106 protein-coding genes and 4 tRNA genes (1 of these 110 cut by a window edge) are annotated in these 109,654 nt (G+C 67.9%); 49 read left to right on the top strand and 61 right to left on the bottom strand.

The window, feature by feature from the left end:
- Together hisF and LC039_RS12200 are read right to left on the bottom strand one after the other, a co-directional pair.
- A protein-coding gene (gene hisF, locus LC039_RS12205) for an imidazole glycerol phosphate synthase subunit HisF (protein WP_092423828.1) crosses the window boundary here: on the bottom strand, positions 1 to 300 show its 5' end (the start). Its footprint begins 459 nt before the window's first position; 300 of the gene's 759 nt are visible here — the first part of the coding sequence; the start codon lies at positions 298 to 300; its stop codon lies beyond the left edge, outside the window.
- Between the two features lie 131 nt (positions 301 to 431).
- Entirely contained in the window at positions 432 to 1,991 is a 1,560-nt protein-coding gene (locus LC039_RS12200; RefSeq protein ID WP_226624551.1) for a bifunctional metallophosphatase/5'-nucleotidase, read from the bottom strand.
- Between the two features lie 268 nt (positions 1,992 to 2,259).
- Between LC039_RS12200 and LC039_RS12195 the strand changes: the two genes are divergently transcribed.
- Genes LC039_RS12195 through LC039_RS12180 form a run of 4 tightly spaced genes read left to right on the top strand, consistent with a single transcriptional unit; the run spans position 2,260 to position 5,109 of the window.
- On the top strand, positions 2,260 to 2,601 hold the full coding sequence (locus LC039_RS12195; RefSeq protein ID WP_226624549.1) for a DUF952 domain-containing protein: 342 nt from the start codon (positions 2,260 to 2,262) through the stop codon (positions 2,599 to 2,601).
- Positions 2,601 to 3,659 (top strand): quinone-dependent dihydroorotate dehydrogenase, encoded by a 1,059-nt coding sequence (locus LC039_RS12190; RefSeq protein ID WP_226624914.1) that lies wholly within the window; start codon positions 2,601 to 2,603, stop codon positions 3,657 to 3,659. Before LC039_RS12195 ends, LC039_RS12190 begins: the two co-directional genes overlap by 1 nt.
- Entirely contained in the window at positions 3,656 to 3,994 is a 339-nt protein-coding gene (gene arsC, locus LC039_RS12185) for an arsenate reductase (glutaredoxin) (RefSeq protein WP_226624548.1), read from the top strand. Before LC039_RS12190 ends, arsC begins: the two co-directional genes overlap by 4 nt.
- A gap of 11 nt (positions 3,995 to 4,005) precedes the next feature.
- A complete protein-coding gene (locus LC039_RS12180) occupies positions 4,006 to 5,109 on the top strand; it encodes a THUMP domain-containing class I SAM-dependent RNA methyltransferase (RefSeq protein ID WP_226624546.1) in 1,104 nt (367 codons plus the stop codon).
- 63 nt (positions 5,110 to 5,172) lie between these two features.
- Here the strand turns inward: LC039_RS12180 and hisA are convergent, their stop codons facing one another.
- From hisA to hisB, 3 genes are all read right to left on the bottom strand, one after another.
- The gene (hisA, locus tag LC039_RS12175; RefSeq protein ID WP_226624545.1) at positions 5,173 to 5,895 is read right to left on the bottom strand and encodes a 1-(5-phosphoribosyl)-5-[(5-phosphoribosylamino)methylideneamino]imidazole-4-carboxamide isomerase; all 723 of its coding nucleotides are present in this window, start codon (positions 5,893 to 5,895) and stop codon (positions 5,173 to 5,175) included.
- Between the two features lie 87 nt (positions 5,896 to 5,982).
- On the bottom strand, positions 5,983 to 6,618 hold the full coding sequence (hisH, locus tag LC039_RS12170) for an imidazole glycerol phosphate synthase subunit HisH (RefSeq protein WP_226624541.1): 636 nt from the start codon (positions 6,616 to 6,618) through the stop codon (positions 5,983 to 5,985).
- Between the two features lie 96 nt (positions 6,619 to 6,714).
- Complete coding sequence (gene hisB, locus LC039_RS12165; protein WP_226624539.1) at positions 6,715 to 7,302, bottom strand: imidazoleglycerol-phosphate dehydratase HisB; 588 nt, start codon at positions 7,300 to 7,302, stop codon at positions 6,715 to 6,717.
- A gap of 145 nt (positions 7,303 to 7,447) precedes the next feature.
- On the opposite strand from hisB, the gene LC039_RS12160 reads away from it, so the two are divergent.
- Positions 7,448 to 7,687, top strand: a complete 240-nt coding sequence (locus tag LC039_RS12160; RefSeq protein WP_226624533.1) for an Lrp/AsnC ligand binding domain-containing protein — start codon at positions 7,448 to 7,450, stop codon at positions 7,685 to 7,687.
- 186 nt (positions 7,688 to 7,873) lie between these two features.
- On the opposite strand, the gene LC039_RS12155 is transcribed toward LC039_RS12160, so the two are convergent.
- Positions 7,874 to 7,948, bottom strand: a tRNA-Gly gene (locus LC039_RS12155).
- An 86-nt stretch (positions 7,949 to 8,034) separates the two neighbouring features.
- Positions 8,035 to 8,109: transfer RNA gene (locus LC039_RS12150), tRNA-Gly, on the bottom strand.
- Between the two features lie 195 nt (positions 8,110 to 8,304).
- On the opposite strand from LC039_RS12150, the gene LC039_RS12145 reads away from it, so the two are divergent.
- A complete protein-coding gene (locus LC039_RS12145) occupies positions 8,305 to 8,817 on the top strand; it encodes a DUF4405 domain-containing protein (RefSeq protein ID WP_226624532.1) in 513 nt (170 codons plus the stop codon).
- 137 nt (positions 8,818 to 8,954) lie between these two features.
- Here the strand turns inward: LC039_RS12145 and LC039_RS12140 are convergent, their stop codons facing one another.
- Positions 8,955 to 11,414: an ATP-dependent helicase gene (locus LC039_RS12140; RefSeq protein ID WP_226624531.1), complete on the bottom strand. Its 2,460-nt coding sequence runs from the start codon at positions 11,412 to 11,414 to the stop codon at positions 8,955 to 8,957.
- A 222-nt stretch (positions 11,415 to 11,636) separates the two neighbouring features.
- Between LC039_RS12140 and LC039_RS12135 the strand changes: the two genes are divergently transcribed.
- The 4 genes from LC039_RS12135 to LC039_RS12120 all read left to right on the top strand — a co-directional run bounded on the left by LC039_RS12135 (position 11,637) and on the right by LC039_RS12120 (position 18,088).
- On the top strand, positions 11,637 to 15,080 hold the full coding sequence (locus LC039_RS12135) for a pyruvate carboxylase (protein WP_226624525.1): 3,444 nt from the start codon (positions 11,637 to 11,639) through the stop codon (positions 15,078 to 15,080).
- Positions 15,081 to 15,459: 379 nt separating this feature from the next.
- Positions 15,460 to 16,998, top strand: a complete 1,539-nt coding sequence (locus LC039_RS12130; RefSeq protein WP_226624523.1) for an ATP-dependent DNA helicase — start codon at positions 15,460 to 15,462, stop codon at positions 16,996 to 16,998.
- A 133-nt stretch (positions 16,999 to 17,131) separates the two neighbouring features.
- On the top strand, positions 17,132 to 17,578 hold the full coding sequence (locus LC039_RS12125; protein WP_226624521.1) for a MaoC/PaaZ C-terminal domain-containing protein: 447 nt from the start codon (positions 17,132 to 17,134) through the stop codon (positions 17,576 to 17,578).
- A gap of 93 nt (positions 17,579 to 17,671) precedes the next feature.
- Positions 17,672 to 18,088 (top strand): PaaI family thioesterase, encoded by a 417-nt coding sequence (locus tag LC039_RS12120; RefSeq protein ID WP_226624519.1) that lies wholly within the window; start codon positions 17,672 to 17,674, stop codon positions 18,086 to 18,088.
- A gap of 100 nt (positions 18,089 to 18,188) precedes the next feature.
- Here LC039_RS12120 and LC039_RS12115 read toward each other — a convergent pair whose 3' ends face one another.
- Positions 18,189 to 18,791 (bottom strand): flavin reductase family protein, encoded by a 603-nt coding sequence (locus LC039_RS12115; RefSeq protein WP_226624517.1) that lies wholly within the window; start codon positions 18,789 to 18,791, stop codon positions 18,189 to 18,191.
- 91 nt (positions 18,792 to 18,882) lie between these two features.
- On the opposite strand from LC039_RS12115, the gene LC039_RS12110 reads away from it, so the two are divergent.
- Both LC039_RS12110 and LC039_RS12105 read left to right on the top strand, forming a co-directional pair.
- Positions 18,883 to 19,359, top strand: a complete 477-nt coding sequence (locus LC039_RS12110; RefSeq protein WP_413463837.1) for a GNAT family N-acetyltransferase — start codon at positions 18,883 to 18,885, stop codon at positions 19,357 to 19,359.
- 50 nt (positions 19,360 to 19,409) lie between these two features.
- Positions 19,410 to 20,174, top strand: coding sequence for an EcsC family protein (locus LC039_RS12105; protein ID WP_226624515.1), 765 nt, complete (start codon positions 19,410 to 19,412; stop codon positions 20,172 to 20,174).
- Between the two features lie 317 nt (positions 20,175 to 20,491).
- On the opposite strand, the gene ptsP is transcribed toward LC039_RS12105, so the two are convergent.
- The 8 genes from ptsP to LC039_RS12065 form a co-directional block, all read right to left on the bottom strand.
- Positions 20,492 to 22,741 (bottom strand): phosphoenolpyruvate--protein phosphotransferase, encoded by a 2,250-nt coding sequence (gene ptsP / locus LC039_RS12100; RefSeq protein WP_226624513.1) that lies wholly within the window; start codon positions 22,739 to 22,741, stop codon positions 20,492 to 20,494.
- Positions 22,742 to 23,043: 302 nt separating this feature from the next.
- The gene (locus LC039_RS12095) at positions 23,044 to 24,303 is read right to left on the bottom strand and encodes an aspartate kinase (protein WP_226624511.1); all 1,260 of its coding nucleotides are present in this window, start codon (positions 24,301 to 24,303) and stop codon (positions 23,044 to 23,046) included.
- A gap of 186 nt (positions 24,304 to 24,489) precedes the next feature.
- On the bottom strand, positions 24,490 to 24,960 hold the full coding sequence (locus LC039_RS12090; RefSeq protein WP_226624509.1) for an SgcJ/EcaC family oxidoreductase: 471 nt from the start codon (positions 24,958 to 24,960) through the stop codon (positions 24,490 to 24,492).
- Positions 24,938 to 25,582 carry an SDR family oxidoreductase gene (locus LC039_RS12085; RefSeq protein WP_226624501.1) on the bottom strand — a complete coding sequence of 215 codons (645 nt, stop codon included), beginning with the start codon at positions 25,580 to 25,582 and terminating at the stop codon, positions 24,938 to 24,940. Before LC039_RS12085 ends, LC039_RS12090 begins: the two co-directional genes overlap by 23 nt.
- A gap of 10 nt (positions 25,583 to 25,592) precedes the next feature.
- The gene (locus LC039_RS12080) at positions 25,593 to 26,036 is read right to left on the bottom strand and encodes a DUF1178 family protein (protein WP_226624497.1); all 444 of its coding nucleotides are present in this window, start codon (positions 26,034 to 26,036) and stop codon (positions 25,593 to 25,595) included.
- A gap of 60 nt (positions 26,037 to 26,096) precedes the next feature.
- Positions 26,097 to 26,564: an NUDIX hydrolase gene (locus LC039_RS12075; protein WP_226624496.1), complete on the bottom strand. Its 468-nt coding sequence runs from the start codon at positions 26,562 to 26,564 to the stop codon at positions 26,097 to 26,099.
- A 35-nt stretch (positions 26,565 to 26,599) separates the two neighbouring features.
- Positions 26,600 to 27,814, bottom strand: coding sequence for a 3-deoxy-D-manno-octulosonic acid transferase (locus tag LC039_RS12070; RefSeq protein ID WP_226624495.1), 1,215 nt, complete (start codon positions 27,812 to 27,814; stop codon positions 26,600 to 26,602).
- A gap of 146 nt (positions 27,815 to 27,960) precedes the next feature.
- Positions 27,961 to 28,044: transfer RNA gene (locus LC039_RS12065), tRNA-Tyr, on the bottom strand.
- A gap of 152 nt (positions 28,045 to 28,196) precedes the next feature.
- On the opposite strand from LC039_RS12065, the gene rlmB reads away from it, so the two are divergent.
- The 6 genes from rlmB to LC039_RS12035 all read left to right on the top strand — a co-directional run bounded on the left by rlmB (position 28,197) and on the right by LC039_RS12035 (position 32,238).
- Positions 28,197 to 28,976 (top strand): 23S rRNA (guanosine(2251)-2'-O)-methyltransferase RlmB, encoded by a 780-nt coding sequence (gene rlmB, locus LC039_RS12060; RefSeq protein ID WP_226624494.1) that lies wholly within the window; start codon positions 28,197 to 28,199, stop codon positions 28,974 to 28,976.
- Between the two features lie 58 nt (positions 28,977 to 29,034).
- The gene (locus LC039_RS12055; protein ID WP_226624493.1) at positions 29,035 to 29,385 is read left to right on the top strand and encodes a hypothetical protein; all 351 of its coding nucleotides are present in this window, start codon (positions 29,035 to 29,037) and stop codon (positions 29,383 to 29,385) included.
- 107 nt (positions 29,386 to 29,492) lie between these two features.
- Positions 29,493 to 30,614, top strand: a complete 1,122-nt coding sequence (gene ribB / locus LC039_RS12050) for a 3,4-dihydroxy-2-butanone-4-phosphate synthase (RefSeq protein ID WP_226624492.1) — start codon at positions 29,493 to 29,495, stop codon at positions 30,612 to 30,614.
- A gap of 2 nt (positions 30,615 to 30,616) precedes the next feature.
- Complete coding sequence (locus LC039_RS12045) at positions 30,617 to 31,168, top strand: 6,7-dimethyl-8-ribityllumazine synthase (protein ID WP_226624491.1); 552 nt, start codon at positions 30,617 to 30,619, stop codon at positions 31,166 to 31,168.
- Entirely contained in the window at positions 31,165 to 31,647 is a 483-nt protein-coding gene (gene nusB / locus LC039_RS12040; RefSeq protein WP_226624490.1) for a transcription antitermination factor NusB, read from the top strand. The genes LC039_RS12045 and nusB overlap by 4 nt, the downstream gene beginning before the upstream one ends.
- Before the next feature lie 279 nt (positions 31,648 to 31,926).
- On the top strand, positions 31,927 to 32,238 hold the full coding sequence (locus LC039_RS12035; RefSeq protein WP_226624488.1) for a hypothetical protein: 312 nt from the start codon (positions 31,927 to 31,929) through the stop codon (positions 32,236 to 32,238).
- A gap of 356 nt (positions 32,239 to 32,594) precedes the next feature.
- Here the strand turns inward: LC039_RS12035 and LC039_RS12030 are convergent, their stop codons facing one another.
- Together LC039_RS12030 and LC039_RS12025 are read right to left on the bottom strand one after the other, a co-directional pair.
- Positions 32,595 to 33,335 (bottom strand): hypothetical protein, encoded by a 741-nt coding sequence (locus LC039_RS12030; RefSeq protein WP_226624486.1) that lies wholly within the window; start codon positions 33,333 to 33,335, stop codon positions 32,595 to 32,597.
- Positions 33,332 to 34,675 carry a hypothetical protein gene (locus LC039_RS12025; protein ID WP_226624484.1) on the bottom strand — a complete coding sequence of 448 codons (1,344 nt, stop codon included), beginning with the start codon at positions 34,673 to 34,675 and terminating at the stop codon, positions 33,332 to 33,334. Before LC039_RS12025 ends, LC039_RS12030 begins: the two co-directional genes overlap by 4 nt.
- A 115-nt stretch (positions 34,676 to 34,790) precedes the next feature.
- On the opposite strand from LC039_RS12025, the gene LC039_RS12020 reads away from it, so the two are divergent.
- Positions 34,791 to 35,246, top strand: coding sequence for an MmcB family DNA repair protein (locus LC039_RS12020; RefSeq protein WP_413463836.1), 456 nt, complete (start codon positions 34,791 to 34,793; stop codon positions 35,244 to 35,246).
- A 29-nt stretch (positions 35,247 to 35,275) separates the two neighbouring features.
- Here the strand turns inward: LC039_RS12020 and LC039_RS12015 are convergent, their stop codons facing one another.
- Complete coding sequence (locus tag LC039_RS12015) at positions 35,276 to 35,464, bottom strand: DUF6324 family protein (protein ID WP_092424081.1); 189 nt, start codon at positions 35,462 to 35,464, stop codon at positions 35,276 to 35,278.
- A 72-nt stretch (positions 35,465 to 35,536) separates the two neighbouring features.
- On the opposite strand from LC039_RS12015, the gene LC039_RS12010 reads away from it, so the two are divergent.
- Both LC039_RS12010 and LC039_RS12005 read left to right on the top strand, forming a co-directional pair.
- Positions 35,537 to 36,052, top strand: a complete 516-nt coding sequence (locus LC039_RS12010; RefSeq protein ID WP_226624480.1) for a GNAT family N-acetyltransferase — start codon at positions 35,537 to 35,539, stop codon at positions 36,050 to 36,052.
- A gap of 53 nt (positions 36,053 to 36,105) precedes the next feature.
- Positions 36,106 to 36,182 (top strand) — tRNA-His (locus LC039_RS12005).
- Between the two features lie 185 nt (positions 36,183 to 36,367).
- On the opposite strand, the gene LC039_RS12000 is transcribed toward LC039_RS12005, so the two are convergent.
- Positions 36,368 to 36,691, bottom strand: coding sequence for a DUF6476 family protein (locus LC039_RS12000; RefSeq protein ID WP_226624478.1), 324 nt, complete (start codon positions 36,689 to 36,691; stop codon positions 36,368 to 36,370).
- Between LC039_RS12000 and LC039_RS11995 the strand changes: the two genes are divergently transcribed.
- The 5 genes from LC039_RS11995 to LC039_RS11975 all read left to right on the top strand — a co-directional run bounded on the left by LC039_RS11995 (position 36,690) and on the right by LC039_RS11975 (position 41,667).
- Positions 36,690 to 37,718, top strand: coding sequence for an RluA family pseudouridine synthase (locus LC039_RS11995; protein WP_226624476.1), 1,029 nt, complete (start codon positions 36,690 to 36,692; stop codon positions 37,716 to 37,718). The two genes, LC039_RS12000 and LC039_RS11995, sit on opposite strands and share 2 nt — an antisense overlap.
- Before the next feature lie 181 nt (positions 37,719 to 37,899).
- Entirely contained in the window at positions 37,900 to 38,796 is an 897-nt protein-coding gene (gene rpoH / locus LC039_RS11990; protein WP_226624474.1) for an RNA polymerase sigma factor RpoH, read from the top strand.
- A gap of 107 nt (positions 38,797 to 38,903) precedes the next feature.
- Positions 38,904 to 39,878 (top strand): Gfo/Idh/MocA family protein, encoded by a 975-nt coding sequence (locus LC039_RS11985; RefSeq protein WP_226624472.1) that lies wholly within the window; start codon positions 38,904 to 38,906, stop codon positions 39,876 to 39,878.
- 148 nt (positions 39,879 to 40,026) lie between these two features.
- The gene (gene phaR / locus LC039_RS11980; RefSeq protein ID WP_226624471.1) at positions 40,027 to 40,584 is read left to right on the top strand and encodes a polyhydroxyalkanoate synthesis repressor PhaR; all 558 of its coding nucleotides are present in this window, start codon (positions 40,027 to 40,029) and stop codon (positions 40,582 to 40,584) included.
- Positions 40,585 to 40,716: 132 nt separating this feature from the next.
- Positions 40,717 to 41,667, top strand: a complete 951-nt coding sequence (locus LC039_RS11975) for a DMT family transporter (protein ID WP_226624470.1) — start codon at positions 40,717 to 40,719, stop codon at positions 41,665 to 41,667.
- Here LC039_RS11975 and LC039_RS11970 read toward each other — a convergent pair.
- The 12 genes from LC039_RS11970 to LC039_RS11915 all read right to left on the bottom strand — a co-directional run bounded on the left by LC039_RS11970 (position 41,655) and on the right by LC039_RS11915 (position 53,402).
- Positions 41,655 to 42,866 carry a DegT/DnrJ/EryC1/StrS family aminotransferase gene (locus LC039_RS11970; protein ID WP_226624469.1) on the bottom strand — a complete coding sequence of 404 codons (1,212 nt, stop codon included), beginning with the start codon at positions 42,864 to 42,866 and terminating at the stop codon, positions 41,655 to 41,657. The two genes, LC039_RS11975 and LC039_RS11970, sit on opposite strands and share 13 nt — an antisense overlap.
- 112 nt (positions 42,867 to 42,978) lie before the next feature.
- A complete protein-coding gene (locus LC039_RS11965; protein WP_226624465.1) occupies positions 42,979 to 44,280 on the bottom strand; it encodes an NAD(P)/FAD-dependent oxidoreductase in 1,302 nt (433 codons plus the stop codon).
- Between the two features lie 88 nt (positions 44,281 to 44,368).
- A complete protein-coding gene (locus tag LC039_RS11960) occupies positions 44,369 to 45,733 on the bottom strand; it encodes a glutamine synthetase family protein (protein WP_226624463.1) in 1,365 nt (454 codons plus the stop codon).
- Positions 45,730 to 46,416: a type 1 glutamine amidotransferase gene (locus tag LC039_RS11955; RefSeq protein ID WP_226624462.1), complete on the bottom strand. Its 687-nt coding sequence runs from the start codon at positions 46,414 to 46,416 to the stop codon at positions 45,730 to 45,732. The genes LC039_RS11960 and LC039_RS11955 overlap by 4 nt, the downstream gene beginning before the upstream one ends.
- A gap of 64 nt (positions 46,417 to 46,480) precedes the next feature.
- A complete protein-coding gene (locus tag LC039_RS11950) occupies positions 46,481 to 47,824 on the bottom strand; it encodes a glutamine synthetase family protein (protein ID WP_226624461.1) in 1,344 nt (447 codons plus the stop codon).
- A gap of 210 nt (positions 47,825 to 48,034) precedes the next feature.
- Complete coding sequence (locus LC039_RS11945; RefSeq protein ID WP_226624460.1) at positions 48,035 to 48,844, bottom strand: ABC transporter permease; 810 nt, start codon at positions 48,842 to 48,844, stop codon at positions 48,035 to 48,037.
- Complete coding sequence (locus tag LC039_RS11940; RefSeq protein ID WP_226624459.1) at positions 48,841 to 49,722, bottom strand: ABC transporter permease; 882 nt, start codon at positions 49,720 to 49,722, stop codon at positions 48,841 to 48,843. Before LC039_RS11940 ends, LC039_RS11945 begins: the two co-directional genes overlap by 4 nt.
- A 53-nt stretch (positions 49,723 to 49,775) precedes the next feature.
- Positions 49,776 to 50,498 carry a transporter substrate-binding domain-containing protein gene (locus LC039_RS11935; RefSeq protein WP_226624458.1) on the bottom strand — a complete coding sequence of 241 codons (723 nt, stop codon included), beginning with the start codon at positions 50,496 to 50,498 and terminating at the stop codon, positions 49,776 to 49,778.
- Between the two features lie 50 nt (positions 50,499 to 50,548).
- Entirely contained in the window at positions 50,549 to 51,331 is a 783-nt protein-coding gene (locus LC039_RS11930) for an ABC transporter ATP-binding protein (RefSeq protein ID WP_226624456.1), read from the bottom strand.
- 146 nt (positions 51,332 to 51,477) lie between these two features.
- On the bottom strand, positions 51,478 to 51,918 hold the full coding sequence (locus LC039_RS11925) for a TerB family tellurite resistance protein (RefSeq protein WP_226624455.1): 441 nt from the start codon (positions 51,916 to 51,918) through the stop codon (positions 51,478 to 51,480).
- Between the two features lie 120 nt (positions 51,919 to 52,038).
- Positions 52,039 to 52,470 (bottom strand): hypothetical protein, encoded by a 432-nt coding sequence (locus tag LC039_RS11920; RefSeq protein ID WP_226624454.1) that lies wholly within the window; start codon positions 52,468 to 52,470, stop codon positions 52,039 to 52,041.
- Positions 52,471 to 52,613: 143 nt separating this feature from the next.
- Positions 52,614 to 53,402 carry a 23S rRNA (adenine(2030)-N(6))-methyltransferase RlmJ gene (locus LC039_RS11915; RefSeq protein ID WP_226624452.1) on the bottom strand — a complete coding sequence of 263 codons (789 nt, stop codon included), beginning with the start codon at positions 53,400 to 53,402 and terminating at the stop codon, positions 52,614 to 52,616.
- A gap of 341 nt (positions 53,403 to 53,743) precedes the next feature.
- Here LC039_RS11915 and LC039_RS11910 point away from each other — a divergent pair, with 341 nt between their 5' ends.
- Positions 53,744 to 54,877, top strand: coding sequence for an acyltransferase family protein (locus LC039_RS11910; RefSeq protein WP_226624450.1), 1,134 nt, complete (start codon positions 53,744 to 53,746; stop codon positions 54,875 to 54,877).
- Between the two features lie 72 nt (positions 54,878 to 54,949).
- Here LC039_RS11910 and LC039_RS11905 read toward each other — a convergent pair whose 3' ends face one another.
- A complete protein-coding gene (locus tag LC039_RS11905) occupies positions 54,950 to 56,593 on the bottom strand; it encodes a CTP synthase (protein WP_226624448.1) in 1,644 nt (547 codons plus the stop codon).
- A gap of 170 nt (positions 56,594 to 56,763) precedes the next feature.
- A complete protein-coding gene (gene secG / locus LC039_RS11900; RefSeq protein WP_226624446.1) occupies positions 56,764 to 57,144 on the bottom strand; it encodes a preprotein translocase subunit SecG in 381 nt (126 codons plus the stop codon).
- Between the two features lie 280 nt (positions 57,145 to 57,424).
- Here secG and LC039_RS11895 point away from each other — a divergent pair, with 280 nt between their 5' ends.
- On the top strand, positions 57,425 to 58,366 hold the full coding sequence (locus LC039_RS11895) for a DMT family transporter (protein ID WP_226624444.1): 942 nt from the start codon (positions 57,425 to 57,427) through the stop codon (positions 58,364 to 58,366).
- Here the strand turns inward: LC039_RS11895 and LC039_RS11890 are convergent.
- Positions 58,287 to 58,976: a thiamine diphosphokinase gene (locus LC039_RS11890; protein WP_226624435.1), complete on the bottom strand. Its 690-nt coding sequence runs from the start codon at positions 58,974 to 58,976 to the stop codon at positions 58,287 to 58,289. The genes LC039_RS11895 and LC039_RS11890 overlap by 80 nt on opposite strands.
- Positions 58,977 to 59,115: 139 nt before the next feature.
- Between LC039_RS11890 and LC039_RS11885 the strand changes: the two genes are divergently transcribed.
- From LC039_RS11885 to argC, 7 genes are all read left to right on the top strand, one after another.
- Complete coding sequence (locus LC039_RS11885; RefSeq protein ID WP_226624433.1) at positions 59,116 to 61,503, top strand: hypothetical protein; 2,388 nt, start codon at positions 59,116 to 59,118, stop codon at positions 61,501 to 61,503.
- A 283-nt stretch (positions 61,504 to 61,786) separates the two neighbouring features.
- A complete protein-coding gene (locus LC039_RS11880) occupies positions 61,787 to 62,584 on the top strand; it encodes a S49 family peptidase (protein ID WP_226624431.1) in 798 nt (265 codons plus the stop codon).
- Position 62,585: 1 nt separating this feature from the next.
- Positions 62,586 to 62,765: a hypothetical protein gene (locus tag LC039_RS11875; RefSeq protein ID WP_226624429.1), complete on the top strand. Its 180-nt coding sequence runs from the start codon at positions 62,586 to 62,588 to the stop codon at positions 62,763 to 62,765.
- Between the two features lies 1 nt (position 62,766).
- Positions 62,767 to 63,723, top strand: coding sequence for a calcium/sodium antiporter (locus LC039_RS11870; RefSeq protein WP_226624427.1), 957 nt, complete (start codon positions 62,767 to 62,769; stop codon positions 63,721 to 63,723).
- A gap of 21 nt (positions 63,724 to 63,744) precedes the next feature.
- Positions 63,745 to 64,533 carry an SDR family oxidoreductase gene (locus tag LC039_RS11865; protein WP_226624425.1) on the top strand — a complete coding sequence of 263 codons (789 nt, stop codon included), beginning with the start codon at positions 63,745 to 63,747 and terminating at the stop codon, positions 64,531 to 64,533.
- Positions 64,534 to 64,888: 355 nt separating this feature from the next.
- Positions 64,889 to 66,769 (top strand): excinuclease ABC subunit UvrC, encoded by a 1,881-nt coding sequence (uvrC, locus tag LC039_RS11860; protein WP_226624423.1) that lies wholly within the window; start codon positions 64,889 to 64,891, stop codon positions 66,767 to 66,769.
- A 126-nt stretch (positions 66,770 to 66,895) separates the two neighbouring features.
- Complete coding sequence (gene argC, locus LC039_RS11855; protein ID WP_226624421.1) at positions 66,896 to 67,837, top strand: N-acetyl-gamma-glutamyl-phosphate reductase; 942 nt, start codon at positions 66,896 to 66,898, stop codon at positions 67,835 to 67,837.
- 155 nt (positions 67,838 to 67,992) lie between these two features.
- On the opposite strand, the gene LC039_RS11850 is transcribed toward argC, so the two are convergent.
- The 6 genes from LC039_RS11850 to LC039_RS11825 all read right to left on the bottom strand — a co-directional run bounded on the left by LC039_RS11850 (position 67,993) and on the right by LC039_RS11825 (position 74,551).
- Positions 67,993 to 68,622, bottom strand: a complete 630-nt coding sequence (locus tag LC039_RS11850) for a peptidoglycan-binding domain-containing protein (RefSeq protein ID WP_226624418.1) — start codon at positions 68,620 to 68,622, stop codon at positions 67,993 to 67,995.
- Between the two features lie 72 nt (positions 68,623 to 68,694).
- Positions 68,695 to 69,933, bottom strand: coding sequence for a choice-of-anchor L domain-containing protein (locus tag LC039_RS11845; protein ID WP_226624416.1), 1,239 nt, complete (start codon positions 69,931 to 69,933; stop codon positions 68,695 to 68,697).
- Positions 69,934 to 70,392: 459 nt separating this feature from the next.
- Positions 70,393 to 71,490, bottom strand: coding sequence for a redox-regulated ATPase YchF (gene ychF / locus LC039_RS11840; protein ID WP_226624415.1), 1,098 nt, complete (start codon positions 71,488 to 71,490; stop codon positions 70,393 to 70,395).
- 43 nt (positions 71,491 to 71,533) lie between these two features.
- Positions 71,534 to 72,919: an MATE family efflux transporter gene (locus tag LC039_RS11835; protein WP_226624413.1), complete on the bottom strand. Its 1,386-nt coding sequence runs from the start codon at positions 72,917 to 72,919 to the stop codon at positions 71,534 to 71,536.
- A 37-nt stretch (positions 72,920 to 72,956) separates the two neighbouring features.
- The gene (locus tag LC039_RS11830; protein ID WP_226624411.1) at positions 72,957 to 73,904 is read right to left on the bottom strand and encodes a nickel/cobalt transporter; all 948 of its coding nucleotides are present in this window, start codon (positions 73,902 to 73,904) and stop codon (positions 72,957 to 72,959) included.
- Complete coding sequence (locus LC039_RS11825; protein WP_226624409.1) at positions 73,889 to 74,551, bottom strand: DUF1007 family protein; 663 nt, start codon at positions 74,549 to 74,551, stop codon at positions 73,889 to 73,891. The genes LC039_RS11830 and LC039_RS11825 overlap by 16 nt, the downstream gene beginning before the upstream one ends.
- Positions 74,552 to 74,631: 80 nt before the next feature.
- On the opposite strand from LC039_RS11825, the gene LC039_RS11820 reads away from it, so the two are divergent.
- On the top strand, positions 74,632 to 75,264 hold the full coding sequence (locus LC039_RS11820; protein WP_226624407.1) for a DUF2461 family protein: 633 nt from the start codon (positions 74,632 to 74,634) through the stop codon (positions 75,262 to 75,264).
- A 9-nt stretch (positions 75,265 to 75,273) separates the two neighbouring features.
- Here the strand turns inward: LC039_RS11820 and ppk2 are convergent, their stop codons facing one another.
- Entirely contained in the window at positions 75,274 to 76,284 is a 1,011-nt protein-coding gene (ppk2, locus tag LC039_RS11815) for a polyphosphate kinase 2 (RefSeq protein WP_413463835.1), read from the bottom strand.
- Between the two features lie 68 nt (positions 76,285 to 76,352).
- Entirely contained in the window at positions 76,353 to 77,243 is an 891-nt protein-coding gene (locus LC039_RS11810) for an NAD-dependent epimerase/dehydratase family protein (RefSeq protein WP_226624405.1), read from the bottom strand.
- A gap of 185 nt (positions 77,244 to 77,428) precedes the next feature.
- Between LC039_RS11810 and trpA the strand changes: the two genes are divergently transcribed.
- From trpA to LC039_RS11780, 6 genes are all read left to right on the top strand, one after another.
- Positions 77,429 to 78,220 (top strand): tryptophan synthase subunit alpha, encoded by a 792-nt coding sequence (gene trpA, locus LC039_RS11805; protein ID WP_226624403.1) that lies wholly within the window; start codon positions 77,429 to 77,431, stop codon positions 78,218 to 78,220.
- A 325-nt stretch (positions 78,221 to 78,545) separates the two neighbouring features.
- On the top strand, positions 78,546 to 79,439 hold the full coding sequence (gene ltnD, locus LC039_RS11800) for an L-threonate dehydrogenase (protein WP_226624402.1): 894 nt from the start codon (positions 78,546 to 78,548) through the stop codon (positions 79,437 to 79,439).
- Positions 79,439 to 80,665, top strand: a complete 1,227-nt coding sequence (gene otnK / locus LC039_RS11795; protein ID WP_226624398.1) for a 3-oxo-tetronate kinase — start codon at positions 79,439 to 79,441, stop codon at positions 80,663 to 80,665. The genes ltnD and otnK overlap by 1 nt, the downstream gene beginning before the upstream one ends.
- Positions 80,662 to 81,306: a 3-oxo-tetronate 4-phosphate decarboxylase gene (gene otnC, locus LC039_RS11790; protein ID WP_226624396.1), complete on the top strand. Its 645-nt coding sequence runs from the start codon at positions 80,662 to 80,664 to the stop codon at positions 81,304 to 81,306. The genes otnK and otnC overlap by 4 nt, the downstream gene beginning before the upstream one ends.
- A gap of 3 nt (positions 81,307 to 81,309) precedes the next feature.
- Positions 81,310 to 82,089 (top strand): hydroxypyruvate isomerase family protein, encoded by a 780-nt coding sequence (locus tag LC039_RS11785; RefSeq protein WP_226624391.1) that lies wholly within the window; start codon positions 81,310 to 81,312, stop codon positions 82,087 to 82,089.
- A gap of 18 nt (positions 82,090 to 82,107) precedes the next feature.
- Positions 82,108 to 83,043, top strand: a complete 936-nt coding sequence (locus LC039_RS11780) for a 2-hydroxyacid dehydrogenase (RefSeq protein ID WP_226624390.1) — start codon at positions 82,108 to 82,110, stop codon at positions 83,041 to 83,043.
- A gap of 91 nt (positions 83,044 to 83,134) precedes the next feature.
- Here the strand turns inward: LC039_RS11780 and LC039_RS11775 are convergent, their stop codons facing one another.
- The 6 genes from LC039_RS11775 to LC039_RS11750 form a co-directional block, all read right to left on the bottom strand.
- Positions 83,135 to 84,418, bottom strand: a complete 1,284-nt coding sequence (locus LC039_RS11775) for an MFS transporter (protein ID WP_226624389.1) — start codon at positions 84,416 to 84,418, stop codon at positions 83,135 to 83,137.
- A 154-nt stretch (positions 84,419 to 84,572) separates the two neighbouring features.
- On the bottom strand, positions 84,573 to 85,478 hold the full coding sequence (locus tag LC039_RS11770; RefSeq protein ID WP_226624388.1) for a sugar kinase: 906 nt from the start codon (positions 85,476 to 85,478) through the stop codon (positions 84,573 to 84,575).
- Positions 85,475 to 86,626: a fumarylacetoacetate hydrolase family protein gene (locus LC039_RS11765; protein WP_226624386.1), complete on the bottom strand. Its 1,152-nt coding sequence runs from the start codon at positions 86,624 to 86,626 to the stop codon at positions 85,475 to 85,477. The genes LC039_RS11770 and LC039_RS11765 overlap by 4 nt, the downstream gene beginning before the upstream one ends.
- 50 nt (positions 86,627 to 86,676) lie before the next feature.
- A complete protein-coding gene (locus LC039_RS11760) occupies positions 86,677 to 88,050 on the bottom strand; it encodes an FAD-binding oxidoreductase (RefSeq protein ID WP_226624384.1) in 1,374 nt (457 codons plus the stop codon).
- Between the two features lie 280 nt (positions 88,051 to 88,330).
- Positions 88,331 to 89,242, bottom strand: coding sequence for a dihydrodipicolinate synthase family protein (locus LC039_RS11755; RefSeq protein ID WP_226624382.1), 912 nt, complete (start codon positions 89,240 to 89,242; stop codon positions 88,331 to 88,333).
- Positions 89,243 to 89,277: 35 nt separating this feature from the next.
- Complete coding sequence (locus LC039_RS11750; RefSeq protein WP_226624381.1) at positions 89,278 to 89,877, bottom strand: LysE family translocator; 600 nt, start codon at positions 89,875 to 89,877, stop codon at positions 89,278 to 89,280.
- Positions 89,878 to 90,081: 204 nt separating this feature from the next.
- Between LC039_RS11750 and LC039_RS11745 the strand changes: the two genes are divergently transcribed.
- Positions 90,082 to 90,843, top strand: coding sequence for an SDR family oxidoreductase (locus LC039_RS11745; protein ID WP_226624378.1), 762 nt, complete (start codon positions 90,082 to 90,084; stop codon positions 90,841 to 90,843).
- A 23-nt stretch (positions 90,844 to 90,866) separates the two neighbouring features.
- Positions 90,867 to 91,790, top strand: a complete 924-nt coding sequence (locus tag LC039_RS11740; RefSeq protein WP_226624376.1) for an NAD(P)-dependent oxidoreductase — start codon at positions 90,867 to 90,869, stop codon at positions 91,788 to 91,790.
- A 243-nt stretch (positions 91,791 to 92,033) separates the two neighbouring features.
- Here the strand turns inward: LC039_RS11740 and LC039_RS11735 are convergent, their stop codons facing one another.
- The 3 genes from LC039_RS11735 to LC039_RS11725 form a co-directional block, all read right to left on the bottom strand.
- Positions 92,034 to 93,038: a LacI family DNA-binding transcriptional regulator gene (locus tag LC039_RS11735; protein ID WP_226624374.1), complete on the bottom strand. Its 1,005-nt coding sequence runs from the start codon at positions 93,036 to 93,038 to the stop codon at positions 92,034 to 92,036.
- Between the two features lie 330 nt (positions 93,039 to 93,368).
- Positions 93,369 to 93,689, bottom strand: coding sequence for an AzlD domain-containing protein (locus tag LC039_RS11730; protein WP_226624373.1), 321 nt, complete (start codon positions 93,687 to 93,689; stop codon positions 93,369 to 93,371).
- Complete coding sequence (locus tag LC039_RS11725) at positions 93,686 to 94,408, bottom strand: AzlC family ABC transporter permease (RefSeq protein ID WP_226624911.1); 723 nt, start codon at positions 94,406 to 94,408, stop codon at positions 93,686 to 93,688. Before LC039_RS11725 ends, LC039_RS11730 begins: the two co-directional genes overlap by 4 nt.
- 222 nt (positions 94,409 to 94,630) lie before the next feature.
- Here LC039_RS11725 and LC039_RS11720 point away from each other — a divergent pair, with 222 nt between their 5' ends.
- The 3 genes from LC039_RS11720 (at position 94,631) to LC039_RS11710 (ending at position 98,322) form a co-directional block, all read left to right on the top strand.
- Positions 94,631 to 96,412 carry an IlvD/Edd family dehydratase gene (locus LC039_RS11720; RefSeq protein WP_226624371.1) on the top strand — a complete coding sequence of 594 codons (1,782 nt, stop codon included), beginning with the start codon at positions 94,631 to 94,633 and terminating at the stop codon, positions 96,410 to 96,412.
- A gap of 61 nt (positions 96,413 to 96,473) precedes the next feature.
- Positions 96,474 to 97,208, top strand: a complete 735-nt coding sequence (locus LC039_RS11715; protein ID WP_226624369.1) for an SDR family oxidoreductase — start codon at positions 96,474 to 96,476, stop codon at positions 97,206 to 97,208.
- Positions 97,209 to 97,320: 112 nt separating this feature from the next.
- Positions 97,321 to 98,322 carry an SDR family NAD(P)-dependent oxidoreductase gene (locus LC039_RS11710; RefSeq protein ID WP_226624367.1) on the top strand — a complete coding sequence of 334 codons (1,002 nt, stop codon included), beginning with the start codon at positions 97,321 to 97,323 and terminating at the stop codon, positions 98,320 to 98,322.
- Positions 98,323 to 98,415: 93 nt separating this feature from the next.
- On the opposite strand, the gene mmsB is transcribed toward LC039_RS11710, so the two are convergent.
- The 4 genes from mmsB to LC039_RS11690 form a co-directional block, all read right to left on the bottom strand.
- Positions 98,416 to 99,288, bottom strand: coding sequence for a 3-hydroxyisobutyrate dehydrogenase (gene mmsB / locus LC039_RS11705; protein ID WP_226624365.1), 873 nt, complete (start codon positions 99,286 to 99,288; stop codon positions 98,416 to 98,418).
- A 43-nt stretch (positions 99,289 to 99,331) separates the two neighbouring features.
- Entirely contained in the window at positions 99,332 to 100,363 is a 1,032-nt protein-coding gene (locus tag LC039_RS11700) for an enoyl-CoA hydratase/isomerase family protein (RefSeq protein ID WP_226624363.1), read from the bottom strand.
- Positions 100,360 to 101,502 (bottom strand): acyl-CoA dehydrogenase family protein, encoded by a 1,143-nt coding sequence (locus tag LC039_RS11695; protein WP_226624361.1) that lies wholly within the window; start codon positions 101,500 to 101,502, stop codon positions 100,360 to 100,362. The genes LC039_RS11700 and LC039_RS11695 overlap by 4 nt, the downstream gene beginning before the upstream one ends.
- Positions 101,503 to 101,717: 215 nt before the next feature.
- Positions 101,718 to 102,626 carry a DMT family transporter gene (locus LC039_RS11690; protein ID WP_226624359.1) on the bottom strand — a complete coding sequence of 303 codons (909 nt, stop codon included), beginning with the start codon at positions 102,624 to 102,626 and terminating at the stop codon, positions 101,718 to 101,720.
- Between LC039_RS11690 and LC039_RS11685 the strand changes: the two genes are divergently transcribed.
- Entirely contained in the window at positions 102,625 to 102,780 is a 156-nt protein-coding gene (locus LC039_RS11685) for a hypothetical protein (protein ID WP_226624358.1), read from the top strand. The genes LC039_RS11690 and LC039_RS11685 overlap by 2 nt on opposite strands.
- 108 nt (positions 102,781 to 102,888) lie before the next feature.
- On the opposite strand, the gene LC039_RS11680 is transcribed toward LC039_RS11685, so the two are convergent.
- From LC039_RS11680 to LC039_RS11665, 4 genes are all read right to left on the bottom strand, one after another.
- Complete coding sequence (locus tag LC039_RS11680; protein WP_226624357.1) at positions 102,889 to 104,379, bottom strand: UxaA family hydrolase; 1,491 nt, start codon at positions 104,377 to 104,379, stop codon at positions 102,889 to 102,891.
- Positions 104,380 to 104,538: 159 nt separating this feature from the next.
- Complete coding sequence (locus LC039_RS11675; RefSeq protein ID WP_226624356.1) at positions 104,539 to 106,134, bottom strand: TRAP transporter large permease; 1,596 nt, start codon at positions 106,132 to 106,134, stop codon at positions 104,539 to 104,541.
- 5 nt (positions 106,135 to 106,139) lie between these two features.
- The gene (locus LC039_RS11670; RefSeq protein ID WP_226624355.1) at positions 106,140 to 106,946 is read right to left on the bottom strand and encodes a TRAP transporter small permease subunit; all 807 of its coding nucleotides are present in this window, start codon (positions 106,944 to 106,946) and stop codon (positions 106,140 to 106,142) included.
- A gap of 100 nt (positions 106,947 to 107,046) precedes the next feature.
- Positions 107,047 to 108,066 (bottom strand): TRAP transporter substrate-binding protein, encoded by a 1,020-nt coding sequence (locus tag LC039_RS11665; protein WP_226624354.1) that lies wholly within the window; start codon positions 108,064 to 108,066, stop codon positions 107,047 to 107,049.
- Positions 108,067 to 108,327: 261 nt separating this feature from the next.
- On the opposite strand from LC039_RS11665, the gene LC039_RS11660 reads away from it, so the two are divergent.
- Positions 108,328 to 109,011 (top strand): GntR family transcriptional regulator, encoded by a 684-nt coding sequence (locus LC039_RS11660; protein WP_226624353.1) that lies wholly within the window; start codon positions 108,328 to 108,330, stop codon positions 109,009 to 109,011.
- The last annotated feature ends 643 nt before the right edge of the window (positions 109,012 to 109,654 follow it).

Below are 109,654 nucleotides of genomic sequence, written 5' to 3'. Positions count from 1 at the left end.
GACCTTGTCGGCCCCGGCGAGCAGCAGCGCCCGCACGTCGGCGACGGTGCGCACGCCCCCGCCGACGGTGAGCGGGATGAAGCATTGCTCGGCGGTGCGGGTCACCACGTCGAACATCGTGCCGCGGTTTTCATGCGTGGCGTGGATGTCGAGGAAACAGATCTCGTCGGCGCCGGCGGCGTCATAGGCTCGGGCAGCGTCCACCGGGTCGCCCGCATCGCGCAGGTCGACGAAGTTGACGCCCTTGACCACGCGGCCATCGGCCACGTCGAGGCAGGGGATGATGCGCGTCTTCAGCATGGGGCCCTGATAGTGCGGAATTTCCCCGGGGGGAAGAGGATGTTGCGGCGGGGTGCGTCGGTGGGGGGCGGGAATCGAAGGGGGCGCGCCGTTTCCGGCACGCCCCCGCGTTCTGTCGCCCTGCTGGCGGATCACTCGGCGATGGTGATCCGGCCGTCGGTGTAGGGCTCGTAGGGGGTCTTCGCGGCGATGAACTCGGCGGCGACATCGGCGAGGTCGGGGCCGAAGTCATAGGCGTTCTCGGCGGTGGTGAACATCGCGTAGCCGTCGCCGCCGTTGCGCACGAAGTTGTTCGACACCACGCCGTAGGTCGCACCCTCGTCCAGCGCGGCCTCGCCGACCATCACGTCGGAGATGCGGCTGCCGACCTCGGCCGAGGGGGTGACGGTGAAGCTCATCCCCGAGACCTGCGGGAAGCGGCCGCCGCCTTCCTCCATCTGGCTGACGCCGTTCTCCAGCGCCTCCTTGATCACCGCGCCGGTGACCTGGAAGGTCGAGAGCGTGTTCTGGAAGGGCAACACGGTCAGCACCTCGCCCATGGTCACGTCACCCGCGTCGATCGAGGCGCGCAGCCCGCCGCCGTTGGTGATCGCGATGTCGACACCCTGGTCCTTGACCCGGTCGAGCATGGCGTCGGCCACGAGGTTGCCCATCGGGCATTCCTCGGCGCGGCACATGTCGCGGCTGCCGACGATCTCGGCGGTGGACTCTCCGATCACCTTGTTGCGGATCTCGTCGAGCGGCTCGGCCGCCTCGGAGATGCGCTCCTTGGTGGCGGCATCCTCGGTCACGGCGGCATCCATGATCAGCGGCGCGCCGGAGGCCTCGGTGACGTTGCCGTCGTCGTCGAAGGTGACGTTCAGCTCGCCGAGGAACTTGCCGTAGGCATAGGCCGAGACGATGGCCGTGTCCTTGACCATGGTGGGGTAGGGGCCCTCGGCGCCGTCCATGTCCCCGAGCAGCGTGTTGGAGTGGCCGCCGACGATCACGTCGACACCGGTGGTTTCCTCGGCGACGCGCAGGTCGGTGTGGTAGCCCGAGTGCGACAGCACGACGATCTTGTTCACGCCCTCCTCGGTGAGCTTGTCGACCTCGGCCTGCACGGAATCGACCGGGTCGGTGAAGACCACGTTCTTGCCGGGGCTCGACAGCTCGTCGGTGTCGACGGGGGTGAGGCCGATGAGGCCGATCTTCTCGCCGTCCTTCTCGATGATGGTGGATTTCTGGATCTCGCCCTTCAGCAGCTCCTCGGCGGAGAGGTCGGCGTTGGACATCAGCACCGGGAAGTCGACCGAGTCGACGAAACCGCGCAGCACCTCGGGGCCGTCGTCGAATTCGTGGTTGCCCACGGTCATCGCGTCGTAGCCCATCTGGTTCATCATCTCGGCGGCGAGCTTGCCCTTGTAGTAGGTGTAGAACAGCGTGCCCTGGAACTGGTCGCCGCCGTCCACCAGCAGGTAGTTGCCGGCACGCTCTTTGGCCTCGGTGATCGCGGTCTGCAGGCGCGGCGAGCCGCCGAAGCATTCGCCCGCGGCATTGTCTTCCTCGCCGCAGGTGGAATCATACTTGCTGATCGGCTCGAAGCGCGAATGGAAGTCGTTGGTGTGCAGGATGGTGATCGCGTAATCCGCGCTGGCAGTGCCCGCGGTCAGGGCGAGCGCGGCGGCGCCGGTCAGTAGGCGAAGCGACATCGGGAATCCTCTCTGTCGGTTTGTTCTTATCCGTCGATCCTGCAACGGGTTTTGGGAGCTGTCAAAACACGTTGCGGGAAAATGGGGTGCCTGACCCCGCGTTGGCCCGGTACGCAGGCAGCGCGCCGCCGGGGCATCGGCAGAGGCGCGCGCGGGCGCCGTGGCGGGCGGTCGGATTTGCGCTCTTGCCGGGCCCGGGCGCGGTTTCTCGCGGGGCGCGCCGACGGCGGGGATTGACCGGAACAGGGTTCCACGGCATCAGCCCCTCATGCTGATCTACAAACTCCTCCGGGCCGACGAATGGGCGGCGCTGCAGGCGCAGGGCGAGACCGCCGGCGCGCCGATCGACGTGGCCGATGGCTACATCCATTTCTCCACCGCCAAGCAGGTGCGCGAGACGGCGGCGAAACATTTCGCCGGGGCCGAGGGTCTGCAGATCCTGTGCTACGAGTCCGAGGATTTCGGCGGCCAGCTCAAATGGGAGCCGTCGCGCGGTGGCGCGCTTTTCCCGCATCTCTATTCCGCGCTGCCGCTGGCCGGGCTACTATGGGCGCATCCGCTGCCGGTCGGCAGCGACGGGGTGCATGTGTTTCCGGACGATCTGGCATGATGAGATTCCTCGAGAAGGCGGGCCTGCCGCTGCTGCACAAGGTCGATCCCGAGCAGGCGCACGGGCTGGCGATCATGGCGCTGAAGATGGGGCTGGCCCCGGCGCCGGGGCTGATCACCTCGGACCGGCTGCGCTGCGATCTGGCCGGACTGGCGCTGCCCAACCCGATCGGGCTGGCGGCGGGCTTCGACAAGAACGCCTCGGCGCTGCAGGGGCTGTCGCGCGCGGGTTTCGGGTTCGTCGAGGTGGGGGCCGTCACGCCGCGCCCGCAGCCGGGCAACCCCAAGCCGCGGCTCTTCCGCCTGACCGAGGACCGCGCCGCGATCAACCGCTTCGGCTTCAACAACGAGGGCATGGAGGTGGTCGCGCAGCGGCTGGTCCAGCGCCCGGACGGCATGGTGCTGGGTCTCAACCTCGGCGCCAACAAGGACAGCGAAGACCGCGCGGCGGATTTCGCCAAGGTGCTGGCGCGCTGCGGCGAGCACCTCGATTTCGCCACCGTCAACGTCAGCTCGCCCAACACCGAGCGGCTGCGCGACCTGCAGGGCAAGGACGCGCTGGCGGCGCTGCTGGGCGGCGTCATGGACGCGCGGGCGCATCTCGACGACCGCATTCCGGTGTTCCTCAAGATCGCCCCCGATCTCGATGAGCAGGGTCTGAAGGACGTGGCCGAGGTTGCCCTGGCCAGCAAGGTCGACGCGGTGATCGCCACCAACACCACGCTCTCGCGCGAGGGGCTCTCTTCGCCCTTCTCGTCGGAGGCGGGCGGCATGTCGGGCCAGCCCCTGTTCGAGAAATCCACCCGCGTGCTGGCAAGGCTGTCGGAGTTGACGGGCGGCCAGATGCCGCTGGTCGGTGTCGGGGGCATCGGCTCGGCCGAGCAGGCCTACCAGAAGATCCGCGCCGGCGCCTCGGCGGTGCAGGTCTACACCGCGCTGGTCTTCGGCGGGCTGTCGCTGGTACAGGACATCGCCGAGGGGCTCGATGCGCTGCTGGCGCGGGACGGCTTCGCCTCGGTCGAGGAAGCCGTGGGCACCGGGCGGGGGGATTGGACATGATCCTCTGGCACAACCCGCGCTGCAGCAAGTCGCGCGAGGCGCTGGCGCTGCTGCAGGAAAAGGGCGTCGCGCCCGAAGTGCGCCGCTACCTCGAGGATGCGCCCACCTACGCCGAACTGAAGGCGGCGCAGGCCGCGCTTGGCGTGCCGGTGATCGAGATGGCCCGCACCAAGGAAGCCGAGTTCAAGGCGGCGGGGCTGAGCAAGGACAGCGACGACGAGACGCTGCTGCGCGCCATGGCAGAGACGCCGAAGCTGATCGAGCGTCCGGTTGCCTTTGCAGGCGCTCGCGCAGTGATCGGCCGCCCGCCCGAGCGCGTGCTCGAGCTGCTCTGACGGGACGTGTGATGGACAAGAGTTTCGAGATCTTCCTGGCCTGTGCGCCGGGGCTGGAGCCCGTTCTGGTGGCCGAGGCCAAGTCGCTGGGCTTCGGGCCGCTGAAGCCCGAGCAGGGCGGCGTGTCGTTCCAGGGCGGCTGGCCCGAGGTGGCGCGCGCCAACCTCGAGCTGCGCGGCGCGGCGCGGGTGCTGGCGCGCATCGGCGGCTTCCCGGCAGTGCACCTGGCGCAGCTCGACAAGCGGGCGCGCAAGTTCCCCTGGGGCGACATCCTGCGCGCCGATGTGCCGGTGAAGGTCGAGGCGCTCAGCCGCAAGTCGAAGATCTACCACGCGGGCGCCGCCAAGCAGCGCATCGAGCGGGCGATCACCGAGGAGCTGGGGGCGCCGCTGGCCGAGGACGGCGTGCGCATCCTTGCCCGGATCGAGGACAATATCGTGTCGTTCTCGGTCGACACCTCGGGGCAGCCGCTGCACCGGCGCGGGCTCAAGCAGGCGGTCAGCAAGGCGCCGATGCGCGAGACGTTGGCCTCGCTCTTCCTGCGCGCCTGCGGCTACGACGGCAGTGAGCCGGTGCTCGACCCCATGTGCGGCTCGGGCACCTTCCCGATCGAGGCCGCCGAGATCGCCGCCGGGCTGCTGCCCGGTCGGGCGCGGGCCTTCGACTTCGAGCGGCTGGCGGTCTTCGCGCCCGCCGACCTGACGGGCCTGAAACGGCAGAAGCCGCTGCGCGCGCCGACCTCGCTCTACTACGGCTCGGACCGCGATGCGGGGGCGATCCGCTTCGCCACCGAGAACGCCGCGCGGGCCGGCGTCACCGACTGGACCCGTTTCGACTGCCGCCCGGTGAGCGAGCTGGAGCGCCCCGACGGCCCGCCGGGCCTGGTCATGGTGAACCCGCCCTACGGCGCGCGGATCGGCGAGAAGGGCCCGCTGCACGCGCTGCATGCCTCGCTGGGGTCTGTGCTGAAGGAGAGGTTCGCCGGCTGGCGCGTGGGGATTATCACCACCGAGCCGGGGCTGGCCAAGGCCACGGGGTTGCGTTTCCTGCCGACCGGCGCGCCGGTGGCGCATGGCAGCCTGAAGGTGAAGCTCTACCGGACCGAGCCTCTCTGACCCGCCGGAATGCAAAAAGGGCCGCCCTCGGGGCGGCCCTTTTTCGTGTGGCGCTTCCGTCGCTCAGCCCTTGAGCGCCGTCAGCGCCTCTTTCAGGTCGATCGCCCCGTCATAGAGCGCCCGGCCCGAGATCGCGCCGTCGAGCTGCGCGCCGCAGTCGCGCAGGGCGACGAGATCCGCCAGCTTCGACACGCCGCCCGAGGCGATCACCGGAATCGACACGGCGCGCGCCATGGCGGCGGTATATTCGATGTTCGGCCCCTGCATGGCGCCGTCGCGGTTGATGTCGGTGTAGATGATCGCCGCCACGCCGTCGTCCTCGAAGCTGCGCGCCAGATCCACCGCGTCGACATCGGTGACCTCGGCCCAGCCCTTGGTCGCGACGCGACCGTCGCGGGCGTCGATGCCCACGGCGACCTTGCCGGGGAAGGCCTTCGCCGCCTCGCGCACCAGCGCCGGGTTCTCCACCGCTACGGTGCCGAGGATGACCCGCGCCAGCCCCTTGTCGAGCCAGCGCTCGATGGTCGCCATGTCGCGGATGCCGCCGCCGAGCTGGGCGGGGACCTTGGTGCGCGCGAGGATCGCCTCGACCGCGGCGGCGTTTACCGGCTCGCCGGCGAAGGCGCCGTTGAGGTCCACGAGGTGCAGCCAGTCGCAGCCCGCCTCGACGAATTCCATCGCCTGCGCGGCGGGATCGTCGTTGAAGACCGTGGCCTTCTCCATGTCGCCGCGCAGCAGGCGCACGGCCTTGCCGTCCTTGAGGTCGATGGCGGGGTAGAGGATCATGGCGCGGCTCCGCTTGGTCAGTGACGGCTTCCTATAGACGCGCGGGGGCGCGCTTTGCAATGCGCGCGCTGCCCCGGCGTGAAAGGGTCAGGGGGTCCAGGTGAGGAAGTTGCCGATCATCTTCAGCCCGGTGTCGGCGCTCTTCTCGGGGTGGAACTGGAACCCCAGCATATTGCCCTGGCCGACCACCGCGGTGACCGTGCCGCCGTAATCGACGTGGGCCAGCCGGTGCTCGGGGGTGAGCATGCGCATCTGGTAGGAGTGCACGAAATAGGCGTGATCGCCGCTCTTCACCCCGTCCAGAACCGGGTGCGCGTGGTCGATCTCCAGCTCGTTCCAGCCCATGTGCGGCACCTTCAGCGACGGATCCTCGGGCAGGATCTTCTCGACCTCGCCGTCGACCCAGCCGAGCCCCGGGGTCTCTTCGTATTCGTAGCCGACCCGGGCCATCAGCTGCATGCCGACGCAGATGCCGAGGAAGGGCCGGCCCTTCACCGTCACCGCCTCGACCATGGCGTCGAAACAGCCCGAGAGCCGCAGCGCCTTGGCGCAGGCGGGGAAGGCACCGTCGCCGGGCAGCACCAGCCGGTCGGCCCTGGCCACCACCTCGGGCGCGTCGGTCACCACGACCTCGCCGGCATCCAGTTCGCGCGCCATGCGCTGGAACGCCTTCTCGGCGGAATGCAGGTTGCCGCTCTCGTAGTCGATGATCGCCGTCAGCATCTCGCCTCCTGTCCGGGCGGTCCGCCCGCCTCTTCGTCTAGATCAAAATATCCCGGGGAGCACGAGGGGCAGCGCCCCTCGCGGTGTTCCGTCCCCTCAGAGCGCGCCCTTGGTCGAGGGAATCGCATCGCCCTTGCGCGGGTCCGGCTCCACCGCCTCGCGCAGGGCGCGGGCCACGGCCTTGAAGGCCGCCTCGACGATATGGTGCGAGTTCACCCCGTCGATCGCCTCGACGTGCAGGGTGATGCCGCCGTGGGTCGCCAGCGCCTGAAAGAACTCGCGCACCAGCTCGGTGTCGAACGTGCCGATCTTCTCGGTCGGCAGCGCCACCTTCCACACCAGGAAGGGTCGGGCCGAGAGGTCCAGCGCCGCGCGCACCAGCGCGTCGTCCATCGGCAGCAGGCACGAGCCGTAGCGGCGGATGCCGCGCTTGTCGCCGAGCGCCTTGGCCAGCGCCTGGCCGATGGCGATGCCGGTGTCCTCGACCGTGTGGTGATCGTCGATGTGCAGATCGCCCTCGGCGCGCACCACCATGTCGATCAGCGAATGGCGTGCCAGCTGGTCCAGCATGTGGTCGAAGAACCCCACGCCAGTCTTCATGTCGTAGCTGCCGGTGCCGTCGAGATCGAGGGCGACCTCGATCTTCGTCTCGGCGGTGCTGCGGCTCACTTCGGCCTTGCGCATGGTTCATACTCCTCGATGTCTCGCAGCGGCTTATAGGGCGGGGCAGGGCGCGCGCCAAGCCCCGCGCGTGCGCCGGGCGGCGGCCGCGCTTGCGGCGGCGGGGGCGGTGTGACAGCTTGCCCGCAGATCAATGAAAGGCCCCGCCATGACCACCTGCGTCTTCGTCCAGATTCGCTGCAAGCCCGGCACCACCTACCAGGTGGCCGACCAGATCGCGCTCAAGGAGATCCACTCCGAGCTCTACTCGACGTCCGGCGAATGGGACCTGCTGCTGAAGCTCTACATCCCCGAGGGCGCCGACGTGGGCCATTTCATCAACGAGAATCTGCTCGATGTTCCGGGGATCGAGCGCTCGCTGACCACGCTGACCTTCAAGGCATTCTGATCGGGGCGGCCGGGCGGCGTTGTGCTGTCGGGGCGGCTTCCGGGTCGCCCATCACGCCGCGATACGGCTGGTGTGCTGTGGTCCGATACACGGCGCAGACATGACAAAATCCGGCGCCGCAATGCTGCGTCCGGGTCTCGTCTCGATCTACTTTCGAAACTCGATCTGTCTTGGGAAAGTGGTGAATGGAGCGGGCGAGGCGATTCGAACGCCCGACCCTTACCTTGGCAAGGTAATGCTCTACCCCTGAGCTACGCCCGCAAACCATTCATCATGTTGGTCTTTCGACCAGGTGGCCTTTCGACCGTCCGGGCTTTCACCGGTCCGACTTGCGCCGGAGGTCCAACTGGAGCGGGCGAGGCGATTCGAACGCCCGACCCTTACCTTGGCAAGGTAATGCTCTACCCCTGAGCTACGCCCGCTTCCTTGTTGGTGTGGGCGATTTAGAGTTTCCCGCGGACCTCCGCAAGAGAAAAATCCACCTTTTTCCGGGAAATTTCTCGGACGGCGAAAAAACCCAATGAGACGCGACGGAAACTCCGCCGCCGCGCGTGGCATCCCCGGAGCCGCAGCGGAGGCGCGGCGCCCGACTCGTCACATGCGGAGCCAGCCACGCCATGAAATCTCTTCTGAATCGCTACGCCACGCCCTTCATCACCGGGCTTTTCCTCGTCTCTCTGATCTCGGGACTCGCGCTGTTCTTTCATTGGAACGCGGGATGGTTCCACGGCATGCACGAATGGTTGAGCCTGGTGCTGATCCTGCCCTTCGTCCTGCACCTGTGGAAGAACTGGCGCCCGATGAGCAGTTACATGCGCAAGCCGGCCTTCGCGCTGGCGATGGGGGCGTCGCTGGTCATGGCGGCGGCCTTCGTGGTGCCGAGCCTGAGCGCCGAGCCGGGCGCGCGCCGCGGCGGCCCGCCGCAGTTCGCCGCCGCGCAGTTGCTGCTCAAGGGCAGCGTTGCCGAGGTCGCGGCGCTGGTCGACCTGCCCGCAGACCGTATCGCCGACGGTCTGCTGCAGGCGGGCTTTACCATGGATGCCGAGGGTGAGAGCCTCTCGGCCATCGCGCAGGCGTCTGGCCGGGATGAGGCCGAGCTGCTCGCGGCGCTGGTCTCGGCGGCACGCTGAGGGTCGCCTCCGGCGGGCGTATTTGTCAAAGAGAAGAAGGGCAGGCGCGCTGCCCGCGGGCCTTCGTCTAGATGCAAATATCCCGGGGGAGGCGCGCGGAGCCCCCAACCCTTCTTCGGGGGGGGCTCCTCGGGGCCTCAGAAGGGCACGTCGCCCGCCGCGTCCGCCGCGGTGACGAATCGTGCCACCACTTTCTTCACCCCGGCCTTCTCGAAATTGATCTCGAGCTTGTCGCCCTCGAGTCCGATGATCTCGCCGTAGCCGAACTTCTGGTGGAAGACGCGCTCGCCCATGTCGAAGGCCGAGACCGCCTGCAGGTCGATCACCGTGTTGCGGCTCTCGCGCGGCTGGCTGACCGGGCGGCTGCCCGAGCGCTCCTGCAGCCGCTTCCAGCCGGGCGAGTTGTAGACATTGGCCTCGGCGGCGCGGGTTTCCAGCCCCGATCCGCCGCCGTAGCCCCCGCCGCCGAAGCCGCTGCTCATGCCCGCGGCCCCGTAGCCGCCGCCATAGAGGCCGGGCGGGGTGAGAATATCGACGTGCGCCTCGGGCAGCTCGTCGATGAAGCGCGAGGGCAGGGCCGACTGCCACTGGCCGAAGACGCGGCGGTTGGCGGCGAAGGAGATGGTGCAGAGCTCCTCGGCGCGGGTGATGCCGACATAGGCGAGGCGGCGCTCTTCCTCGAGCCCCTTGAGACCGCTTTCGTCCATCGAGCGCTGCGACGGGAAGAGCCCGTCCTCCCAGCCCGGCAGGAAGACCGCCGGGAACTCGAGGCCCTTGGCGGCGTGCAGCGTCATGATCGACACTTTCGCGCCGGTCTCCTCGGTCTCGTTGTCCATGATCAGCGCGACGTGCTCGAGGAAGCCCTGCAGGTTGTCGAAGCTCTCGAGCGCCTTCACCAGTTCCTTGAGGTTCTCGAGCCGCCCCGGCGAGTCGGGGTTCTTGTCGAGCTGCCACATCTCGGTATAGCCGCTCTCGTCGAGCATGGTCTCGGCCAGCTCCATGTGGCTGACCACCTTGCTCAGCGGCTTGTCCTCGTCGATCAGCACCAGGTCGTCGTCGTCCTGCTGCACCTCCGAGGGAAGGCCGAGCTGCTGGCGGGCGATCTCGTGCCAGCGTTCGATCTGCTCGACGAAGGTGGCGAGCTTGGCCGCGCCCTTGCCGGTGATCTCCTTGTCGCGCAGCAGCAGCCGCGCGCCGACCAGCAGCGGCACGCCATGTTCGCGCGCCTTGAGCTGGATCTTCTGCTGCGCCTTGTCGCCGAGGCCGCGCTTGGGGGTGTTGACGATGCGCTCGAAGGCCAGATCATCCTCGGGCGAGACCACCAGCCGGAAATAGGCCATGGCGTCGCGGATCTCGAGCCGCTCGTAGAAGCGCGGGCCGCCGATCACCCGGTAGGGCAGGCCGATGGTCAGGAAGCGGTCCTCGAAGGCGCGCATCTGGTGCGAGGCGCGCACGAGGATCGCCATGTCGTCGAGCGAGAAGGCGTGCATCCCGCGCGAGCCGCGCTGCGCCGCCTCGATCTCCTCGCCGATCCAGCGCGCCTCTTCCTCGCCGTCCCAATGACCGATCAGGCGGACCTTCTCGCCGCCCTGCGCCTCGGTCCAGAGCTCCTTGCCGAGCCGGTTCTCGTTGCCGCGGATCACCGAGGAGGCGGCGGCGAGGATATGCGCGGTCGAACGGTAGTTCTGCTCCAGCCGCACCACATGGGCGCCGGGGAAGTCCTTTTCGAAGCGCAGGATGTTGCCCACCTCGGCACCGCGCCAGCCGTAGATCGACTGGTCGTCGTCGCCGACGCAGCAGATGTTGGTGTGGCCCTGCGCCAGCAGCCGCAGCCAGAGGTACTGGGCGACGTTGGTGTCCTGGTACTCGTCCACCAGGATGAAGCGGAACCAGCGCTGGTACTGCTCGAGCACATCGGCGTGCTGCTGGAAGATCGTCACCACGTGCAGCAGCAGGTCGCCGAAGTCGCAGGCGTTCAGCTCGCGCAGCCGGGTCTGGTACTGGGCGTAGAGCTCGGTGCCGCGGTTGTTGAAGGCGCCGGCCTCCGACGCCGGCACCTTGTCGGGCGTCCAGGCGCGGTTCTTCCAGTTGTCGATCAGCGAGGAAAGCTGCCGGGCGGGCCAGCGCTTTTCATCTATGTTGTTGGCCGCGATCACCTGTTTCAGCAGGCGGATCTGGTCGTCCGTGTCGAGGATGGTGAAGTTCGACTTCAGCCCGACCAGCTCGGCATGGCGGCGCAGCAGCTTGACGCAGATCGAGTGGAAGGTGCCCATCCAGGGCATGCCCTCGACCGCGTGGCCAAGAAGGCGGCCGACCCGCTCCTTCATCTCGCGCGCGGCCTTGTTGGTGAAGGTCACCGAGAGAATCTCGTTCGGGCGCGCGCGGCCGGTGGTCAGCAGATGCGCGATGCGCGCCGTCAGCGCCTTGGTCTTGCCGGTGCCGGCGCCCGCGAGCATCAGCACCGGGCCGTCCAGCCGCTCCACCGCTTCGCGCTGCGCCGGGTTGAGATCGTCGAGGTAGGGCGTCGGGCGCGCGGCCATGGCCCGCGCCGACAGCGAGGCCCCCTCGAATGCATCCATGTCGTCAAAGCTGCTCATGCGGCGAACTTAGCGCGGTGCAGAGCCCGGCGAAAGGTGCGTTCTGTTTTTGTTCATCACTTTCCGCGGCGCCCGCCGTCCCGCTGGCGCCCCGCCTCCATCGCGAGATTTGCAAAGTTTCGCGCCCTTATTGCTAACTTTGCATAGATACCTTGCGCCGCAGCGCAGCATCGCGTTCACTCCACGTCACCCGGCCCGGCAGGCCAGTGACGGAGGAAAGAAATGCCAGAGTTCCAGAAGATCCTCATCGCCAACCGTGGCGAGATCGCGATCCGCATCATGCGGGCGGCGAACGAGATGGGAAAGAAGACGGTTGCCGTCTTTGCCGAAGAGGACAAGCTGGGGCTCCACCGCTTCAAGGCCGACGAAGCCTATCGCATCGGCGAGGGGCTGGGCCCCGTGGCGGCCTACCTGTCGATCCCCGAGATCATCCGCGTCGCCAAGGAGAGCGGCGCCGACGCGATCCACCCGGGCTACGGGCTGCTGTCGGAGAACCCCGAGTTCGTCGACGCCTGCGATGCCGCGGGGATCACCTTCATCGGTCCGAAGGCCGCGACCATGCGCGCGCTCGGCGACAAGGCCTCGGCGCGCAAGGTCGCCATCGAGGCGGGCGTGCCGGTCATCCCCGCCACCGAGGTGCTGGGCGACGATTTCGAGGCCATCGCCAAGGAAGCCGGGGACATCGGCTATCCGCTGATGCTGAAAGCGTCCTGGGGCGGCGGCGGCCGTGGCATGCGCCCGATCGAGGGCCCGAAGGAGCTGAAGGAAAAGGTGCTCGAGGGCCGGCGCGAGGCCGAGGCGGCCTTTGGCAACGGCGAGGGCTACCTGGAGAAGATGATCACCCGCGCCCGCCACGTCGAGGTGCAGATCCTCGGCGACAAGATGGGCAACATCTACCACCTCTACGAGCGCGACTGCTCGGTGCAGCGCCGCAACCAGAAGGTCGTCGAGCGCGCGCCCGCGCCGTACCTCAGCGAAGCGCAGCGCGAAGAGCTCTGCGAGCTGGGCCGCAAGATCTGCGCCCATGTGAACTACGAATGCGCCGGCACCGTCGAGTTCCTGATGGATATGGACAGCGGCAAGTTCTACTTCATCGAGGTCAACCCGCGGGTGCAGGTCGAGCACACCGTCACCGAGGAGGTGACCGGCATCGACATCGTGCAGGCGCAGATCATGATCGCCGAGGGCAAGAGCCTTGCCGAGGCCACCGGCAAGGCGTCGCAATACGACATCCGCCTCACCGGTCACGCGCTGCAGACCCGGATCACCACCGAGGATCCGACCAACAACTTCATCCCCGACTATGGCCGGATCACCGCCTACCGCTCGGCCACCGGCATGGGCATCCGCCTCGATGGCGGGACCGCGTATGCCGGCGGGGTGATCACCCGCTACTACGACTCGCTGCTGGTCAAGGTGACCGCCAAGGCGCCGACGCCGGAGAAGGCCATCGCCCGCATGGACCGCGCCCTGCGCGAGTTCCGCATCCGCGGCGTGAGCACGAACATCGACTTCGTGATCAACCTGCTCAAGCACCCGACCTTCCTGACCAACCAGTACACGACGAAGTTCATCGACACGACGCCCGAGCTCTTCGACTTCAAGAAGCGTCGGGACCGCGGCACCAAGGTGCTCACCTATATCGCCGACATCACCGTCAACGGGCATCCCGAGGTGCAGGGGCGCCAGAAGCCGCACGCCGAGCTGAAGCCCGCCCGTGCCCCCGAGCTGCGCGCCGAGACGCCGCCGCCGGGCACCCGCACGCTGCTCGAGGAGAAGGGCGCGCAGGCGGTGGCCGACTGGATGGCGGCGCAGACGCAGCTCTTAGTCACCGACACCACCATGCGCGACGGCCACCAGTCGCTGCTGGCAACGCGCATGCGCTCGCTCGACATGATCAAGGTGGCCCCGGCCTATGCGGCGAACCTGTCCGGGCTCTTCTCGGTGGAGTGCTGGGGCGGCGCGACCTTCGACGTGGCCTACCGCTTCTTGCAGGAATGCCCCTGGCAGCGGCTGCGCGACATCCGCGCGCGCATGCCCAACATCCTGACCCAGATGCTGCTGCGCGCCTCAAACGGCGTGGGCTACACCAACTACCCCGACAACGTGGTGCAGAGCTTCGTCGCCCAGGCCGCCGAGAGCGGTGTCGACGTGTTCCGCGTGTTCGACTCGCTGAACTGGGTCGAGAACATGCGCGTCGCCATGGATGCGGTGATCGAGAGCGGCAAGATCTGCGAGGGCACGGTCTGCTACACCGGCGACATCCTCGACCCGGCCCGCGCCAAGTACGACCTCAAGTACTACGTCGAGATGGGCAAGCAGCTCCGCGACGCCGGCGCACATGTGCTCGGCCTGAAGGACATGGCCGGCCTGCTGAAGCCCTCCGCCGCCGGGGCGCTGGTCAAGGCGCTGAAGGAGGAGGTCGGCCTGCCGATCCATTTCCACACCCATGACACCTCGGGCGCCGCCATCGCCACCATCATGGAAGCCTCGAAAGCGGGGGTCGACGCGGTGGATGCGGCGATGGACGCGCTTTCGGGCAACACCTCGCAGCCCACCCTCGGCTCGATCGTCGAGGCGCTGCGCCATACCGACCGCGACACCGGGCTGGATGTCGACGTGATCCGCGAGGTCTCGAACTACTGGGAGGCGGTGCGCGGCCAATACGCGGCGTTTGAATCGGGCATGCAGGCGCCCGCGTCGGAGGTCTACCTGCACGAGATGCCGGGCGGCCAGTTCACCAACCTCAAGGCGCAGGCGCGCTCGCTGGGTCTGGAAGAGCGCTGGCACGAGGTCGCCAAGACCTATGCCGACGTGAACATGATGTTCGGCGATATCGTGAAGGTGACACCCTCGTCGAAGGTGGTGGGCGACATGGCGCTGATGATGGTCAGCCAGGGGCTGACCCGTGCGCAGGTCGAGGACCCGAAAAGCGACGTCAGCTTCCCCGACTCGGTGATCGACATGATGCGCGGCAACCTCGGCCAGCCGCCGGGCGGCTTCCCGGAAGGCATCGTCAAGAAGGTGCTGAAGGGCGAGACACCCAACACCGAGCGCCCGGGCAAGCACCTGCCGCCCGCCGATTTCGCCAAGCTGCGCGCCGAGCTGGACGCGAAGTTCGAGGACGTCGAGTTCGACGACGAGGACTTCAACGGCTACCTCATGTATCCCAAGGTCTTCACCGACTACGTGGCGCGCCACGAGGACTACGGCCCCGTCCGGGTGCTGCCGACGCTGACCTACTTCTACGGCATGCAGCCGGGCGAGGAGATCACCGCCGAGATCGACCCCGGCAAGACGCTGGAGATCCGCCTCATCACCGTCGGCGACACGCAGGACGACGGCGAGGTGCGGGTGTTCTTCGAGCTCAACGGCCAGCCACGCGCGGTGCGCGTGCCCGACCGCAAGGCCAAGGCGGCGAGCGGCGCCAAGCCCAAGGCCGAGGCGGGCAACCCCAACCACATCGGCGCGCCGATGCCGGGCGTCGTCGCCACCATCGCGGTGCAGGCGGGGTCCAAGGTCAAGGAAGGCGACCTGCTGCTCACCATCGAGGCGATGAAGATGGAGACCGGCCTGCACGCCGAGCGCGACGCCACGGTCAAGGCCGTGCACGTGCTGCCGGGCGGGCAGATCGACGCCAAGGATCTGCTGATCGAGCTGGAGTGAGGGAAGGGCGCGCGGCCCCGCCGCGCAAAGCGCGGCTGAGCATGGACGAGGGGGCTCTGCCCCCGCCGCGAAAAGCGCGGCTGAGCATGGACGAGGGGGCTCTGCCCCCGCCGCGCAAAGCGCGGCAGAGCGTGGACGAGGGGGCTCTGCCCCCGCCGCGCTGCGCGCGCCTCCCCCGGGATATTTGGACCTAGAAGAATGGAGGGGAGGGCGTGTGCCGTCCCCTTCTTCTGTTTGACAAATACGCCCGCCGGAGGCGGACCGGCGCGGGTCACCGGCGCGGCCTGTCCGGGCAAGCCGCCGAGAAACAGCAGGGTGCCCGGGGGAATTGCAGGCGGGCGTCTGGTGCGCGCCCTGCGGCTCTTGTAGGGTCGCGGACATGACGGCGCCCGCGATCAGTTTTTCCGAGGATCAGGCCGAAGCCTGGGACCGCGTGGCCGAGATGCTGCGCGGCGCCGGCGTCGATCTGGATGAAGGCACCACCGAGCCCGCCCGCGAGGGGTTGTCGAAGGTCATGGCGCTGATGGGCAAGGCCGGGTCGGGCAAGACGCTGCTGCTGGCCGAGCTGAGCAAGGCGCTGCAGGAGGCGGGCTGCGAGGTCGTCTCGGGCGATTTCGAGAGCCGCCGGAAGCGTGAGAAGCGCACCTTGGCGATCCTTGCGCCGACCAACAAGGCGGCCTCGGTGCTGCGCATGCGCGGCGTGCCGGCGACCACCATTCACCGCATCCTCTACACGCCGGTCTATGACCCGGTCTACGAGCGCATCGCCGAATGGCTGATGGGCAACGAGGAGCGCCCGGAGATCGAGGCGCTGACCGACGAGGCGCTGGATCGTGCCTATGCCTCCTATCAGGGCCACAAGTCGGTGCCCGCGGCGCTGGCGGCGGCGGGGCTGCGCGGCAGCGATTTCATCACCGGATGGAAGCGCCGCGAGGAGCCGCTCGACATCGGCTTCGTCGACGAGGCCTCGATGCTCGACGACCGGCAGTTCGAGGATCTCAGGGAGATCTTCCCCAACCTGCTGCTCTTCGGCGACCCGGCGCAGCTGGCGCCGGTGAACCAGTCGGGCAAGATGGTCTTCGACGCGGTGCCCGAGGACCGCAAGATGGAGCTCTCGCGCATCCACCGGCAGGAGGCCTCGAGCCCGATCCTCGATCTGGCTCATGCGCTGGCCGACCCGGAGGTGGATTTCTACCGTTTCGAGCGGCTGGTCGAGGAGATGGCCGCCAAGGACGACCGCGTCGTCTGGGGCCAGCGGGTCGAGGTCGACCTGATGGCGCGCTCGCCGGTGCTGGTCTGGCGCAATGCCACGCGCATCCGTCTGATCAACGCCTTCCGCGCGGTGCATGGCGCGCCGGAGACCGAGCTGCTGCCCGGCGAGCCGCTGATCTGCGACGGCATCGAGCTGCCGCTCAAGCACCGCAAGAAGCGGCTCGATCTCGAGGCGCGCGGCCTGATCAAGGGCGCGCAGGTGGTCTACCTCGGGCCGGGCAAGAAGCCCGGTTTCTCGCGGCTGCACGTGATCGGCGCGCCGGACCCGCAGGTCTCGGCGGCCTCGATCGTGAAGATCGAGAAGCCCGACGAGGAAGAGCCCTTCATCCCCTTCGCCGCGCGCATGGGCGCGACCTTCCTGCATGGTGCCGCGGTGACCATCCACAAGGCGCAGGGCTCGCAATGGGAGAACGTGCAGGTCTTTGCCCCCGATCTCTACACCGCCGCGCGCATGGGCCGGGTCGAGGCCGGCCAGCCGCTGTGGAAGCGGCTCGCTTATGTCGCCATCACCCGCGCCTCGGACCGGCTGCACTGGGTGGTGCGCAACCGCCTGTCGCGCCCGGGCGGGCCGCTGCGGGTGGATGATCTCGGCGGTGCGCCGGCGCCGCTCGAGCTGGAAATGCAGGGCGAGGAGGCGGCGGGCTGAGCTGCGCCGCTCGGGGGCTTCGAGGGATTTGCCCTTGCCAGCGGCGGGGGCGATCCGTCACTCTGCCTCGGGATTTCGCATAGGTCTGGAGACGGGATGCAGCGCGAGCGAGCACTGAACGGGGCGGCACGCCATGGCGGCTGAGGCACTTCTGGAGATGGAGCCGAAGGTGTCGCGCTGGTTCACGCTCGACGCCGAAACCGTGGCACGCTTCGGCGCGGTGACCGGCGATTTGAAGTTCTTCCATTCCGATCCCGAGCGCTCCGCCGATTTCCTCTTCGGCGCGCCGGTTGCGCAGGGGTTCCTGACGCTCTCGCTGCTCTCTGCCATGTGCGCCGATGCGGTGCCGCCCTTTCACGGGCAGATCGCCAACGTCAACTACGGCTTCGACCGGGTGCGCTTCGTCACCCCGGTGCCGGTGGGCGCGCGGGTGCGCGGGCATTTCACCGTCGGCGGGGTCGAGGAGGGCGACGAGCGGCTGACCGTGCATTGGGACGTGGAGATCGAGATCGAGGGGCAGGGCCGGGAGCATCCTGCGCTGGTGGCGCAATGGGTGACCTTCCTCGAGCTGCGCGACTGACTTGATCTGCGCGGCGGACCATCCCGGGCGGCGCACGGCTTGACGCTGCGCCGCGCAGCGCCGAGAACGGGCCGGAAGCAGCAGGAGAGCCCGATGGACAAGCACAGCGCGGATATGCCGGTCACCGAGGCGCCTTCGGGCTACCTGTCGCATCTCGGCATGGAGATGACCGGCTGGCGGGCGGATTACGCGCGTTTCGAGATTGCCCTGGGGCCGGAACACCTCAACCGTCACGACAACCCGCACGGCGGCGTGCATGCCTCGATGCTCGACACGGCGATGGGATATGCCGGTTGCTGGACCGGCGATCCCGAGGACAAGCTCATGGCGCTGACGCTCTCGCTCAACGTCCAGTATCTGTCCCGGCCGAGGGGCAGCCGGCTGATCGCCGAGGGCGCGCGCACCGGCGGCGGCAAGAGCACCTTCTTCGCCGAGGCGACCATCACCGACGAGACCGGCGAGCTGATCGCCAAGGGCACCGGCGTCTTTCGTTACCGCCGACGGGGGTAACTCGCCGGGGGCGCTTGCCGGCCGGCCCGTCGGGTGCCGGGTGCCGCTCCGGTTCCGGAAGCGGCGGCTCGGGCACCAGCCACCGGGCGGCAAGGGCTGCTCACTCCCCCGGGCGTTTCAGCGAGAAGACCTCGCGGATCACCCCGTAGTCGCGGTAGCCGAGCCGGGTGAGCGGCTGGTAGGTCGTCACGTCGAAACGCCCGTCGACGAGGCAGTCGTCGCGCATGTGCACGCCGGTGACCTCGCCGAACACGGCGAAATTCGCCGCGCCCTCGAGTTTCACGATCTGCGTCACCTTGCATTCCAGCGAGGCGGGCGCCCCGGCGACACGCGGGCAGTCGATGGTCTCGCAGTCGGCCTTTTCGATCCCGGCGAGGGCGAACTCATCCTTGCCCGCCGGCCAGGGGCCGGAGCTGAGGTTCATCACGTCGCGCGCGGCATATTCCACGATGTTGACGCAGAAGACGCCGCTCTCTCGGATCTGCGCAACGCTGTCCTTGGTGCCGTCGCGGTCGTCCTTGCTGGAGGTCGAGGCGAACATCACCTGCGGCGGCACGTAGGCCACGGCGTTGAAGAAGGAATAGGGCGCGAGATTGTCGCCCATCGTGCCGCGGGTCGAGATCCAGCCGATCGGCCGCGGCGTGACGATGGCGTTGAACGGGTTGTGCGGCAGTCCGTGGCCGTCTTCGGGGCGATAGAACATGCCTGTCCTCTCAGATGTTTGCGCGATTGTCGGACCCGTGATAGGGCGGATTCGTCCGAAACGCTACGGGGAGAGCGGGCCTCTGTACAGCTTGCACCAGGAACGCCCGGATGATCGCTGGGAGGTCGAAGCCCTCTACGACCTGTGCTTCGCGCCGGGGCGGGAGCTGCTGTCGTCCTACCGCCTGCGCGACGGCGTGGCGCCGGTGTCCGAGCTCTGCCGGGTGGCCAAGGACGAAGGCGGGATCATCGGCGGCGCGATCCGCTACTGGCCGGTGCGCATCGGCGCGGCGCAGCTGCTGCTGCTCGGCCCGGTCGCGGTGCACCCCACGGCGCAGGGAGAGGGGCTGGGCGCGGCGCTGATCCGCGACACGCTGGAACGGGCCCGGGCGCTGGAATGGGGCCGGGTCTTGCTGGTCGGCGATGAGCCCTATTACCGCCGGTTCGGCTTTTCCAAGATCGCGGGGGTCGAGATGCCTCCGCCGACCAACCCCGAGCGGGTGCTGGCGCTGGAATTGCGCCCCGGCGCCTGGGACGGGGTGCAGGGTGTCGTCGAGCGCAAGGCTTGAAATCCCGCGGGGCGCGCCGATCTTCTAGGGAAGACCGAAGGAGGCCGCCCATGACCGCACCGATCCCCGGAACGCAGCTCGTTCCGCTCAGCATCGACGCCGAGATCGCCGAGCTGGCCCGCCGCCACCGCGCCGCGGGCGGGGTCGGCCTGCAGGTGCTCAACATCATCGGTGGCCAGGCCGAGAACCTGCTCGAACGCCTGCCCGACAAGGTGAAGGACCGGCTCGAGGGCAGCACGGCCAAGGCGCTGGAACTGGCGCTGAAGGCGGCCTCGGGATCGCGCCGCGCCGTGCCCGACCAGAAGGGCTGGCTGAACACCGCGCTTGCCACCGCCATGGGCGCGGCGGGCGGGGCCGGGGGGCTGCCGACGGCCATGGCCGAGCTGCCGGTCACCGTGACCGTGCTGCTGCGTGCCATTCAGGGGATCGCGGCGGAATACGGCTTCGACCCGGAGATGCCCGAGATCAAGCGCGAGTGCCTCGGCGTTTTTGCCTCGGCGGGACCGCTGGAGGCGGATGACGGGGCGGATCTGGGCTTCCTTGCGACCCGGGTCACGCTCACCGGGGCGACGGTGCACGGGCTGATCGGCAAGGTGGCGCCGCGGCTGGCCACCGCGCTGGGGCAGAAACTGGCGGCGCAGACCGTGCCGGTGCTGGGCGCGGCAGCTGGGGCGGCGACGAACTACGCCTACACGAGCTATTACCAGCAGATGGCGCATGTGCATTTCGGACTGCTGCGGCTGGAGCAGCAGAGCGGCAAACCGCGTGCTGAGTTGATTTCGGCGCTGCAGGCGAAGCTGGCGCTGCGCGGTTAACCGCTTCGCAAGGTTAATCGCTTATCAGGTGCGCGGGGCGGGGAGAAACCCGCGCCACAGCACCCGCGCAGAAGGCGCGGGTCGTGTCCCGCGCCAGAACGGCCGGAGATGCGCGCACGATACTATCGCCCGGGGTGCGGGGGACCGATGCGCCGGGCGAGCCTCAGAGGTGAGTTTGCGGCAAGCGAAGTGGCCCTGCCATGCGTCGCGCGTGCCTGCCTGATTTGTTCGGAACAGGGCACTGCTCAGCACTTGGGCAGCGCAAGCCCGGGTCTAGCCGCCTCCCTTGGCGGGAGTTGCAGAGCCCTTCGCCCGGCTCAGCCCTGCCAGCGCATGTATTCCATCACCGCACCGCGCACCGACTGCTCGCCGCGTTCTCGGGCGTCGCAGATTACGTCGTAGAGCGCGTCGAGATCCGTGCGCAGGATCAGGCTTTTCACCGGCCCGATCGAGGCCGGGCGCATCGACAGCCGGTGCAGCCCGATGGCGGCGAGGCAGACGGCCTCGATCGGCCGGCCGGCGTCCTCGCCGCAGAAGCTCAGCGGCGTGCCGGTGGCCGAGCAGCGCTGCACGATCTGTTCGAGGAAGCTCAGGAAGCTGACGTTGAGCGTGTCGTAGCGCCGCCGGACCCGCTCGTTCTCGCGGTCGGCAGCAAAGAAGAACTGCTTGAGATCGTTGCCGCCGATCGAGACAAACTCGACCTCCTCGAAGAACTTGTTGGAGGCATAGGCGAGGCTGGGGGTCTCGAGCATGGTGCCGACCGAGATCTTCTCGGGCACCACGTGGCCGAGCTTGCGCTCGATGGCCATGGCCTTGTCGACCTCGGCGCGGGCGGCGCGGAATTCTTCCCATTGCGCGACGAAGGGGAACATCAGCGTCAGCGGCCGCCCCTCGGAGGCGCGCAGCAGCGCCTGCAGCTGCATGCGCATGACGCCGGGCCGGTCGAGGCCGACACGGATCGCCCGCCAGCCGAGCGCCGGGTTGGGCTCGTCGGTGGGCTTCATGTAGGGCAGTACCTTGTCCGAGCCGATGTCGAGCGTGCGGAAGATCACCGGCTTGTCGCCTGCGGCCTCGGCGGCCTCGATCACCCGCTTGTAGACGGTGACGAGCTCGGTGCGCGAGGGCATCTTGTTGCGCACGAGGAACTGCAACTCGGTGCGGAAGAGGCCAACCCCCTCGGCGCCGGAGTTTTCCAGCGAGGGCAGGTCGGCCAGCAGGCCGGCGTTCATGTAGAGGCTGACCCGCTTGCCGCAGAGCGAGACGGCGGGTTTCTGGCGGATCGAGGCGTAGCGTTCCTGCGCCTCGGCCTGCATGGCGATCTTGTCGCGGAAGGCGGTGACCACGGTGTCGTCGGGGCGCAGGTGCACCACGCCCTGGTCGCCGTCGACCATGATGTGATCGCCGTTCAGCGCCTCGGTGGTGATGCGCGCGGCATTGATCACCAGCGGGATCGCCAGCGCGCGCGCGACCACGGCGGCATGGCTGCCGACCGAGCCCTCCTCGAGCACGATGCCGCGTAGCTGGCGGCCATACTCCAGCAGTTCGCCGGGGCCGATGTTGCGCGCCACGAGAATGGGATCGGCGGGCATCGAGGCGCCGGTGTCCTTGCCTTGCCCGGTGAGAATGCGCAGCAGCCGGTTCGACAGGTCGTCGAGATCGTGCAGCCGCTCGCGCAGGTAATTGTCGGCGACCTGGCTCATCCGGGCGCGGGCGGCGGATTGTTCCTTTTCCACCGCGGCCTCGGCGGAGAGTCCGCGCGAAATGTCTTCCTCCATGCGCCGCCGCCAGCCCTTGGAGTTGGCGAACATGCGATAGGCTTCGAGCACCTCGAGCTGCTCGGCATCCTCGACCGCGCCGGCAAGCATCTCGTCGACGCTGACACGCAGCCGCTCGATGGCGGCGTCGAGCCGTTCGTGCTCGCGCTCGGGGTCGTCGGCGACGAGGTTGGTGACCATCACCCGCGGCTCGTGCAGCCAGACGTGGCCCTCGGTGGTACCTTCCTGCCCGGTGCCGCCACGCAGCATGGTGGGCTGGGTGTGCCGGGCCGAGAGCGCCGCGGTATCGCCGACGAAGGCGCCGAGCTCGGTCATCTCGGCCAGCACCATGGCGACCACTTCCAGCGCATAGACCTCGTCTGAGGTGAACTCGCGCTTCTGCTTGGTCTGCACCACAAGCACGCCCAGCGTCTCGCCGAGGCGCTGAATCGGCACGCCGAGGAAGCTGGAGTAAATCTCTTCGCCGGTCTCGGGCATGTAGCGGAAGCCCTTGGCCGAAGGCGCGTCGGCGGTGTTCACCACCTTGCCGCTGCGCGCGACCCGGCCCACGAGGCCCTCGCCCATGCGCATGCGGGTCTGGTGCACGGCTTCCTTCTTGAGACCCTCGGTGGCGCAGAGCTCGAGCGTGTCCTCGTCGCGGAAGAGGTAGATCGAGCAGACCTCGGAGCCCATGGAGTCGGCGGTCAGATGCATGATCTTGTCGAGGCGCGCCTGCCCGGCGGCATCCTCGGCCATCGTGTCCCTCAGCCGCCCCAGGAGCTTGCGGCTCTCGCTTTCCGTGCCATCCGGCATTGTGTGCTCGACTTCATCCGTTCCGCTCTGCGATCAGCTATATGCGGTTTGCCCGGAGAAAGGAAACGGGATCAAATAGCTCGGCCGATTTCCCGCAGGGTGAGAGGACCTTTTGCCGCGCGTTTCCGCGGCTTTGAGAAGAGATTGCGGCGTCGCGGCGGGGTTCGCGGGAAGATTGTCGCGCATATGGGCGCGGAAAAGAATTGCCGGGTGCCAGAAATAAAACAAGCGGCGCCGGATAGGGCGCCGCTTGCGGAAACGTCTCACGGTTACGCGGGCGCGCCGCGCCCCGGCGCGATCCGTCAGTCGGCTTTCTCGAGCTCGAAGGCATCGTGCAGGGCCTGCACCGCAAGCTCCATGTACTTGCGCTCGATCAGCACGGAGATCTTGATCTCGGAGGTGGTGATGACCTGGATGTTGATGTTCTCGTCCGACAGGATCTTGAACATCTTGGCGGCGACGCCGGCGGCGGACCGCATGCCGATGCCGACCACCGAAACCTTGGCGACCTCGGTTTCCGATTCGAGCTTGTCGTAGGTCAGCGTGCCGGCGGCCTGTGCGTCGGCCAGCGCCTTCTCGGCGCGCTTCACCTGGTTGACCGGACAGGAGAAGGTCATGTCGGTGACACCGCCCTCGTGACCCTTGTAGTTGGTCTCGGAAACGTTCTGCACGATCATGTCGACGTTCACGCCGGCATCTGCCAGCGTGCCGAAGATCGACGCCGCGATGCCCGGACGGTCGGCAATGGTGACGAGGGTCATCTTGGCCTCGTCGCGCGAAAAGGCCACACCGGCCACAACTTTCGATTCCATGATATCCTCCTCGTCGCAAACGAGCGTCCCGGCATCGTCCGACTGTTCTTCGAAGCTGGAGAGGACCCGCAGCTTCACCTTGTAACGCATGGCAAGTTCGACCGAGCGGGTCTGCAGCACCTTGGCGCCCAGCGAGGCCAGTTCGAGCATCTCTTCGAAGGAGATGCGGTCGAGCTTGCGGGCCTTTTCGCAGACGCGCGGGTCGGTGGTGTAGACGCCGTCGACGTCGGTGTAGATGTCGCAGCGCTCGGCGCCGAAGGCGGCGGCGAAGGCGACGGCGGTGGTGTCCGAACCGCCACGGCCCAGCGTGGTGATGCGGCCCTCGGGGCTGATGCCCTGGAAGCCGGCGACCACGGCCACCTTCATGCCCTCGTCGAACTTGCGGGTGATGTTCTCGGTGGGGATGTCGAGGATCCGCGCGGCGCTGTGCGCCGAGGAGGTCTGCAGCGGCACCTGCCAGCCCTGCCAGCTGCGCGCGGGCACGTCCATTTCCTGCAGCGTCATCGCCATAAGACCGGCGGTCACGTTTTCGCCCGAGGAGACCACGGCGTCATATTCGCGCGCGTCGAACAGCGGCGAGGTTTCCTCGACATAGCCGACGAGCTTGTTGGTTTCGCCTGACATGGCCGAGACGATGACGATCACGTCGTAGCCCTTGGCCACTTCGACGCCGACACGTTTGGCGGCCCGGCGGATCCGGTCCAACGTGGCGACGGAGGTGCCGCCGAATTTCATCACGAGAACGGGCATGGCGCCTCCCCGGCATGGTCCTTTGAATCAGCGGTCCTTTACGCGGGGGGGCGGGTCTGCGCAAGGGGATTGCGCGCCCGCCGCGAGCGATCGCTGCGCGTGGCTGGGCGTTTCCGGTCTTTTCGCAAAGATCGACGCGCCGTGCCGCCAGCTTCTGCCCGCACGCTCCGTCCGAGCGGCCAGCGGTCAGCCTCGGCGGTAGTCGACCGCCCCAGTGCCGTCGCTTGCAAGGAAGGTTTCCTGACCGGGCAGCACCTCGGTGTTCTGCGCCGCCACCGCGCGCCAGCCTGCGGCCGTGCGCTCGAGCACGAAGAGCAGGATGGTCTGCCGCGGCCCGGCTTCGGAGCCGTCCGGGGCGCGCTGGCCGGACATGTGGAAGCGGCAGCGGACCACCGCCTGACCCGCGCCGAGCAGGCGGGTCGAGATACGGCCCGGGCGCAGGGTTGTGTCGGCGAAAAAGCTCTTCAGCGCGTAGTCATGCGGGCGGGCGATGGCCTCGCGCCCCGACCACCACAGGCCGGTCACGTTCACGAACTCGGCGTCTTCGGCAAAAAGCGCGGCGACGGCCGCGCCTTCGCGGGTGGCCCAGGCGCGGGCGAAGGCGGCGGGAAAGTCCTCAGGCCGCTGCGGCAGATCAGTACGGGTGGGGGCGGCCATCCCAGGTCTCGAAACAGCCGGTTGCGTCGAGGTTCAGTGCGTCGAAGCGCTCGGCGAGCCCCTCGGCGGATTGCTCCGGAGAGAGGTCCGCCCCGCTGCCACCCATGTCGGTGGTGACCCATCCGGGGTGATAGATGCCCACCGCGATGCCGCGCGGCTTCAGCGCGACGGCGAGGTTGCTGCCGAGGTTCAGTGCGGCCGCCTTCGAGGTGCGATAGATCAGCGCGTTGCCCTTGGCCAGCGCGTTGGCGCCCATCTGCGAGCTGATGATCATGATCTTCGGCGTCGTGGCGCGCTCGAGCAGCGGCAGCATGGCCTGCACCGTCAGGAAGACGCCGGTGACATTGACCGCGAACATCTCGGCCCACATCTCGGGCGGGTAGCCGGTGTCGAGCTGCTCGGGCCGGTCGAGGAAGATCCCGGCGTTGCAGATCAGACCGTCAAGCGCGGTGTCGCCGAGCTGCCCGGCCAGAGCTGCCGGCGAGGCCGGGTCGCGCACGTCGAGCGGCAGCAGGCCGGGGGTGTTCCGTGCCGTGCCAAGCACCTCGTGGCCGCGGGTCTTGAGTGTCTTGCAGAGCGCCGCGCCGATGCCGCGGTTTGCGCCGGTGATCAGCAGGGTCATGACAGGTCTTTCAGTTGGATTTTCGTGTCGGCATGAAGGGCAGGGGGGCGACGGGCACGCCCTCCTCGATCAGCGCCTTGGCCTCGTCACCGCGGGTCTCGCCCCAGATCGGGCGATGCGGGCTTTCGCCGCTGTGCATGGCGCGGGCCTCGCGCGCGAAGTCGCGGCCGACGTAGTCCGAAGTCTTCTCGACGTGGTCGCGCAGGGCGCGCAGCGCCTGCTCCGCCTCGGAGGCGGGCTTGGACAGGTCGGGCTTTTCCGGCTTGGGCGCGGGCTCCGTGCGCGATCCGCCGCTGTTGACGCGCGGCGCCATGAGCACCTTTTCGACCTTGGGCGAGCCGCAGACGGCGCAGGCCACCATGCCGGCGGCATGCAGCTTGTCGAAGGCGCTGGCGGATTGGAACCAGCTGTCGAAGCGGTGGTCTTCCGCGCATTTGAGAGAGTATTGGATCATGCGGCTGTTCCGAGATGATCCCTTTTACCTAGTCAAATTCCGCGCAGGTTCAAGCCGCTGTCAGTGCTTGCGGGAATAGGGGCGGAAGCCGCGCAACAGCCGGGCGAGCTCGGGGTGGTCGACGAGTTCGGCGGCGCGCTTGGGGCTGACCCAGCGCTGTTTGCGCTCGCCGCGCTCGGGGAATTTCTTGTCGCGCTCCATAACTTCGAGCGGGTAGACCAGCGCCACGTGCGGGCGGTCGGAGCTGCGCTTGCGATAGGTGTAGCCGCCGACGCAGAGCTCACCCACGAGCCCCTTCACCCCGGCCTCTTCCCAGGCTTCGCGCGCCGCCGCCTTCGCCGGGCTGCGCCCCTGCATCGGCCAGCCCTTCGGCAACGTCCAACGCTTGCGGCCGCGGCTGGTGATCAGCAGCACCTTCACCTTGCCGTCGCGCACGCGGTAGCACAGGGCCGCATATTGCACATGGGTGCGCTTGGGGAGGGTTCTGGTGCCCGGCGCGCGAGAGACGATATCCAGTGAAACGCCCATCCTGTTGTCCTGCTCGTTTTACGAAGAGGATGCGCTCATTTGGGGGATGCGTCCATATGTTGTGTCAGATCAGCGACAAGTTCTTCCGCGGATGCCTCCGGTTCGAGCAGCGCCCGCGCCGCGGCGCCGGCGCGCTGCTGGGCGGTTTCGTCCGAAAGCGCGAGCAGCGCGGTGGCAAGGCTCGTGGCATCCTCGATCTTCAGCGCCGCACCGGCCTCGTCGAGCAGGCGGAAGGGCACCCGGAAGTTGCGCACGTCGGGGCCGTGGATCAGCGCATCGCCGAAGGCCGCGGGTTCGTAGGGGGTGTGGCCGCCACGGTCGGTCAGCGTGCCGGCGATGAAGACCCGGCCCGCGAGGCGGTAGAACAGCGCCATCTCGCCCAGCGTGTCGGCGAGGTAGACATCGGCGCCGTGCGGCGTCTCGCCGAGGCTGCGGCGGGCGCAGCTCAGCCCCTGCGCGGCGGCGAGACGGGCGATCTGTTCGGCCCGGCGCGGGTGGCGGGGGGCGAGAATCAGCCGCAGGCCGGGCTCCTGCCTGCGCGCCTCGGCATGGGCGGCGAGCACGGTTTCGTCCTCGCCCTCGTGGGTGGAGGCGGCGAGCCAGGTGCTGGCGCGGGGAAACTCGGCCGCGAGCGCGGCGTCATGCTGTTCGGGCGGGGTGTAAAGCGCCTTGAGATCGACCACCGGCCCCTGCGCGCTCTTGGGCAGCCCGGCCTCGATGAAGCGGTCGCGCGAGTCGGGATCCTGTGCCGAGAGAAAGGCGACCCGGTGCAGTACCCGAGCCTGCAGCCCGCCGAACAGCCGCCAGCCCTTGGCGGTGCCTTCGGTCAGCCGTCCTCCGAGCACCAGAACCGGGCCGGGGCAGGTCAGCAGCCGGTTCGGCCAGATCTCGGATTCCATGGTGATGTGGCTGGTCACGTTCCAGCGTCGGTGTATGCGTTTCGAGGCCCGGGCCAGGTCGAGCGGCGCCAGTCGCGCGCAGAGTCCCCAGCTTTCCGCCAGCGCGACGCCCGACTCGGAGTTGCAGGTGACCAGCAGCTTCATCCCGGGCCGCGCCGCGCGCAGCGCCTCGATCACCGGCTTGGCCGAGGCCAGTTCGCCGTTCGAGGCGGCGTGCAGCCAGACATGCGCGCCGGGATTCGCCCGGCTCCGCCCGAGTCGTGCGCGCAGGGCGTCCCAGTCACGCCGGAGCGCGGCGCGGGCCAGCACAACGGCCGCGAAAAGGGACAGGAGCAAGCGGTAGCGCAGCATTGGCGGAGCGGTATCCTCAGGGCATGATCGTCATACGATAAAGGGCACTTAGGCCGAAGGGCCAAGCGCCGCAACACTCTGGACCGGTAATAGCACAATGCTGCCGGACCCTTGATATATAAGGAGGTATTTCCGAGGAGGGAAAGTGGTGGGCGACCCTGGAATCGAACCAGGCGTGCGTCTCCGCGAGGGAGTTACAGTCCCCTGCCACACCTTGCGGCCTGTCGCCCACTTTCCGCCAGTCTCTGGCGTCCTCCGCCGTATGACCGGCGTCGTGGGGCGCTGACTACAAGCACTCAAAAGGGTCGTCAACAGGAAAATATCTTGCAGCGCGTCACCGGGCGATGCAGAGACCGAAGCTCAGGAAAAAAGGACGCGTACCATGGTCAAGAAACCGAAATGGGTGGTCGAGAAGGAACAGGCGAAGAAGGCCAAGGCGGCCGAGACCGTCTGGCTGTTCGGCCTGCATGCGGTGCGCGATGCGCTGATGAACCCCAAGCGCGAGAAACTGCGCTTGATCCTGACTCTGAACGCGAAATCCAAGCTCGAGGATGCGCTGGAGGTCGGGGGAATCGAGCCCGAGATCCACGATCCGCGCAAGTTCGGCGCGCCGCTCGACCCGCAGTCCGTGCACCAGGGCGCGGCGCTGGAAGTGAAGCCGCTGAACTGGGGCCGACTCGAGGATGTGGCGCTTGGCGACGGGGAAACGCCGCCCCGTCTTGTGCTGCTCGACCGGGTCACCGATCCGCATAACGTCGGGGCAATCCTGCGCTCGGCCGAGGTTTTCGGTGCGCAGGCGGTGATCGGCACGCTGCACCACTCGGCGCCGGAGACCGGGGCGCTGGCGAAAACCGCCTCGGGGGCGCTCGAGCGCCAGCCCTACCTGCGCGAGCGCAACCTCGCCGACACGATCGTCGCGCTGCAGGGTATGGGCTATGTCGTCTTCGGTCTCGACGGCGAGGCCGAGGTCAGCATCGACGCGGCGATGGAGGGCAGGCGCGACCGCGCCGTGGCGCTTGTGCTGGGGGCCGAGGGGCCGGGGCTGCGTCAGCGCACCAAGGAAACCGTCGACCAGCTGGTGAAGATCGACTTCGCGCGCGGCTTCGGCTCGCTCAACGTGTCGAACGCGGCGGCCGTGGCGCTCTACGCAGCGCGCCCCTGAGGGTTGGCAGGCGCGGGCCGTGCTTGCAGCTCGGCGCCCGCGCGCCCATATCGGACGCATGGTCCAGACGATTGCCACCTGTTGCTACTGCGGAAGCCGCACCGCCCTTGCGCTCAATGGCACGCAGCGCCACGAGCTTGCCTGCGCCTCCTGCGGGGCGCCGCTGCGCCAGTTGAAGAACCTCAAGTCCGAGACCGGGCGCGGCGCGACCGGCCCCGCCCCGGCGCAGGGGCGCGCCCAGGGCGGGTCAAGGGGGATGCCGGGCGCCGCACCGTACCCCTCGAAACTGCATCGCAAGGCGGAGAAGGCGGCGCGCAAGGCGGCCAGGAAATCCTACAAGAAACGCAAGTCGCCCGCCCGCAAGGCGGCGAAGGGCCTTTTCGATCTGCTCGAGGACATCTTCGACTGACGGGAACTCCCTTGTCGCGCACAGGGTATCGCACCGCTCCGCACAAAACCGGCCTAGTCTTTCCGGCCCTCCTGCCGTATTTGGCGGGGGACGAAGTGCGAGGCGATATGGCGGACTACGAGAACCCAGGACCGGTTGAAGAAAACTGGAAAGACGCGATTTCCTCGGTCGAGGAGATCATCGAGGACGCGCGGAACGGGCGGATGTTCATCCTCGTCGACCACGAGGACCGCGAGAACGAGGGTGACCTCGTGATCCCGGCGCAATGGGCGACCCCCGACGCGATCAACTTCATGGCGACGCATGGCCGCGGGCTGATCTGCCTGTCGATGACCTCGAAGCGCATCGACGAGCTTGGCCTGCACCTGATGTCGGTCAACAATTCCTCGCGCCACGAGACGGCCTTCACCATCTCGATCGAGGCGCGCGAGGGCGTGACCACCGGCATCTCGGCCGCCGACCGCGCCAAGACCGTGGCCGTGGCCATCGATGCCTCGAAGGGGGCCGCCGACATCGCGACGCCGGGCCATGTCTTCCCGCTGCGCGCCAAGGACGGCGGCGTGCTGGTGCGTGCCGGCCATACCGAGGCCGCGGTGGATGTCTCGCGGCTCGCCGGGCTCAACCCCGCAGGGGTGATCTGCGAGATCATGAACGAGGACGGCACCATGTCGCGCCTGCCCGAGCTGGTGGCCTTCGCCCAGAAGCACGGGCTGAAGATCGGCACGATCTCTGATCTGATCGCCTACCGCCGCCGCCACGACAACCTCGTGCGCGTGCGCTCCGAGGAGGTGGTGCACTCGGAGTTCGGCGGCGACTGGAACATGCGGATCTACACCGACCAGTCCCACGGCGACGAGCATATCGTGCTGACCAAGGGCGATATTTCCGGCGAGGAGCCGGTGCTGGTGCGGATGCACGCGCTCGACCCGATGCTCGACATCATCGGCACCGGCCACGCGGGCCGCTCGGACGAGTTCCGCGCCTCGATGCAGGCGGTGGCTGAGGCGGGGCGCGGCGTGGTCGTGCTGCTGCGCGACACCTCGATGAAGCTGGAGTTGCACGATGACGTCTCTCCGCGCACCCTGCGTCAATACGGGCTCGGCGCGCAGATTCTCTCGTCGCTCGGCCTGTCGAAGATGGTGCTGCTGACCAATTCGCCCACCCCGCGCGTCGTGGGGCTCGAGGCCTACGGGCTCGAGATCGTGGGCACCCGCAAGATCGGAGAGTGACGATGGCCTCGAGCGAAACCCACTACACCCTGCCGCGCGCCGAGTTCGACAAGCCGGCGAAGATCCTCATTGTCGTCGCGCCCTACTACAAGGATATCGCCGACGAGCTGATCGCCGGTGCCATCGCCGAGATCGAGGCGGCGGGCGGCTTCCACGAGATCGTCGAGGTGCCCGGCGCGCTGGAAGTGCCGACCGCCATCGGCATTGCCGAGCGCATGTCGAACTTCGATGGCTACGTGGCGCTCGGCTGCGTGATCCGCGGCGAGACCACCCATTACGAGACCGTCTGCAACGACAGCTCGCGCGGGCTGACGCTGCTCGGCCTGCAGGGGCTGTGCATCGGCAACGGCATCCTCACGGTGGAGAACTACGAGCAGGCCCGCGTGCGTGCCGAATCGGCGGGTCAGAACAAGGGCGGCGGTGCCGCGGCTGCGGCCTTGCATCTTGTCGCGCTGGCCCGTAGGTGGGGCGGCGCCCGCAAGGGGGTGGGATTCGTGCCCGCCCAGGATGAGTACCAGATCGCGGGCGCTTCCAAAGGAAAGCATAGCGCATGACGACCCCGGTCCCTCCCTCCGGCAATCAGAAACGCCGTATGAAATCCGCATCCCGGCTTTACGCCGTGCAGGCGCTCTACCAGATGGAGCTTTCCGGCACGACGGCGGAGAAGACGATGCGTGAATTCCTCGATTTCCGCTTCGGCGCGGAGGTCGAAGAGGGCGTGGAGCTGGTGGACGGGGACGTGGATCTCTTCGGCAAGATCGTCGGCGAGGCGGTCAACTGGCAGGCAAAGATCGACCAGATGACCGACCGCGCGCTGGTGGCGAAATGGCCGATCGACCGCATCGACCCGATCCTGCGCGCGCTGTTCCGTGCCGCCGGGGCCGAGCTTGTGGCGCTCGACACGCCGCCGAAGGTGGTGATCACCGAGTTCATCGACGTCGCCCGTGCCTTCTTCAACGAGGGCCGCGAGGTGCAGTTCGTCAATGCGATCCTCGATCACATGGCGCGCGAGGCGAAACCCGAGTCGTTCTGAGCCCGGGCCGGGGAGGGGGCGCTGCCCCGCCGCGATTCCCCCGGCGCATTGGGAGAAAGATGAAGGCCGGTGCCCCGAGGGGCGCCGGCCTTTTGCTTGGCTGCCCCTCGGCTGAAGATGGCTGGGGCCGTTGCGAGATGCGATGTCCTCGCGGAAGCGGCGCTTGCGTTTCGCTCGTGCATCCCTACATTTGAATGTGACGGAGCGGAAATCTTCGCGGGTCTTGCGCTTTCATGCGCGTCCGCTACGCTCGGTCACCACGATGAAGGAGAGAGTCACATGCCGAAACTCGTCCGCCTCTACATCACCCAATGCGCGATCGGCTTCGGCCTGTCGGCGGGGTTCGTGGCGCTGCTGCTGTGGCAGAACGTCGCCAACCTGCAGCACTTGGTGACCCATACCGACGTCGGGATGCTGGCGGTGTTTCTCCTGTGGCTCTTCAATGGTCTGGTGTTTGCCGGGGCGCAGTTCGCGATGACCGTGATGCGCATGTCCGGCGATCTCGGCCGCCCCTCGGGTGGCAAGCGCATGGCGCTGGAGCCGATGCCGATCCGCATCCCCGTGGAGCAGAAGCCGCGCCGCCTGCTCTGAGCCCGTACCGTCGGAGTACGGCCAGTCCGAAAGCGAATCGAAGCGCCTCCTCGCGGGGCGCTTTTTTTGTGGCCGAGGTTCATGGCAGAACATCGCCCGCAGGTGCGCGGGCGCGCGGCCGTTCAAACATGTCGGGGGAAAGTGGCGGGAACCGGTCCTTCCGTGGGGTTATCTCATTCCCGAGGACCTGTATATACAGGTGGGCGTCAGGTAACCGGACCAGGGCCCGGACAGAGCCAACTCCCTCGGAATTGCTTAAGGCCACCGGAATGCAACCATGCACGCAAAGGTCAGAACCCGCCTGAGCCGGAGATAGTGGCAGCAGGGCCCGCCGACAAGGGCCAAGGCGCCGACTGTCAGCTTTCCTCCGTCACGAAATTGTAACGGGTCAGCTCCTCGGGCAGCAGGATGTAGATCTGGTCGGCGGGCGTGGCGAGCGCGGGGCGCAGGACCATGGGGTCGATGCCCATCTCCGAGAGGTATTCCATCACCTCGCCCTGGCCGCGCTGGATCTGCTCGACCGCGACGAAGGCGGGCAGGATCGTGCTTTCGCCGAAGTAATGCTGGTGCACGCCGACCGAGGCGCCCTCAGCGATCTCTCGGCGCGTGCCCGAGGCCAGCAAGTAGGGGCAGGCGGAGTAGCAGAACTCGCCCTCCAGCATCCGCGTCTCGAGGCCCATCTGCCGCACGTGCCGCCCGATGGCCAGCGCGTCGGGCACCGAGCCGCCGGGGCTTTGCAGGATCAGCGACTCGAGCGGCGCGGCCTCGTCGAGCGCGGTGATGATCCGCTCGGCGTCGCCCTCGGCGATGGTGCCTTCGAGCCGCCAGGTCGCGCCGTCGCTTCGGGTCAGCGCCAGCCGGTCCGGCAGCTTGCCGGGGTCGCGCGCCGGCGAGAGCGGCGGGCGGTCGCGGCCCGGTGCGAAGGTGCGGCGCTGGTCCCCGGGCTGCACCGGCTGCGTCAGCCGCGGGGCCGATGGGCCGAAGCGGGGCAGGGAAAAGTCGCTGCTGGTCAGGTCGCCCCAAACGAGGAAACCGCCGAGCGCGATCTGCAGCACCAGCGCGCCGGTCAGGGCGCGGGCGACGGTCAGGTGCCTCATGGCGTGCGCCCGGTGAAGCGGGAGACCTCGGGGGTCTCCTCCGTGGCCGGGGCCGGCGCGGATGCCGGGGCAGGGGGTGCAGGGTGCAGCGTGGTCTCGACATCGCGCATGGCGTGCAGCGCGGCGCGCAGCTCGGCGAGGGTCAGCGTGTCCTCGATCTCGGCGCCCTCGCGCCCGTGGCGGATCGCGCCATGGGTGACGGCGAGAATCAGCACAAGCACCGCAGGCAGCAGGTCGATGGCGATGGCCCCGGCCCAGGAGGGCACGAAGTTGCGGGCGTACATGATGACCGCGTCGGCGGCGGAGACCGGCGTGTAGGTGACCTCGGCAGCGGGCTGCAGCGCCAGCACATTCTGCGCGGCGCGCTCCAGCGTGGTCGCGCGCTGGCCGAGCACTTCCAGCACCGAGGTGATCGTCGCCGCCTGGTTGCCGCGGTCGGCGTCGCTCTGGCCGTCGAGCTCCGGCAGCACCACCGAGGCGGCCAGATCCTGCGCGGCGCGCTCGACCAGCGGTGCGACCGAGAGCTGGCGGAGTTGCGCGATGAGGCCCTGCAGCTCCACCGCGGCCTCGGAGAATTCCACCGAGCGCGGCTCCACCGGACCGGGCTCGACGGTCAGCGCGCGCATGCGCGACAGGATGGCGTTGCCCTGGGCGAAGGCGCTGTCGACCAGCGGCGTCTGCTCGGCGATCTGCGCCTCGAGCGCCGACAGTTCCGCCGCCTTTTGCCGCAGTACCCGGAACACGGCGCCGCGCCCGGCGAGGCCGGAGAGCGAGCCCTGCGCCTCCTGCTCGGAAAGATCCTCGAAGCTCTGCCGCACCCGTGCCACGTCGCGCTCGAGCGACTGGCCGGTGAGGGCGATCTCATGGGTGCGCTCCAGCGCGCCCTGGTAGTCCTGCACGGTCTTGGCGAGGTGCTGCTCGACCGCAGCCGAACCCGCCAGCGCCGCTGCATTGAGCCAGGAGGACATGGCGATGATCGCCAGCGAGCCGAGGCCCATGGCCGCCAGCAGCCCGACTCGCGAGCGGGTCGAGCGCATCGCCGGGAACAGCCGCATCAGGTAGGACCAGAAGACGAAGATGCCCACCGAGACCGCCACCGAATAGGCGATGGCGGCAAAGACGGTGAAGGCGCCGCCCTCTTCGAGCAGCGACGACACCCCGAGATAGGTGTAGATGCCCGAGGCCACCGAGAGCACGCCGAGCGCCGTGCCCGAGAAGGTGTCGAGCCAGCCGAGGTGGGATTCGAGCTCGCGCGCGTGGCGGATGCCACGGGTCTTCGACTGGGCGGAGCGGGTGTCGTCGGTCTCGGCCTGCGCGGCGTCGGTCCGGGCGTCTGTCATGGGCGGGGCCTCCTGCAACCATTTGACAGGAAATAGGCGCTGCGGCGGCGCAAAAAAGAGTGAGCGGCCTGCGGCTTGTCTTTGTTCACCTATTGTTCATACTGGGTGCATGAGCATGCTGAGCGAAACCCCGATGATGCCCGGCCAGTTGCTGGCGCGCGGCGTCTGCCGTCACCTGGCCAGCCTCGGCTTCGCGCCGGTCGAGGAATTCGTGCCCGAACGCGGCCGCCGGGTCGACGTCATGGCGCTGGGGCCGAAGGGCGAGATCTGGGTGGTCGAGTGCAAGAGCAGCCGTGCCGACTTCATGTCGGACGGCAAGTGGCAGGGCTATCTGGATTGGTGCGACCGCTATTTCTGGGCGGTGGACGAGGCGTTTCCGACCGATCTTCTGCCCGAGGGCACCGGGCTGATCATCGCCGATGCCTATGACGCCGAGATCCTGCGCATGGCGCCCGAGGCGAAGCTCAGCGGCGCGCGGCGCAACGCGCTGATCCGGCGCTTTGCCACCCATGCGGCGCGGCGGCTGCACGCGTTGAGGGACCCCGAGGCGCGGCTCGACGCCTGGGGGTGAGGTCTGGACTTGTCAGCAGGGCAGGCGGCTCAGCGCTTGACCTTGCGCGCGGTTGCGGCGGCGGCGCGCAGTTCCTCGGCGATTTCCTCGGCTTCTTCAGGATCGAAATCCATCGGGATCTCGAGGTCGCCGGCGTAGATGTAGAGACGCACCATGCCCTGATCGGTCGGGCCGATCTGCAGGTTGGCTTCGATGTCGCGTTCGGTGTTGATCCCCATGATCGTCCCCATGAAACTGGAATTGCGCGGGCTTAGACCCGTGGCGGATATATTGCAAGCGAGGGGGCCGGGATGTCCATGTTGCAGACGGCAGGGGAGACCATCGAGCTGAGGCCCTACGGTCCCGGGGACCGGGACTGGCTGGTGCGCCAGCACGCCGAGCTTTACGCCCGCGACGAGGGGTTTGACGACAGCTTCGGCCCGCTGGTGGAGAGCATCCTGCGGGATTTCGAGGCGAAGCATGACCCGGTGCGCGAACGCGGCTGGATCGCCTGGGAGGGCGGGGATCGGCTCGGCAGCATCTTCTGCGTCGATGCGGGGAGGCGGGAGGGGCAGGCGCTGGCAAAGCTGCGGCTCTTCCTGCTGCTGCCGGAGGCGCGGGGCCGGGGGCTGGGGCAGCGCCTGCTGGGTGCCTGCATGGGATTCGCGCGTAACGTGGGGTACACCCGCATGACGCTCTGGACCCACGAAAGCCACCGCGCCGCCTGCGCGCTCTACGCCAAGAACGGGTTTTCCCTTGTGTCCTCGGTACCTGTGACCAGCTTCGGGGTGGCTCTGGTCGAGCAGCACTGGGAGCGTGCAATTTAACTCAGGATTGGGGCTTGCAATCGAAAATGGCTGGCGTTATTCCCCCCGAGCGTGCCGCCTTAGCTCAGTAGGTTAGAGCGCTTGATTGTGGATCAAGAGGTCTCCCGTTCGAACCGGGAAGGCGGTACCATCTTCCCCCCCTCCGTAGGACTATGGCAGCGGTCACTAGGTGATCTGTGTCGTTCCGTTTCGCGACGGGACTCTTTCGCATCGCTTGTGGGCAAATTCGGAGTGTGGGGCTCTGCCCCGTCCGCGCCTGCGCGCGGACGCCCCAGGAATATTTCTGTCTAGACGAAGAATCTCTGGCGGTGCCGATCAGTCGGCGGGGGTGATCTCGATGGTCTGGCGCAGTTCCTGCGTTGCGCGGTCGAAGATCAGGATCCGGTCGTCGGTGGTGACCACGGCGTACCAGTCGGCCCCCTGGGTGAAGGCCGAGGCCGTGGCGCCCGACGGCAGGGTGATCTCGGCGGGCAGCGGCGCGGGCGGTTTTGTCGCCGCGGTGAAGCGGATGACAATCAATGCCACAATGGCTACAAGCCCTGCGATCATCACAGCCGTGAGCACGGTGACCAGCCGGCGCAGGAAGCGCAGGTTGGCCGGTTCGGGCAGGATTTCGGGATCTTCAGGAGTATTGGACATGGAGCAGCCTCTGCGCGTCGTCATCGGGGAAGCCCCGCCGCCGCGTCTTGATAAGGCGCTGGCACGCGATGTGCCAGAGGAAGCCGCGCTCTCGCGCACCCGCCTCGCGAAACTCATCGCGGAGGGCGCGGTGACGCGGGCGGGCGAGGTGCTCTCGGATCCCAAGGCCAAGGTCGAGGAGGGCGACGTGGTGGAGATCTCCGTGCCGCAGGCCGAGGAGAGCCACATCGGCCCCGAGGACATTCCGCTCGACATCGTCTGGGAGGATGACGACCTTGTGGTGGTCAACAAGCCCGCGGGCATGGTGGTGCACCCGGCGCCCGGCACGCCCACGGGCACGCTGGTCAATGCGCTGCTGTTCCATTTCGGCGATGCGCTCTCGGGCGTCGGCGGGATGAAGCGGCCGGGCATCGTGCACCGGATCGACAAGGACACCTCGGGGCTGCTGGTGGTCGCCAAGTCTGATCGGGCGCACCACGGGCTCGCGGCGCAGTTCGAAAAGCATACAGCCGAGCGCGCCTACCTGGCGCTGGTGCACGGCGTGCCCTCGACCGCCGATCCGCGGCTGCGCGGTGTGAAGGGCGTGTCGGTGGAGCCGGGCGAGGTGATCCGCATCCAGTCGGGCCTCGCGCGGCACAAGACCGACCGGCAGAAGCAGGCGGTCTATTTCGACGGGCAGGGCCGCCATGCGACGACGCGGGCCCGGGTGCTGGAAACCTTCGGCACCCCGCCGGCGCTGGCGCTGGTGGAATGCCGGCTTGAGACCGGGCGGACCCACCAGATCCGCGTGCACATGGCGCATGCCGGCTACGGGCTGATCGGCGATCCGGTCTACGGCGGGCGCCGCAAGATCGCCGCCAAGGCGCTGCCGCCGCAGGTGGTGGAGCAGGTTGGGCGCTTCGACCGGCAGGCGCTGCATGCGGCGCTGCTGGGGTTCGAGCACCCGGTGACCGGCGAACATCTGCGCTTCGAGGCGGACCTGCCGGAGGACATGGCGCAGCTGCTGCGGAGCCTGCGCGGCGAGTGACATATCCTTCGCATCTGCGTGAGATCGGCGAAATCCGGATCCGGGCGACGGGAGTCTGCGTTAAACACGTGAAAACCTTGAACACCCCATGCTGCATATCCGCACGCAAGGGATTCTTGTAATCCACCGAGGGTCCGCCCATATTGGATGTTAACCCTCATAACATCGGAGGAAGGGGCACGTGAGCAACTACGCGAATCTGCCGGCGCCGTCGCCGGAAGCCGGCCTCAGCCGTTACCTGCAGGAGATCCGGAAGTTCCCGCTGCTGGAGCCGGAAGAAGAATACATGCTGGCCAAGCGCTGGGTCGAGGAGCAGGACGCCGAGTCGGCCCACAAGATGGTCACCAGCCACCTGCGTCTCGCGGCGAAGATCGCCATGGGCTACCGGGGCTACGGCCTGCCGCAGGCCGAGGTCATCTCGGAGGCGAACGTCGGCCTGATGCAGGCGGTGAAACGCTTTGATCCCGAGAAGGGCTTCCGCCTCGCCACCTATGCCATGTGGTGGATCCGGGCCTCGATCCAGGAATACATCCTGCGGTCCTGGAGCTTGGTGAAGCTCGGCACCACCTCGGCGCAGAAGAAGCTGTTCTTCAACCTGCGCAAGGCGAAGAACCGCATCGGCGCGCTGGAAGAGGGCGACCTGCGGCCCGAGCATGTCGAGAAGATCGCCACCGACCTTGGCGTGTCCGAGGACGAGGTGATCTCGATGAACCGGCGCCTGTCGGGTGGCGACGCCTCGCTCAATGCCACGGTCGGCTCCGAAGGCGAAGGGACCATGCAGTGGCAGGACTGGCTCGAGGACGAGGATGCGGACCAGGCCTCCGACTATGCGGAGCGTGACGAGCTGACCGCGCGCCGGGCGCTTCTGGCGCAGGCGATGGATGTGCTGAATGACCGCGAGAAGGACATCCTCACCCAGCGCCGTCTCGCCGAGCAGGCGGTGACGCTCGAGGAGTTGTCGGGCATCTACGACGTCAGCCGTGAACGTATCCGGCAGATCGAGGTGCGCGCCTTCGAGAAACTGCAGAAGCGCATGCGCGAGCTTGCCGCAGAGCAGGGGATGCTGGGCGAGGCCTGATCCCCGCGCTGGACACTACGGACGCCTGCCCCCTCGGGGCAGGCGTTTCGCTTGCGGGTGTCTCGTGACGCGCTACCATCCGCGGCGACACAGCAAGGGAAGAGACCATGGCCGACCACGTCAGATGGGGCATCCTCGGCGCCGCCAATTTCGCGAAGAACCACATGGGCCCGGCGATCCACGCCGCTCGCGGTGGCGCGCTGAGCGCCATTGCGACCTCGAGGGCGGAGAAGGCCGCGGATTTCGCCGCCTTCGCCCCCGGTCTGAAGGTGCACGAGAACTACGAGGCGCTGCTGGCTGACCCGGAGATCGACGCGGTCTACATCCCGCTGCCCAACAGCCTGCACGTCGAATGGACGCGCAAGGCCGCCGAAGCGGGCAAGCACGTGCTGTGCGAGAAGCCCATCGCGATGAAGGCCGAAGAGATCGACGAGCTGATCGCGGTGCGCCAATCCTCCGGCAAGCTGGTGGCCGAGGCCTGGATGGTCGCGCATCACCCGCAGTTCGCCAAGGCGCGCGAGCTGTTGCAGGCGGGCGAGATCGGGGATCTGGTTCGGGTCGACAGCAGCCACAGCTTTTACAACGATGACCTCGGCAATATCCGCAACCAGGCCGCGGTCGGTGGCGGCGCGCTGCGCGATATCGGCGTCTATGCCTTCGGCTCGATCCGGCTGATCACCGGGCAGGAGCCGGGCGAGATCCTCGCCGCCGAGATCGATTGGCAGAACGAGGTGGATGCCTCGGCGCATGTCATGGCGCGCTTCCCGGGCTTCATCTACACCGGTCGCGTGTCGACCCGTGCTGCCCCCTGGCAGGAGATCGTGCTGCATGGCACCAAGGCGGTGATGCGCCTGCCGGTGCCGTTCAACGTGCAGGTCTTCGGTCAGGCAGAGCTGCATCTGCACGGGCCGGGGCTCGAGACGCGGGTTTGGCGCTGGCCCGCCGAGAATCACTACGTACTGCAGGTCGAGGCGTTCAATGCCACGGTGAAGGGCGAGGCCGACTACCCGCTGCCCCTGGAGTTCTGCCGCGGGACCCAGAAGTTCGTCGACCGTATCTTCGCCGCGTCGCCGCAGGGGTGATGCTGCGCAGCATGTTGCAGCATTTGCCGGGCCGCGGCGCAGCAAATTCCGGCCGCGCGCCCGGCAAGTGCCAGTGAAACTGATGCTTTTCTTTTTTTCTGCACTCGCATAGGCTTTTCTCCAGCTCTTCGTGGAGGGAGGCACTGTCGTGGCCGACAAGGAAAAACCGCTGCTGATCAAGCGCTATGCGAGCCGGCGGCTCTACAATACCGAGACCAGCGACTACGTGACGCTCGAGGATATCTCGGGTTTCATCCGGGACGGGCGCGACGTGCAGATCGTCGATCTCAAGTCGGGCGATGACCTGACCCGTCAGTACCTGCTGCAGATCGTCGCCGAGCACGAGAGCCGCGGCGAGAGCGTTCTGCCGATCAACGTGCTGACCGACCTCGTGCGCAGCTACACCACGCAGGCCACTTCGGCGGTGCCGCAGTTCCTGGCGGCGAGCTTCGAGATGTTCCGCGAGAGCCAGAGCAAATGGGCCGACAGCATGAGCCAGATGAACCCCATGATGCCGAAGATACCGGGGCTCGAGGCGATGCAGGCGCAGCAGGAAGCCTTTCTCAAGGCGATGACCGGCAACGTCGGCGCGAACTGGTCCGGACCCGGCAAGGAAGAGCCGGCGGCCGAGAGCGAGGAAGACCTCGCGGCGATAAAGAAGCAGCTCGCCGAATTGCAGCAGAAGCTCTCGAAAATGGACAAGTGACGCGGCGGGCCCTTCGGGGCCCGATGTGTTTCCGGCAGGTGCGGGCCGAAGGGGTCTCGCTTCCGTAGAGTGGTCTTCGCTTTGCGCAGGATCCGGATTTCCCATGCCCGCGGCTTGCGGCTATGGAAGGCCATGAGCACCGCACCCTCCCTCCGCATCGACCGCCTCTCGGCCCTGCTGCTGCTCGCGCTGGCCGCGCTCTGGGGCAGCACCTTCCTCTTTGCCGAGATCGCCCTGACCGAACTCAGCCCGATGCAGGTGACGCTGCACCGAGTGGTGATCGCCGCGGTGGCGCTTTGGCTGGTGCTGCGGCTGCGCGGGCTGAAGGTGCCGCGATCGGCGCGGCTCTGGGGCGCCTACCTGGTGATGGGCGGGCTCAACAACGCGCTGCCCTTCACGCTGATCTTCTGGGGCCAGACCCATATCGAGAGCGGGCTTGCGGCGATCCTCAACGCCTCGACCGGCGTTCTGGGCGCGGTGGTGGCCGGGCTGTTGCTGCGCGACGAGCGGTTGAGCTGGCGCAAGCTGGCCGGGGCGGCGCTCGGTCTGGCCGGTGTGGCGGTGGTGATCGGGCCGGACCGGCTGACCACGCTCGATCCGCGCAACCTCGGGCAGGGGGCGGTGCTGCTGGCGGCGCTGAGCTATTCGCTGGCCAGCGTCTGGGGCAAGCTGCGCCTCGCCGGGCAGCCGCCGCTGGCCAATGCCTTCGGCATGCTGGCGGGCAGCGCGGCGATCATGCTGCCGCTGGTGATCTGGCAGGACGGGGTGCCGGCGCTCGATTACGCGCCGCGGGTCTGGGCCGTGCTGCTGGGGTTGTCGCTGCTGGCGACCGCGCTGGCCTTCATCCTCTACTTCGCCATTCTCGCCCGCGCGGGGGCGGCGAACCTGATGCTGGTGACGCTGCTGATCCCGCCCTTCGCCATCGTCTTCGGGCGCATCTTCCTCGGCGAGCAACTTCCGGCGGGAGTCTACCTCGGCCTCGGCATCATCGCCGCCGGATTGGTGGTGACCGACGGGCGGCTGCTGGCACGTCTGCGCCGCAGGCCGCCCGCCGCGTCACCGTCGAAGGCTCAGGTGCCGTAGGCGCGCAGCGGTCCCATGACGCTGTCGGCGGCGCTCACGAGAACCTCGGCCACCGCCTCGCATTCGGCGAGGGTGAGCCGGGCGGGCAGGCGGGTGTCGCAGGCGCGCTCGAGCATGGCACGGGTGCGCGGCAACTCGGGCAGATCGTCGAGGAACTGCCAGTTCCAAAAGGCGCGGGCATTGTCGGTCGACAGCCCGAAGAGCTGCACCTTCACGCCGCCCGCCTCGGCCGCGGCGATGAAGGCGCGCATGTCCTCGGCGCTCATCCCGGCGAGGTTGAACTGCAGCGAATCCGGTGCGCGCTCTTCCGGCGCCAGCTTGTCCGGCACCTCGATCCAGGGCGAGCGGTTCAGGATCGCCGCCACGTGGTCGTGGTTGCGGCGCCCGTCGCGCACCCGGCGCGCGACATGGGCCAGTTGCGGGCGGATCACCGCGGCAGCGAGGTTCGACAGGCGCAGGTTGTAGAGCGGCAGGCGGTTCTGCCAGCGGGCAAAGGCCTCTTCCAGCTCGGAGGTATTGTCGCCCGGCGCCATGTGCTTGCGCCAATTGTGCTCGTAGGCGCCCGAGAGGATCACCGCTCGCGCCACCAGTTCGGCGTCGTCGGTGATCAGGATGCCGCCTTCACCGGCGTTGACCAGCTTGTAGCTCTGGAACGAGAAGCAGCCGACCCGGCCCAGCGTGCCGATGTTGCGCCCCGCCCATTTGGTGCCGAGCGAATGCGCCGCGTCCTCGATCACCGGCAGGCCGCGGGCGTCGCAGAGCGCCAGGATCGCGTCCATGTCGGAGGTGTGGCCGCGCATGTGGCTGACGATCACTGCGCTGACGCCGTCCAGCTTGGCCTCGAAATCGGCCATGTCGATGCGGTAGTTCTCGCCGACCTCGCAGAGCACCGGCACGCAATCCGCATGCACGATCGAGGAGGGCACCGCGGCAAAGGTGAAGCCGGGGATCAGCACCTTCGCGCCGCGCGGCAGATCCAGCGCCTTCAGCGACAGGAAGAGCGCGGCGGAGCAGCTCGACACGGCCAGCGCGTATTTGCTGCCCAGCAGGGCGGCGAACTCGCGCTCGAGCAGGGCGACGGGCGCATCCTCGGGCGCGGTGTAGCGGAAGAGGTCGCCGGACAGCAGCAGGCGGTCGATCTCGGCGCGGGCCTCGGCCGGAATGGGCTCCGCATCATGCATGTTGGGAAGGCTGCTCATATCACTAAACCCAAATTGTTTCTTTGGAAAAACTTAAACACTGTAACTATGACAGCCAAGTGAAAAGGCCCCCCGACAGGAGGGCCTTGCGAAGACGTGAGCGGGTTCTCTCTCAGAAGCCGAGGCGATCGCGCAGCGCGTACCAGCTCATCGCCAGCGCCAGCAGCGGAGAGCGCAGCGCGGCGCCGCCGGGGAAGCCGGGCACCGGCAGCGCCGCCATGGCGTCGAACCCTGCGGATTGTCCGCGCACCGCCTCGGCCAGCAGCCGCCCGGCGTGCACCGCGGTGCCGACGCCGTGGCCGGAGTAGCCCGAGGCGGTCAGCACGTTGGGCGCGAGCCGGGCCAGCAGCGGCAGGCGCTTCATGGTGATCGCCAGCGTGCCGCCCCAGGCGTAGTCGATCTTCACGTCTTCGAGCTGGGGGAAGATCTCCAGCATCGGCTTGCGCACCAGCGCCTTGATGTCGCCGGGGAAGCGGTAGCCGTAGCTCTCGCCGCCGCCGAACAGCAACCGCCCGTCGTGGCTGAGCCGGAAGTAGTTCACCACGAACTTGGAATCCGCCACTGCGACGTCGCGGGTCAGCACCTCGCGGGTGCGCTCGCCGAGCGGCTCGGTGGCAACGACGAAGTTGTTGATCGGCATGACCTTGGCCGCGACTTTCGGTTCCAGCCCGCCGAGGTAGCCGTTGCAGGCGAAGATCACCTGGCCCGCGCGCAGCGTGCCGCTGCCGGTATGGATCAGCACCTCGCGGCCCTGCTCGACGCTTTCGACGTGGCTGGTCTCGTAGATGCGCGCCCCGGCGCCGGCGGCGGCCTTCGCCAGCCCCAGCGCGAAGCGCAGCGGGTGCAGATGCGCCGCGCCCATGTCGAGCACGCCGCCGCGGTAGTCGGGGGAGGGGCAGAGTGCGTGGAAGGCCTCGCGATCCAGCGTCTCGATCTCGTAGCCGTATGTCTCGCCCATGTGCTCGGCGTAGTGGTGCAGGTGCTGCACGTCGCTCTTGGACGAGCCGCACCAGGCGACGCCGTCGCGCAGGTAGCAGTCGATGTCATGCTCGGCGATCAGCGACCGGCACAGCGCCTTGGCCTCTTCGCCCAGGTCCCAGAGCACCCGGGCATTGGCCGCGCCGACCATCTTCTCGAGGCTGACCTGGTCCTGCCGCTGCCCCGAGCCGAGTTGCCCGCCGTTACGCCCCGAGGCGCCGAAGCCGACCCGGTGCGCCTCCAGGAGCGCCACGTCCAGCCCCGCCTCGGCGAGGTGCAGCGCCGCCGACAGGCCGGTGTAGCCGCCGCCGATGATGCAGACATCGGCCCGCGCCTCGCCCTCGAGCTTGGGGAAGGGCGGCAGCATGTCCGAGGTCGCGGCGTACCAGCTCTGCGGGTACTCCCCCCGGCGATCATTCGAGAACAGCAGGTCCATGCCGCGCCCCCTTCCTTCATTCGTCTAGACACAATTGTCCCGGGGGGCCGGGGACGGAGCCCCCGAAACCTCCTGCGGCCGGGTCCGCTCAGACGTTGAGCAGCAGGTGCTCACGTTCCCAGGGCGAGATCACCGCGAGGAACTCCTCGTACTCGGTGCGCTTCACGATCGAGTAGACGCGGGCGAATTCCGGCCCCAGCACCTCGTGCAGCTTGGTCGCCTCGTCGAAGATATCCAGCGCCTGGCCGAGCACGCGGGGGATGTCGCCCTCGCCCTCGTAGGCGTCGCCGCGGAACTGCTTCGACGGGCGCCGCTCCTCCATCAGCCCCAGATAGCCGCAGGCCAGCGAGGCGGCGATGCCGAGGTAGGGGTTGCAGTCCATCCCCGCGAGGCGGTTCTCGACCCGCCGCGCCGCCGGGCCCGAGATCGGGATGCGGATGCCGGTGGTGCGGTTGTCGCGGCCCCATTCGAGGTTGATCGGCGCGGCGCTGTCGCGCACGTAGCGGCGGTAGCTGTTGACGTAGGGCGCCAGCACCGCGATTGCCGCGGGCAGGTAGGCCTGAAGCCCGCCGATGAAGTGGAAGAAGGCGTCGGTCTCACCACCGGCCGGGCCGGAGAAGATGTTGCGGCCGGTCTCGATGTCCATCACCGAGTGATGGATGTGCATCGCCGAGCCGGGCTCGTCGGCGATCGGCTTGGCCATGAAGGTGGCAAAGCAGTCGTGGCGCAGCGCCGCCTCGCGGATCAGCCGCTTGAAGTAGAAGATCTCATCGGCGAGCTTCACCGGATCGCCGTGCTGCAGGTTGATCTCGAGCTGACCGGCGCCGCCTTCCTGGGTGATGCCGTCGATCTCGAATCCCTGCGCCTCGGCGAAGTCGTAGATGTCGTCGATCACCGGGCCGAACTCGTCGACCGCGGTCATCGAATAGGCCTGGCGGGCGGCGGCGGGGCGGCCCGAGCGGCCCATCATCGGCTTGATGTCCTTGGCCGGATCGACGTTGCGCGCCACCAGGAAGAATTCCATCTCGGGCGCCACGACGGGCTCCCAGCCCTGCTTGCGGTAGAGCTCGACGACGCGCTTCAGCACGTTGCGCGGCGCGGCGGGAACGGGCTCGCCCTTGCGGTCGAAGGCGTCGTGGATCACTTGCAGCGTCCAGTCCGCGGTCCAGGGCGCGGCGGTGGCGGTGCTCATGTCCGGGCGCAGGATCATGTCGCGCTCGATGAAGCCGACGTTCTCGTCCGCCGCCTCGCCCCAGTCGCCGGTGATGGTCTGGTAGAAGATCGACTCGGGCAGGTGGAAATAATCCTGACGGGCGAACTTCGAGGCCGGCACGGCCTTGCCGCGGGCAATGCCGGGCAGGTCGGCGATCACGCATTCGACCTCGTCGAGCCGCCGCCCTTCGAGATAGGCGGTGGCGGGTTGCGGAAGCTGGTTGGTCCAGTCCTCGGTCATGCGAGAGCCTTTTGCTTGAAGAAATGCGCGAATTGATCGGCGAGGGCGCGCTGGTCCAGCGGCGTGCCGAGCGCCTTGCCCGCGGCGTCGAGCCGGTCCTGCGGCACCACGCCTGGGCCGCGGGTCTCGAGCAGCGCGCGGGTGTAATCGTCATTGAATTCGGGGTGGGGCTGCACGGTGTAGGCGTGGCCCGGGTAGAGCAGGGCGGCGTAGTCGCAGAAGTCCGAGCTGGCCACGACCTCGGCGCCCTTCGGCAGCTCGGTGACCTGGTCCTGGTGCCAGGCGTTGATCACCTTTTGCTGCCCGTCCTTGAAGCGGTAGGTGGTCGGGCCGACGACCCAGCCGCCGGGGTGCTTCTCGACCTTGCCGCCGAGCGCCTGCGCGATGATCTGGTGGCCGAAGCACACGCCGATCAGCGGGCGACCCTGCGCGTAGATTTCGCGGATCAGCTGCTCGAGCGGCGGGATCCAGGGGTGGTCTTCATAGGCGCCGTGGCGCGAGCCGGTGATGAGCCAGCCGTCCGCCGCCTCGGCGCCTTCGGGGAACTCGCCGTTCACCACGGACCAGCTTTCGAAGTCGAAGCCGTAGCCGCCTAGGAGGCGGGCGAAGAAGGCGGGGTATTCACCGGTTTCGGCCGCGAGTTCCGCGGGGACGAGGCCGGTCTGCAGTATGCCGATTTTCATGAATCACACGTTGGTTTTTCTGGCCCGAAGGTAGGCTTGCCGCAGGCATGCGGCAAGCCGTGCGTCAGACCGTATCGAGATAGATCTCCACCTGTTCGAGCGGCGAGAGCTCGGCCATGTAGAGCTGCTCCTGGCGCTTGGTCAGGAGCAGGTTGCGGATCAGCTCCTGCGGCAGGATGCGCGGCATCATCTCGCTCGCCTCGAAGGCATCCATCGCCGATTCCCAGTCGGTCGGGATCAGCGGCAGGTCTTGCGCGTAGGCATTGCCGGTGATCGGCTCGGGCGGCTCCATCTCGTCCTCGATGCCGATCAGCGCCGCGCCGAGGATGGTGGCCATCAGCAGGTAGGGGTTCACGTCGCCGCCCGCCACGCGGTGCTCGATTCGGCGCGCCGCCGGGCTGCCCGAGGGCACGCGGATCGCGGCGGTGCGGTTCTCGTAGGCCCAGGAGATGCCGCAGGGGGCATGGTTCTCGGGGATCAGCCGCTCGTAGGAATTGAGGTGCGGCGCGAAGATCAGCGTGCTGTCGTGCATCGCGTTGACGCAGCCGCCGATGGCGTGGCGCAGCACCTCGGTGCCCTTCGGCCCGCCGTCGTCGAAGATGTTGTTGCCCTCTTCGTCCAGCACCGAGAAATGCATGTGCATCCCAGAGCCGGCGTAATCCTCGTAAGGTTTCGCCATGAATGATGCGGCGAAGCCGTGGCGGCGGGCCAGCCCCTTGAGCAGCATCTTGAAGAGCCAGGCATCGTCGGCCGCGCGCAGCGCGTCGTCCTGGTGCATCATGTTGATCTCGAACTGCCCGAGACCCGCCTCGGAGATGGCGGTGTCGGCGGGGATGTCCATGTCCTCGCAGGCGTCGTAGAGATCGGTGAAGAAGATGTCGAAGGTGTCGAGCGCGCGGATCGAGAGCACCTCGGCGGCCTTGCGGCGCTTGCCCGAGCGGGGCGAGACCGGCACCTGCAGCTTGCGGGTGCTGTCGTCGATCAGGAAGAACTCCATCTCCAGCGCCACGACCGGGGTCAGCCCGTGCTTCTTGTAGCGGCGGACCACCTGCGCCAGTGCGTGGCGGGGGTCGCCCTCGTAGGGCTTGCCGCCCTCGTGGAACATCCAGATCGGCAGCAGCGCGGTGGGGGCCTCGAGCCAGGGCATCGGCACGAAGCCGCGCTCGGTGGGCTTCAGCACGCCGTCGCGGTCGCCGGATTCGAAGACCAGCGGGCTGTCGTCGATGTCCTCGCCCCAGATGTCGAGGTTCAGCGCCGAGAACGGGAACCGGGTGCCGTCCTCGACGACCTTATGGGCGAAGCGCGAGGGGACGCGCTTGCCGCGCGGCTGGCCGTTGAGGTCGCATGCGGCCACACGGATGGTGCGGACCTGGGGGTTCTTGCGGAGCCAGGTTTTCGGGTCAGTCATTGTCTGTCCAAGAATTTGATCAAATTTAGCGTAGCGACTCGCATCGAGGCTGGCAAGCGGGGGCTTGGGAGAAGAAAGCGAGTATTTTGGGAAAGATGAAAGGCTGGGCGACGTTCCGCAAGCGCGCGGGCCGGCGGCTGTTGCAGCAGGCATAAAAAAGCCGGGCGCGCGCGGCGTCCGGCTTTCGGGTCTCTGTCGTCGCGGACCGCCTCAGCGCATCAGCAGCCGCGGGCGCACCCGCATCTTCTGGCGGCGCTCCTTCGGCAGGTGCCGGTTCAGCCGCCTGTTGATCAGCCCGAAGAGTCCCACCACGCAGAGCGTCAGCAGGATGAAATACCCCGCGAGGATCGGGTAGGGGACGAAGGGGTTGAACGTCTTGTCGGCGAAATAGTTGGCGTAATAGAGCGCGTCGCCGCGTTGCTGCCAGGCCGGGAAGCCGGAGAAGAACACCAGCGTCGTGGCGTGGAAGAGGAAGATCGCCTCGTTGGTATAGGCGGGCCAGGCCAGCCGCAGCATGGTCGGCCAGACGATCTTCTTGAAACGGGGCCAGCCCGAGAAACCATAGGCATCCGCCGCCTCGATATCGCCCTTGGGGACCGAGAGCAGCGCCCCGTAGAAGATCTCGCCGGTGTAGGCGGCGGTGTTGAGAAACAGCACCAGCGCCGCGCCCAGCCAAGCCGATGTCAGCGGGTCGAAGGCCGAGGAGACGCCCTTGAGGCTGAGGAACAGGAAGTAGGCGAAGAAGAACTGGATGAAGAGCGGCGAGCCGCGGAACACGAAGATCACCCATTCCGCCAGCTTGCGCAGCGGCGTGATCTTCGACGCCTTGCCGACCGCCAGCGCGGTGGCGAGGAAGAAGCCGGTGACCAGCGCAACGATGCCGAAGTAGATGTTCCACAGCATCCCCGAGCCGATCAGCGTGAACTGCTGACACAGGGTGAAGTTGTCGCGCGGCAGCAGCCGCTCGCCGATGCCGATCGAGCGCAGCCCGTAGTCCGCGATGGTCTCCCAGCAGCTCATGACGCCTTCCTCTGCGCTTCGCCGCCCATGGTGGCCTGCCCATGGGTGAGCCGTTTCATGATCCGGCCCAGCACGATTTCCGACACGCGGGTGAAGGCGAGGTAGAAGACCAGCAGCGCCAGGAAGTACCAGACGCGCCAGTCGGGGTGCGGGTAGTCGGTGAACTTCGCGGTCTTCGAGCCGCCCAGTTCGCGCGCCCAGTAGACGATGTCCTCGACGCCCAGCAGGAACAGCAGCGGCGTGGCCTTGATCAGCACCATCCACAGGTTCGACAGGCCTGGCAGCGCATAGACCCACATCTGCGGCACGAGGATGCGCCAGAAGGTCTGGCGCCGGGACATGCCATAGGCCTCTGCGGTCTCGAGCTGCGCATGGGGCACGGCCCGCATCGCGCCAAAGAGCACGTTGGCGGCGAAGGCGCCGAAGACGATGGAGAAGGTCAGCACCGCAAGCGAGAAGCCGTAGGTCTCGTGCACCCATTGGGCGGCGGTCGAGAGCGGCAGCTTGGCCTCGGCGCAGACGACGAAATCATTGCCCTGGCGGATCGGCTGATCCCAGTCGGGGCATTTCACCTCGTGCCGCAACCACTCGAAGAACTGGTCGAGGGCGATCACGAAGAACAGGAAGAAGGCGATGTCGGGCACGCCGCGCACGATGGCGATATAGGCCTTGCCCAGCCAGGACAGCGGCGCGAAGTGCGAGCGCGCCGCCATGGCGCCGCCGAAGCCGAAGGCCAGCGCGACCGGCGCGGTGATCGCCAGCAGCAGCAGCACGGTGCCGACCGAGACATAGATCGACAGGTGCTTGCCCGTGGTCAGGTAGCAGCTCAGCCATGCCAGGCCGTCGATCGCGCTAGGGTCGGTACACCAGGAAAACATGTCGTATCAGCCGTAGGCGAGGGGGCCGCGCGGGCCCCCTCCCGTTAGAGCGCTCAGAACGGAGCGCCGATTTCCCATTTCACGAGCAGCTCGTTGAGCGAGCCGTCGTCCTTCATCGACTGGATGGCCGCGTCGAACTTTTCCTTCAGCTCGGTGTCGCTCTGGCGCACGCCCATGCCGACGCCGCCGCCGATCATCTCGTCCTGATCCAGCAGCATCACGTCGTCGCTCTCGTCGGCGACCGGGGCGAGGTAGCTCTTGTCGGCCAGCACGGCGTCGGCTTCGCCGTTGCGCACGGCGGCGACGGTCTCGTCGGGGGTGGCGTATTCGACCAGTGTGGCGCCCATCTCGGCGACGAAGGCGGCCTGGATGGTGCCGGTCTGCGCGGCGATCACCGCACCCGAGAGGTCGATGTCTTCCATGCCCGACAGGACCAGGTAGGCCGAGGGATCGGGCTGGGTGTAGTTCTGGGTGAAGCCGATGACCTCTTCACGCTCCGGGGTGATCGACATGCCGGCCATGATGGTGTCGTAGTTGCCCGACACGAGGTTGGGGATGATCGAATCCCAATCGTTGGTCACCCACTCGCAGGTCACTTCGGCGCGGGTGCAGAGCTCGTCGCCCAGTTCGCGCTCGAAGCCGTCCACTTCACCGGCGTCGTTGATGAAGTTGTACGGAGGGTAAGCGCCCTCGGTGCCCATGCGCACGACGTCCTGGGCCATCGCCACGGTGGCGGTCATGGCCAGCGCGGCCGTGCCGAGAAGGATGGATTTCATGTAACTTGCTCCCTGGTTAGGTACGTGTCCGGGGTGGTCTCTGCCGCCCGTCAGACGTGGCTGGTCGACCGCAGGAAGCCCTGCAGCCGTTCCGATTTGGGCGCGCCGAACAGCTCGGCGGGTGCGCCTTCTTCCTCGATGCGCCCCTGGTGCAGGAACACCACGTGATTGCTCACGTCATGGGCCATCTTCATGTCGTGCGTCACGATGATCATGGTGCGCCCTTCGGCGGCGAGATCCTTGATCACCTTTACAACTTCCTGCTCGAGCTCGGGGTCGAGCGCCGAGGTCGGCTCGTCGAAGAGCAGCGCCTCGGGCTCCATGCACAGGCCGCGGGCGATCGCCGCGCGCTGCTGCTGACCACCGGAAAGCTGCGCCGGCCAGGCGTCGGCCTTGTCGCCGATGCCGACCTTGTCGAGGTAGCGCCGCGCGGCGGCCTCGACCTCGTCGCGGGGGCGGCCGAGCACGGTGAGCGGCGCTTCCATGACGTTCTGCAAGATCGTCATGTGCGCCCACAGGTTGAATTGCTGGAACACCATCGACAGGTTGGTGCGGATGCGCAGCACCTGCTTGGGGTCGGCGGGGCGGCGGCTGTGGCCGCTGCCGTGCCAGCGCACCGGCTCGCCCTTGAACAGAAGCTCGCCCTGCTGGCTGTCCTCGAGCAGGTTGCAGCAACGCAGCAAGGTCGACTTGCCGGAGCCCGACGAGCCGATCAGGGAGACCACGTCGCCGCGTTTCGCGGTAATGCTGACCCCCTTGAGCACTTCGAGCGCGCCATAGGCCTTGTGCAGATCGCGGATCTCGATGACTGGAGCTTGGGCTGGATCGGTCAAGCCAAACCTTCTTCGGCAGTTGCTGATATTGGCGGCGAGAATGGGCGAAAAATGGGCCGATTGTCCATGCGCAAAACGGTCGGCCCGTCAGTGTTGGCGCGGCGTAAACGAGTGGTTGCCCGTATTTAAGACGCTGAAGTGGCCTCTCAGCGCGCGGCCTCCACTCTTTGACGGGCCAGGGCCGAATCCCTGTCGTTGATGCCCAGAAGGTTCGACACCAGTCGCAGCAGCGCGTCTTCCTCGTCGTCGCGCTCGCCATCGGCCAGCGCCACCTGCCACAGCGCCTCGATCACCGCGATGCGGTCCTCGTAGGCGACGGCGTCCTTGATGGCGCGGGTGAAGCGGACGGTGTCCGGCGCCTCGGCCTCCAGCGCTTCGGCGTCGCGGCGCAGACGCGTGGCCTCGAAGGGGGAGAGCCCGTAGCGCGCGGCGGCGATGCGGTCGATCCGGTCCTGCTCGGACTGGTCGTAGGTCTCGTCGGCGCGCGCTACGCGCACCAGCAACGCGCAGAGCGCCAGCCGCGCATCGGCGTCTGGCAGGCGCTCGGGGCCGGGGTCGACCAGCCGTTTCAGGAAATCAGCAAACATGTCTCTGATATAGCCGCACCGCCGCGCGGCGCCAACGTTCCGCGCGAGATCGTGTAGAGCGGGTCGGGGGTGTGGTTTTCCGGGCAGCACGGGCCGGGTGGCTCTGCCGCGGGACGGGGGCTAGCCCACCTGGCTTTCGGAAATGTCGCAGGGCGAGACGAACAGCAGGTTTTCGGACAGCCAGAGCGCCGTCTGCACCGCGCTCGGCGTGCCGTCCGAGGTGGCCATGACTTCGCAGAGGCAATGCGCCAGCGCCAGTCGTTCGCGGTAGGCCACCGCACGGGCGAGCATGGCCGCAAAGCAGGCGGTGTCGTCGGGCGCCGCGGCGGCGACCGCCTGGCAGGAGAGCCGCATCTCTGCCGCCTCGAGGCGGGTCAGCTCGTGGCGCCGCGCCAGCACCGCATCGACCAGCGACACGCCGATCAGCGGCGAGCGCGCCTGCGCCTCGGCGGCAGCGCGCAGCAGCAGGGCCCCGAGCGCCAGCGGCACGTCGCAGGGTTCGAGCGGCGTGGCCTCGGGGGCCGCCATCCAGAATTTCAGCCCGCGTGCCATGGCGCTCTTGGCCGGGACGCGGCAGTCCGGTGCAGGGGGGATCGTGCCATCGTTCTCCCGTCGGCCATCATTCTCCCGTTGACCAAGTGTCAACGAACTTACTCTGCGTCAGCTTGCGGTTGTCGGCAATGGTGGAAAAGCGGTCAGCCGAGAGCGCCGGCAGCGCGCAGCCGATCCGTCAGCCCGGCGGCCGCCGCATCGAGGCCCCAGGGCGGGTTCACGACGAACATGCCCGAGCCGATCATCCGGTGGCCTTCGCGCACCGGCGGGAAGCGGATCTCGTGGCAGAGCGCTCCGGGAAAATCCTCGGAAAGCTGGGCGAGCATGGGCACATGCGCGGCAGAGCTGAGGATCGGGTACCACAGCGCCAGCACACCGACGTTCCAGCTCCTGGCGATCTGCCGGAAGAACTTGGGCAGCTCGGCGTAGTCCTGCTTGAGCTCGTAGGGCGGATCGACCAGCAGCAGGCCGCGGTGCGGGTCGGGCGGGCAGAGGCTCTTGGCCAAGTCGAAGCCGTTCTGGCGGTGCACCGAGACATTGGGCCCGCGCAGGGCGCGGGTCAGCGCCTGGTGCTCCTGCGGATGCAGTTCGGCCAGGTGGATCTTGTCCTGCGGGCGCAGCAGCTTGGCGGCGATCATCGGCGAGCCGGGGTAGGCGTTCGGCCCATGCTCGCGGCGCACCTCGGCGAGCGCCTTCAGGTAGGGGTGATCCTCGGCAAAGACGCCCTGGTAGGCCTCGATCCCCTGCGCTGCCTCGCCCGTCTTCACCGCCTCCGCCGAGGTCAGATCGTAGAGCCCGCGCCCGGCGTGGGTCTCGATGTAGCTGAGCGGCTTGTCCTTTTTCGTCATGTAAGCAAGCAGCTCGGCCAGCAGCGCGTGCTTTTGCAGATCGGCGAGATTCCCGGCGTGGAAGGCGTGTTGGTAGGAGAGCATGGCGGCCTCGGCTGATGACGGATCGGAAGAGGGTCACGGGCCGCACGGGACATGCCCACCCCGTGCGCATGTCGCCGCAGATACAGCCTGCGCCGGTCGAAGTCGAGCGCGGGGCGGGTGTGCTCGCGATATAGGAGAGTTGACGCTCGGGCGACACTCTTTTGGCGGGTGCATGCCAAGTCGCGTCCAGAGTCCAGATGAGGCTTGCCGCAGCGCGCCCGGTGCGCGACCATGATGGGTATTATTGGAAGTGATATTTACATCTGTTCGCGCAGGCCCAGCCATGCCCGGGGGCGTCGTCTCCCGAGCCTTCGCCCGGTCGTGCGCAGAGGAGTGACATAGTGACTATTGATGATTTGATGGCCGAGGCGAGGGGACGGCCAAGCGGCTTTGATTACATGCGCCTCATCCTGTCGGTGCTGGTCCTGACCATCCACAGCGTACAGATCGCCTACGGGCACAAGATCTACATGAACGCCGTCTGGGCGCATTTCCCGTTGGATGGGCTGGCGATGACCGTGCTGCCGATGTTCTTCACCCTGTCGGGCTTTCTGGTGGCGGGCAGTCTCTACCGCTGCCGGACATTGCTGAGCTTCATGGGGCTGCGGTTCATCCGAATCTACCCGGCGCTGGCGGTGGAGGTGACGATCTCGGCACTGCTGATCGGTCCGCTGGTCACCAGCCTGCACTGGTCGGAGTATTTCACCAGCGCGGGCTTCTTCCGCTACCTCTTCAACGTCACCGGCCACGTCAGCACGGCGTCGCTCTACCTGCCGGGCACCTTCGAGGCGAACCCCGAGCCGGGCATGGCCAACGGCCAGCTCTGGACGGTGCCCTATGAGCTGATCTGCTACATCGGGCTTGCGGTGATTGCCCTGATGGGAGGGCGCAAGGACCGCCGGGTGCTGCTGCTCGGGCTGCTGAGCTTCACGGCCTTCTCGGTGTTCAAGATGGGTTTGCGGACGGGCTGGGACTTCGACCCCTGGGTTGGGCCGGTGACCGGGCGGGCCCTGGTGATCGCCTTCCTCTGCGGCATCTGCCTCCATGCCTATCGCGACAAGGTGCAGATCCACGGCTACCTGGTCGCCATCGCTGGGGCGGTCGCGGTCATCGCCTTCAGCCTGAGCGGGCTGGGGCAGTACGTCGGCCTGGCGGCGATCGCCTATGTGACGGTCGGCCTGGGGCTGATGAACCTGCCGCGCCTGTGGGTGCTGAAGAGCGCCGACCTGAGCTATGGCATCTTCCTCTACCATTTCATCATCCAGCAGCTGATCGCGCATCTGCTGCCGGGGCTGCGCGAATGGTACTGGATCGCGATGATCTCGCTGCCGGTCTCGATGCTGGTCGCGCATCTGTCCTGGGTGGGGATCGAGCGGCCTGCTCTGAAACTGCGTCAGCGGGTGTTCGCGCTGGAGTGCAAGATCATGCGCAGCCTGCCGGGACTGTCGGGATGGCACGCGCCGGCTGAGAGATGAGTGCCTAGGGGGGCAAGAAAAACGCCCCCGCGGGGGTCGCGGGGGCGTTTTCTATTGCGAGCATGCGTTGGATCAGACCAGACGCGAGACCTCTTTCGCCGCGCGCACGAAATCCTTGAACAGCGGGTGCGGATCGAAGGGCTTCGACTTCAGTTCCGGGTGGAACTGCACGCCGATGAACCACGGGTGGTCCGGCCATTCGACGATCTCTGGGAGGCGGCCGTCGGGCGACATGCCCGAGAAGCAGAGCCCGCCCTTTTCCAGCGCCTCGCGGTACTTGATATCGACCTCGTAGCGGTGGCGGTGGCGCTCGTCGATGGCGGTGGTGCCGTAGACCTCGGCCACTTTCGAACCTTCGGTCAGCACGGCGTCATAGGCGCCGAGGCGCATGGTGCCGCCCTTGTCGTCGGCCACCGAGCGGTTGACCTTCTGGTTGCCCTGCACCCATTCCTTGAGGTGGTAGACCACCGGCTCGAAGCGCTTCTCGCCGGCCTCGTGGTCGAACTCCTCCGAGCCCGCCTTGGCCACACCGGCGACGTTGCGCGCCGCCTCGATGACCGCCATCTGCATGCCGAGGCAGATGCCGAGATAGGGCACCTTGTGCTCGCGCGCGAACTGGGCCGCCTTGATCTTGCCCTCGGTGCCGCGTTCGCCGAACCCGCCGGGCACGAGGATCGCGTCGTAGCCCTCGAGGTAGGGGGCGGCATCTTCGCGCTCGAAGAGCTCGGCGTCGACCCAGCTCACGTTGACCTTGACCCGGTTCGCCATGCCGCCGTGGGTCAGCGCCTCGGCGATCGACTTATAGGCGTCCTCGAGCTGCGTGTACTTGCCGACGATGGCGACATTCACCTCGCCCTCGGGGTTGTGGATGCGCTCGGAGACGTCTTCCCATTTGTCGAGCACGGGGCGCGGCGCGGGGGTGATGCCGAAGGCGTCGAGCACGGCCTGGTCGAGCCCCTCGCGGTGGTAGGCCAGCGGCGCGTCGTAGATCGACGGCAGATCCTGCGCGGCGATCACGCTGTCGGGGCGCACGTTGCAGAAGAGCGCGAGCTTCTCGCGTTCCTTCTGCGGGATCGGCCCCTCGGAGCGGCAGACGAGGATGTCGGGCGCGAGGCCGATCGAGCGCAGCTCCTTCACGGAGTGCTGCGTCGGCTTGGTCTTCAGCTCGCCCGAGGCCTTGATATAGGGCAGCAGCGTCAGATGCATGAAGACGCATTGGCCGCGCGGCTTGTCCTGGCTGAACTGGCGGATGGCTTCGAAGAAGGGCAGGCCCTCGATGTCGCCGACCGTGCCGCCGATCTCGCAGAGCATGAAGTCCACCTCGTCCTCGCCGATCGAGATGAAGTCCTTGATCTCGTTGGTGACGTGCGGAATGACCTGGATGGTCTTGCCGAGGTAGTCGCCGCGGCGCTCCTTCTCGAGCACGTTGGTGTAGATGCGGCCCGAGGAGATGGAATCGGTCTTGCGTGCCGGAACGCCGGTGAAGCGCTCGTAGTGGCCGAGGTCGAGATCGGTCTCGGCGCCGTCATCGGTGACGAAGACCTCGCCGTGTTCGAAGGGGCTCATGGTGCCCGGATCGACGTTCAGATACGGATCGAGCTTGCGCAGACGGACCGAGAAGCCCCGCGCCTGAAGCAGCGAGCCGAGTGCCGCCGAGGCAAGACCCTTGCCCAGAGAAGAAACGACACCGCCGGTGATGAAGATGAAACGTGCCATTGGCAGCGCGACCCCGTGATTTGCGTCAAAAATGGAGGACACCCACGGCCCGAAGACCGCAGCATCACGGGAGTCCACGTATAAAGGATTCGGGCCGCACTGTCTAGCCAACCGCAAGATGCTGTTGCGGCTGACAGGCGGCCCTCAAGCTGTTGTTAGTCGAGCAGTTCTTAGTCGGCGCTCGGAACCATCGGCGCATCCGCGCCTGCGTCATTTCCGCCCGACGGCGGGGGCAGGAGCCCGTCGGTGTCCAGCGGAGCCGGTGCCGAGCCGTCGGTTTCAGTTGCCGGAGCGGAGCCGGAGAGACGGTCCATGACCGAAACGCCGCTGGCATCGCTCGCCGCGAGCACCGTCAGGGTGATCGAGGTGATGATGAAGGCGATGGCCAGGCCCCAGGTGATCTTGCCGAGCGCGGTGGCAGCCGCGCGCTGGCTCATGGCACCGCCGCCGCCGCCCATGCCGAGACCGCCGCCTTCGGAGCGCTGGAGCAGCACGACGCCGATCAGCGCGAGCGCGAGGAGGAGGTGCACGATAAGGATCACGTTTTCCATGGGGCGTCTCAGGCATTCCGGCTGTGTTGAACGGGCGCTATGTAGGCCATGGTGGATGCACACGCAACCCGGCTCTTGGCCACAATGGGCTGCGGCGGCGGTGCTGGTGCGCCGGGGCCGCGCCGACGCGTGCCGCTAGCGCCCTCTGCGGCCGGGAATACTCTGGCAGGTCACCGGGTTCCGAGCCCCGGCCAGGCGGCGGGGCGGGCTTGTGCAGAGCCTTGCATGCCTGGATGGGAATGTCTTGTCGCGGTGATGGGGCGCGGCTAACCTCGGCCGCATGGCTGGAGATCGTCCCCTTCTAGGTGTGCTGCTCATGCTGGGATTCTGCATCCTCGCACCGATGGGCGACGCGACCGCCAAGCTGCTCGGGGGCAAGGTCTCCATCGGCCAGCTTCTGATGCTGCGCTTCGCCATTCAGGCGCTGGTGCTGATTCCCCTGGTGATCGCGACGCGCGGCGTCTGGCGGATGCGCGGCCGGCTGCTGGGGCTGACGGTGCTGCGCACGCTGATGCACATGCTGGGCATCGGCATGATGTTCGCGGCGCTGCGCTACCTGCCGCTGGCGGATGCGGTGGCCATCGCCTTCGTCATGCCCTTCTTCATGCTGCTGCTCGGGCACTATGTGCTGGGCGAAGAGGTCGGCTGGCGCCGCATGGCCGCCTGCGGCGTAGGTTTCATCGGCACGTTGCTGGTCGTGCAGCCCGCCTTTGCCGAGGTCGGCTGGCCGGCGCTGCTGCCGCTGGGCGTGGCGCTGAACTTCTCGCTCTTCATGCTGGTCACCCGGCAGATCGCGCGCGAGGTCGACGCGATCTCGCTACAGGCGATCTCGGGGGTGATCGCGGTGGGGATCATGGCGCCGGTGCTGCTGCTGGTGCCGGGCGGGCTGGTCCCGGCGCTCGAGCTGAGCCTGCCGGGCGCGCCGGTCTGGGGGCTGATCCTGGCGATCGGCCTGCTGGGCACGCTGGCACACCTGCTGATGACCTGGTCGCTGCGCTTCGCGCCGGGCGCGACGCTGGCGCCGATGCAATATCTCGAGATCCCCTTTGCCACGATCATTGGCTTCGTGATCTTCGGCGACCTGCCGAACGGGCTGGCGACGGTGGGCATCTGCATCACCGTCGCCTCCGGCCTCTACATCCTCATGCGCGAGCGGGCCATCGCGCGGGCGCTTCGAGAAGCGCCCGTTCCAGCGCGGGCAGCGCCTGAAGCGGCAGAATGACCAGCATCCTCGGCGCGTCGAGGCGCAGCTCGACCCACGGCGCATCGGTCTCGTTCGAGGTGCCGGTGACATGGTCGGGCGTGAAGCGCAGCCCGTCGATCGGCCAGCGCAAGCCTCGGCTGCTGCCGCCGACCTCGGCCATCGGGTAGAGCGAGAAGCGGCTGCCGACCGGCAGCTCGAGCGTCAGCGTGGGCGGGCAGAGCGCCACCACGTCCTCGCGCCCGACCAGCAGGCAGGGGCGGTCGGGGCGCCGGGTCAGCACCGTCATCGCCGCCAGCTGGTGATCGAGCCGCGCCCCGAGGAACCCCGCGGCGTAGACCAGCGGGGCGTCGATATTGCGCAGGCACTTGTCGAAATCCGTGCTGTCCTGCTCGGTGATGTGGTGGATGCGCTCCGCGGGAATCTGAGCGCGGTGTGCCTGGCTCAGGGAGTCGAGATCGCCGATCACCGCGTCCGGCATAACCCCTGCCGAAAGCAGCGCCGCGGCACCGCCATCCGCCGCCACGCGGGTGCGCGTCCGGGCGAGCAGTGGGGCGAGCAAATCGGGCGGGCAGTCGCCGCCGCCGACCAGCAGGACAGGAGATTGTGATCGGATCAGTCCGGAGTTCATGGCTTTTTAGTGGCTTTCCTGGAAAACGACCACAATCTGGTCATGAAATGATACTGTGAAAACCTCAGATTCGGTCAGCTTTGGTCTCCTAGTGGGTGGTAAACAAACTGTTGCAGATCGAGTGAAAAGTGAGCGGAACATGGTGAGTTCGAGCAAGATCCTGACGGTGTCCTACGGCACATTCTCCTGCACGGCGGAAGGCTTCGAGGATCCCCTTGGCGTGGTCAAGGACACGACGCAATTCTTCCGGGGGGTGGTGCGCGAGGACCGCTTCTTCGGAGCCGAGCCGCCGCAGTTCGATCCCGAGCTCGCCGCGCAACTCCTGCAGGCGCAGCTGGACGCGGAGGCACAGGGCGGACGCCTGGTGCTGCGCGGGCCGCTCGCCGACGTCGCGGGCGCGCCGTCGCAGCCGGTGAGCGCCGCTCCCGCTGCCGGGGCAACCGCCGATGTGGTTGGCCCCGATGCCGATCGCGGCATGGAAACCGCCCTCGCCGAAACCGCTGCCCGCGCCGCTGCCGATGCGGCCGAGGAAGCCGCCGAGCAGGCCGCTGCGGCAGAGGCCCGGGCTGCCGAAGCCGAGACTGCGGCGATTGAGGCGGCCGCAACAACAGCGCCTCAGCCTCCGATCGCCGAAGTTGCGGAAGAGCGCAATCTGCCGGGCGAGGACAGCCTCGCGGCCGAAGCCGCCTTCTTCGCGTCGGAAGCGGGGCAGGCGGGCGCCGATGATTACGACTACGATGACACGGAAGTCGAGATGTCCGCCCCGGCGGCCACCCCCGCGGCTGCCACGGCTGCCGAGTCGCAGGACGAGGCTGCGGACAGTGTCGCCGCCAAGCTCCGCCGCATCCGGGCGGTGGTCTCCGGCGGCGCCGCGGCTCCGGCCGTGTCGGCCCAGGAGGATGCCGACCAGGACAACGCAGCGCAGGGCGGCACGGACACCGTGGCCGCTGTTTCCGCAATGCTCGGCACGTTGTCTTCCGAAGAGGATGCGCCGCTGACGATCGAGGCGCAGGACGACGAAGACAGCCTCGTCGCCGGGCTGATCGACGAGATCATGGACGACGAAGAGATGGCTGCGGAGCCAGCACCGGCTGCCGAGCCGCTGACGCTGACGCCGGACCTTTCGGTGGCGCCCGAGGCGCCGGTCGCAGAGCAGGACGCCGCACAACAGGATGTCGCTCAGGAAGAAGTCGCCGAGGCGAAGGCAGAGGCGGACAAGCCCCGCCCCGCGCCGCGCCGCGTGCGGGTGGTCAAGGTGACCCGCGCGGCCTTTGATGCCGCCGTGACCTCCGGTCAGCTGGAGCAGATGGAAGAGCCCAAGCCCTCGAGCAGCCTCAGCGCCGAGGACGAGGCCGAGCTGGCCCGCGAACTCGAGGCGGTCAAGGCCGAGCTGGCCTCCGGTATCGAGGACGAATGGGAGGAAGTGGCCGATCTCGACGCGCTGGACGCCGCACCCGCGTCCGGTGCCCCTCTGGAAGCCGAAGACGTGCTTGCGGACCTCGAGGCCGAAACCGCAGAGGACGCGCCGGCCGCCAACGCCTGGGGCGACGCGGATTGGGATGACGAAGACTGGGATGACGAGGACTGGGACGAAAGCGCCTGGACCGCGGAAGAAGACGAGGAACTGCCGGAGCTGGCCGCCGCCGAGGCCGACCTCGACGACGAAGACTTCGACGACGAGGAGGCCTCGGACTTTGCCGCCGCCTTCGACGAGACGCCCGAGGAGCAGGATGACGAGCTCGAGGAATCCCTCTCGCGCATGGCGCATGAGGAAGTCCGCAAGGCGGTGAAACTGTCGAGCCCGGCGCGGGTCATGCTCACCGAGCAGAGCGTCGAGGACAATGACACCTCGCGCATCCTCGACGAGACCAACACCCAGCTCGAGGAGCCCGAGGGCAACCGCCGCCGCAGCGCCATCGCGCATCTGCGCGCCGCCGTGGCTGCGACCCGCGCCGACCGCCTGCTGGGCCGCAAGAAGGACGCCGAGGCGCAGGCTCAGCCCTACCGCGAAGACCTGGCCGACGTGGTGCGCCCGCGCCGTCCCGCCGCGCCGGTGCGCGGCGATCAGCCGGCGGAGCGCCCCGAGGCCGATGCTGTCGAGCGCAGCGCCGATCCGCGCCCGGCGCCGCTCAAGCTGGTCGCCGAGCAGCGGGTGCATGAAACCGCCGAGGCGCCCGCGGCACCGCTGCGCCCGCGTCGCGTGACCCTTGCCGATATCGACGTGGCGGAGGGCGAGGCGCAGGGCGATTTCGCCGATTACGCGGACAGCGTCGGCGCCCACGACCTGCCCGAGCTGCTCGAAGCGGCCGCGGCCTACCTGTCCTACGTCGAGGGTCGCGAGCAGTTCTCGCGCCCGCAGCTGATGACCAAGGTGCGCCAGGTCGAGGGCCAGGACACCAGCCGCGAGGATCGGCTGCGCAGCTTCGGCCAGCTTCTGCGCGACGGCAAGATCGAGAAGACCGGCGGCGGGCGGTTCACCGTGTCGGACCGGATCAGCTTCAAGCCGTCGGCGCGCGCGGCGGGCTGACCGGCGGAACAACGGCAAGGCAAGAGGGCGGGAGCGTTGCTTCCGCCCTCTTGCATTTCAGGGGGCCTTGCCCACTGCCGAGAGTGCCGCCGCGGCAAAGGGCCCGCGCTGGCAGAGGGGCGCCCATGAACGCGCGTGCCGCGCCGTGCCGGTGCCGGGACGACCCCTTGAAAACGCGGCAGGAACGGCAAGATGCGGCCCATTGCGCGGAGCGGGTGCATCACGGGAGAGTTCTTTTTGCCCCCGTCTTGTCGTCGCAGCAGGGGGTGTCTACATCACCCGCATGCAAATCCGGATCCCCTTCCTGAAATCCAAACCCCTCGTCTCCGTCGTGCGCCTTCAGGGTGCCATCGGCCTGCAGGGGCGCGGGTCGCTGAACGACGCGGCGCTGGCGCCGGTGCTCGAGCGCGCCTTTCGCCGCGGCAAGCCGAAGGCGGTGGCGCTTGAGATCAATTCGCCCGGCGGCTCGCCGGTGCAAAGCTCGCTGATCGGCGCGCGGATCCGCCGCCTGTCGGAAGAGACCAAGGTGCCGGTCTTCGCCTTCGTCGAGGACGTGGCGGCCTCGGGGGGGTACTGGATCGCCTCGGCGGCGGATGAGATCTTCGCCGACGACAGCTCGATCCTCGGTTCGATCGGGGTGATCTCGGCGGGCTTCGGCGCTCAGGTCTTCCTCAATCGGCAGGGGATCGAACGGCGGGTGCACACCGCCGGAAAATCCAAGAGCATGCTCGACCCCTTCCGTCCCGAGACCGAGGAAGACGTGGCGCGGCTCAACCGCATTCTCGGCCAGTTGCACGAGACCTTCATCGCGCAGGTCAAGGCGCGGCGCGGCGGCAAGCTGAAGAACGATCCGGACCTGTTTACCGGCGAGATCTGGATCGGCCGCTCGGCGGTCGAGGTGGGGCTGGCCGACGGCGTCGCGCATCTGGTGCCCGGCATGAAGGCGCGCTACGGCGACAAGGTGAAATTCCGCCGCTACGGCATGAAGAAGCGGCTGATCCCGCGGCTCGGGCTGAGCCTCGCCGAGGAGACGCTGGGGCTGATCGAGGAGCGCGCGGGCTACGCGCGCTTCGGGCTCTGACATGCTGGCAAAGATCGTCGCCCTCTTCCTTGTGGTCATCGCGGTGCTGGGAATCTTTGGCAAGCTGCGCATGCCTGGGATCGGGCGGCTGAGCCGCCGCGAGGCGGGAAAGAAGTGTCCGCGCTGCGGTCGGTACAAGATCGGCAAGGGCCCGTGCCCCTGCGACGAACGAAAGGTCTGAAATGGTATTCCTCTACGCGGCCCTGGGCCTTGTGATCCTGCTTCTGGCGGGGGATGCGCTGGTCAAGGGGGCGGTGAACCTGTCTTTGCGCATGGGGATCCCGGCGCTGATCGTCAGCCTGACCATCGTCGCCTTCGGCACTTCGGCGCCGGAGCTGCTGATCTCGATCCAGGCGGCGCTCGACGGCGTGCCGGGGATCGCGCTGGGCAACGTGGTGGGTTCGAACACCGCCAACGTGCTTCTGGTGCTGGGCATCCCGGCGCTGATCACCGTGCTGCACACCTCGACCCATGACACCCGCAAGAGCTATGTCATAATGCTCGGCGCGACGCTGCTGTTCATCGCGCTGGCCTTCCGCGGTGTCTTCGACTGGATCGCGGGCCTCGTGATGCTGGCGGTCATGGCGCTGATCCTCTGGGATTCGGTGCGCGACGCGCTGAGCCACCGCAAGAACGGCAAGGCCGACCCCGAGCTGGCGGAGCTGGAAGAGCCCGAGGGCGCCGACCCGGACATGGCGGGTTGGAAGATTGCCTTCTATCTCGTGCTGGGCCTCATCGGCCTGCCGGTCGGGGCGAACCTGCTGATCGACAGCGCCACCGAGATCGCCGCGATGTTCGGCGTGCCCGACACAGTGATCGGCCTGACGCTGGTGGCGCTCGGCACCTCGCTGCCGGAGCTGGCGACGACCGTCATGGCGGCGATCCGCAAGCAGGCCGACGTGGCGCTCGGCAACGTGATCGGCTCCAACGTCTTCAACCTTCTGGCAATCATCGGCGTGGCCGCGCTGATCAAGCCGATGCCGGTGGACCCGCAGTTCCTGAGCTTCGACCTCTGGGTGATGCTGGCGGCCTCGCTGATCCTTGTGCCCTTCGTCTTCCTCGGCCGTGACATCGGCCGGGTCTGGGGGGTGATCCTCTCGGCGCTCTACGTCGGCTACGTGGCGTCGGTTCTGGTTTAAAAGGTTTCGGGGGAGAAACGCATGGGACTCGAGAAACGCGCGCTGGTCACCGGCGCGGGCAAGCGGCTGGGGCGGGCGATGGCGCTCTATCTCGGCGAGCGTGGCTTCGACGTGGCGGTACACTACGGCGGCTCCGCCGAGGCGGCAGAAGAGGTGGCGCAGGCGCTCCGCGCCATGGGCCGCAGCGCGGTCACCCTGCAGGCCGACCTGCTGCAGGAGGCGCAGAGTGAGGCGCTGGTGGCGCGCGCGGCCGAGGCGCTTGGCGGGCCGTTGGGCGTGCTGATCAACAACGCCTCGATCTTCGAGCACGACGACATGGACACCGCGACCCGGGCAAGCTGGGACCGGGCGATGGAATCGAACCTGCGCGCGCCCTTCGTGCTGCTGCAGCGCTTCGCCGCGCAGGCCCCCGAAGCCGAGACCGATGATCGCGGCGAACCCCGGGCGCGGGCGCTCTGCGTCAATATGCTCGACCAGCGGCTGCGCAAGCTGACCCCGGAGTTCGTCAGCTACACGCTGGCCAAGTCGGCGCTCTGGACGCTCACGCAGACCGGTGCGCGGGCGCTGGCGCCGAAGGTGCGGATCAATGCGATCGGGCCGGGGCCGACGCTGCAGGGGGCGGATCAGAGCGCCGAGGGCTTCGCCAAGCAGCGCGCGGCGACCGTCCTGCAGCGCGGCTCCAACCCCGAGGACATCTGCGGCGCTCTGGGATACTTCCTCGACGCGCCGGGGGTGACGGGGCAGTTCCTCTGCACCGACGGCGGGCAGCACTTGGCTTGGGAAACGCCGGACACCTGCGACCGCGAATAAGGACTCAGTTTGTCCGTTCTGGGGAGTCCCTGCAGCACCCCACGAAAGAGTCCCCGCGGCAAGTTGTACACGTGTCACAGTTGCTTCACGGAAACGTGGGGAAAGCGTCAAGCTTTCAAGGGTTTGAGGCGAGTTTTCGAAATCTTTCACGCGAAATCAAAGCGTTATAGTTTCGATTATATTTTGTGCAAATCGACGAAACCGCCCGAATTCAAGGGAAAATCGGGAAAGCCGGGAATTCACCCGCAGGTTTATCCACAGGAACGGTGGATGCATTCTCCCTTGATCTCGGGTGGGCGGCATTGCAGCGAGATGCAGAATCAAGGCAAGCGGTGAACAGACCGGAAACGACGTGATGGACGACGAAGCAGACATCCCCAAGACGGCGCCGAAGCGCGGCTACAAGGTCATCCAGGGCTACCTGCGGACGCTGGATTCGAGCCCCGGGGTCTATCGCATGCTCGACGACCAGAGCCGGGTTCTCTACGTCGGCAAGGCGCGCAACCTGAAGGCCCGGGTGTCGAGCTACTCGCGGCCCTCGGCGCAGCACTCGCGGCGGATCACGCGGATGATCTCGGACACCGCCTCGATGATGTTCCTCACCACGCGCACCGAGACCGAGGCGCTGCTGCTCGAACAGAACCTGATCAAGCAGCTCAAGCCGAAGTTCAACGTGCTCCTGCGCGACGACAAGAGCTTCCCGAACATCCTCGTCACCACCGGGCACGACTTCCCGCAGATCAAGAAGCACCGCGGCGCGAAGACCGAGAAGGGCGCCTATTACGGTCCCTTCGCCAGCGCCGGGGCGGTGAACCGCACGCTCACGCAGTTGCAGCGGGTGTTCCTGCTGCGCAACTGCAGCGACTCGATGTTCGACAGTCGCTCGCGGCCCTGCCTGCTGTTCCAGATCCGGCGCTGCTCGGGGCCCTGCACCGGCGAGATCAGCCGCGAGGACTACGCGGAATCCGTCGCGGATGCGCAGCGCTTCCTGACGGGCAAGTCCACCGAGATGCAGGCGCGGCTCGCCGATCAGATGATGGCGGCCTCGGAGGCCATGGAATTCGAGCGCGCGGCGGCGCTGCGCGACCGGATTCGGGCCCTGACGCAGGTGCAGTCGGTGCAGGGCATCAACCCGCAGGGCGTGGAGGAGGCCGACATCGTGGCCCTGCACATGGAGCACGGGCAGGCCTGCGTGCAGGTCTTCTTCATTCGCTCTGGCCAGAACTGGGGCAATCGCGACTTCTACCCGCGCGTTGGCGAGGACGTGGAGGAGGCCGAGGTGCTCGAAGCCTTCCTCGGCCAGTTCTACGACAGCAAGGAGCCGCCGCGGCTGCTGCTGCTCTCCCACGAGATCGAGAATGCCGACCTGATGGCCGAGGCGCTCTCGGGCAAGCTCGGGCGCAAGGTCGAGATCGCCGTGCCGAAGCGCGGCGAGAAGGCCGAGCTGGTCGAGGGCGCGGCGCGCAATGCCCGCGAAAGCCTTGCCCGGCGCATGGCCGAGACCGCGACACAGGCCAAGCTGCTGCGCGGGGTGGGCGAGGCCTTTGGCCTCGACGGACCGCCGCAGCGCATCGAGGTTTATGACAACTCGCACATCATGGGCACCAATGCCGTCGGCGGGATGATCGTCGCCGGGCCGGAAGGCTTCCTGAAGAACCAGTACCGCAAGTACAACATCCGCGGCGAAGACCTGGTGCCGGGCGACGACTTCGGCATGATGAAGGAGGTGCTCACGCGCCGCTTCACCCGGCTGCTGAAGGACGACCCGGAGCGCGACAAGGGGCTCTGGCCCGACCTGCTGCTGATCGACGGCGGCGCCGGGCAGGTCTCGGCGGTCTGGGAGATCATGCAGGAATACGGCGTCGAGGACATTCCCATGGTCGGTGTCGCCAAGGGCGTCGACCGCGACCACGGCAAGGAAGAGTTCCACCGCATCGGCACGCGGCCCTTCGCGCTGCAGCGCAACGACCCGGTGCTCTACTTCATCCAGCGCCTGCGCGACGAGGCGCACCGCTGGGCGATCGGCACCCACCGGGCCAAGCGCGCCAAGGCGCAGATGGCCAACCCGCTCGACGAGGTTCCCGGCGTGGGCGCGACGCGCAAGCGCGCGCTGCTGCAGCACTTCGGCTCGGCCAAAGCGGTGGCGCGGGCCAACCTGGCGGATCTCAAGGCGGTGGAGGGTGTCAGCGAGGCGCTGGCCGAGCGCATCTACGATTTCTTCCACGAGAAGGGCTGAGGCAGGTTTCGTCGAAGAAACTTGCAAAAGCCTTCGAAGGCTTTTGATCCGGCGCGCGGGCAGGATAGTTTATCTGCAGCGCCGCCCGTGCTATGGCGGCGCCACGTTTACCCAAGGAGAGAGGCCATGGCCCACAAGGTGTTCATCGACGGCGAGGCCGGCACGACCGGTCTGCAGATCCGCGAGCGGCTGGAGCAGCGCGCGGACATCACGCTCGTTCAGGTGGACCCGGCCCGACGCAAGGACGCCGGGGCGCGCTCCGAAGCGCTGGCCGAGGCCGATGTGGCCATTCTCTGCCTGCCCGACGATGCCGCGCGCGAGACCGTCACGCTGGCCGAGCCGCATGGCACCAAGATCATCGACGCCTCGACCGCGCACCGTGTCGCCGAGGGCTGGGTCTTCGGCTTCGCCGAGATGGCCGAGGGCCAGCGCGCCGCGATCGCCGGGGCGCAATACGTGTCGAACCCCGGCTGCTGGTCGACCTGCGCCATCGCGCTGATCCGCCCGCTTGTCGGCGCGGGGCTGATCGACCCGGCCTCCGGCCCGGCGATCTCGGGCGTGTCGGGCTATACCGGTGGCGGCAAGGGTATGATCGCCGAGTACGAGAGCGGCGAGACCTCGGGCTCGTTCCTCTATGCCGCCGGGCAGGGCCACAAGCACCTGCCGGAGATCGTCAAGCACGGGCTGCTGAGCGCGGTGCCGGTCTTCGTGCCGTCGGTGGGCGCTTATGCGCAGGGTATGGCTGTGGCGGTGCAGCTGCCCGCCATGGGCAGCGATGGCATGGCCGCGGCGGAGGCGGCGCTGAAGGCGGCCTATGCCGGCGAGCGCTTCGTGTCGGTGGTCGATGCGTTGGTGCACGAGCCCCGCGTCATGCCGCAGCGGCTGAACGGCACCAACGCGCTGGAGCTTTCGGTGCATGGCAACCCGGCGACCGGGGCGGTGACCCTGGTGGCGGTGCTCGACAACCTCGGCAAGGGCGCCTCGGGCGCCGCCGTGCAGAACCTCAACATCATGCTCGGCTGCGACGAGGCCGCCGGGCTCGAGGCGGGGCAGGCCGCGGCGGCCTGAACCGGGCAGGGGAGGGGCGCGGCCCCTCGGCGCCTTCGGCGCTTGGGCGCATCTTGGCGGCCCCGTGGTCCATTCCCCGCAGTGCGTCTGGAACTCGGCGTATTTGGAATGACACGCAGGGCGCGGTCCGGTCGGGGCCGCGCCCTTTGCCTGAGTCAGCTTGACGTGGCCAGCAGGGTGAACAGCGTGCGCTGGTCGAGACGCCCGCTCGGATCCAGCCCGTGCCGTTCCTGATAGCTGGTCAGGGATGCTGCGAGCCGGTCGGGGAATTCCGTGTCCTGTGGCTCGCCCGGGCTGAGCCCCTCGGCGGAGAGCCGCGCGAGGACGCGTGGCAGCAGCGCTGTATAGATCGCGGTCTGGCTTTCTCCGTCGGTCAGCACCACGGCCTTGGACAGGCGGTCGAGGCGCATCGGCTGCAGGGCCTGCACCAGCTGCCAGACGGCCTGCGTAAAGGCCGTGTCTTCGGGCAGCTGTGCGCAGACCGACCGCGCCAGCCCGAGCAGGGTCTGGGTGGTCTGCCAGGGCGCGATGTCGAAGGTTTCCGGCTGCGACTGGTTGTAGGCGGTGAGGTAGCCGTCGATCCAGCCGCCGTAGAGCGACAGGTCGCGCGAGCCGTCTTGCCAACTGGCGCGGAACACGCCGCAGGTCTGGCCGCCGGCGCCCTTGTAGGCGAAGTTTCCGTCGCTGTCGGCGGCCGCGGCCGGGCTGGAGAGAACGGTCGCGGCCAGCAGGCCGGCGGCCAGGCGCGCGCGGTACCGGCGCGGGCCAGGGGGGATGGGGGGCATGCAGGATCTCCTGAAGCGAAGCGGTAGCGGTGGGGCGGGGCGCCTGTGCTGCGCCCCGCGCGGGTCGTGGGGTCAGCCGCGGTTGCGTCGGCGCAGCAGGCCAAGGCCAAACATGCCGGTCAGAAGCAGCGGCGTGCCACCGGGCAGCGGCACCGGCGAGATGTCGGGCTCGTAGTCAATCACCGTCGGCATCATCGTCACCGCGACGTTGTCGCCAATGCCCGTGAAGCTCGCCCCAAGCGGGAAGGCCAGCGTGTCGCCGGGATCCAGCATCAGCGACGGGTCGATGCCGGAGAGCACGAACTCGCTGACATTGCTCAGGCCGAGGGCGGAGAGGTCCAGCGTTTGGGCCGCGGCGAGGGCAAAGTCAAAGCCGCCGACGCTGATCATGTAGCCATCCAGATCCGGCACCGCGGCCAGGGAGGGCGCGGTGATCGTGTCGAAATAGGCGTCGGTGACCGAATAGGTGTAGCCCACGGCGACCGGGGGGTCGATCCAGACCACCACGTCCTCGACCGGGGGCTCCGGCAGGGTGATGACGAAGGCGCCGGTCTCCGGGTCCGGTGGATTGTCGGGCAGCAGCGCGGCGAATTCGCTGCTGCCGTCGTTCACCGTGCCGCCGCCGCCGGGGCTCGGCACGAAGCTCGAGATATAGGCGGTGGTATCGTAGCCATCATCCCCGGCGTCTGCCAGAATGATGTCGAAGGTATTGAGCTGGCCAGCGACCACCGGCACGTCGAATTGCAGGACCGGGTTCCCTTCCGGGGCCAGCACGCCGTCGAGCTCGGTGCCGGTAAACGCGGTCATATCGGGATGGTTGATATTGATCGCCAGCGGTGTGTCACCCCCGGTGGGGACGGCGCCGGCGACATTGACGCCGTTGACGTAGAGCCCGAAGCCATCGGTGAAGCTGGAGCCGGCGTATTCAGGCCACTCCTCTGAGCCGAAGGTGGAGAAGAAGGTCATCGACGACACGCTGGGGATGAAGTCGATGGTCAGCTGCACGACGTCGAAATGGCTGTCCTGCCCGGTGATCGGCGCCAGAAGCTCATGCTGCTCGTCGGTGGCGGGCGTTTCGAAGCTATAGCTCATGCTCGGGCCGCTGTTCGGCCCGTCGCCATAGGCATCGACGCTGCCGCTGCTGAGGACAATGCCGCTCTGAGGCAGCCCGTAAGTGCCGCTGCCGTTGCCGAAGACTCCCGCCTGCGGGCCGCTTTGCCAGATCTCGGCGTCTTGGATCAGCGTTCCCGGGGAGTTCAGGAAAAGGGTATTCGCCAGGTCCATGGCATCCCATGTGGACGTGACGGTCAAGGCTGTCGCGGGGCCTGCGCAGGCGATGCCTGCGGCGGCCGCCGCAATGATACATGTCTTCATGGTGAGGTTCCCTGAAGGTAATTGTTAATGGAAAAGTGAGTGGTTTTATTTTTGGGTTTTCGATAATTGGAGTCAAATATGCTTTCCGAGTTTCCGCGGAATCTATTCTAGAATTTAGTTAGAATTTTTCGGAATATAGGTCGGCATTGAGGTGGCGCGGTATATTGGTGAGGCCGCTCACGGATATTAATAAATCATAAACCAAATTTCGGGATATCTGGGGATCATCCAATTTGATGCCCTAAACCGATGCCATGCCAGCCGATGCCATGCCACAGGCGCGCGCTCCGATGTCCTGGAAGACTTTGTGATCCGGGCGCACCGGGCCAGGCCACGAAAAACGCGGCGCTCCGTGGGGAGCGCCGCGCGAGATGGGTTCAGAACCGGAGGTCTGGCTCAGGTGTTGAACAGGAAGTGCAGCACGTCGCCGTCCTTGACCACGTAGCTCTTGCCCTCGGCGCGCATCTTGCCGGCTTCCTTGGCGCCCTGTTCGCCCTTGGCGGCGACGTAGTCGTCATAGGCGATGGTCTCGGCGCGGATGAAGCCGCGCTCGAAGTCGCCGTGGATCACGCCTGCCGCTTGCGGCGCCATGGTGCCGTGCTTGATGGTCCAGGCGCGGGCCTCCTTGAGGCCGACGGTGAAATAGGTCTCGAGGTGCAGCAGCTCGTAGCCGGCGCGGATCAGCCGGTCGAGACCGGCTTCTTCGAGGCCCAGTTCCGACAGGAACATCTCGGCTTCCTCGGCGTCGAGCTGGCTGATCTCTTCCTCGATCTTGGCGGAGATCACCACGTGGCTGTTGCCCTGCGTGGCGGCCATCTCGGCGACCTTCTGCGACAGCGCATTGCCGGTGGCGGCCTCGGACTCGTCGACGTTGCAGACGTAGAGCACGGGCTTGGAGGTCAGCAGCTGCAGCATGCGCCACTGCTTGGTATCCTCGGCATCGACCTCGACCAGACGCGCCGGCTTGCCCTGCTCGAGCATCGCCATGGCGTCCTTCATCAGGCGCTCCTGCTGGACCGCCTCCTTGTCGCCGCCGCGCACCTTGCGCACGATGTTCTGCAGGCGCTTTTCCAGGCTCTCCATGTCGGCGATGATCAGCTCGGTCTCGATGGTCTCGGCATCGGCCACCGGATCGACGCGACCGTCGACGTGGGTGACGTCGTCATCCTCGAAGCAGCGCAGCACGTGGGCGATGGCGTCGGTCTCGCGGATGTTGGCGAGGAACTGGTTGCCGAGGCCCTCGCCCTTCGACGCGCCCTTCACCAGGCCGGCGATGTCGACGAAGGTCATCCGGGTGGGGATGATCTGCTTCGAGCCGGCAATCTCGGCCAGCGTGTCGAGCCGCGGATCGGGCACCGCCACGTCGCCGACGTTGGGCTCGATCGTGCAGAAGGGGAAGTTGGCCGCCTGTGCGGCGGCGGTCTTGGTCAGGGCGTTGAACAGGGTCGATTTGCCCACGTTGGGCAGACCCACGATCCCCATGCGAAATCCCATGTCGTGCTCCTTGGCTCGGGCTTGGCGTATGATCGCGCCGCTTCTAGTCGCCGTCCGCGCCCCTTGCAAGCGTGAGCCCCGACAGATGCGGCACCTGCCGGTGCCAGAAGCGCCAGTAGAGCAGCCCCGAGGCCAGCCCGAGGCCGAGGCTCAGCCCCATCCAGACGCCGCCCGCGCCATAGCCGAGCGGAAAGCCCAGCACGTAGGCCACCGGCATGCCGATCAGCCAGTAGGACACCGCGGCGATCAGCATCGGCACCTTTGTGTCCTTCATTCCGCGCAGCACGCCGAGCACGATCACCTGGATCGAATCCACCAGCTGGAACACCGCCGCCATCGCCAGCAGCAGCGTGCCGACACGCAGGATCTGTGCCCGGTCGGGATCGTCCGGCGAGAGGAACAGGCCGATGAGCGTCTCGGGGATGCCGAGGAACAGCAGCACGGTGATCACCACGATCCCCAGCGACAGGATCTGGGCCGCCATGGTGCCCCGGGTCAGGTAGGACAGGTCGCTGCGCCCCATCGCCTGCCCGGCGCGCACCGTGGCGACGTTCGACAGGCCGAGGTGGATCATGAAGATCGCGCCCGAAAGCTGCATGGCGATGCCATGCGCCGCCAGCGGCACCGTGCCGAGCCAGCCGACCATGACCGCGGTGGCGGCAAACAGCCCGACCTCGGCCAGCGTGGTCAGCCCGATCGGCCAGCCGAGCGCGAAGACCTCGCGCAGCATCTCCATGTCGGGGCGCCAGAAGTGGTACCAGATCTGGTGCTCCGGGAGGCGCAGCCGGGCATAGAGGATCACCCCGGCAAAGGCGGCGCCATGGGCGCAGAGCGAGGCGACCGCGGCGCCGGTGATGCCCAGTTCGGGCGCACCCCAGTTGCCGAAGATCAGCGCGTAATTGGCCAGCCCGTTGACCACCGCCGCCGCGACGGTGATCCAGAGCACCGCGCGGGTGTGCTCGAGCGCCGCGAGGTAGCTCTTGAACACCATCACGCCGAGCGCCGGCAGCAGCCCGACGCCGGCGATGCGCAGATAGGTCTGGGCGTTGCCGGCGACGAGCTCGGTCTGGCCGAGCAGCAGCAGCAGCGGCCTGGAGAACCAGAACAGCGGCAACGCCAGCAGGAAGAAGCCGATCGACAGCCAGAGCGCCATGCGGGTGGCGCGGCGCACGTTCGGCTCGTCGCCGCGCGCGGCGTATTGCGCGACCATCGGCATGACCGCGAAGGCAAAGCCCGAGCCGAAGAGGAAGAGCACCGAGAAGACCGTCATCGACAGGCTGAGCGCGGCAAGCTCCGGCACCCCGTAGCGGCCCATCATCACCGTGTCGGTGAGCCCGATGGTCAGCTGCGCCAGGTGCCCGCCGATCAGCGGCAGGCCCATCACCAGAACGGCGCGGATGTGGGCGGAATATGGGAGCTCGTGCGACATAAATGGGCTTTAGGAGGCGGCGGGGCTTCGCGCAACCTCAGAGTGAACGGAGCAGAAGCTGCACCGCCATGACTGTGACCAAAGCGCCCGCCGCGGCTTCGAGCAACGCCAGCGCCCGGAGTGTGCCGGGGCCGGTGGCGAGCCGTGTCAGCGCGCCTTCGCGCAGCGTGACCGAGGCGAGGGCGACCACCAGTGTCACGCTCGCCGTGCCGAGCCCCATGGCGAAGGCGCCGAGGATGCCGGCACCGCCGATGCCCATGCGCCAGGTCAGGATCAGCAGGAAGAGCGCGCCGGTGCAGGGGCGCAGGGCGATGGCCCCGACCAGCAGCAGCGCGTCGCGCAGCGAGTGCACCTTCTGCGCCTGCTCGAGGCTCGGGCCATGGGCATGGCCGCAGCGTTGGCAGATGCCCTCGTGGTCGTGGTCGTGGTCGTGGTCGTGGTCGTGGTCGTGGTCGTGGTCGTGGTCGTGTGGCAGGGCATGCGGCGCCTTGCGCGCGGGCCACAGCCTGCGCCCGCCGCGCAGCAGCAGCCAGAGGCCGATCGCGCCGATCGCCGCGTAGCTTGCCGGGGCGAACCAGTCCTCGGCCGCCGCGGTCATCTGTTCGCGGCCCCAGCCGAGCAGCCAGACCCCGGCGTAGACCAGCAGCACCGCGGCTGCCGCCTGCGCGAGGCTCGAGGCCACCGCCAGCGCCGAGAGCCGCCAGAGCGCGACGCGCCGCCCCAGCCCGTAGCCGCCGATCAGCAGCTTGCCGTGGCCCGGCCCCGCCGCATGGAAAAAGCCGTAGCCGAAGCAGACCGCCATCAGGGCCGCGAGGGCGCCCGGCTCGCCGGCGCGCAGCGCCCGCAGGCCCCGGGCCATGGCGTTTTGCGCCTCGCGCTGGCCTTCCATCGCGATGAGCGCGATCCGGTCGGCTCCGCCGAAGCCCCAGAGCCAGATCGCCAGCCCCAGCACCCCGAGCGCCGCCACGGTCAGGATCCGGCGCATGTCACCTCGATGCGGTCGGCGAAGTCCCGGCCCGGCTCGATCTCGAGGAACTGGTCCTCGGGAATCTGCGCCAGCTCGGCCTGCATCTTCTGCGCCGCCGCGTCGAGATCGGGCGCATGCACCGTGGCGCGGCAAGGGGCGGGCAGGGTGATCGGCAGGCTCGCCTCGAAGGCGATGTAATAGGTCGGATCGTAGGGTTCGATCACCAGCCCGTCGGCGGGGGCGGGCTGCACGCTGCGCCGGTGCACCGAGGTGATGCGCCCCGCGTCGATCGAGACGGAGACGAACTCGGGCGCGCCGAGCGCCAGCTTCGCGCCGCCGGAGTACATGTAGAGATCGCCTTCGAAACCCTCGTACCAGTTGTCGAGGTCGAAGCGCTCGAGCGCCGTCAGCTCGTCCGGGGTGAGCAGGCCGTCGCCGTCGGGGTCGAGCCCCATGTCCTCGAGGATAAGCAGCGAGAAGAAATCGTCGTAGCGCCAGGTCACCTCGACCGAGGTCACCTGCCGGTCCGCATCCAGGGCAAGCGCCAGCCCGACGTCGGCAAAGACATGTGGATGCGCCAGTGCGGCGGAGGCGCTCATCAGCGCCGCGAGCGCGGCGCCGAGACGCAGGCGCCAAAGCGGCGCGGGCGAGAGATTATTGTGCAATTGACCTTGGGGCATGCCATTCCGCGCGATCATGTTAGAGTGGCCTTATTTGAGACATGATTCCCCTGGGAAGTTTTTTGATGGCTAGTTTGATTGATCTGACGGCGTTCGCGCCTCAGGCCCGGTGTTTTCTGACCGAACTCGAGGCAAACAACGACCGCGCTTGGTTTCACGCCAACAAGCAGCGCTACGACAGCGAGGTCAAGCGCCCGGTCGAGATGATCATGGCCCAGCTGACCCCCGAGCTCGAGGTGCTGAGCGGAGATCAGCCGAGACCGAAGCTGTTCCGCCCGCACCGCGACGTCCGCTACAGCGACGACAAGCAACCGTTCCACACGCATCTGCATGCGCTCTGGTCGCTGCCGGACGGGCGGGCATGGTACTTCGCCCTGTCGAAGGACTACGCCACCGCGGGCGCGGGCATCCTGCGCTTCGACGCGCGCCAGATGCTGGCCTGGCAGGCGGCGCTGATGGGACGCGAGGGGGACGAACTCGAAGGCATCATCGCGCGTACCGGGGCCCGCCTCGATCCGGCCCCCGATCCCGCCGTCGAGGTGCCGCCCGGGCCGCGCGCCGAACTGATGCGCCGCCCGGGCTGCGTGCTGTGGATCGACGATCTCTACGACGATCTGACACCCGATCCGGTGACGACCCTGCTGCAATGCTACACCCGGCTGCAGCCTTTGCAGGACTGGCTCGGCCGGCGGCTCTGAGCGCTGCGCTCAGGCGCTGCCGTTCGGCCCGGGCGTCGCGCCGAGGATATGCTCCGAGCGATGGATCACATGCGCCGCGCCGCCGACGATCAGCGGATCGGGCGGCGTGGCGATGTGCCGGTCCTTTCCGGGGTAGTCCAGGGTCGACAGGAAATGCCGCATGCAGTTGATGCGGGCCCGCTTCTTGTCGTCGGATTTCACCACGGTCCAGGGCGCGTCGGCGGTGTCGGTGTAGAAGAACATCGCCTCCTTGGCCTCGGTGTACTCGTCCCACTTGCCGAGGCTGGCCTTGTCGATGGGCGAGAGCTTCCACTGCTTCAGCGGGTCGGTCTCGCGGCTCTTGAAGCGCGCCTTCTGCTCGTCGCGCGTGACCGAGAACCAGTACTTGTAGAGCTGGATGCCCGAGCGCACGAACATCCGCTCCAGCTCCGGTGTCTGGCGCATGAACTCGAGATATTCATTCGGCTCGCAGAAGCTCATCACGCGCTCGACCCCGGCGCGGTTGTACCACGAGCGATCGTAGAGCACGATCTCGCCGGCGGTGGGCAGGTGCTCGATGTAGCGCTGGAAATACCATTGCCCGCGCTCCTCGACGCTGGGCTTGTTGAGCGCCACGACGCGGGCGTGCCGCGGGTTGAGATGCTCGGTGAAGCGCTTGATCGTGCCGCCCTTGCCGGCGGCGTCGCGCCCTTCGAAGAGCAGCACGAACTTCTGCCCGGTCTGCTGCGCCCAGAGCTGGACCTTCAGCAGCTCGGCCTGCAACCGGGCCTTCTGCAGCTCGTAGCTGCGCCGCGCCATCTTCTTGGTATAGGGATATTCGCCGGTCTCGAAGGCGCGGCGGATCTCGTCCGGCGTCGGCCCGCGCCGGCGCGCCACATGCACCGGCGCTTCGAGCGCGGCGGTCGCGGTCGGGGCCGTCTCCGGCAGCGGCGGCGCCCCGGGGTCGGGCTCGAGGTCGGCAACGGGCTCTTCGGGATCGGGCGCTTTCGGCATCTCGGTCATGGCGGCTCCCTTCGGCATCGGTCTGCGAGCAGACTGGACCCCCAGCCTGCGCCGCACCTTGATACCTGTCAAATCCCGGCCGCCGCTCAGCTTCCGAGCGCGCTGCGCCAGTCGTACTGCGGTGAAAACCCGAGCATCTGCCGCGCCTTGGCGTTGCTGTAGAAGGCCTGCCGCGGCTGCATCGGGCTTTTCACCGGCACGTCGTCGTAGAAGCGTGCGCGGATCTCCGCGTTGTCCTGCGGTACGGCGAGGTCGTCATTGGCAACGTTGAAAAGCTGGAAGCCGAGCCCGTCCGTCTCGAGGCAGCGGCTGACCATCTGCGCCAGGTCGCGCACGTCGATATAGCCGAAGATATTGCGCAGCCGCGGCGCGGGATCGTCGGCGTAGGCGGGGAAATCGCGGTGGTAGTCTTCGATCTCGCAGACGTTGGAGATGCGCAGCCCGTAGATGTCCTGCCCGCTGCGCCGCTGGATGCCGCGCGCGGTCACCTCGTTGGACACCTTCGACAGCGCATAGGCGTCCTCGGGGACGACCGGGTGTTCCTCGTCGATCGGCAGATACTCGGGCTTGCGCTCGCCCCGCGCGAAGCAGATGCCGTAGGTCGTCTCGGAACTGGCGAAGACCACCTTGGGAATGCGCAGCTTCGCCGCGGCTTCCAGCATGTTGTAGGTCGAGATCGTGTTGACCCGGTAGGTCTCGCAGTCGGGCTTGATCAGTATGCGGGCAAGGGCGCCGAAATGCACCACCGCGTCGAACGCAGGCTGCGCGCCGCCGCCATCGAGCTCGTCGAAGCTCGCGAGTGAGGTCATCGCGCTCCAGACCTGCCCCGGGTCGGTCAGGTCGGTGATCAGGTCGTGCACGCCGGGGTGTCCGAGCGGCGCAAGGTCCGCGTTCAGGATGCGGTGCCCGGCGTCTGCAAGGTGCCGCACCACGTGCCGCCCGGCCTTGCCGCTGCCGCCGGTGAACAGAATGCGCATGTCGTCCTCCTTCTCTCCTCGGGCACAGCATTCAACCCAAAGCCGCGAAGGTCCAGAGCGGCCATCGATTTTCACCCCATTGATTTTCCCCCGGGTATCCGGCACAGGTTTCGCGACATTCTGGAAGGCGTCGCGCCTTCCGCCGTTGACCAGCCTGTGACGCGCCTCTGAAGGGAAAGACCGCCATGACCCGCATCGACGCCAAGTTCGCCGCCCTGAAGGCCGAGGGAAAGAAGGGCTTCGTCGCCTACGTGATGGCCGGGGACCCCGATTACGACCGCTCGCTCGAGCTGGTGCGCGGCCTGCCGGGGGCCGGTGTCGACGTGATCGAGCTGGGCCTGCCCTTCACCGACCCGATGGCCGATGGCGAGACCATCCAGCTCGCCGGCCAGCGCGCGCTCGAGGCGGGCATGACGCTGAACCGCACGCTGCAGATGGTGCGTGACTTCCGCGATGCGGACGACACCACGCCGATCGTGCTGATGGGCTACTACAACCCGATCTACAGCCACGGCGTGGACGCCTTCCTCGAAGAGGCGCGCGAGGCCGGCATCGACGGTCTGATCATCGTCGACCTGCCGCCCGAAGAGGACGAGGAACTCTGCATCCCGGCGCAGAAGGCGGGTCTCAACTTCATCCGCCTCGCCACGCCGACCACCGACGACAAGCGCCTGCCCAAGGTGCTGCAGAACACCTCGGGCTTCGTCTACTACGTCTCGATCACCGGCATCACCGGCGCAGCCGCGGCGCAGGCCACCGACGTCGGCCCCGAGGTCGCGCGGATCAAGGCGGGCACAGATCTGCCGGTCATCGTCGGCTTCGGCATCCGCACCCCCGAGACCGCCGAGAGCATCGCCTCGGTCGCCGACGGCTGCGTCGTCGGCTCGGCCATCGTCGGCGCCATGGCCGAGGGCAAGCCGGTCTCCGAGGTGCTCGCCTTCGTGAAATCCCTCGCCGACGGCGCCCACCGCGCCTGAGGGTCGCTTCGCCGGAAACCTGCAAGAGCCGCGCCGCCCGTCAAGCGCGGCTTTTCCATGTCGGCCGCTCGCAGCGGTCGTCCCCTTCTTCTCTTTCCAAATACGCCGGGGAGCGCGAGGGGCAGCGCCCCTCGCTAACGGAGCGCTGCTCCATGCGGTTTGCCGAGCCTTCGGCGCGGGAGCGGAGCGCGTCGCGGTCCGCGTGACCTGCCCGGCGCGCAGCATGGGACCGGGCCACCTGCCACGTTACCGCAACCACCCGCATTGACTCTCCCACTCACAGGCTCCATCCTCATTTGGTATACCATTTTGCGGGAGGAGCACTTTGGCAGAGATCACGGTGATCGGGCTCGGCTCGATGGGCATGGGCATGGCGCAGTCGCTGCTGCGCGCCGGGCATGTGGTGCACGGATTGGATATCTCGAGCGAGCGGACGGCGGCCTTCGAGGCCGAGGGGGGCGCGCCGGGCAGCCTCGCAGAGGCGCTGGGCGCGAGCTCGGTGCTGGTCTGCGTGGTGCTCAACGCGGCGCAGACGCGCGAGGTGCTCTTCGGCTCCGGCGGCGCGGCCGAGCATCTGGCAGAGGGTGCGGCGATCATCTCCTGCGCCACCATCGCGCCGAGCCAGGCGCGCGAATTCGCCGGCCTCGCCTCGGCCGAGGGGCTGCATTACCTCGATGCGCCGATCTCCGGCGGCGCGATCAAGGCCGCGCAGGGGCAGCTCTCGATCATGGCCTCGGGCACGCCGGAGGCCTTCGCCGCCGCGCAGCCAGCGCTCGACGCCATGGCCGCCACCGTGCACCGGCTGGGAGACGAGGCCGGGGCGGGCAGCGCGATGAAGGCGGTGAACCAATTGCTCGCAGGCGTGCATATCGCGGCCATGGGCGAGGCAATGGCGCTCGGCATCAGCCAGGGGCTCGACCCGGCGCGCATCGTCGAGGTGATCTCGGCCTCCGCCGGCACCAGCTGGATGTTCGAGAACCGCGGCCCTCACGTCGTGGAGGGCGACTACACGCCGCGCTCGGCGGTGAACATCTGGCCCAAGGATCTGGGCATCGTCGGCGGCATCGCCGGCGAGGCGCAGCTGCCGGTGCCGATGACCGAGGCCGCGCTGACCCAGTTCAAGGCCGCCGCCGTGGCGGGAGACGGGCTGATCGACGACGCCGCGGTGATCAAGGTCTATGCCCGCGCGGCGGGCCTCGCATTGCCGGGAGACGACTGATGCTGCTGGGTTGTATCGGCGACGATTTCACCGGCTCGAGCGATCTCGGCAACACGCTGGTCAAGCAGGGCATGCGCACGGTGCAATACGTCGGCGTGCCGAAGACCGACGCCGCGCCGGAGGTCGAGGCCGGGGTGGTGGCGCTGAAGTCGCGCTCCATTCCCGCCGCCGAGGCGGTGAAGCTGTCCCTGGAAGCGCTGGAGTGGCTGAAGGCGCAGGGGTGCGAGCAGTTTCTCTTCAAGTATTGCTCGACTTTCGATTCCACCGCGGAGGGCAATATCGGCCCCGTCGCCGAGGCGCTGGCCGACGCGCTGGGGACCGAGAGCGTCATCTTCTGCCCGGCCTTCCCGGCGACGGGGCGGACGATCTACCAGGGCCACCTCTTCGTACAGGATCACCTGCTGTCGGAGTCGGGCATGGAGAACCATCCCCTGACGCCGATGAAAGACCCCGACCTGCGCCGCGTGCTCGCCGCGCAGGTCTCGCGCGGCGTCGGCCATGTGCCCGCCGGCACCGTCTGGCAGGGGGCCGAGGCGATCCGCGCGACGCTGGCGTCCGAGGCGGAGGCGGGCCGCGGCTTCGTCATCGCCGACGCGATCCGCGACGAGGACTTGCTGACCTGGGGCAGGGCCCTCGAGGGGACCAAGCTGCTCACCGGCGGTTCGGGCATCGCGCTCGGCCTTCCGGGCAATTTCGCGCTGTCCGGCAAGGCTGGCGCTTGGACGGGGCAGGGCGGTCAGGTGGTCGCCCTTTCGGGCTCCTGCTCGAACGCCACGCGTGCGCAGGTCGCCGCCCACGCGGGACCGAAGCGCGAGGTCACCGCGGAGGAGGCGCTGGCGGGGCTCGAGGCCGACACGCTTGCCGAGTGGGCGCTGGCGCAGGACGGGCTGCCGCTGATCTATTCCTCGGCCGAGCCCGCCACCGTGGCCGAGGCGCAGCAAAGGCATGGCCGCGAGACGGTCGCCGCCGCGCTGGAGGGGCTCTTTGCCAAGACCGCGGCCGCGCTGGCCGCCAAGGGTGTGAAGCGCATCATCAGCGCCGGGGGCGAGACCTCGGGCGCGGTGGTCGAGGCGCTGGCGCCCGAGGCGCTGGAGATCGGGCCGGAGATCGACCCCGGCGTGCCGGTCATGCGCGCGGGCGACATGGTGCTGGCGCTGAAGTCCGGCAACTTCGGGGCCGAGGACTTCTTTGCCAAGGCCGCCCGCGTGATGGAGCAGGGGGCATGAGCGAGAGCAAGCTGCGCGAGCAGATCTGCGAGATGGCCGCGTCGATGTTCCAACGCGGCCTCACCGGCGGTGCTTCGGGCAATATTTCGGCGCGCACCGAGGATGGTGGGCTGCTGGTGTCGCCCACCGGCTCGAGCTTCGGCAGCCTCGATCCGGCGCGGCTTTCGCGCTTCGATGCGGCCGGGATCCTCATCGATGGCGACAAGCCGACCAAGGAGATGCCGCTGCACAGCGCCTTCTACGAGACGCGCGGCAAGACCGGGGCGGTGGTGCACCTGCATTCGAGCCACGCGGTGGCCTGGTCGATGATGCCCGACATCGATCCCGACAACCTTCTGCCGCCGCTCACGGCCTATGCGGTGATGCGGCTCGGCAAGGTGCGGTTGCTGCCGTTCTTCGTGCCGGGCGATCCGGCCATGGGCGACGCGGTGCGCGGGCTGGCGGGCAAGCGCTCGGCGGTGGTGCTGGCCAACCATGGCCCGGTGGTGGCGGGCAAGGACCTCGAGGCCGCCGTCTACGCGATGGAAGAACTGGAGGAGACCGCCAAGCTCGCGCTGCTGCTGCAGGGGCACAGGCCGCGCATGCTCACCTCCGGGCAGGTGCAGCAGGTGGTCACGAAATTCGACGTGGACTGGGATTGAGACATGAAGTTTTCGGCCAATATCGGCTTTCTCTACACCGAGTTGCCGCTGCCCGAGCGCATCCGCGCCGCGGCGCGCGACGGCTTCGACGCGGTGGAGTGCCATTTCCCCTATGACGTGCCGCCCGAGGAGATGAAGGCGGCGCTCGACGAGACCGGCTTTGACATGCTCGGGCTCAACACCGTGCCGGGCGACGTGGCCGCGGGCGATTTCGGGCTCGCCGCGCTGCTGGAGCGGCGCGAGGACGCCGCCGCGGCGGTGCGCCAGGCGGTCGCCTATGGCGAGGCGATCGGGGCGCGGAACGTGCACGTGATGGCGGGCCGCACCGATGGCGGCGCGGAGGCCGAGGCGACCTACCGCGAGACGCTCGCGCTGGCCTGCGATCTCGCGGGCGCGGCGGGCATGGGGGTGCTGATCGAGCCGATCAACCATCGCGACGTGGCGGGCTATCACCTGTCCCGTGTCGAGCATGCCGCCGAGATCGTCGCGGCGATGGGGCGCGACAACCTGCGCATCATGTTCGACTGCTATCACACGCAGATCATGCAGGGGGATCTGACCGCGCGGTTCAAGGCGCATCTGCCGATGATCGGCCACGTGCAGATCGCCGCGGTGCCGGATCGTGGCGAGCCCGATGGCGGCGAGATCTGCTTCGAACGCCTGCTGGCCTCCTTTGCCGAGGTCGGATGGGCGGCGCCGGTGGGCGCGGAATACAAGCCGCGCGGCGGGGATACGGCGGCGGGCCTCGGCTGGCTCGCCCCCCTGCGCGCGGCGCTGGTTTGAGCTGAAAGGATCATCGAGATGACGGACGTACTGGCAGTGGGCAAGCCCGACCAGATGAGCCGCGAGCCTCTGGCCGAGCTGGGCTGGACCCACGTGGAAAGCCTCGACGCCGCGCAGGCGCTGGACGCGGACACCCGCAAGGGCGTGAAGGCCATCGCCTTCTACGGCCACGCCCCCTTCGCGGGCGCGCAGATGGACGCCTTCCCGGGCCTCGGCCTGATCGCCAACTTCGGCGTCGGCTATGACGCGATCAACGTCACGGACGCCTCGGCGCGCGCCATCAAGGTGACCAACACGCCCGACGTGCTGAACGACGACGTGGCCGACCTCGCCGTGGCCATGCTGCTCGACTACTGCCGCGACATGCGCGGCGCCGAGGCGCGGGTGCGCTCCGGCGCCTGGGGCAAGGAGGGGGCGCACCCGTTGCAGCGCAAGATGAGCGGGCAGAAGGCGGGCATCCTCGGCATGGGCCGGATCGGGCGCGAGATCGCCGACCGTCTCGCGGCCTTCAAGATGGAGATGCACTACCACGCGCGCTCCGAGAAGGAGACGCCGGGCTGGACCTTCCACGCCGATCCCGTGTCGCTGGCGCGCGAGGTGGATTTCCTGGTGATCGCCCTCGTCGGAGGCCCGGCCACCGAGGGCTACGTGTCGAAGGAGGTGATCGAGGCGCTGGGTCCGACCGGCGTGCTGATCAACATCTCGCGCGGCACCACGGTTGACGAGGAGGCGCTGATCGAGGCGCTGCAGCAGGGCAAGATCGCCGGCGCGGGCCTCGATGTGTTCCTCAACGAGCCCAACCCGGATGCGCGCTTCCTGACATTGGAGAACGCGGTGCTGCAGCCGCACCAGGCCTCGGCCACCAAGGAAACGCGCGCCGCCATGGGGCAGCTTCAGCGCGACAATATCGCGGCCTTCCTCGCCGGCAAGGATCTGCTGACCCCGGTGAACTGAGCCGGGAGAGCCGAGGCGCAACGTCCGTCGAAGGACGTTGCAAGTCTCTTCGAAGAGATTTGGCCCCTGCCCGTGGCGGGGGCCGTTTCATTCAGGCCGAACCGGTGCCCGTCGCGCCGGCGTCGGCAAAGCCCGCGTCGAGCCGCCGCCAGGCCCAGGCGGTCAGCACGATCACCCCGGCCGCCGCCGCCAAGAAGGGCATCTGCAGCGCCACACCGCGCGGCATCAGGGCCTCGGCGCCGCGGATCACCAGGCCCGAGAGCAGCAGCCCGATCGGCATCATCCCCCAGGCGAAGAGCCGGTAGGTGGCGTTGACCCGCCCGAGGATCGCGTCGGGCACGTGGCGCTGGCGGTAGGAGACCGAGACCGTGTTCCACACCAGCCCGCAGAACTCGAAGGCGGCGAGCACCGCCGCCACCGCCCAGCCGTTCGGCGCCAGCGGCAGCGCGGCGAAGGCCAGCGCCGAGGCCAGCGTCATCCATTGCGCCGAGGGGCCATTGCCCAGCTTGCGCACGATGCGCTCGGCGCAGAAGCCGCCCAGCACCCCGCCGAGCGCCCCCGCGGCGAGGATCAGCCCGTAGCCCGAGGCGCCGAGGCCGAGGTTCTCCTGCACGTGCAGCACCAGCGCGATGACGACCATCTGGTGCAGCAGGTTCCACACGCCGGTGATCACCGCCAGGAGCCGCAGCAAGGCCGAGCCGCGCAGGAAGGCGAGCCCGTCGCCGAGCTCTCTCTTCCAGTCGCGCCCGCCGGTCCGGCGGGGGGTGAATTGGCCCTTCAGCGAATGCATCAGACCCACGGCGAGCAGGAAGCACAGCGCGTTCAGCGCGAAGGGCAGCCAGACCACCGAGGCGATGAGGAACGCGCCGACTGCCGGCCCGAGCAGCGCATTGCCGACCATCTCGACGCTCCACAGCCGACCGTTGGCGCGCTCGAGCTGGTCGTGCGGCACGATGGCGGGCAGCATGGTCTGCGCGGCGCTGTCGCGGAACACCTCGGCGGTGCCCACGAGCAGCGCGCAGCCGAGCAGCGCCGTGAAGAGGCCGGGGCTGGCGGTGCCCGTGTCCGGCGCGGGGGCGAGGGGCAGGGCCCGCCATATGGTGAGGGCGGCCAGGGCAAAGGCGCAGGCCCGCACCACGTCCATGGCGAGGATCAGCCGCCGCCGGTCCACCCGGTCGGTGACCACCCCGGCGGGCAGGGCAAACAGGAACCACGGCAGCCGCAGGGTGATCGGCATCAGCGTGACCAGCAGCGGATCGCGGGTCAGCAGCGTCGCCAGCCAGGCCCAGACCACCACGGCCACGCCGTCGGCGAGGTTGGTCATGCCGCTGGCGAGGATGAAGCGGCGCAGGGGGCTGGCGGCAGGAGCGGTCACGTGGCGTCCTTGGGGAAAGTCAGGCGGGGCGGTCGTGAAAAGCCTAAGTCCCGGAGACCGGTCGAGGTCAACAAGAACCGATCGCCCCTCTGCCGCAACGCCCCCTGTCGTCGCGGCAGATTGTGGCGGGCGGGCCAAGCCGCCCGCGCGCGGCTCAGCCGAAGATCGAGGGCACCAGCGCGCCGCGCGCCTGGATCACCTTGGCGGCGAGACGCATGGCCTCGGCAGCGGCGTCCTGCGGCGACTTGCCCTGCGCCAGCCCGGCGAGCAGCCCGGCGGCAAAGCTATCGCCCGCGGCGGTTGTGTCGACGACCGTTTCGACGGTCTCGGCGGCAATCTCGTGCTGCCCGGCCTCGCGCTGCCACAGGTGCAGCGCGGCGCCGCCCTGTTTCACCGCCACCATGTCGGCGCCGCCCTTGCGGTAGCGTTCGATGGTCTCGGAGGGGTTGGCGTCGCCGAAGAGCTCTTCCTCCTCGTCGAAGCTCGGCAGCACGATGTCGGCGGTGCGCGCGCCCATGGTCAGGCCGGCGCGCATCGCCTCGGTGCTCTCCCACAGGCGCGGGCGCAGGTTGGTGTCGAACGACACGATCGCCCCCTTCGAGCGGGCGCGGGAGAGCGCGCCGCAAAACGCCTCGCGCTGCTTCGGCGGCAGGATCGCCAGGGTGATGCCCGAGAAATGGATCATCTCGCGGCCCTTGAGGATGCCGTCGAGCCAGCTCAGGTCGTCGGCCATCAGCTTTGCCGCCGACTGACCGCGCCAGTAGGAGAAGCTGCGCTCGCCGTTGTCGAGCGAGATCATGTAGAGCCCGACGGTGCGGTCGGGGATGCGCCGGATGGTCGAGACATCCACGCCTTCGCCCGAGATGAAGTCGAGCATCTCGCTGCTCACAGCGTCCTCGCCCACGCAGGTGCCGTAGCTGACCGTCCACTCCTCCGGAAGCAGGCGGCGGGCGTACCATGCAGTGTTGAACGTGTCGCCGGCGAAGCCGCGCTTGTAGAGGCCGTCTCCGGCCTGCGACAGTTCCACCATGCATTCTCCGAGGGCGAGGAAAGCGGTCACAGAAGATTTCTCCGGGCAAGGTTACGCATCAGCGCCCCGGTGCCGAAGGTCCATTCCGGGGCCTCGGTGGAGAGCCGGACGGTGTTCTGCAGCGCGCCGAGCGCGGGTTCGGAAATGCTTACAACGTCTCCGACGTGATGTGTAAACCCCTGACCGGGGGCATCGCGGTCCTCGGTGGGCGCAAAGAGCGTGCCGAGGAACAAAAGAAAGCCATCGGGATACTGGTGATGGCGGCCTATGGTCTGCGCCACGATCGAGGCCGGGTCGCGGCTGATCTGGCTCATCGACGACGCGCCATTGAGCACGAAGCCGTCCTCGCCGGTTACCGTCATCGTCAGTTCCGCCTTGCGCACGTCGTCGAGCGTGTAGTCCTCGTCGAAGAGGCGGAGGAACGGGCCGATGGCGCAGGAGGCGTTGTTGTCCTTGGCCTTGCCGAGCAGCAGCGCCGAGCGGCCCTCGACGTCGCGCAGGTTGACGTCATTGCCCAAAGTCGCGCCGAGGATGTCGCCGCGCGAGTTGATCGCCAGAACGATCTCGGGCTCGGGGTTGTTCCACTTGCTGATCGGGTGCAGGCCGACCGTGGCGCCCCAGCCCACCGCCGCCATCGGCTGCGACTTGGTGAAGACCTCGGCATCGGGGCCGATGCCAACCTCGAGGTATTGCGACCACATGCCTTCCTGCTGCAGCACGCGCTTCACCTCCATCGCCTTCTCGGAGCCTGGCTCGATGCCGGAGAGCGAGTCGCCGATGATGGATTTCACCTTGGCGCGGATCGCCTCGGCGGCGTCGGGATCGCCCGCGGCCTGTTCCTCGATCACCCGCTCGACCATCGACTGCGCGAAGGTGACGCCGGAGGCTTTCACCGCCTGCAGATCGCAGGGGGCCAGCAGGTGCAGCACGTCGTCCCCCGCGCCCTCGGCCGAGCCTGCGGTGAGGTCCGCGAGCGTGCCGATCTCCTCGCCGGTGGCGGCGCGCAGTGTCGCAGCGGGGTCGTCGCTTTCCATCAGGTCGCGCATGGTCGGCAGCGCCTTGCTGGTGATGTCCACCAGCATCTCGCCGCGCAGGGCGACCAGAGCCGGGCCGACGCCGGGGCGCCAGACGCGGCCAACAAGAAGCGCCTCGGGGGTGGGGTTGCTCTGCGGCAGCATGGGGGTCTCCTCCGTCTTCAGTCTTGTATCTCGGGTGTGGGGGCGGACCGTCAGTCCGCGGGCGGCAGCAGCTTGCCCGGGTTCAGGATGCCCTGCGGATCAAAGGCCGTCTTGATCCGCCGCATCCAGTCCAGCGCGGGGCCGTGCTCGGCTTTCATGTACTTTTGCTTGCCGATGCCGATGCCGTGCTCTCCGGTCACCGTGCCGCTGAGCCGCAGCGCGGTCTCGTTGAGCTTGCCGGCAAAGGCGTGCACGGCCTCGACCTCGGCGGGGTCGTTCGGATCGAAGCGCGCGGCGCAGTGGAAGTTGCCGTCGCCGACATGGCCGACGATGGTGCTGACCAGACCCGCGGCGCGGGCGTCGGCCTGCGCCTGCAGCACCGCCTCGGCGAGCTGCGAGATCGGCACGCAGACATCCGTCGCCAGTGTGCCGTACTGCGCGCCGGGGCGCAGCGCGGCGGAGGCGAAATGCGCGGCGTGGCGCATCTTCCACAGGGCGTTGCGGGCCTCGGTGGTATTGGCCTCGGCCCAGGCCTCCATGCCGAAGTCCTCGGCGATCTCGCGAAAGCTCTCGGACTGTTCGGCGACGCCCGACGGGCTGCCGTGGAACTCGACGAAGAGATGCGGTTGCTCCGGCAGGTCGGAGCCCGCGTGGATGTTGAAACCGCGCACCATCATCTCGTCCACCAGCTCGATCCGCGCCATCGGCAGGCCGGACTGGATGGTCAGGATCACGCAGTTCACCGCGTCCTCGACCGAGGGGAAGCGGCAGGTGGCCGAGGCGATGCCCTCGGGCATCCCGTGCAGTTTCAGCGTCAGCTCGGTGATGATGCCGAGCGTGCCCTCGCTGCCGACCAGCAGGTGCGTCAGGTCATAGCCCGCCGAGCTCTTGCGCGCCTTGGTGCCGGTGCGGATGATGCTGCCGTCGGACATCACCGCCTCGAGCGCCAGCACGTTCTCGCGCAGGGTGCCGTAGCGCACCGCAGTGGTGCCCGAGGCGCGGGTGGCCGCCATACCGCCAAGCGAGGCATCGGCACCGGGGTCGATGGGGAAAAAGAGCCCGGTGGCCCGCAGTTCCTCGTTCAACTCGGTGCGGGTGACTCCGGGCTGAACCACCACGTTGAGATCCTCGGCATTGACCTCCAGCACCTTCTTCATGCGCGAGAAGTCGAGGCTGATGCCGCCCTGCACGGCCAGGTGCTGCCCCTCGAGCGAGGTGCCGGTGCCGAAAGGGGTGATCGGCGTGCCGGTCTCGGCGCAGAAGCGGACGATGGCGGCGACCTCCTCGGTGGTCTCGGGGAAGGCCACGGCGTCGGGCAGGGCGAGGGGGAAATGCGCCTCGTTGCGCGCGTTCTGCTCGCGGATGGCGTCGCTGGTCGAGAGGCGGTCGCCGAGGAGCTGTTCGAGCGGGGTGAAGAGGGTCATTTCTCAGGTCTCCAAGTGTGGGTGCCGGGCGCAGGCCCGCCCGCAATCGCGGCGAAGCCGCCGGGCGAGCGGTCGTTCATCATGCCGCCATCGGTTCGAGCCCGATGGACGACGCCGTCCGGGCGGGCTGGCGCTTTGTCACCCTCGTGCAACGAAATGAGGCCGCCCGGACTTGGCCGGGATAAAGTGCTGACCTCAATCTTTGCAGCGCCTTCCCACGGGCCGGCGCTCGCCTGGCTCTCGTCGCGCCGTGTGGCGTGACGGAGCCGGGGAGGCAGCCTTACTTGCCCCAGTTCAGCACGAGCGGATCGAGCGGCTTGATCAGCTCGATCAACATCGAAGCGGTGTCCGGATGCAAGGGGGCAATCGGGTGCCGACAGAAGGCCGACTTGATCACGCCGCCGACCTGCATGGCGTGCTTGGCCGAGCGGAAGCCGCACTGGCGGTTCTCATGGTTGACCGCGGGCAGCACGCGGGTATAGCCGTCGATCGCCGCCTGCCGGTTGCCGGCGAGGAAATCCACGACGATCGGTCGGATCTTGTCGGGGATCATCGCTGAGGTCATGCAGCCGGTCGCCCCGGCGTCGAGATCCGCGAGCAGGGTGATCGCCTCCTCGCCGTCGAAGGGCGCCTCGATGGCGGCGCCGCCCTCGGCGATCAGGCTGCGCAGCTTGGCGGCGGCCTGCGGGCATTCGATCTTGAAGAGCTTCAGCATCTCGATCTCGTTGGCCATCTTGACCAGCAGCGGCACCGGCAGATCGACACCCGAGAGTGGCGCGTCCTGCAGCATGATCGGAATGCCCACTTCACCCACCTGACGGAACTGCTCGAAGGTCTGCTCGGCAGTGCCCTTCATCAGCGCGCCGTGGTAGGGCGGCATCATCATCACGATGTCGGCGCCGAGGTCCTTGGCGTATTGCGCGCGCTCCACCGCGATGGGGGTGGCGTAATGCGAGATCGTCACAATCACCGGCACGCGGCCCGCCACATGCTCGACGCAGAGCTTGGTGAGGATCGCGCGCTCGTCGTCCGACAGCAGGAACTGCTCGGAGAAATTGGCGAGGATGCAGATGCCGTCGACGCCCATGTCGATGGTGCAATCCAGAACGCGCTTCATGCCCTCGAGATCAAGCGAGCCGTCGTCGTGGAACGGCGTCGGCACCACGGGCCAGCATCCGGTATATTTGGTCATTCTAAAGGTCCTCCCGAATAGTCGATGTCTGAGTGTCAGGTTCCGCCGAAGGCCGACACGAGGGCCAGCGCAACGACGCCCAGCATGGCCAGTGCCATGCCGTAATTGATCAGCCGCTGCGTGCGGTAGCTGAGGTTGAGCCGGTGCAGGGTGACGCCGGCCTTGAGCCAGGCCAGGTGCACCGGGATCCAGATCGCGTTCATGATGACGATCTTGGCGGCGGTCTCGAAGCCAAGGCTCTCTGGCGCAAAGGAAAACCCGGTGAACATGGCGGTGTTCACCGCATAGGCCTTGGGGTTGATGACCTGAAGCAGCACGCCTGCGCGCACGCCCGGCGCGGTCTTGGCCTCGATGAAGGCGATGCGGCTGCCCGCCAGGGCGATGCGCGCCGCCAGGTAGAGCAGGTAGCACACCGACAGACCCATCAGCACCACCCGAACGGCGGGCACCGACAGCACGATGGCGGCAAAGCCGGTCAGCACCAGCGTCATCACCAGGTTGGTGCCGATCCAGAGCCCGAGGCCGTAGCGCAGCCCGTCCCGCCAGCCGTAGGCCGAGCCGACCCCGGCGATCGACAGCACTCCCGGTCCGGGGGTGATGAACAGCAGGAACACGGCAGCGGCAAAGCTCAGCATGGGCCGCGCTCTCGGTCCAACAGGGCTGCGCCGGGTCTCCTCACCTCGCCTCTTCCTCTCCCGTCCCCGTGGCTCCGTCCTTGCATCCGGGGTCATTTGGTATACCATTTTCCTGAATACGGTCCCGCCCCGTTTTGTCAATGGGGGATGCGGATCCCCGCAGGCCCGGCGGCATGCGGCGGGACCACGGGAAGAGGAGCGAATATGTCCCTGTTTGATCTGACGGGCCGCACCGCGCTGGTGACCGGCTCGACCATGGGTATCGGCTACGCGCTGGCGCGCGGTCTCGCGCAGGCGGGTGCCAAGGTGCTGCTGAACGGCCGCAATCCGCAGCGGCTGGAAGAGGCGGTCGCGGCGCTGACGGCCGAGGGGCTGGCGGCCGAGGCGCTCGGTTTCGACGTCACCGACCACGCGGGCGCCCGCGCAGCCATCGACGGCTACGAGGCCGAACAGGGCCCCATCGACATCCTGATCAACAACGCCGGCATGCAGCACCGCGGCCCGCTCGAGGAGTTCGACCCCGAGGCCTTCGATCGGCTGATGCGCACCAATGTCTATTCGGCCTTCTACGTCGGCCAGGCCTGCGCGCGTCACATGATCGGGCGCGGCGCCGGCAAGATCGTCAATATCGCCTCGGTGCAGAGCGCCTTGGCGCGGCCCGGCATCGCGCCCTACACCGCCAGCAAGGGGGCGATCACCAACCTCACGAAGGGCATGGCGACCGATTGGGCCAAGCACGGGCTCAACTGCAACGCCATCGCGCCGGGCTATTTCAAGACGCCGCTGAACGCCGCGCTGGTCGCCGATCCGGAGTTCAGCGCCTGGCTGGAAAAGCGCACCCCGGCGGGCCGCTGGGGCGATGTGGAGGAATTGGTGGGCGCCTGCGTCTTCCTCTGCGCCCCGGCCTCGAGCTTCGTGAACGGCCATACGCTGTTCGTCGACGGCGGCATCACCGCCTCGTTGTAAGACATCTTTGGGAGGAGATTTTCATGAGCGACAAACCCGTAGTGGGCTTCATCGGCGTCGGGCTGATGGGCCACGGCATGGCGAAGAACATCCTCAAGGGCGGCTACCCGCTCTGGGTGAAGGGCAACCGCGACCGCGCGCCGGTCGAGGATCTGGTGGGGCAGGGGGCGCAGGAGGCGGCCTCGCCGAAGGCGATGGCCGAGACCTGCGACATCATTCACCTGTGCCTGTCGAACTCACCGCAGGTCGAGGGCGTCATGCGCGGCGAGGACGGCATCCTCGCGGGCGCGCGGCCGGGACTGATCGTGGTGGATTGCTCCACCGCCGATCCCGCCTCGACCGAGGCGCTGGCCGCCGAACTGGCGGAGAAGGGCGGGGCGATGGTCGACGCGCCGCTGGGCCGCACCCCGAAGGAGGCCGAGGAGGGCCAGCTCGATGCCATGGTCGGCGCTGACGACAAGAGCTTTGCCAAGGTGCTGCCGGTGATCGAATGCTGGGCGGGCAACATCAACCGCGTCGGCGGGGTGGGCGCGGGCCACAAGATGAAACTGGTGATGAACCTCATCTCGATGAGCTACGCCGCGCTCTACGCCGAGGCGACTGTGCTGGCGGCCAAGTCCGGCATCTCGCCGCAGACGGTTCGTCAGGTGATCGGCTCGAGCCGCCTCGGCAACGGGTTCTTCGACACCTTCATGCGCTACGCGGTGGACCGGGACATGGAGGCGCATAAGTTCAGCATCTTCAACGGCGGCAAGGACGTGCGCTACGCCAACGCCATGGCGGCCAAGGTCAATGCCCCGGCGCTGATCGCCAGCGCGACCCGGCACTATTTCTCCACCGCCGAGGCGACGGGGCACGGTGCGGACTACGTGCCGAGCCTGTCGGACCGCATCGCCGAAATGGGCGGGATCGATCTGGCCGAGGAGGTGAAGAAGGGGGAAGGGTAGAGCGCTTCAATCGCACTTGCGCCAATCCGCCCGGAATCAAGCCGGCGGCGCCGGGCGAGCAGTCGTCCATTGCGGCGCCATCGGTTCGAGCCCGATGGACGACGCCGTCCCGGCGGGCTGGCGCTTTGAAGTCGAGGTGCAGTGGAACAAGGTCGCCCGGACTTGGCTGCGATAAAGCGCGGACCTCGAAGGTCGCAGCGCCACCCCTCGGGCAGGCGCCCGCCCGGCTTGCGTTCCGCGTGCTTAGCTCGTTGCGCGGCGCACCACGGTGAAGCCCAGGTTCTCGCGTAGGCCCTTGGGCAACTCGCCCGCGAGGATCAGTTCGGCGGCGCGGCGTCCGATCGCCAGGCCGTCGATATGCACCGTGGTCAGCGCCAGCGCGGCGGGGCTCGCCATGTCAAAATCCCCGAAGCCCGAGATCGCCAGCTGTCCCGGCACGTCCAGCCCGCGCCGCCAGGCCTCGCAGAGCGCGCCGCTGGCCAGCATGTCGCTGACGCAGACCACGGCCTCGGTGTCGGGCCAGCGCTGCAGGATCACGCCGAGCCCCTGCGCGCCAAGGTCGGGCCCCGCGACGCCGGGCCGGGGCGTGACGGCGACGATGCGCTCCTCCGCCAGCTGCCCGCAGAGATCCACATAGCCCTGCCGCCGCAGCTGCGCGCGGGTGTCATGTTCGCGGTTGAGCCCGAGGAAGGCGACGCGCCGCCGCCCGGTCTCGATCATGTGGCGGGTGATCGCCGCGCCCGCCTCGCGGTTGAAGAATCCCACCGCCGCATGCACCGGCGGATTGGGCAGGCCCCAAAGCTCCAGCACCGGGATGCCCGCACGCTCTAGCAGCGCGTGGGCGGCGGGCGTGTGGCGGTCCGAGGTCAGCACCAGCGCCTCGGGGCGGCGTCCGAGCATGGTCGAGATCAGGCTGGCCTCGGTCTCGGGGTCATATTGCGTGGTGGCCAGCATCAGCTGCAGGCCACCCGCGCCCAGCCCCTCGGTGAGACCGCGGATGGTGGCGGCAAAGACCGGCTCTTCCAGCGTCGAGACCAGCGCGCCCACCACCCGCGAGCGCTGCGAGCTGAGCGCCCCCGCGGTCTCGTCGAGCACGTAGCCGAGCTCGTCGACCGCCGCCTGCACCTTGCGCAGCGTCGCTGGGCTGACCTTGGAGGGGGTGCGCAGGGCGCGGCTCACGGTGATCTTGCCGACCCCGGCGCGGGCGGCCACGTCGCCCATCGTCACCCATTTCCTGCCGTCTGCCATGATCCGCCTGCCTGCCCCTGTTGACGCGCTCTCATACCCGGTGGTATCGGTACCATGAAGTCGCGAAGCCGTATCGGAGAATCGCAGTTTCGTGAGCGTGCCCGCAGGGTCGCTCGGGAAATGGGCAGAGATCCCCGGCGCGCGCCGCCATCTGGGTCATCGCAGATCAGAATTTGGCACAACATCATATTGCCGGGGCGCGTTTCGTCTCCGCCCGGCAAACCGCGAAGCCCGCCGCCCTCGCAGCCGGTGGCGCTTCGCAGAGGGTCGGTCTCGGAGGAGGGGGCCGGCCCTCTCTCTTTTCCGCCCCGGTTTTCGCTCGGCCTCGGCTCAGAACAGCGCCTGCGTCAGGTAGAGCGTGCCCATCCCCGCCACCAGCGCGCCGGTGACCGACAGGCGCAGCGCCACGAGGAAGGTGACCAGCGCGGCGATGATCCGCGCAGGCTCGGTCTCGCCGCCGGTCGCCTGCGGCCAGAGCACCAGCGGTGTCACCATGGCGGGCAGAACCCCGACGCCGACGTATTTGAGGTGCAGCACGAACCAGTCCGGCAGCTTCCGGCGTCCGAAGAAGCCGAGGAAAGAAAAGCGGATCAGGAAGGTGCCGATGCCCAGCAGGAGGGTCAGCGTCCAGAAGGTCGCGTCGTCGATCATGCCCGTCCTCCCGAGGCGCGGCGCGCGGCGCGGCGGCGCAGCGCCAGCTCGGTCTGCGCGCCGACCAGCATTGCCACCAGCGCCGCCGCGATCAGCCCGAGCCCGGCGGGAAAGCCCGCGAAGAGAATCGCGCAGACCACGGAGACCGCGGCGGCCAGCATGTGCGGCAGCGTGCGCAACAGCGGCGCGGTGATCGCGATGAAGCAGACCGGGGCGGCGAAATCGAGCTGCAGCGAGGCCGGGATCGCCGTGCCGATCAGCGCGCCGAGCAGCGTGCAGCCGTACCAGAAGGGGCAGATGAGGGCCATCACGCCGAAGTAGTAGGCGACCTTCTCCTCGCGGCTCATGCCGGGCTTTTCCTCGTAGGTCTTCACCGCCACGGCATAGGCCTGGTCGACCATGAGATAGGCCATCAGCGCGCGTACCCCGAGCCGCGCATGACCCACATGCGGCACCAGTGCCGCCGAGTAGAGCGCCATGCGCAGGTTCACCGCCAGCGCGGCGGTGAGCGCGATGTAAACCGGCGCGTGCTCCTGCAGCAGCGCCAGCGCGGTGAACTGCGAGGCCCCGGCAATGACGAGGACCGACATGGTCATGACCTGCAGGATGTCGAGCCCGGCATCGCGGGCGACGACTCCGAAGAGCAGCGAGAAGGGAATGACCACGGCGACGAAGGGCGTGCAGTCGCGGTAGCCCTGCCAGAAGGCGGCGCGGGTCATGCGGGCGACCTTGCGGATCTCGTGAGAGCTCTGGTCAGTGTATTGTAAAACAACGGAAATACTCCGATGCGCCACGGCCTGGCACGCATTGGCAATCGCTCCTCCCATGATTGCTCTTGCATTTGGTATACCAAATTGGGAAGCTGCTGCAAGAACGAGCGCGTCTCGCGACGCGTCTGGGAAAGGCGCGCGGGGAGGCGCGCAAAGGAGAGGAAGCGACCTGTGTCCGACACACGTGCCAACAAGCGATTCCGCTCGCAGGAGTGGTTCGACAACCCCAACAATCCCGGCATGACCGCGCTCTATGTCGAGCGCTATCAGAACCAGGAATACACCCGCGACGAGCTGCAGGCGGAGAAGCCGATCATCGGCATCGCCAACAGCGGTTCGGACATCGCGCCGTGCAACAAGATCCACGTCTTCCTGATGGACCGGATCAAGGCGGGCATCCGCGAGGCGGGCGGGATTCCCATGGAATTCCCGGTGCACCCGATTCAGGAGACCGGCAAGCGGCCCACCGCGGCGCTCGACCGGAACCTCAGCTACCTCGGCCTCGTCGAGGTGCTGCACGGTTACCCGCTCGACGGCGTGGTGCTGACCACCGGCTGCGACAAGACCACCCCGGCCATGCTGATGGGCGCGGCGACGGTCGACATTCCGGCCATCGCGCTCAACGGCGGGCCGATGCTGGATGGCTGGTGGAAGGGCAAGCGCGCCGGCTCGGGCACCATCGTCTGGGAATCGCGCCGGCTGCTGTCGGAAGGCAAGATCGACTACGACGAGTTCATGTCGCGGGTCTGCTCCTCGGCGCCCTCGCTGGGGCACTGCAACACCATGGGCACCGCCTCGACGATGAACGCCATGGCCGAGGCGCTCGGCATGTCGCTCACCGGCAACTCGGCGATCCCCGCGCCGTTCCGCGAGCGCATGGCGATGGCCTATCAGACCGGCAAGCGCATCGTGGACATGGTCTACGAGGATTTGAAACCCTCGGACATCCTGACCCGCGAGGCCTTCGAGAACGCCATCGTGGTCAACGGCGCCATCGGCGGCTCGACCAACGCTCCGCCGCACCTGCAGGCGGTCGCCCGTCACGCCGGTGTCGAGCTGGACGTGAAGGACTGGGAGACCATCGGCTTCGACGTGCCGCTGCTGGTCAACATGCAGCCCGCCGGGGAATACCTCGGCGAGAGCTTCTTCCGCGCCGGCGGCGTGCCCGCGGTGATGGCCGAGCTGCAGAAGGCCGGGCGCATCCACGAGGGGGCGATGACCGCCACCGGGCAGACCATGGGGGCCAATCTCGCCGGGCTCGAAAGTCTCGATACCGACGTGATCAAGACCTACGACGCGCCAATGCGCAGCAATGCCGGCTTCAAGGTGCTCTCGGGCAACCTCTTCGACAGCGCCCTGATGAAGACCTCGGTGATCTCGGAGGACTTCCAGAAGCGCTTCCTGTCGGAGCCGGGCAAGGAGGGCATCCTCGAGGCCCGCGCCATCGTCTTCGAAGGCCCCGAGGACTACCACGACCGGATCAACGATCCCGACCTGAAGATCGACGAGCATTGCATCCTGTTCATCCGCAACGTCGGCTGCGTCGGCTACCCCGGCTCGGCCGAGGTGGTGAACATGCAGCCCCCCGATGCGCTGATCCGGCAGGGCATCAACCACATGCCGACCGTCGGCGACGGGCGCCAGTCCGGCACCTCGGAAAGCCCCTCGATCCTCAACGCCTCGCCCGAGGCGGTGGTCGGCGGCGGGCTGGCCTTCCTGCAGACCGGCGACATGGTGCGGCTCGATCTCAATGCCAGCACGATGAACGCGCTGGTCGAGGACGCCGAATGGCAGAAGCGCAAGGCCGACTGGACCCCGCCGGAGATCGTCAACCAGACCCCCTGGCAGGAGATCTACCGCAAGAACGTGGGCCAGCTTTCCGACGGCGGCTGCCTCGAGCTGGCGACGGCCTACCAGAAGGTCGCCCGCACATTGCCGCGCGACAACCACTGACACGAACCTGTTCCGGCGCGGGCGAGACCAACGCCCGCGCCGTACTCTTGGGAGGAGTTTCATGCAGAGCATCATCATCACCGGTGCGGGCAGCGGCATCGGCCGGCTGACCGCGAAGGCGTTCCTGGACGCGGGCTGGAAGGTCGGCCTCGTCGGTCGCCGCGAGGCGCCGCTGGAAGAGACCGCGGACGGGAATCCGAACGCGCTGGTCCTGCCGTTCGACGTGGCGGACCCCGAGGCGGTGGAGGCCGGTTTCGACAAGGCGATGGCCGAGTGGGGCCGCATCGACGCGCTGTTCAACAACGCTGGCGTCAACGTGCCGGGCGCGATGATCGACGAGATCCCGGCCGAGGACTGGCTGAAGCTGTCGTCGATCAATATCTCCGGCATGTTTCTCTGCGCCCGCGCCGCCTTTGGCCGGATGCGCCGGCAGGACCCGCAGGGTGGCCGGATCATCAACAACGGCTCGGTCTCGGCGCATGTGCCGCGCTGGGGTTCGGCGCCCTACACGACCTCGAAACATGCGGTGACGGGCCTCACCCGCTCGCTGTCGCTGGATGGGCGGGCGTTCAACATCGCCTGCGGCCAGATCGACATCGGCAACGCGCTCACCGACATGGCGCAGAAGATGACCCAGGGCGTGCCGCAGGCCGACGGCTCGATCGCCGTGGAGCCGGTGATGGACGCCAAGCACGTGGCCAGCACCGTGATGCATATGGCGACGCTGCCGCTGGAGGCGAACGTGCAGTTCGTCACCGTCATGGCGCCGGGGATGCCCTATATCGGGCGCGGCTGATCCCCAACGGCCCCGTTTCAAGCGCGGCTGACCGCCGCGAGCGGCCCCGGCGATTTACAATCGGCGGGGTCTGGCCTATCGGGGGCGCGACGACAGAATGAGGCGGCCCCTGATGCCCAAGACTCTCGTGACCGGCGCCGCCGGCTTCATCGGTTTCCATCTTTGCAAGCGCCTGCTCGCCGAGGGCCACGAGGTTGTCGGCCTCGATGCGATGACCGATTACTACGACACGGCGCTGAAGCGCGCACGGCTGGCGCTGCTCGAGGCTGAGGGTTTCAGCTTCGTCGAGGGGCGGGTGGAAACCGGCGGGCTGCTCATGGGGCTCTTCGAGACGCACCGCTTCGACTATGTCTACCACCTCGCAGCGCAGGCCGGGGTGCGGCACTCGATCGAGAAGCCGCGCGAGTATCTCGACAGCAATATTACCGGCACCTTCGAGCTGCTCGAGGCTGCGCGGGCCTACCCGCCGAAGCACATGCTGATCGCCTCGACCTCCTCGGCCTACGGTTCGAACACCGAGATGCCCTATCGCGAGACGATGAAGACGGACCACCAGATGTCCTTCTACGCCGCGACCAAGAAGGCGACCGAGAGCATGGCGCACAGCTACGCGCATCTCTACGACCTGCCGACCACCATGTTTCGCTTCTTCACGGTCTATGGCCCCTGGGGGCGTCCGGACATGGCGCTGTTCAAGTTCACCAAGGCGATCCTCGCGGGCGCGCCGATCGATGTCTACAACCACGGCGACATGATGCGCGACTTCACCTACGTGGACGATCTCGTCGCGGCGCTGTTCCGTCTCGCGCCGGTGGCCCCGCAACGCGGCGCGCCCGCCGGCCCCGAGGACAGCCTCTCGCCGGTCGCGCCCTGGCGCGTGGTGAACGTCGGCAATGGCAGCCCGGTGAAGCTCGGCGCCTTCATCGCGGCGATCGAGGAGGCGGCCGGACAGCCGGCCAAGCGCAACCTGCTGCCGATGCAGCCCGGTGACGTGCCGGCCACCTGGGCCGACACCACGCTGCTCGCCCGGCTCGCGGGAGAGTCGCAATACACGCCGGTCACCGAGGGCGTGCGGCGCTTCGTCGAGTGGTACCGCGAGTACTACGGCGCCTGAGGGGGCCGAGAGGCCCGGCGCTTCGTCTCTTTGAATAGTTGCGGGTGAGCCCGGAAGGGCGGGGGCCGAGCCCCCTGCCGCTCCGGAAGGGGATCAGCCGCGCCCGCGCGTCTCGAAGCGCGGCAGCATGGCCGAGAAATCCCGGCCGCGCCCGTCCTCATCCTCGACGAAGGTCCGGTAGAGCTCCAGCGCCTGTGCGCCCATCGGCGTGTCGGCGTCCGCTGCCGCGGCCGCCTGTTGCGACAGGCCGAGGTCCTTGAGCATCAGCTCGGCGGCGAAGCCCGGCTTGTAGCCGTTGTCGGCGGGCGATTGCGGTCCGACCCCGGGCGCCGGGCAATAGGCGTTCATCGACCAGCTGTAGCCCGAAGAGGTCGAGACCACGTCGAACATCGCCTCGCGCGACAGGCCCAGCTTGTCGGCCAGCGCGAAGGCCTCGCAGGTGGCGATCATCGTCACGCCCAGGATCATGTTGTTGCATATCTTGGCCGCCTGGCCGTTGCCCGAGGGGCCGCAATGCACCGCCTTCTGCCCCATGATGTCGAAGAGCGGTTTGGCGGTGGCAAAGGCCGCTTCCGAGCCGCCGACCATGAAGGTCAGAGTGCCCGCCGCCGCACCGCCGATGCCGCCCGAGACCGGCGCATCGAGCGCGCCGAGCCCGGCCGCCTGCGCCTGCTCGGCCACCGCGCGGGCGCTCTCTACGTCGACGGTTGAGCAATCGAGCAGCACCGCGCCCGGTGCCATCGCCGGGATGATCTCTTCCGCGACGCTGCGCAGGATCGCGCCGTTGGGCAACATGGTGATCACCACCTCGGCGCCCGTTGCCGCCTCTGCCGCCGTGCCCGCCTGCGCCGCGCCTTCCACGGTGACGCCCGCCACGTCGAAGCCGGTCACCTCGTGGCCCGCCGCGATCAGGTTCGCCGCCATGGGCGCGCCCATGTTGCCCAGCCCGATGAAGCCGATTTTCATGTCTCTCTCCTCCCCAAAAACGCCGGTGCCCGATGCGCAAGGCTCAGAGCGCCAGCTCGTCCTCTCCCAGGGGCGCCAGCAGCGCCGTGACCCTCTCCGGGGGCACGCCGTCCAGCGGCAGGCTCCACTGGGGGTTGCGGTCCTTGTCGATGAGCTGCGCGCGCACGCCTTCGAGGAAGTCGCCCTGCTGCATGATGCGATGCGCGACGCGGTACTCCTGCGCCAGCGCCGCGCGGATGTCGTCCGGAGCCGGGCCGAGCCGCGCCAGCATCTCCAGCGTCGTCGCCATCGAGAGCGGCGAATTGCGCCGCACCTGCTTCAGCGCGGCCTGCGCGAGATCGCTCTCCGCTTGCGCAAGCGCGGCCTCGATCGCCACCAGGTCACCGGAGGCATAGAGCGCGTCGATCTCGCCCTGCGCCGCCGCCAGCGGGCCCGCGGGCGCAGGGCGCGCGGCTTCCTCGAGCGCCGAGGTCTCGCCGGTTTCCATCAGCCGTTCCTTGACCAGAGACCAGCTTGCTTCGGGTACGAAGAGGTCGGCAAAGCCCGCGTGGATCGCGTCGCCGGGGCCCATGCGCGCGGCGGTCAGCGCCAGATGCGCGCCGAGCCTTCCCGGCGCCTGCGCCAGCAGGTAGGAGCCGCCCACGTCCGGCACGAAGCCAATGCCGCATTCGGGCATCGCCACCTGCGCGCTCTCGCCCACCACCCGGTGCGAGCAATGCCCGCCCAGCCCGACGCCGCCGCCCATGATGAAGCCATGCATGAAGGCGACGATGGGCTTGGGGTAGGCGGCGAGCTTGGCATTCATCCGGTACTCGTCGGCCCAGAAGCGGCGACCGAAGTCCACGTCGCCGTCCAGCCCGCGCCGGTACATCTCGGCGATGTCGCCCCCGGCGCAGAAGGCGCGCTCGCCCTCGGCGTCGAGGATCACCAGCGCCACGTCCGGATCCGCGGCCCAGGCATCCAGCGCCCTTTCGGCCTCGAGGCACATCTCCCAGCTCAGCGCGTTCAGCGCCTTGGGGCGGGTGAGGGTGATATGGCCGGCGCGGCCGGACTTGCGGGTCAGGATCTCGGTCATCGGCTTCCGATCAGGCTGCGCGCGGTGATCATGCGCATGATTTCATTGGTCCCCTCGAGGATCTGGTGCACCCGGAGGTCCCGCACCAGCTTCTCGATACCGTAGTCCGCGAGGTAGCCGTATCCACCGTGCAGCTGCAGGCACTGGTCGACCACCTTCGAGCCCGCCTCGGTGACGAACTTCTTGGCCATGGCGCAGAACGTCGAGGCATCGGGCGCGCCGGTGTCGAGCTTCCAGGCCGCCTGGCGCAGGAAGACCCGCGCCGCCTGCAGCTCGATTTCCATGTCGGCAAGGCGGAACTGCAGCGCCTGGAACTGGTCGATTCTGGTGCCGAAGGCGCGGCGCTCCGCCATGTAGTCGAGCGTGGCGTCGAGCGCCGTCTGCGCCGCGCCGAGCGAACAGGCGGAGATGTTGAGCCGCCCGCCGTCGAGCCCGGCCATGGCATAGCGAAAGCCCTTGCCCTCCTCGCCGAGCAGATTGCCGAGCGGCACCTCGCAGCCGTCGAGCTGCACCTGCCGCGTCGGCTGGCTCTTCCAGCCCATCTTGTCCTCGAGCCCGCCGAAGCTGAGACCCTCGGTGCCGGTCTCGACGAGGATCGCCGAGATGCCTTTCGGCCCGTCTTCGCCGGTGCGGCACATGACGAGATAGGCGTCGGAATAGCCGCCGCCCGAGATGAACGCCTTGGTGCCGGTGAGGCGGTAGCCGTCATTGCTCTTTTCCGCCTTCGTGCGCAGCGCCGCGGCGTCCGAGCCCGAACCCGGCTCGGTCAGGCAGTAGGAGAGCACCGTCTCCATGGTCAGCGCACCGGGCAGGACGCGGGCCTTCAGCTCTTCCGAGCCATAGGCGTCGATCATCTTGGCGCACATGTTGTGGATCGACAGGAAGGCCGCCACCGAGGGGCAGGCCATGCTGAGCGCCTCGAAGACCAGCGTGGCATCAAGTCGCGTCAGCCCCGAACCGCCGCTCTCCTCGGACACGTAGAGCCCGCCGAACCCCAGTTCCGCCAGCTTCGGCCAGAGATCGCGCGGGATCGTGCCCGCCGCTTCCCAGTCGCGGGCATGGGGCGCGATATGCTCCTGCCCGAAGGCCTTCGCCATATCGAAGATCGCCTGCTGCTCCTCGCTCGGTGCAAACTCCATGGGGCCTCCCTTTCCCGATGGCACCGGGGCCTCCCAACCCCGGAAATGAACACTTGTTCAGAACATGGCGGGAATCGCGGCGCGATGCAAGCCGTGCGCCGCCAGGGGCGCCGCGCAGCCTGCATGTGCTCAGATATCCCGGTGGTAAGCCCCACTGCCGCAAGGAGGAAATGTGCCTGCGCCTTCCGGTGGCGCAGGCGCGCGGGAGGCCGCGGTCAGAGCCGCGGCGGGATCTTCGAGTGGGGCACCCCGCGTTTGCGTTCGCGGTGCCAGATGTAGAGCCCTGCGCCGATGATGATCATCGCGCCGACCAGCGTCCAGGCCGTCGGCCAGGTGCCAAAGATCAGCAGCCCCGCCGCCGCCGCGCTCATCAGCTGCAGGTAGACCATGGGCGCGAGCACCGAGGCATCGGCGTAGCGGTGTGCCGCCGTCGCCATCATGTGCGCCACCGCCCCGAAGATCCCGATGACCGCAAGCATCACGCCGGTGCCCGCGCTTTCCGGGGCCTGCCAGTCCGGCAGCACGAAGGGCGCGAGCAGCAGCGTCGGCAGGGCGCCGCCCCAGACCTGCGAAGTGGCATTGCTTTCCTTGCCCGCGAGCTGGCGGGTCAGGATGAAATAGACCGCCGCGCAGCTCAGCGCGCCAACCGACAGCAGCATCGCCGGGTGGAACTCGGCGCCCCAGGGCTGCATCACCACCAGCACGCCGAGGAAGCCGACGCAGACCGCGCCGATGCGGTGCGGCCCGACCTTTTCGCCCAGCAAGGGGATCGCCAGCAGCGTCACCAGGATCGGCCCGGCGAACATGATGGTCGTGGTCACGGTGATCGGCAGGTAGGCGAGGGCGAGAAAGTTGAGCATGGTGCTGCCGAAGAGCCCCGCGGCGCGCAGGGTCTGCTTCCACGGGTGTTCGGTGCGGAACAGCGCGCGCCCCTCGCGCGGCAGGAAGGTCAGCAGCACCAGCACCAGATGCCCGGCATAGCGGCACCAGACCACTTGCAGCGCGGGCTGGCCGTGCTGCAGCAGCCATTTGGCCGAGGTGTCGATGCAGGTGAAGCCGATGACGGCCAGCGCCATCAGCATCAGGCCGAAACCGGTGCGGTCTTCGCGGGGAGCAATCACCATGGCTCAGCGCGCCCGCGCCGGAAAGAGGGACATAATCTGGGCCTTTCAGATGCTTGCAGAGGGGTCGATCATTTGCGGCACCATGAGCGCAGCGCTGCCGCAGCGCAAGGCAGTGCCCGCCGAATTGCATGCACAGCCGGGCCTGCGGGTTTGAACGCCCGGCGGCGCGGCACATGCATGGCGGCGGAGAGGGGGCCGAGCGAGCCCGGAAGGGCCGGGCCTACATCGCGTGCCTTCTCGCTTCGGATGGCGCGCCCGGGGGTCACATCACCGCGCCGACCTGCCAGGGGACGAACTCGTAGTCGCCCAGCCCCAGCGCCTCGGATTTGCTCTGCTCGCCCGAGGCCATGCGCAGCCACATCTGGTAGATCTCGCGGCCGACCTCCTCGACCGTCGCGCCCTCGGTGAGGATGCGCCCGGCGTTGACGTCCATGTCCTCGGTCTGGCGCTGGTAGAGCTCGTTGTTCGAGGCGACCTTCATCGACGGCGAAGGCTTGGCGCCGAAGGCGGAGCCGCGCCCGGTGGTGAAGCACACGAGGTTGCAGCCCGAGGCGATCTGGCCGGTGACCGAGGCCGGGTCGTAGCCGGGGCTGTCCATGAAGGTGAAGCCCTTGGCGGTGACCTGCTCGGCGTACTTGTAGACGCCGTTGAGCGGCGTGGTGCCGCCCTTGGCCGCCGCGCCGAGCGATTTCTCGAGGATGGTGGTCAGCCCGCCCTTCTTGTTGCCGGGCGAGGGGTTGTTGTCCATCGAGCCGCGGTTGCGCTCGGTGTAATCCTCCCACCAGTGGATCAGGTCGATGAGTTTGTTGCCGATCTCGGGCGTGGCGGCGCGGGCGGTGAGCAGGTGCTCGGCGCCGTAGATCTCGGGGGTCTCGGCTAGCACGCCGGTCCCGCCCTGGGCGACCAGCAGGTCGCAGGCGTAGCCGACGGCGGGGTTGGCGGTGATCCCGGACCAGGCATCCGACCCGCCGCATTGCAGGGCGACCATCAGCTCCGAGGCGGGGCATTCCGTGCGGGTGGCCTTGTTGACCTCGGGCAGCATCTTTTCGACCTGCGCGATGCCGTGCTCGACGGTCTTGCGCAGCCCGCCCTCGTCCTGGATGTTCATCTTTTGGAAGAGCGGGCCGGGCTCGAGCCCGTAGGCCTGGATCAGCCAGTCGATCTGCATCACCTCGCAGCCGAGACCTGCCATCAGCACGCCGCCGATATTGGGATTGCGCGCATAGCCCCAGAGCACCCGCTGCAGGAACTCGAAGCCGGTGCCGTCACCGCCCATGGCGCAGCCGGTGCCATGCACGAAGGCAACGACGCCGTCGACGTTCGGGTAGTCGGCGAGCTTCTCGGGGGTGAAGTGCTGGGCGATCATCCGCGCGGCGGTGGCCGAGCAGTTCACCGAGGTCAGGATCGCGAGGTAGTTGCGGGTGCCGACGCGGCCGGTCGAGCGGCGGTAGCCCATGAACGTGTCCTGGGTCTCGGCGGGGGGCACCGGGCGCAGGTTGGTGCCGAACTCGTAGTCGGCCTCGACGTTGCGGAACTCGAGGTTGTGGGTGTGAATATGCGCGCCCGCCGGGATGTCCTCGGCGGCGTAGCCGATGATCTGGGCGTATTTGCGCACCGGCGTGCCCTTGGCGATGTCGGTGACGGCCATCTTGTGGCCGCGCGGGATCAGCGTGGTCGCGCCCTCGTCGCCCACTTCCAGCGGGACGACTGCGGTGACGACGTTGTCATGTTCGGAGAGGCGGACGGTTTTCATCTTGGCGGAAGCTCCATGGAGCGGCTGGGGAGGTCTCCGGCTGAGGCGCGGCGCGCAGGGGCCAGCGGCGCTCGGGCGGGGATCGGTGGGGAAACTCTCTGCCCTCCGCGCGGGAGGGTCAAGCGAGGGGGCGGCGCGCGCCGCCCCCTCTGGATCGCGTTACAGGAACAGCGTGACGATCGGCGGCCAGGCCAGTAGCACCCCGAGGGCGAGGAGCTGCAGCCCGATGAAGGGCAGGAAGCCGCGGAAGATGTCGGTCAGCGAGATATGCGCCGGGGCGACGGACTTCAGGTAGAAGGCCGCGGGACCGAAGGGCGGCGAGAGGAAGCTCACCTGCATGTTCATGCAGAAGACCACGCCGAACCAGATGGCGACATAGTTGCTGTCGACATGACCGAGCCAGCCGATTTCCTCGGGCGGCAGGCGCAGCACGATCGGCAGGAACACCGGCATGATCAGCAGCACGATGCCGACCCAGTCCATGAACATCCCCATGATCAGGAAGATGAACATCATCACCAGGATGATCCCCATGGTGGGCAGGTCCGAGCCGACGATCATGTTGGCCACGTAGGTCGGGCCGCCCGCCAACGTGTAGGCCGCCGCGAGCGCTGCCGCGCCGATGGTCACCCAGATGATCGTGCCGGTGGACTTGAGCGTGCGCATGACCGCGTCCCAGACCACCTCGAAGCTCATCTCGCGGCGAATGAGGCCGATGACGAAGACCGCCACGACGCCCATGCCCGCGGCCTCGGTGATGCCGGTGATGCCGCCGTAGATCGAGCCCAGGACGACGCCGATCACCACGGTCGGGGCGATCAGGCCCTTGCCCATCTCCCAACCGACGGCGGTGCGCTCGCGGCCGACCACGAAGAAGACCACGATGGCGAAAATCACCAGCGCGCCGACCAGCCAGGGGATGTCCGAGACCATGCCGAGCGGAATCGGGTCCACGCCCTCGGTCACCACGTTGGCGCCGGTGACGGTGAAGAACAGCGCGCGCAGGGTGAGCGCCGCCACGATCCACATGCCGAAGCGCGACAGGAAGCCGAGGAACATGAGGGCCTTCTCGCCGCCCGCCGGGGCGTCCGGATCTGCCGGGGGCAGGGGGGCCTCGTCGGGGTTCATCCGGGTGCGGATGAAGATGTAGATCATGAAGAAGGACGCCAGCATGAAGCCCGGCAGGAAGGACGCGGTGAACAGCGCCTTGATCGAGGTCTCGGTGACCAGCCCGTAGAAGATCAGGACGATCGACGGCGGGATCATCGTGCCGAGCGAGCCGGAGGCGCAGATCGTGCCGATGGCGAGGTTCTGGTTGTAGCCGAGCCGCAGCATCTGCGGCAGGGCGATGAGGCCCAGCAGCACGACCTCGCCGCCGATGATGCCCGACATGGCGGCCATGATGACGGCCATGATCGAGGTCACGAAGGCGATGCCGCCACGGGTCCGCGACAGCCACACGTTGAGCGAGCTGTACATGTCCCGCGCGATGCCGGAGCGTTCCAATAGCGAGGCCATGAAGATGAACAATGGTACCGATATGAGTACGTAGTTCACCATCTGCCGGTAGACCGCCTGGCCAAGCACCGCGAAGGGCCCCATGCCAAAGCGCCCGAACAGCAGGTCGGGGCCGAATTTCATCACCAGGGTCGCGACGGCCAGGAAGGCGGAGGCGAAGCCCAGTGGCATCCCGATCGCCAGCAATGCGAACATCGCCAGCAGCAGGATCAGGCTGATTGTGCCGATATCCACCATGTAAGTCAGTCCTCCAGGGTGCGACGGATGTTCTCGATCTCGACTTCGTCGATCTCGTCCGCGGGCGAATGGTGTTCGGGGGCCTTGTTCCAGTCGGCGATGAGGTTGGACAGCGCCTGCAGGGCCACGAGGCCGATGATGATGATGAGCCCGATCTTGAGCGTCGCCGGCAGGGGCGGATCCCAGGCGGTGCCGAAGGTTTCCATCCGGCCGAGCTTCTGCATGGCCTCGTTGTAGCCACCCCAGAGCAGGCAGAAGAAGAAGGCCCAGATCAGCGAGACCGAGATGACGTCGGCCAGCTTCTGCATCCAGCGCGGCATCATGTCGTAGATGATGTAGATGCGGATGTGGCTGCGCTGCTGCATCGAGTAGAGCCCGGCCAGCAGGAACACGAAGGACGCGATCCACAGCGACAGCTCGTTGGCCCAGAGCGTGGGCTTCTCGAAGACGTAGCGGGCGACGACCTCGTAGAACATCACCAGCACGACGGCGATGATGCCGATCATCGACAGGCGCGAGAGCACCAGCGACAGGATGTCGAGCGGGCCGGTGGGTTCGATTTCGATCGAGCCGCGGCGGTCGGACAGGTAGACCGAGCCGAAGACCAGCGCGGCAAGCAGCGACCAGAGCATCACCGACACAACCGGTCGGCCCTCGGGTCGGAGCATTTCGTACATGCCGATCGGCTCGGCGGAGATGAACTGGCTTAGGATCAGCCAGGCAAAGACGGCCAGCGCCAGCCCGGAGCTGATCAGGGCAAGCAGCCGGACCGGTCCGCGCAGCGCGCCCAGCCAGAGGCTTTCATGGGACATGGGTTAACCCTTTCGGAGGAGTCACAGGGTTCTTGAGAAAGGAGCGGCGGACCCGGGGGCGGGCCCGCCGCATGGCCTTTTCAGGTCAGCTGCGCGTGCCTTACTCTGTCGAGATCAGGCCGAGCTGGCCGAGGTACGCCTTGTGGCTCTCGACGAGGGCCTTGGCTTCCGGCGACTTCTCGGCCCAGACATCCCAGGCGGCCTGGGCGGCGGAGCGGAAGGCGGCACGGTCCTCGACGGACCAGTCATGCAGCGTGACGCCGGCCTCGGTCAGGCGGGCGGCCGCCTCGTTGTTGGCCTTCTCGAAGTAGAGAGCCGAGCGCAGCGCCAGCTTTTCCATGGCGGTCTCGATGATGCGCTTGTTCTGGTCCGACAGGCCGTCCCAGACCATCTTGTTGCACGCCAGGTGGTCCGACGGCATCGAGTGGAAGCCGGGGTAGGTGGCGTGCTTGGCCAGGTCGAACAGGCCGATGGATTCGTCGTTGGCGAGGCCCGAGTAGTCGGTGCCCTCGATGATGCCGGTTTCCATCGCGGTGAAGACCTCGGTGAAGTCCATCACGATCGGCGAGGCGCCGAGGTTTGCGAAGATCTCGGTCTCCATGCCCGGGGGCGAGCGGAATTTCCAATCCTTCAGGTCGTCGGGGCCGGCGATCGGGGTCGAGGAGACCAGCGATTCCTGGCCGTAGACCCACCAGCCGATGAGCTGCATGCCGAACTCGTTGTAGAGCTCCTGCGCCTGCTCGAGCCCGCCGCCGTAATAGAGCCACGACAGCTGCTGGTAGGGGGTGTCGTAGCCGCCCATGATGTCGCCGACGAACTGGAAGCCGGCGTTCTTGCCGGTCTGGTAAGCACCGCCGGTCATGTCGCAGTCGAGAATGCCATTGGCCGCCGCGTCGAAGGTCTCGACGGTGGCCACCACGGAGGAGGCGTAGAACATCTCGATGTCGATGGCGCCGCCGGACATCGTCTCCACGTCCTCGACGAACTCCGCCGCGAGTTTGCCCGAGGTCTGCTCGGGGTTGTAATGCGTCTGGATGCGCAGGGTCACGTCCTGAGCCAGCGCCGGGCCAGCAAGGACCGTGGCCGCGGTTGCAGCCTTCAGCAGGGTCTTAATTTTCATGTCTTCCTCCCAGAAGTTTGGGGTTTTCCCCCGGTTGCGGCGCTCCCTCACAGCGCCGGATGGTATACCATCTGGAATCGAGGCTACCTCAGGGTGGGGTCGACAATCAACAATTTTTGGTATACCAAATCAGAAATCGGCGGTCTCCTTCCCCTCAGGGGGGACCTCGGTCTATACGCCGGACCGCTCCGCGCCGCGGAGCACTAGAGATGCGCCGCGGCGGGCAAGCCCGCCGATGCGGCCGAGACTGAGAGGCCAGACATGTCCGAAAGCCCTGCCGAGAGCACCTTGGCCGAGCAGATCGCCGCGCAGCTGCGCCGCGATATCCTGCGTGGCAAGCTGCCGCCGGACACCGCGATCAAGGAGCGCGACAATGCCGCCGATCTGGGGGTGAGCCGCACGCCGATGCGCGAGGCGATCCGCATCCTCGCGCAGGAAGGGCTGGTTGTGCTGCGCCCGTCGCGCAGCCCGATCGTCGCGCGGCCCACCGTCAAGGAGGTGCACGACCAGGTCGTGGTGCTGCTGGCGCTGGAAAAGCTCTCGGCGCAGATTGCCTGCGAACGGGCCACCGAGGAGGACCTGTCGCGCCTCGCCGAGCTCAACGAGAAGATCGCCGAGGCCTATGACCACGTCGATGCGCTCGATCTCTTCGAGATGGACATGGCCTTTCACCGGCTGATCGCCGAGTCCGCCCACAATGCGGCCCTGGCCGAGACCCACCACGCCTATCTCGCCCGGCTGTGGCGGGCGCGGTTCCTCTCGGCCACCATGCGCCGCAACCGCGAACGGGTGGTCTCGCACCACGGTGCGATCATGGAGGCCCTGCGTGCCCGCGATCCGAAAGCGGTCGACGCGGCGCTCGACCAGCACCTGGCCAACCTCGCCGAGGACATCTCCGCGGCCATCGAGGCGGAAAACGCCGAGGCCGAGAGGGCAGGGGGGTAGGCCGGAAAGCTCCGAATGTGTCAGGGCGGTCGTGCAAGCGGCCGCCCTTTTTCGATCCGGGTTCGATCCGGGGGCGCAGCAGCCCCGCAGGCCGGACCATGCGCCTCTGCTGCTCATGTTGGATGGCTCTCCGAGTCTGCTGCGACTCGTCCGTTTCGGCCCGTGACTCGGGTGTCTGCCGGGCTCTGGGTGGATGGCTTTGTGGATAACCCTGTGGGCGCCGCAAGATGTGGGTTTTGGCCGCTCAAGTGGACCCTGCGGAAAGCCCGCCGATCTGCGGGGGTGCGCAGAAAATATGCTAATCAACCTATTGAAATTGCCCGCATTTCGAGGAAATTCCAAAAAACTTCGGCTTCCCCGGAAAAATCCGCTTGCAGGCCCCGGGGGGTATCCGTAAAAGGCCCCTCACCGGCGGCGCTGAGGCGCTGAGCGGGACGCCAGACGGGGCGGCGGCGAGCGGAAACGCGGGGCTGGCGCAGACGAGGCGGACAGGAATTCGAGAGACGGGCAGGCGGGCGCGCCGGAAGTTAGGGCGCACTGGTCTGGTTTTGTCTCTCACGCTCTTTGACATCGCAGATATCTGAAGAGATATGCGGGCGGCACTGGTTCATTTCGATGGATCAAGCCTAGCATATCAACGCTT

The sequence above is a fragment of the Alloyangia pacifica genome (genome assembly GCF_020524285.1).
Classification (GTDB): Bacteria; Pseudomonadota; Alphaproteobacteria; order Rhodobacterales; family Rhodobacteraceae; genus Salipiger; species Salipiger pacificus_B.
Note: the sequence above shows the minus strand (reverse complement) of the source record. Positions and strands in the feature narration are given on the sequence as shown.

Excerpts from the sequence above, each read along its gene's own strand:
- LC039_RS12200 (WP_226624551.1), bottom strand. The coding sequence starts at position 1,991 with ATGTCGCTTCGCCTACTGACCGGCGCCGCCGCGCTCGCCCTGACCGCG.
- LC039_RS12195 (WP_226624549.1), top strand. The coding sequence starts at position 2,260 with ATGCTGATCTACAAACTCCTCCGGGCCGACGAATGGGCGGCGCTGCAG.
- LC039_RS12190 (WP_226624914.1), top strand. The coding sequence starts at position 2,601 with ATGAGATTCCTCGAGAAGGCGGGCCTGCCGCTGCTGCACAAGGTCGAT.
- arsC (WP_226624548.1), top strand. The coding sequence starts at position 3,656 with ATGATCCTCTGGCACAACCCGCGCTGCAGCAAGTCGCGCGAGGCGCTG.
- LC039_RS12180 (WP_226624546.1), top strand. The coding sequence starts at position 4,006 with ATGGACAAGAGTTTCGAGATCTTCCTGGCCTGTGCGCCGGGGCTGGAG.
- hisA (WP_226624545.1), bottom strand. The coding sequence starts at position 5,895 with ATGATCCTCTACCCCGCCATCGACCTCAAGGACGGCAAGGCCGTGCGC.
- hisH (WP_226624541.1), bottom strand. The coding sequence starts at position 6,618 with ATGCTGACGGCGATCATCGACTACGAGAGCGGCAACCTGCATTCCGCC.
- hisB (WP_226624539.1), bottom strand. The coding sequence starts at position 7,302 with ATGCGCAAGGCCGAAGTGAGCCGCAGCACCGCCGAGACGAAGATCGAG.
- LC039_RS12160 (WP_226624533.1), top strand. The coding sequence starts at position 7,448 with ATGACCACCTGCGTCTTCGTCCAGATTCGCTGCAAGCCCGGCACCACC.
- LC039_RS12145 (WP_226624532.1), top strand. The coding sequence starts at position 8,305 with ATGAAATCTCTTCTGAATCGCTACGCCACGCCCTTCATCACCGGGCTT.
- LC039_RS12140 (WP_226624531.1), bottom strand. The coding sequence starts at position 11,414 with ATGAGCAGCTTTGACGACATGGATGCATTCGAGGGGGCCTCGCTGTCG.
- LC039_RS12135 (WP_226624525.1), top strand. The coding sequence starts at position 11,637 with ATGCCAGAGTTCCAGAAGATCCTCATCGCCAACCGTGGCGAGATCGCG.
- LC039_RS12130 (WP_226624523.1), top strand. The coding sequence starts at position 15,460 with ATGACGGCGCCCGCGATCAGTTTTTCCGAGGATCAGGCCGAAGCCTGG.
- LC039_RS12125 (WP_226624521.1), top strand. The coding sequence starts at position 17,132 with ATGGCGGCTGAGGCACTTCTGGAGATGGAGCCGAAGGTGTCGCGCTGG.
- LC039_RS12120 (WP_226624519.1), top strand. The coding sequence starts at position 17,672 with ATGGACAAGCACAGCGCGGATATGCCGGTCACCGAGGCGCCTTCGGGC.
- LC039_RS12115 (WP_226624517.1), bottom strand. The coding sequence starts at position 18,791 with ATGTTCTATCGCCCCGAAGACGGCCACGGACTGCCGCACAACCCGTTC.
- LC039_RS12105 (WP_226624515.1), top strand. The coding sequence starts at position 19,410 with ATGACCGCACCGATCCCCGGAACGCAGCTCGTTCCGCTCAGCATCGAC.
- ptsP (WP_226624513.1), bottom strand. The coding sequence starts at position 22,741 with ATGCCGGATGGCACGGAAAGCGAGAGCCGCAAGCTCCTGGGGCGGCTG.
- LC039_RS12095 (WP_226624511.1), bottom strand. The coding sequence starts at position 24,303 with ATGCCCGTTCTCGTGATGAAATTCGGCGGCACCTCCGTCGCCACGTTG.
- LC039_RS12090 (WP_226624509.1), bottom strand. The coding sequence starts at position 24,960 with ATGGCCGCCCCCACCCGTACTGATCTGCCGCAGCGGCCTGAGGACTTT.
- LC039_RS12085 (WP_226624501.1), bottom strand. The coding sequence starts at position 25,582 with ATGACCCTGCTGATCACCGGCGCAAACCGCGGCATCGGCGCGGCGCTC.
- LC039_RS12080 (WP_226624497.1), bottom strand. The coding sequence starts at position 26,036 with ATGATCCAATACTCTCTCAAATGCGCGGAAGACCACCGCTTCGACAGC.
- LC039_RS12075 (WP_226624496.1), bottom strand. The coding sequence starts at position 26,564 with ATGGGCGTTTCACTGGATATCGTCTCTCGCGCGCCGGGCACCAGAACC.
- LC039_RS12070 (WP_226624495.1), bottom strand. The coding sequence starts at position 27,814 with ATGCTGCGCTACCGCTTGCTCCTGTCCCTTTTCGCGGCCGTTGTGCTG.
- rlmB (WP_226624494.1), top strand. The coding sequence starts at position 28,197 with ATGGTCAAGAAACCGAAATGGGTGGTCGAGAAGGAACAGGCGAAGAAG.
- LC039_RS12055 (WP_226624493.1), top strand. The coding sequence starts at position 29,035 with ATGGTCCAGACGATTGCCACCTGTTGCTACTGCGGAAGCCGCACCGCC.
- ribB (WP_226624492.1), top strand. The coding sequence starts at position 29,493 with ATGGCGGACTACGAGAACCCAGGACCGGTTGAAGAAAACTGGAAAGAC.
- LC039_RS12045 (WP_226624491.1), top strand. The coding sequence starts at position 30,617 with ATGGCCTCGAGCGAAACCCACTACACCCTGCCGCGCGCCGAGTTCGAC.
- nusB (WP_226624490.1), top strand. The coding sequence starts at position 31,165 with ATGACGACCCCGGTCCCTCCCTCCGGCAATCAGAAACGCCGTATGAAA.
- LC039_RS12035 (WP_226624488.1), top strand. The coding sequence starts at position 31,927 with ATGCCGAAACTCGTCCGCCTCTACATCACCCAATGCGCGATCGGCTTC.
- LC039_RS12030 (WP_226624486.1), bottom strand. The coding sequence starts at position 33,335 with ATGAGGCACCTGACCGTCGCCCGCGCCCTGACCGGCGCGCTGGTGCTG.
- LC039_RS12025 (WP_226624484.1), bottom strand. The coding sequence starts at position 34,675 with ATGACAGACGCCCGGACCGACGCCGCGCAGGCCGAGACCGACGACACC.
- LC039_RS12020 (WP_413463836.1), top strand. The coding sequence starts at position 34,791 with ATGCTGAGCGAAACCCCGATGATGCCCGGCCAGTTGCTGGCGCGCGGC.
- LC039_RS12015 (WP_092424081.1), bottom strand. The coding sequence starts at position 35,464 with ATGGGGATCAACACCGAACGCGACATCGAAGCCAACCTGCAGATCGGC.
- LC039_RS12010 (WP_226624480.1), top strand. The coding sequence starts at position 35,537 with ATGTCCATGTTGCAGACGGCAGGGGAGACCATCGAGCTGAGGCCCTAC.
- LC039_RS11995 (WP_226624476.1), top strand. The coding sequence starts at position 36,690 with ATGGAGCAGCCTCTGCGCGTCGTCATCGGGGAAGCCCCGCCGCCGCGT.
- LC039_RS12000 (WP_226624478.1), bottom strand. The coding sequence starts at position 36,691 with ATGTCCAATACTCCTGAAGATCCCGAAATCCTGCCCGAACCGGCCAAC.
- LC039_RS11985 (WP_226624472.1), top strand. The coding sequence starts at position 38,904 with ATGGCCGACCACGTCAGATGGGGCATCCTCGGCGCCGCCAATTTCGCG.
- LC039_RS11975 (WP_226624470.1), top strand. The coding sequence starts at position 40,717 with ATGAGCACCGCACCCTCCCTCCGCATCGACCGCCTCTCGGCCCTGCTG.
- LC039_RS11970 (WP_226624469.1), bottom strand. The coding sequence starts at position 42,866 with ATGAGCAGCCTTCCCAACATGCATGATGCGGAGCCCATTCCGGCCGAG.
- LC039_RS11965 (WP_226624465.1), bottom strand. The coding sequence starts at position 44,280 with ATGGACCTGCTGTTCTCGAATGATCGCCGGGGGGAGTACCCGCAGAGC.
- LC039_RS11960 (WP_226624463.1), bottom strand. The coding sequence starts at position 45,733 with ATGACCGAGGACTGGACCAACCAGCTTCCGCAACCCGCCACCGCCTAT.
- LC039_RS11955 (WP_226624462.1), bottom strand. The coding sequence starts at position 46,416 with ATGAAAATCGGCATACTGCAGACCGGCCTCGTCCCCGCGGAACTCGCG.
- LC039_RS11950 (WP_226624461.1), bottom strand. The coding sequence starts at position 47,824 with ATGACTGACCCGAAAACCTGGCTCCGCAAGAACCCCCAGGTCCGCACC.
- LC039_RS11945 (WP_226624460.1), bottom strand. The coding sequence starts at position 48,844 with ATGAGCTGCTGGGAGACCATCGCGGACTACGGGCTGCGCTCGATCGGC.
- LC039_RS11940 (WP_226624459.1), bottom strand. The coding sequence starts at position 49,722 with ATGTTTTCCTGGTGTACCGACCCTAGCGCGATCGACGGCCTGGCATGG.
- LC039_RS11935 (WP_226624458.1), bottom strand. The coding sequence starts at position 50,498 with ATGAAATCCATCCTTCTCGGCACGGCCGCGCTGGCCATGACCGCCACC.
- LC039_RS11925 (WP_226624455.1), bottom strand. The coding sequence starts at position 51,918 with ATGTTTGCTGATTTCCTGAAACGGCTGGTCGACCCCGGCCCCGAGCGC.
- LC039_RS11920 (WP_226624454.1), bottom strand. The coding sequence starts at position 52,470 with ATGGCACGCGGGCTGAAATTCTGGATGGCGGCCCCCGAGGCCACGCCG.
- LC039_RS11915 (WP_226624452.1), bottom strand. The coding sequence starts at position 53,402 with ATGCTCTCCTACCAACACGCCTTCCACGCCGGGAATCTCGCCGATCTG.
- LC039_RS11905 (WP_226624448.1), bottom strand. The coding sequence starts at position 56,593 with ATGGCACGTTTCATCTTCATCACCGGCGGTGTCGTTTCTTCTCTGGGC.
- secG (WP_226624446.1), bottom strand. The coding sequence starts at position 57,144 with ATGGAAAACGTGATCCTTATCGTGCACCTCCTCCTCGCGCTCGCGCTG.
- LC039_RS11895 (WP_226624444.1), top strand. The coding sequence starts at position 57,425 with ATGGCTGGAGATCGTCCCCTTCTAGGTGTGCTGCTCATGCTGGGATTC.
- LC039_RS11890 (WP_226624435.1), bottom strand. The coding sequence starts at position 58,976 with ATGAACTCCGGACTGATCCGATCACAATCTCCTGTCCTGCTGGTCGGC.
- LC039_RS11885 (WP_226624433.1), top strand. The coding sequence starts at position 59,116 with ATGGTGAGTTCGAGCAAGATCCTGACGGTGTCCTACGGCACATTCTCC.
- LC039_RS11880 (WP_226624431.1), top strand. The coding sequence starts at position 61,787 with ATGCAAATCCGGATCCCCTTCCTGAAATCCAAACCCCTCGTCTCCGTC.
- LC039_RS11875 (WP_226624429.1), top strand. The coding sequence starts at position 62,586 with ATGCTGGCAAAGATCGTCGCCCTCTTCCTTGTGGTCATCGCGGTGCTG.
- LC039_RS11870 (WP_226624427.1), top strand. The coding sequence starts at position 62,767 with ATGGTATTCCTCTACGCGGCCCTGGGCCTTGTGATCCTGCTTCTGGCG.
- LC039_RS11865 (WP_226624425.1), top strand. The coding sequence starts at position 63,745 with ATGGGACTCGAGAAACGCGCGCTGGTCACCGGCGCGGGCAAGCGGCTG.
- uvrC (WP_226624423.1), top strand. The coding sequence starts at position 64,889 with ATGGACGACGAAGCAGACATCCCCAAGACGGCGCCGAAGCGCGGCTAC.
- argC (WP_226624421.1), top strand. The coding sequence starts at position 66,896 with ATGGCCCACAAGGTGTTCATCGACGGCGAGGCCGGCACGACCGGTCTG.
- LC039_RS11850 (WP_226624418.1), bottom strand. The coding sequence starts at position 68,622 with ATGCCCCCCATCCCCCCTGGCCCGCGCCGGTACCGCGCGCGCCTGGCC.
- ychF (WP_226624415.1), bottom strand. The coding sequence starts at position 71,490 with ATGGGATTTCGCATGGGGATCGTGGGTCTGCCCAACGTGGGCAAATCG.
- LC039_RS11835 (WP_226624413.1), bottom strand. The coding sequence starts at position 72,919 with ATGTCGCACGAGCTCCCATATTCCGCCCACATCCGCGCCGTTCTGGTG.
- LC039_RS11830 (WP_226624411.1), bottom strand. The coding sequence starts at position 73,904 with ATGCGCCGGATCCTGACCGTGGCGGCGCTCGGGGTGCTGGGGCTGGCG.
- LC039_RS11820 (WP_226624407.1), top strand. The coding sequence starts at position 74,632 with ATGGCTAGTTTGATTGATCTGACGGCGTTCGCGCCTCAGGCCCGGTGT.
- ppk2 (WP_413463835.1), bottom strand. The coding sequence starts at position 76,284 with ATGCCGAAGGGAGCCGCCATGACCGAGATGCCGAAAGCGCCCGATCCC.
- LC039_RS11810 (WP_226624405.1), bottom strand. The coding sequence starts at position 77,243 with ATGCGCATTCTGTTCACCGGCGGCAGCGGCAAGGCCGGGCGGCACGTG.
- trpA (WP_226624403.1), top strand. The coding sequence starts at position 77,429 with ATGACCCGCATCGACGCCAAGTTCGCCGCCCTGAAGGCCGAGGGAAAG.
- otnK (WP_226624398.1), top strand. The coding sequence starts at position 79,439 with ATGCTGCTGGGTTGTATCGGCGACGATTTCACCGGCTCGAGCGATCTC.
- otnC (WP_226624396.1), top strand. The coding sequence starts at position 80,662 with ATGAGCGAGAGCAAGCTGCGCGAGCAGATCTGCGAGATGGCCGCGTCG.
- LC039_RS11785 (WP_226624391.1), top strand. The coding sequence starts at position 81,310 with ATGAAGTTTTCGGCCAATATCGGCTTTCTCTACACCGAGTTGCCGCTG.
- LC039_RS11780 (WP_226624390.1), top strand. The coding sequence starts at position 82,108 with ATGACGGACGTACTGGCAGTGGGCAAGCCCGACCAGATGAGCCGCGAG.
- LC039_RS11765 (WP_226624386.1), bottom strand. The coding sequence starts at position 86,626 with ATGCTGCCGCAGAGCAACCCCACCCCCGAGGCGCTTCTTGTTGGCCGC.
- LC039_RS11760 (WP_226624384.1), bottom strand. The coding sequence starts at position 88,050 with ATGACCCTCTTCACCCCGCTCGAACAGCTCCTCGGCGACCGCCTCTCG.
- LC039_RS11755 (WP_226624382.1), bottom strand. The coding sequence starts at position 89,242 with ATGACCAAATATACCGGATGCTGGCCCGTGGTGCCGACGCCGTTCCAC.
- LC039_RS11750 (WP_226624381.1), bottom strand. The coding sequence starts at position 89,877 with ATGCTGAGCTTTGCCGCTGCCGTGTTCCTGCTGTTCATCACCCCCGGA.
- LC039_RS11745 (WP_226624378.1), top strand. The coding sequence starts at position 90,082 with ATGTCCCTGTTTGATCTGACGGGCCGCACCGCGCTGGTGACCGGCTCG.
- LC039_RS11740 (WP_226624376.1), top strand. The coding sequence starts at position 90,867 with ATGAGCGACAAACCCGTAGTGGGCTTCATCGGCGTCGGGCTGATGGGC.
- LC039_RS11735 (WP_226624374.1), bottom strand. The coding sequence starts at position 93,038 with ATGGCAGACGGCAGGAAATGGGTGACGATGGGCGACGTGGCCGCCCGC.
- LC039_RS11730 (WP_226624373.1), bottom strand. The coding sequence starts at position 93,689 with ATGATCGACGACGCGACCTTCTGGACGCTGACCCTCCTGCTGGGCATC.
- LC039_RS11725 (WP_226624911.1), bottom strand. The coding sequence starts at position 94,408 with ATGACCCGCGCCGCCTTCTGGCAGGGCTACCGCGACTGCACGCCCTTC.
- LC039_RS11715 (WP_226624369.1), top strand. The coding sequence starts at position 96,474 with ATGCAGAGCATCATCATCACCGGTGCGGGCAGCGGCATCGGCCGGCTG.
- LC039_RS11710 (WP_226624367.1), top strand. The coding sequence starts at position 97,321 with ATGCCCAAGACTCTCGTGACCGGCGCCGCCGGCTTCATCGGTTTCCAT.
- mmsB (WP_226624365.1), bottom strand. The coding sequence starts at position 99,288 with ATGAAAATCGGCTTCATCGGGCTGGGCAACATGGGCGCGCCCATGGCG.
- LC039_RS11700 (WP_226624363.1), bottom strand. The coding sequence starts at position 100,363 with ATGACCGAGATCCTGACCCGCAAGTCCGGCCGCGCCGGCCATATCACC.
- LC039_RS11695 (WP_226624361.1), bottom strand. The coding sequence starts at position 101,502 with ATGGAGTTTGCACCGAGCGAGGAGCAGCAGGCGATCTTCGATATGGCG.
- LC039_RS11685 (WP_226624358.1), top strand. The coding sequence starts at position 102,625 with ATGGCTCAGCGCGCCCGCGCCGGAAAGAGGGACATAATCTGGGCCTTT.
- LC039_RS11690 (WP_226624359.1), bottom strand. The coding sequence starts at position 102,626 with ATGGTGATTGCTCCCCGCGAAGACCGCACCGGTTTCGGCCTGATGCTG.
- LC039_RS11680 (WP_226624357.1), bottom strand. The coding sequence starts at position 104,379 with ATGAAAACCGTCCGCCTCTCCGAACATGACAACGTCGTCACCGCAGTC.
- LC039_RS11675 (WP_226624356.1), bottom strand. The coding sequence starts at position 106,134 with ATGGTGGATATCGGCACAATCAGCCTGATCCTGCTGCTGGCGATGTTC.
- LC039_RS11670 (WP_226624355.1), bottom strand. The coding sequence starts at position 106,946 with ATGTCCCATGAAAGCCTCTGGCTGGGCGCGCTGCGCGGACCGGTCCGG.
- LC039_RS11665 (WP_226624354.1), bottom strand. The coding sequence starts at position 108,066 with ATGAAAATTAAGACCCTGCTGAAGGCTGCAACCGCGGCCACGGTCCTT.
- LC039_RS11660 (WP_226624353.1), top strand. The coding sequence starts at position 108,328 with ATGTCCGAAAGCCCTGCCGAGAGCACCTTGGCCGAGCAGATCGCCGCG.